The 115343-nt window shown below is 46.4% G+C and carries 118 protein-coding genes, 5 pseudogenes and 2 riboswitches (2 of these 125 cut by a window edge); of the genes and pseudogenes, 45 read left to right on the forward strand and 78 right to left on the reverse strand.

Annotated features, from left to right (window positions below; all coding sequences use genetic code 11):
- Both pucL and uraH read left to right on the forward strand, forming a co-directional pair.
- Nucleotides 1–489: the 3' portion of a factor-independent urate hydroxylase gene (gene pucL / locus AADZ70_RS10850; RefSeq protein WP_188154490.1), read on the forward strand. The gene continues 996 nt to the left of window position 1, outside the view; 489 of the gene's 1485 nt are visible here — the last part of the coding sequence; its start codon lies beyond the left edge, outside the window; the stop codon is at nt 487–489.
- Entirely contained in the window at nt 489–836 is a 348-nt protein-coding gene (uraH, locus tag AADZ70_RS10855; RefSeq protein ID WP_016938050.1) for a hydroxyisourate hydrolase, read from the forward strand. Before pucL ends, uraH begins: the two co-directional genes overlap by 1 nt.
- A 75-nt stretch (nt 837–911) precedes the next feature.
- On the opposite strand, the gene AADZ70_RS10860 is transcribed toward uraH, so the two are convergent.
- The 8 genes from AADZ70_RS10860 to allC form a co-directional block, all read right to left on the reverse strand.
- Nucleotides 912–1604, reverse strand: coding sequence for an aspartate/glutamate racemase family protein (locus AADZ70_RS10860; RefSeq protein WP_045926034.1), 693 nt, complete (start codon nt 1602–1604; stop codon nt 912–914).
- Between the two features lie 136 nt (nt 1605–1740).
- Nucleotides 1741–2262 carry a xanthine dehydrogenase subunit E gene (pucE, locus tag AADZ70_RS10865; protein WP_016938048.1) on the reverse strand — a complete coding sequence of 174 codons (522 nt, stop codon included), beginning with the start codon at nt 2260–2262 and terminating at the stop codon, nt 1741–1743.
- Nucleotides 2253–4490 (reverse strand): xanthine dehydrogenase subunit D, encoded by a 2238-nt coding sequence (gene pucD, locus AADZ70_RS10870; RefSeq protein ID WP_342007026.1) that lies wholly within the window; start codon nt 4488–4490, stop codon nt 2253–2255. Before pucD ends, pucE begins: the two co-directional genes overlap by 10 nt.
- A complete protein-coding gene (gene pucC / locus AADZ70_RS10875; protein ID WP_342007027.1) occupies nt 4491–5324 on the reverse strand; it encodes a xanthine dehydrogenase subunit C in 834 nt (277 codons plus the stop codon).
- Entirely contained in the window at nt 5321–5938 is a 618-nt protein-coding gene (pucB, locus tag AADZ70_RS10880; RefSeq protein ID WP_342007028.1) for a xanthine dehydrogenase accessory protein PucB, read from the reverse strand. The genes pucC and pucB overlap by 4 nt, the downstream gene beginning before the upstream one ends.
- The gene (locus AADZ70_RS10885) at nt 5935–6927 is read right to left on the reverse strand and encodes an XdhC family protein (protein WP_342007029.1); all 993 of its coding nucleotides are present in this window, start codon (nt 6925–6927) and stop codon (nt 5935–5937) included. The genes pucB and AADZ70_RS10885 overlap by 4 nt, the downstream gene beginning before the upstream one ends.
- 229 nt (nt 6928–7156) lie before the next feature.
- The gene (pucG, locus tag AADZ70_RS10890; RefSeq protein ID WP_342007030.1) at nt 7157–8407 is read right to left on the reverse strand and encodes a (S)-ureidoglycine--glyoxylate transaminase; all 1251 of its coding nucleotides are present in this window, start codon (nt 8405–8407) and stop codon (nt 7157–7159) included.
- 16 nt (nt 8408–8423) lie between these two features.
- Nucleotides 8424–9662, reverse strand: coding sequence for an allantoate deiminase (gene allC, locus AADZ70_RS10895; protein WP_342007031.1), 1239 nt, complete (start codon nt 9660–9662; stop codon nt 8424–8426).
- A gap of 418 nt (nt 9663–10080) precedes the next feature.
- Here allC and AADZ70_RS10900 point away from each other — a divergent pair, with 418 nt between their 5' ends.
- Complete coding sequence (locus AADZ70_RS10900; protein WP_342007032.1) at nt 10081–10947, forward strand: endonuclease; 867 nt, start codon at nt 10081–10083, stop codon at nt 10945–10947.
- Between the two features lie 543 nt (nt 10948–11490).
- On the opposite strand, the gene AADZ70_RS10905 is transcribed toward AADZ70_RS10900, so the two are convergent.
- Both AADZ70_RS10905 and AADZ70_RS10910 read right to left on the reverse strand, forming a co-directional pair.
- Nucleotides 11491–11817, reverse strand: coding sequence for an AzlD domain-containing protein (locus AADZ70_RS10905; protein ID WP_342007033.1), 327 nt, complete (start codon nt 11815–11817; stop codon nt 11491–11493).
- A complete protein-coding gene (locus tag AADZ70_RS10910; protein ID WP_016938039.1) occupies nt 11808–12536 on the reverse strand; it encodes an AzlC family ABC transporter permease in 729 nt (242 codons plus the stop codon). Before AADZ70_RS10910 ends, AADZ70_RS10905 begins: the two co-directional genes overlap by 10 nt.
- Before the next feature lie 130 nt (nt 12537–12666).
- Between AADZ70_RS10910 and AADZ70_RS10915 the strand changes: the two genes are divergently transcribed.
- The 6 genes and pseudogenes from AADZ70_RS10915 to AADZ70_RS10940 all read left to right on the forward strand — a co-directional run bounded on the left by AADZ70_RS10915 (nt 12667) and on the right by AADZ70_RS10940 (nt 19484).
- On the forward strand, nt 12667–14148 hold the full coding sequence (locus AADZ70_RS10915) for a PLP-dependent aminotransferase family protein (protein WP_342007034.1): 1482 nt from the start codon (nt 12667–12669) through the stop codon (nt 14146–14148).
- A gap of 156 nt (nt 14149–14304) precedes the next feature.
- Nucleotides 14305–15649: pseudogene (locus AADZ70_RS10920) on the forward strand (IS1182 family transposase).
- A gap of 604 nt (nt 15650–16253) precedes the next feature.
- Nucleotides 16254–16964 carry a phenylalanine--tRNA ligase beta subunit-related protein gene (locus tag AADZ70_RS10925; protein WP_045926024.1) on the forward strand — a complete coding sequence of 237 codons (711 nt, stop codon included), beginning with the start codon at nt 16254–16256 and terminating at the stop codon, nt 16962–16964.
- Nucleotides 16965–16995: 31 nt separating this feature from the next.
- Nucleotides 16996–18192, forward strand: coding sequence for an aminotransferase class I/II-fold pyridoxal phosphate-dependent enzyme (locus AADZ70_RS10930; RefSeq protein ID WP_017696706.1), 1197 nt, complete (start codon nt 16996–16998; stop codon nt 18190–18192).
- 57 nt (nt 18193–18249) lie between these two features.
- The gene (locus tag AADZ70_RS10935) at nt 18250–19215 is read left to right on the forward strand and encodes a fatty acid desaturase family protein (RefSeq protein WP_016938032.1); all 966 of its coding nucleotides are present in this window, start codon (nt 18250–18252) and stop codon (nt 19213–19215) included.
- A 116-nt stretch (nt 19216–19331) separates the two neighbouring features.
- Nucleotides 19332–19484, forward strand: coding sequence for a hypothetical protein (locus AADZ70_RS10940; RefSeq protein WP_342008077.1), 153 nt, complete (start codon nt 19332–19334; stop codon nt 19482–19484).
- A 318-nt stretch (nt 19485–19802) separates the two neighbouring features.
- Here AADZ70_RS10940 and ugpC read toward each other — a convergent pair whose 3' ends face one another.
- Nucleotides 19803–20906 carry a sn-glycerol-3-phosphate ABC transporter ATP-binding protein UgpC gene (gene ugpC / locus AADZ70_RS10945; RefSeq protein WP_342007035.1) on the reverse strand — a complete coding sequence of 368 codons (1104 nt, stop codon included), beginning with the start codon at nt 20904–20906 and terminating at the stop codon, nt 19803–19805.
- Between the two features lie 180 nt (nt 20907–21086).
- Here ugpC and frlR point away from each other — a divergent pair, with 180 nt between their 5' ends.
- Nucleotides 21087–21815: a transcriptional regulator FrlR gene (frlR, locus tag AADZ70_RS10950; RefSeq protein WP_016938029.1), complete on the forward strand. Its 729-nt coding sequence runs from the start codon at nt 21087–21089 to the stop codon at nt 21813–21815.
- A gap of 24 nt (nt 21816–21839) precedes the next feature.
- On the opposite strand, the gene AADZ70_RS10955 is transcribed toward frlR, so the two are convergent.
- The 5 genes from AADZ70_RS10955 to frlB form a co-directional block, all read right to left on the reverse strand.
- Nucleotides 21840–22697 (reverse strand): fructoselysine 6-kinase, encoded by an 858-nt coding sequence (locus AADZ70_RS10955; RefSeq protein WP_047477661.1) that lies wholly within the window; start codon nt 22695–22697, stop codon nt 21840–21842.
- Between the two features lie 13 nt (nt 22698–22710).
- Nucleotides 22711–23613, reverse strand: a complete 903-nt coding sequence (locus AADZ70_RS10960) for a carbohydrate ABC transporter permease (RefSeq protein WP_016938027.1) — start codon at nt 23611–23613, stop codon at nt 22711–22713.
- A 3-nt stretch (nt 23614–23616) separates the two neighbouring features.
- Entirely contained in the window at nt 23617–24495 is an 879-nt protein-coding gene (locus AADZ70_RS10965) for a sugar ABC transporter permease (RefSeq protein ID WP_016938026.1), read from the reverse strand.
- Between the two features lie 56 nt (nt 24496–24551).
- Nucleotides 24552–25820, reverse strand: a complete 1269-nt coding sequence (locus AADZ70_RS10970; RefSeq protein WP_047477659.1) for an ABC transporter substrate-binding protein — start codon at nt 25818–25820, stop codon at nt 24552–24554.
- An 80-nt stretch (nt 25821–25900) separates the two neighbouring features.
- The gene (gene frlB / locus AADZ70_RS10975; RefSeq protein ID WP_016938024.1) at nt 25901–26887 is read right to left on the reverse strand and encodes a fructosamine deglycase FrlB; all 987 of its coding nucleotides are present in this window, start codon (nt 26885–26887) and stop codon (nt 25901–25903) included.
- Nucleotides 26888–27080: 193 nt separating this feature from the next.
- Here frlB and AADZ70_RS10980 point away from each other — a divergent pair.
- A pseudogene (locus AADZ70_RS10980) lies at nt 27081–28008 on the forward strand (MerR family transcriptional regulator).
- A gap of 32 nt (nt 28009–28040) precedes the next feature.
- On the opposite strand, the gene AADZ70_RS10985 reads toward AADZ70_RS10980, so the two are convergent.
- From AADZ70_RS10985 to AADZ70_RS10995, 3 genes are read right to left on the reverse strand one after another with little or no spacing between them, the layout of a single operon-like run.
- Nucleotides 28041–28631, reverse strand: coding sequence for a sporulation delaying protein family toxin (locus AADZ70_RS10985; protein WP_064778650.1), 591 nt, complete (start codon nt 28629–28631; stop codon nt 28041–28043).
- Complete coding sequence (locus AADZ70_RS10990) at nt 28624–29568, reverse strand: sporulation-delaying protein SdpB family protein (RefSeq protein ID WP_342007036.1); 945 nt, start codon at nt 29566–29568, stop codon at nt 28624–28626. The genes AADZ70_RS10985 and AADZ70_RS10990 overlap by 8 nt, the downstream gene beginning before the upstream one ends.
- Nucleotides 29565–30095: an SdpA family antimicrobial peptide system protein gene (locus AADZ70_RS10995; protein WP_049627319.1), complete on the reverse strand. Its 531-nt coding sequence runs from the start codon at nt 30093–30095 to the stop codon at nt 29565–29567. The genes AADZ70_RS10990 and AADZ70_RS10995 overlap by 4 nt, the downstream gene beginning before the upstream one ends.
- A gap of 123 nt (nt 30096–30218) precedes the next feature.
- On the opposite strand from AADZ70_RS10995, the gene AADZ70_RS11000 reads away from it, so the two are divergent.
- Nucleotides 30219–30491, forward strand: coding sequence for a DUF1648 domain-containing protein (locus AADZ70_RS11000; protein ID WP_060964347.1), 273 nt, complete (start codon nt 30219–30221; stop codon nt 30489–30491).
- 38 nt (nt 30492–30529) lie between these two features.
- On the opposite strand, the gene AADZ70_RS11005 is transcribed toward AADZ70_RS11000, so the two are convergent.
- The 4 genes from AADZ70_RS11005 to AADZ70_RS11020 form a co-directional block, all read right to left on the reverse strand.
- Nucleotides 30530–30904, reverse strand: a complete 375-nt coding sequence (locus tag AADZ70_RS11005) for a nucleotide excision repair endonuclease (RefSeq protein ID WP_016938018.1) — start codon at nt 30902–30904, stop codon at nt 30530–30532.
- A gap of 66 nt (nt 30905–30970) precedes the next feature.
- Complete coding sequence (locus AADZ70_RS11010) at nt 30971–32086, reverse strand: FAD-binding oxidoreductase (RefSeq protein ID WP_342007037.1); 1116 nt, start codon at nt 32084–32086, stop codon at nt 30971–30973.
- A 590-nt stretch (nt 32087–32676) separates the two neighbouring features.
- A complete protein-coding gene (locus tag AADZ70_RS11015) occupies nt 32677–33411 on the reverse strand; it encodes a hypothetical protein (RefSeq protein WP_342007038.1) in 735 nt (244 codons plus the stop codon).
- Nucleotides 33412–33482: 71 nt separating this feature from the next.
- Entirely contained in the window at nt 33483–33986 is a 504-nt protein-coding gene (locus tag AADZ70_RS11020) for a hypothetical protein (RefSeq protein ID WP_342007039.1), read from the reverse strand.
- Nucleotides 33987–34114: 128 nt separating this feature from the next.
- Between AADZ70_RS11020 and AADZ70_RS11025 the strand changes: the two genes are divergently transcribed.
- Complete coding sequence (locus AADZ70_RS11025) at nt 34115–34576, forward strand: DUF2691 family protein (protein ID WP_342008058.1); 462 nt, start codon at nt 34115–34117, stop codon at nt 34574–34576.
- Nucleotides 34577–34712: 136 nt separating this feature from the next.
- Nucleotides 34713–35549, forward strand: coding sequence for a chitosanase (gene csn / locus AADZ70_RS11030; protein WP_342007040.1), 837 nt, complete (start codon nt 34713–34715; stop codon nt 35547–35549).
- 35 nt (nt 35550–35584) lie between these two features.
- Here the strand turns inward: csn and sufB are convergent, their stop codons facing one another.
- From sufB to AADZ70_RS11125, 19 genes are all read right to left on the reverse strand, one after another.
- Complete coding sequence (gene sufB / locus AADZ70_RS11035) at nt 35585–36982, reverse strand: Fe-S cluster assembly protein SufB (RefSeq protein WP_003151878.1); 1398 nt, start codon at nt 36980–36982, stop codon at nt 35585–35587.
- A 19-nt stretch (nt 36983–37001) separates the two neighbouring features.
- Entirely contained in the window at nt 37002–37445 is a 444-nt protein-coding gene (gene sufU, locus AADZ70_RS11040; RefSeq protein WP_003151877.1) for a Fe-S cluster assembly sulfur transfer protein SufU, read from the reverse strand.
- On the reverse strand, nt 37435–38655 hold the full coding sequence (gene sufS, locus AADZ70_RS11045) for a cysteine desulfurase SufS (RefSeq protein WP_342007041.1): 1221 nt from the start codon (nt 38653–38655) through the stop codon (nt 37435–37437). The genes sufU and sufS overlap by 11 nt, the downstream gene beginning before the upstream one ends.
- Nucleotides 38655–39968 carry a Fe-S cluster assembly protein SufD gene (sufD, locus tag AADZ70_RS11050; RefSeq protein ID WP_016938012.1) on the reverse strand — a complete coding sequence of 438 codons (1314 nt, stop codon included), beginning with the start codon at nt 39966–39968 and terminating at the stop codon, nt 38655–38657. Before sufD ends, sufS begins: the two co-directional genes overlap by 1 nt.
- Nucleotides 39969–39985: 17 nt before the next feature.
- Complete coding sequence (gene sufC, locus AADZ70_RS11055) at nt 39986–40771, reverse strand: Fe-S cluster assembly ATPase SufC (RefSeq protein ID WP_003151872.1); 786 nt, start codon at nt 40769–40771, stop codon at nt 39986–39988.
- A gap of 177 nt (nt 40772–40948) precedes the next feature.
- A complete protein-coding gene (locus AADZ70_RS11060) occupies nt 40949–41101 on the reverse strand; it encodes a hypothetical protein (RefSeq protein WP_016938011.1) in 153 nt (50 codons plus the stop codon).
- 192 nt (nt 41102–41293) lie between these two features.
- The gene (locus AADZ70_RS11065) at nt 41294–41680 is read right to left on the reverse strand and encodes a carboxymuconolactone decarboxylase family protein (RefSeq protein WP_015387747.1); all 387 of its coding nucleotides are present in this window, start codon (nt 41678–41680) and stop codon (nt 41294–41296) included.
- An 82-nt stretch (nt 41681–41762) separates the two neighbouring features.
- Nucleotides 41763–42578: a methionine ABC transporter substrate-binding lipoprotein MetQ gene (gene metQ / locus AADZ70_RS11070; protein WP_064778645.1), complete on the reverse strand. Its 816-nt coding sequence runs from the start codon at nt 42576–42578 to the stop codon at nt 41763–41765.
- 13 nt (nt 42579–42591) lie between these two features.
- On the reverse strand, nt 42592–43260 hold the full coding sequence (locus tag AADZ70_RS11075) for a methionine ABC transporter permease (protein WP_047477629.1): 669 nt from the start codon (nt 43258–43260) through the stop codon (nt 42592–42594).
- On the reverse strand, nt 43253–44278 hold the full coding sequence (gene metN, locus AADZ70_RS11080) for a methionine ABC transporter ATP-binding protein MetN (protein ID WP_016938008.1): 1026 nt from the start codon (nt 44276–44278) through the stop codon (nt 43253–43255). Before metN ends, AADZ70_RS11075 begins: the two co-directional genes overlap by 8 nt.
- Nucleotides 44279–44383: 105 nt before the next feature.
- Nucleotides 44384–44490: riboswitch (SAM riboswitch) on the reverse strand.
- Nucleotides 44491–44601: 111 nt separating this feature from the next.
- On the reverse strand, nt 44602–44952 hold the full coding sequence (locus AADZ70_RS11085) for an SCP2 sterol-binding domain-containing protein (RefSeq protein WP_016938006.1): 351 nt from the start codon (nt 44950–44952) through the stop codon (nt 44602–44604).
- Between the two features lie 96 nt (nt 44953–45048).
- The gene (locus tag AADZ70_RS11090; protein WP_342007042.1) at nt 45049–45369 is read right to left on the reverse strand and encodes a thioredoxin family protein; all 321 of its coding nucleotides are present in this window, start codon (nt 45367–45369) and stop codon (nt 45049–45051) included.
- A gap of 8 nt (nt 45370–45377) precedes the next feature.
- Complete coding sequence (locus AADZ70_RS11095) at nt 45378–45740, reverse strand: toprim domain-containing protein (RefSeq protein WP_095241367.1); 363 nt, start codon at nt 45738–45740, stop codon at nt 45378–45380.
- 69 nt (nt 45741–45809) lie between these two features.
- On the reverse strand, nt 45810–46046 hold the full coding sequence (locus AADZ70_RS11100; protein WP_016938003.1) for a YusG family protein: 237 nt from the start codon (nt 46044–46046) through the stop codon (nt 45810–45812).
- Nucleotides 46047–46100: 54 nt separating this feature from the next.
- On the reverse strand, nt 46101–46484 hold the full coding sequence (gcvH, locus tag AADZ70_RS11105; RefSeq protein WP_342007043.1) for a glycine cleavage system protein GcvH: 384 nt from the start codon (nt 46482–46484) through the stop codon (nt 46101–46103).
- Nucleotides 46485–46543: 59 nt separating this feature from the next.
- Entirely contained in the window at nt 46544–46900 is a 357-nt protein-coding gene (locus AADZ70_RS11110) for an arsenate reductase family protein (protein WP_049627325.1), read from the reverse strand.
- 113 nt (nt 46901–47013) lie between these two features.
- Complete coding sequence (locus tag AADZ70_RS11115; protein WP_045926008.1) at nt 47014–48798, reverse strand: acyl-CoA dehydrogenase family protein; 1785 nt, start codon at nt 48796–48798, stop codon at nt 47014–47016.
- A 19-nt stretch (nt 48799–48817) separates the two neighbouring features.
- Complete coding sequence (locus AADZ70_RS11120; RefSeq protein ID WP_016938000.1) at nt 48818–49993, reverse strand: acetyl-CoA C-acetyltransferase; 1176 nt, start codon at nt 49991–49993, stop codon at nt 48818–48820.
- 10 nt (nt 49994–50003) lie between these two features.
- A complete protein-coding gene (locus tag AADZ70_RS11125) occupies nt 50004–52373 on the reverse strand; it encodes a 3-hydroxyacyl-CoA dehydrogenase NAD-binding domain-containing protein (protein ID WP_342007044.1) in 2370 nt (789 codons plus the stop codon).
- A gap of 190 nt (nt 52374–52563) precedes the next feature.
- On the opposite strand from AADZ70_RS11125, the gene AADZ70_RS11130 reads away from it, so the two are divergent.
- Nucleotides 52564–52704, forward strand: a complete 141-nt coding sequence (locus tag AADZ70_RS11130) for a YuzL family protein (protein ID WP_076982541.1) — start codon at nt 52564–52566, stop codon at nt 52702–52704.
- Nucleotides 52705–52734: 30 nt separating this feature from the next.
- Here the strand turns inward: AADZ70_RS11130 and AADZ70_RS11135 are convergent, their stop codons facing one another.
- Nucleotides 52735–53643, reverse strand: coding sequence for a proline dehydrogenase (locus AADZ70_RS11135; RefSeq protein WP_342007045.1), 909 nt, complete (start codon nt 53641–53643; stop codon nt 52735–52737).
- 89 nt (nt 53644–53732) lie between these two features.
- Between AADZ70_RS11135 and AADZ70_RS11140 the strand changes: the two genes are divergently transcribed.
- From AADZ70_RS11140 to AADZ70_RS11155, 4 genes are all read left to right on the forward strand, one after another.
- Nucleotides 53733–53990, forward strand: a complete 258-nt coding sequence (locus AADZ70_RS11140; RefSeq protein ID WP_016937996.1) for a hypothetical protein — start codon at nt 53733–53735, stop codon at nt 53988–53990.
- An 11-nt stretch (nt 53991–54001) separates the two neighbouring features.
- Nucleotides 54002–54334: a spore coat protein gene (locus AADZ70_RS11145; RefSeq protein ID WP_045926004.1), complete on the forward strand. Its 333-nt coding sequence runs from the start codon at nt 54002–54004 to the stop codon at nt 54332–54334.
- 138 nt (nt 54335–54472) lie between these two features.
- On the forward strand, nt 54473–54934 hold the full coding sequence (locus AADZ70_RS11150; protein ID WP_045926003.1) for a MarR family transcriptional regulator: 462 nt from the start codon (nt 54473–54475) through the stop codon (nt 54932–54934).
- A 20-nt stretch (nt 54935–54954) separates the two neighbouring features.
- Nucleotides 54955–56550 (forward strand): MDR family MFS transporter, encoded by a 1596-nt coding sequence (locus tag AADZ70_RS11155; RefSeq protein ID WP_016937993.1) that lies wholly within the window; start codon nt 54955–54957, stop codon nt 56548–56550.
- A gap of 35 nt (nt 56551–56585) precedes the next feature.
- Here AADZ70_RS11155 and AADZ70_RS11160 read toward each other — a convergent pair.
- Together AADZ70_RS11160 and AADZ70_RS11165 are read right to left on the reverse strand one after the other, a co-directional pair.
- A pseudogene (locus tag AADZ70_RS11160) lies at nt 56586–56693 on the reverse strand (tautomerase family protein); the annotation flags it as partial.
- 62 nt (nt 56694–56755) lie between these two features.
- Nucleotides 56756–57643 (reverse strand): LysR family transcriptional regulator, encoded by an 888-nt coding sequence (locus AADZ70_RS11165; RefSeq protein ID WP_049627333.1) that lies wholly within the window; start codon nt 57641–57643, stop codon nt 56756–56758.
- A gap of 138 nt (nt 57644–57781) precedes the next feature.
- On the opposite strand from AADZ70_RS11165, the gene AADZ70_RS11170 reads away from it, so the two are divergent.
- Both AADZ70_RS11170 and AADZ70_RS11175 read left to right on the forward strand, forming a co-directional pair.
- Nucleotides 57782–58528 carry an acetoacetate decarboxylase gene (locus AADZ70_RS11170; protein ID WP_012118395.1) on the forward strand — a complete coding sequence of 249 codons (747 nt, stop codon included), beginning with the start codon at nt 57782–57784 and terminating at the stop codon, nt 58526–58528.
- Between the two features lie 13 nt (nt 58529–58541).
- Nucleotides 58542–59582 (forward strand): 2-dehydropantoate 2-reductase, encoded by a 1041-nt coding sequence (locus AADZ70_RS11175; protein ID WP_342007046.1) that lies wholly within the window; start codon nt 58542–58544, stop codon nt 59580–59582.
- Nucleotides 59583–59774: 192 nt separating this feature from the next.
- On the opposite strand, the pseudogene AADZ70_RS11180 reads toward AADZ70_RS11175, so the two are convergent.
- The 4 genes and pseudogenes from AADZ70_RS11180 to AADZ70_RS11195 form a co-directional block, all read right to left on the reverse strand.
- Nucleotides 59775–60042: pseudogene (locus AADZ70_RS11180) on the reverse strand (YusU family protein).
- Nucleotides 60043–60044: 2 nt separating this feature from the next.
- Nucleotides 60045–60869: an ABC transporter ATP-binding protein gene (locus AADZ70_RS11185; RefSeq protein WP_016937987.1), complete on the reverse strand. Its 825-nt coding sequence runs from the start codon at nt 60867–60869 to the stop codon at nt 60045–60047.
- Nucleotides 60870–61024: 155 nt separating this feature from the next.
- A complete protein-coding gene (locus tag AADZ70_RS11190; protein ID WP_342007047.1) occupies nt 61025–61462 on the reverse strand; it encodes a YusW family protein in 438 nt (145 codons plus the stop codon).
- Between the two features lie 120 nt (nt 61463–61582).
- Nucleotides 61583–63364, reverse strand: coding sequence for a M3 family oligoendopeptidase (locus AADZ70_RS11195; RefSeq protein WP_342008059.1), 1782 nt, complete (start codon nt 63362–63364; stop codon nt 61583–61585).
- 133 nt (nt 63365–63497) lie between these two features.
- Between AADZ70_RS11195 and AADZ70_RS11200 the strand changes: the two genes are divergently transcribed.
- Together AADZ70_RS11200 and AADZ70_RS11205 are read left to right on the forward strand one after the other, a co-directional pair.
- Nucleotides 63498–64346 carry an oxidoreductase gene (locus tag AADZ70_RS11200; RefSeq protein WP_342007048.1) on the forward strand — a complete coding sequence of 283 codons (849 nt, stop codon included), beginning with the start codon at nt 63498–63500 and terminating at the stop codon, nt 64344–64346.
- 83 nt (nt 64347–64429) lie between these two features.
- Nucleotides 64430–64894, forward strand: a complete 465-nt coding sequence (locus AADZ70_RS11205; RefSeq protein ID WP_016937983.1) for a Dps family protein — start codon at nt 64430–64432, stop codon at nt 64892–64894.
- A 46-nt stretch (nt 64895–64940) separates the two neighbouring features.
- Here AADZ70_RS11205 and AADZ70_RS11210 read toward each other — a convergent pair whose 3' ends face one another.
- Nucleotides 64941–66305: a S1C family serine protease gene (locus AADZ70_RS11210; RefSeq protein WP_064778638.1), complete on the reverse strand. Its 1365-nt coding sequence runs from the start codon at nt 66303–66305 to the stop codon at nt 64941–64943.
- Between the two features lie 276 nt (nt 66306–66581).
- On the opposite strand from AADZ70_RS11210, the gene AADZ70_RS11215 reads away from it, so the two are divergent.
- Together AADZ70_RS11215 and AADZ70_RS11220 are read left to right on the forward strand one after the other, a co-directional pair.
- Nucleotides 66582–67259 carry a response regulator transcription factor gene (locus AADZ70_RS11215; RefSeq protein ID WP_016937981.1) on the forward strand — a complete coding sequence of 226 codons (678 nt, stop codon included), beginning with the start codon at nt 66582–66584 and terminating at the stop codon, nt 67257–67259.
- Nucleotides 67256–68611 (forward strand): HAMP domain-containing sensor histidine kinase, encoded by a 1356-nt coding sequence (locus tag AADZ70_RS11220; RefSeq protein WP_064778637.1) that lies wholly within the window; start codon nt 67256–67258, stop codon nt 68609–68611. The genes AADZ70_RS11215 and AADZ70_RS11220 overlap by 4 nt, the downstream gene beginning before the upstream one ends.
- 27 nt (nt 68612–68638) lie before the next feature.
- Here AADZ70_RS11220 and spxO read toward each other — a convergent pair whose 3' ends face one another.
- Nucleotides 68639–68803 (reverse strand): anti-adapter protein SpxO, encoded by a 165-nt coding sequence (spxO, locus tag AADZ70_RS11225; RefSeq protein ID WP_007410067.1) that lies wholly within the window; start codon nt 68801–68803, stop codon nt 68639–68641.
- A gap of 178 nt (nt 68804–68981) precedes the next feature.
- On the opposite strand from spxO, the gene AADZ70_RS11230 reads away from it, so the two are divergent.
- Nucleotides 68982–69857, forward strand: a complete 876-nt coding sequence (locus AADZ70_RS11230; RefSeq protein ID WP_047477593.1) for a TetR/AcrR family transcriptional regulator — start codon at nt 68982–68984, stop codon at nt 69855–69857.
- A 36-nt stretch (nt 69858–69893) separates the two neighbouring features.
- Here AADZ70_RS11230 and fumC read toward each other — a convergent pair whose 3' ends face one another.
- Together fumC and AADZ70_RS11240 are read right to left on the reverse strand one after the other, a co-directional pair.
- Nucleotides 69894–71282: a class II fumarate hydratase gene (gene fumC, locus AADZ70_RS11235; RefSeq protein WP_342007049.1), complete on the reverse strand. Its 1389-nt coding sequence runs from the start codon at nt 71280–71282 to the stop codon at nt 69894–69896.
- Nucleotides 71283–71349: 67 nt separating this feature from the next.
- The gene (locus AADZ70_RS11240; RefSeq protein WP_016937977.1) at nt 71350–71535 is read right to left on the reverse strand and encodes a YvzF family protein; all 186 of its coding nucleotides are present in this window, start codon (nt 71533–71535) and stop codon (nt 71350–71352) included.
- A 116-nt stretch (nt 71536–71651) separates the two neighbouring features.
- Between AADZ70_RS11240 and AADZ70_RS11245 the strand changes: the two genes are divergently transcribed.
- The 3 genes from AADZ70_RS11245 to AADZ70_RS11255 are packed head-to-tail and all read left to right on the forward strand — an operon-like array spanning nt 71652 to nt 75278.
- A complete protein-coding gene (locus tag AADZ70_RS11245) occupies nt 71652–73094 on the forward strand; it encodes a spore germination protein (RefSeq protein WP_045925989.1) in 1443 nt (480 codons plus the stop codon).
- A complete protein-coding gene (locus AADZ70_RS11250) occupies nt 73069–74169 on the forward strand; it encodes a spore germination protein (protein ID WP_016937975.1) in 1101 nt (366 codons plus the stop codon). The genes AADZ70_RS11245 and AADZ70_RS11250 overlap by 26 nt, the downstream gene beginning before the upstream one ends.
- On the forward strand, nt 74166–75278 hold the full coding sequence (locus AADZ70_RS11255) for a Ger(x)C family spore germination protein (RefSeq protein WP_016937974.1): 1113 nt from the start codon (nt 74166–74168) through the stop codon (nt 75276–75278). Before AADZ70_RS11250 ends, AADZ70_RS11255 begins: the two co-directional genes overlap by 4 nt.
- A 43-nt stretch (nt 75279–75321) precedes the next feature.
- Here the strand turns inward: AADZ70_RS11255 and AADZ70_RS11260 are convergent, their stop codons facing one another.
- The 11 genes from AADZ70_RS11260 to AADZ70_RS11310 form a co-directional block, all read right to left on the reverse strand.
- On the reverse strand, nt 75322–75954 hold the full coding sequence (locus tag AADZ70_RS11260; protein WP_016937973.1) for a response regulator transcription factor: 633 nt from the start codon (nt 75952–75954) through the stop codon (nt 75322–75324).
- On the reverse strand, nt 75932–77014 hold the full coding sequence (gene liaS, locus AADZ70_RS11265) for a two-component system sensor histidine kinase LiaS (RefSeq protein ID WP_045925986.1): 1083 nt from the start codon (nt 77012–77014) through the stop codon (nt 75932–75934). Before liaS ends, AADZ70_RS11260 begins: the two co-directional genes overlap by 23 nt.
- Nucleotides 77011–77742: a cell wall-active antibiotics response protein LiaF gene (gene liaF / locus AADZ70_RS11270; RefSeq protein ID WP_047477581.1), complete on the reverse strand. Its 732-nt coding sequence runs from the start codon at nt 77740–77742 to the stop codon at nt 77011–77013. Before liaF ends, liaS begins: the two co-directional genes overlap by 4 nt.
- 28 nt (nt 77743–77770) lie before the next feature.
- Nucleotides 77771–78640 carry a DUF4097 domain-containing protein gene (locus AADZ70_RS11275; protein WP_342007050.1) on the reverse strand — a complete coding sequence of 290 codons (870 nt, stop codon included), beginning with the start codon at nt 78638–78640 and terminating at the stop codon, nt 77771–77773.
- Nucleotides 78641–78745: 105 nt separating this feature from the next.
- Nucleotides 78746–79423 (reverse strand): PspA/IM30 family protein, encoded by a 678-nt coding sequence (locus AADZ70_RS11280; RefSeq protein ID WP_342007051.1) that lies wholly within the window; start codon nt 79421–79423, stop codon nt 78746–78748.
- A gap of 13 nt (nt 79424–79436) precedes the next feature.
- Complete coding sequence (locus AADZ70_RS11285; protein ID WP_049627343.1) at nt 79437–79817, reverse strand: protein liaI; 381 nt, start codon at nt 79815–79817, stop codon at nt 79437–79439.
- Between the two features lie 167 nt (nt 79818–79984).
- Complete coding sequence (locus AADZ70_RS11290; RefSeq protein WP_016937967.1) at nt 79985–81253, reverse strand: MFS transporter; 1269 nt, start codon at nt 81251–81253, stop codon at nt 79985–79987.
- A 164-nt stretch (nt 81254–81417) separates the two neighbouring features.
- Nucleotides 81418–81987 (reverse strand): cob(I)yrinic acid a,c-diamide adenosyltransferase, encoded by a 570-nt coding sequence (locus AADZ70_RS11295; protein ID WP_188154469.1) that lies wholly within the window; start codon nt 81985–81987, stop codon nt 81418–81420.
- A complete protein-coding gene (locus tag AADZ70_RS11300) occupies nt 81984–83210 on the reverse strand; it encodes an ATP-binding cassette domain-containing protein (protein ID WP_342007052.1) in 1227 nt (408 codons plus the stop codon). Before AADZ70_RS11300 ends, AADZ70_RS11295 begins: the two co-directional genes overlap by 4 nt.
- Complete coding sequence (locus AADZ70_RS11305) at nt 83207–84253, reverse strand: iron ABC transporter permease (protein ID WP_342007053.1); 1047 nt, start codon at nt 84251–84253, stop codon at nt 83207–83209. Before AADZ70_RS11305 ends, AADZ70_RS11300 begins: the two co-directional genes overlap by 4 nt.
- Nucleotides 84216–85160 (reverse strand): ABC transporter substrate-binding protein, encoded by a 945-nt coding sequence (locus AADZ70_RS11310; protein ID WP_047477560.1) that lies wholly within the window; start codon nt 85158–85160, stop codon nt 84216–84218. Before AADZ70_RS11310 ends, AADZ70_RS11305 begins: the two co-directional genes overlap by 38 nt.
- Before the next feature lie 188 nt (nt 85161–85348).
- Between AADZ70_RS11310 and AADZ70_RS11315 the strand changes: the two genes are divergently transcribed.
- Nucleotides 85349–86140: an SDR family oxidoreductase gene (locus AADZ70_RS11315; RefSeq protein WP_016937962.1), complete on the forward strand. Its 792-nt coding sequence runs from the start codon at nt 85349–85351 to the stop codon at nt 86138–86140.
- A gap of 48 nt (nt 86141–86188) precedes the next feature.
- On the opposite strand, the gene AADZ70_RS11320 is transcribed toward AADZ70_RS11315, so the two are convergent.
- The 5 genes and pseudogenes from AADZ70_RS11320 to AADZ70_RS11340 form a co-directional block, all read right to left on the reverse strand.
- Nucleotides 86189–87067 carry an SMP-30/gluconolactonase/LRE family protein gene (locus AADZ70_RS11320; RefSeq protein WP_045925977.1) on the reverse strand — a complete coding sequence of 293 codons (879 nt, stop codon included), beginning with the start codon at nt 87065–87067 and terminating at the stop codon, nt 86189–86191.
- A 66-nt stretch (nt 87068–87133) separates the two neighbouring features.
- Nucleotides 87134–88876 carry a HAMP domain-containing sensor histidine kinase gene (locus tag AADZ70_RS11325; protein WP_060964297.1) on the reverse strand — a complete coding sequence of 581 codons (1743 nt, stop codon included), beginning with the start codon at nt 88874–88876 and terminating at the stop codon, nt 87134–87136.
- Nucleotides 88873–89580: a response regulator transcription factor gene (locus AADZ70_RS11330; protein WP_016937959.1), complete on the reverse strand. Its 708-nt coding sequence runs from the start codon at nt 89578–89580 to the stop codon at nt 88873–88875. Before AADZ70_RS11330 ends, AADZ70_RS11325 begins: the two co-directional genes overlap by 4 nt.
- A 172-nt stretch (nt 89581–89752) precedes the next feature.
- Nucleotides 89753–89940, reverse strand: a pseudogene (rsoA, locus tag AADZ70_RS11335) (sigma-O factor regulator RsoA).
- A 51-nt stretch (nt 89941–89991) separates the two neighbouring features.
- Nucleotides 89992–90522 carry a sigma-70 family RNA polymerase sigma factor gene (locus AADZ70_RS11340; RefSeq protein WP_116746237.1) on the reverse strand — a complete coding sequence of 177 codons (531 nt, stop codon included), beginning with the start codon at nt 90520–90522 and terminating at the stop codon, nt 89992–89994.
- 240 nt (nt 90523–90762) lie between these two features.
- Here AADZ70_RS11340 and AADZ70_RS11345 point away from each other — a divergent pair, with 240 nt between their 5' ends.
- From AADZ70_RS11345 to AADZ70_RS11355, 3 genes are all read left to right on the forward strand, one after another.
- Complete coding sequence (locus AADZ70_RS11345; RefSeq protein WP_016937956.1) at nt 90763–90918, forward strand: YvrJ family protein; 156 nt, start codon at nt 90763–90765, stop codon at nt 90916–90918.
- Between the two features lie 116 nt (nt 90919–91034).
- A complete protein-coding gene (locus AADZ70_RS11350; protein ID WP_016937955.1) occupies nt 91035–92195 on the forward strand; it encodes an oxalate decarboxylase family bicupin in 1161 nt (386 codons plus the stop codon).
- A gap of 65 nt (nt 92196–92260) precedes the next feature.
- Nucleotides 92261–92683, forward strand: a complete 423-nt coding sequence (locus AADZ70_RS11355) for a regulatory YrvL family protein (RefSeq protein ID WP_016937954.1) — start codon at nt 92261–92263, stop codon at nt 92681–92683.
- Between the two features lie 36 nt (nt 92684–92719).
- Here the strand turns inward: AADZ70_RS11355 and AADZ70_RS11360 are convergent, their stop codons facing one another.
- Genes AADZ70_RS11360 through AADZ70_RS11370 form a run of 3 tightly spaced genes read right to left on the reverse strand, consistent with a single transcriptional unit; the run spans nt 92720 to nt 95589 of the window.
- Nucleotides 92720–93523, reverse strand: coding sequence for an ABC transporter ATP-binding protein (locus tag AADZ70_RS11360; RefSeq protein ID WP_007613715.1), 804 nt, complete (start codon nt 93521–93523; stop codon nt 92720–92722).
- Nucleotides 93524–93541: 18 nt separating this feature from the next.
- Complete coding sequence (locus tag AADZ70_RS11365) at nt 93542–94552, reverse strand: iron ABC transporter permease (RefSeq protein WP_016937953.1); 1011 nt, start codon at nt 94550–94552, stop codon at nt 93542–93544.
- Nucleotides 94552–95589 (reverse strand): iron ABC transporter permease, encoded by a 1038-nt coding sequence (locus AADZ70_RS11370; RefSeq protein ID WP_173363133.1) that lies wholly within the window; start codon nt 95587–95589, stop codon nt 94552–94554. Before AADZ70_RS11370 ends, AADZ70_RS11365 begins: the two co-directional genes overlap by 1 nt.
- A gap of 247 nt (nt 95590–95836) precedes the next feature.
- On the opposite strand from AADZ70_RS11370, the gene AADZ70_RS11375 reads away from it, so the two are divergent.
- Nucleotides 95837–96775, forward strand: coding sequence for an iron-hydroxamate ABC transporter substrate-binding protein (locus AADZ70_RS11375; RefSeq protein ID WP_049627351.1), 939 nt, complete (start codon nt 95837–95839; stop codon nt 96773–96775).
- 147 nt (nt 96776–96922) lie between these two features.
- Nucleotides 96923–97837 carry a class I SAM-dependent methyltransferase gene (locus AADZ70_RS11380; RefSeq protein ID WP_342007054.1) on the forward strand — a complete coding sequence of 305 codons (915 nt, stop codon included), beginning with the start codon at nt 96923–96925 and terminating at the stop codon, nt 97835–97837.
- 47 nt (nt 97838–97884) lie between these two features.
- Here the strand turns inward: AADZ70_RS11380 and AADZ70_RS11385 are convergent, their stop codons facing one another.
- Together AADZ70_RS11385 and sspJ are read right to left on the reverse strand one after the other, a co-directional pair.
- Nucleotides 97885–99297 (reverse strand): amino acid permease, encoded by a 1413-nt coding sequence (locus AADZ70_RS11385; RefSeq protein ID WP_047477541.1) that lies wholly within the window; start codon nt 99295–99297, stop codon nt 97885–97887.
- Nucleotides 99298–99405: 108 nt separating this feature from the next.
- A riboswitch (Lysine riboswitch) is annotated at nt 99406–99587 on the reverse strand.
- Between the two features lie 122 nt (nt 99588–99709).
- Nucleotides 99710–99850 carry a small acid-soluble spore protein SspJ gene (gene sspJ / locus AADZ70_RS11390; RefSeq protein ID WP_007410034.1) on the reverse strand — a complete coding sequence of 47 codons (141 nt, stop codon included), beginning with the start codon at nt 99848–99850 and terminating at the stop codon, nt 99710–99712.
- 183 nt (nt 99851–100033) lie between these two features.
- Between sspJ and AADZ70_RS11395 the strand changes: the two genes are divergently transcribed.
- Together AADZ70_RS11395 and AADZ70_RS11400 are read left to right on the forward strand one after the other, a co-directional pair.
- Nucleotides 100034–100516 carry a metal-dependent hydrolase gene (locus tag AADZ70_RS11395; RefSeq protein ID WP_016937948.1) on the forward strand — a complete coding sequence of 161 codons (483 nt, stop codon included), beginning with the start codon at nt 100034–100036 and terminating at the stop codon, nt 100514–100516.
- Nucleotides 100517–100557: 41 nt separating this feature from the next.
- Nucleotides 100558–102414 (forward strand): LTA synthase family protein, encoded by a 1857-nt coding sequence (locus tag AADZ70_RS11400; protein ID WP_342007055.1) that lies wholly within the window; start codon nt 100558–100560, stop codon nt 102412–102414.
- A gap of 29 nt (nt 102415–102443) precedes the next feature.
- Here the strand turns inward: AADZ70_RS11400 and AADZ70_RS11405 are convergent, their stop codons facing one another.
- Nucleotides 102444–103370: a substrate-binding domain-containing protein gene (locus tag AADZ70_RS11405; RefSeq protein ID WP_342007056.1), complete on the reverse strand. Its 927-nt coding sequence runs from the start codon at nt 103368–103370 to the stop codon at nt 102444–102446.
- A gap of 117 nt (nt 103371–103487) precedes the next feature.
- On the opposite strand from AADZ70_RS11405, the gene modA reads away from it, so the two are divergent.
- From modA to AADZ70_RS11440, 7 genes are all read left to right on the forward strand, one after another.
- The gene (gene modA / locus AADZ70_RS11410) at nt 103488–104285 is read left to right on the forward strand and encodes a molybdate ABC transporter substrate-binding protein (protein WP_342007057.1); all 798 of its coding nucleotides are present in this window, start codon (nt 103488–103490) and stop codon (nt 104283–104285) included.
- Nucleotides 104266–104949 carry a molybdate ABC transporter permease subunit gene (gene modB, locus AADZ70_RS11415; protein ID WP_047477529.1) on the forward strand — a complete coding sequence of 228 codons (684 nt, stop codon included), beginning with the start codon at nt 104266–104268 and terminating at the stop codon, nt 104947–104949. The genes modA and modB overlap by 20 nt, the downstream gene beginning before the upstream one ends.
- Nucleotides 104950–105042: 93 nt before the next feature.
- Nucleotides 105043–105690 (forward strand): response regulator transcription factor, encoded by a 648-nt coding sequence (locus AADZ70_RS11420; protein ID WP_029575311.1) that lies wholly within the window; start codon nt 105043–105045, stop codon nt 105688–105690.
- A gap of 5 nt (nt 105691–105695) precedes the next feature.
- Nucleotides 105696–106799 (forward strand): sensor histidine kinase, encoded by a 1104-nt coding sequence (locus AADZ70_RS11425; RefSeq protein ID WP_342008060.1) that lies wholly within the window; start codon nt 105696–105698, stop codon nt 106797–106799.
- Between the two features lie 119 nt (nt 106800–106918).
- Nucleotides 106919–107854 carry an ABC transporter ATP-binding protein gene (locus AADZ70_RS11430; RefSeq protein ID WP_049627358.1) on the forward strand — a complete coding sequence of 312 codons (936 nt, stop codon included), beginning with the start codon at nt 106919–106921 and terminating at the stop codon, nt 107852–107854.
- A gap of 23 nt (nt 107855–107877) precedes the next feature.
- Nucleotides 107878–108972, forward strand: a complete 1095-nt coding sequence (locus AADZ70_RS11435; RefSeq protein WP_095241344.1) for an ABC transporter permease — start codon at nt 107878–107880, stop codon at nt 108970–108972.
- Between the two features lies 1 nt (nt 108973).
- Nucleotides 108974–110119 carry an ABC transporter permease gene (locus tag AADZ70_RS11440; protein ID WP_342007058.1) on the forward strand — a complete coding sequence of 382 codons (1146 nt, stop codon included), beginning with the start codon at nt 108974–108976 and terminating at the stop codon, nt 110117–110119.
- A 34-nt stretch (nt 110120–110153) separates the two neighbouring features.
- On the opposite strand, the gene AADZ70_RS11445 is transcribed toward AADZ70_RS11440, so the two are convergent.
- A complete protein-coding gene (locus AADZ70_RS11445) occupies nt 110154–110984 on the reverse strand; it encodes an aldo/keto reductase (RefSeq protein WP_099744848.1) in 831 nt (276 codons plus the stop codon).
- Between the two features lie 221 nt (nt 110985–111205).
- On the opposite strand from AADZ70_RS11445, the gene AADZ70_RS11450 reads away from it, so the two are divergent.
- Nucleotides 111206–111691, forward strand: coding sequence for a hypothetical protein (locus tag AADZ70_RS11450; protein ID WP_016937938.1), 486 nt, complete (start codon nt 111206–111208; stop codon nt 111689–111691).
- Between the two features lie 40 nt (nt 111692–111731).
- Here AADZ70_RS11450 and AADZ70_RS11455 read toward each other — a convergent pair whose 3' ends face one another.
- Both AADZ70_RS11455 and cysI read right to left on the reverse strand, forming a co-directional pair.
- Nucleotides 111732–113747, reverse strand: a complete 2016-nt coding sequence (locus AADZ70_RS11455; protein ID WP_047477146.1) for a Na+/H+ antiporter — start codon at nt 113745–113747, stop codon at nt 111732–111734.
- 289 nt (nt 113748–114036) lie between these two features.
- Nucleotides 114037–115343 carry the 3' portion of an assimilatory sulfite reductase (NADPH) hemoprotein subunit gene (gene cysI / locus AADZ70_RS11460; RefSeq protein WP_095241342.1) on the reverse strand. Its footprint extends 409 nt past the window's final position, so the window shows 1307 of its 1716 coding nt (coding positions 410–1716); the start codon falls outside the window, past its right edge; the stop codon is at nt 114037–114039.

A 115343-nucleotide genomic window follows, 5' to 3' on the forward strand; every position in this document is an offset into this window, starting at 1 on the left:
TACAGCGAAATCATAGATCTCCAGCTCGTCAAGGTGAGCGGCAACTCCTTCGTCGGCTTTATTCGCGACGAATATACGACTCTCCCCGAAGACGGCAACCGCCCGCTGTTTGTCCATCTAAACATTGGCTGGCATTATGAAAACACAAATGACGCATACGCTTCTGATCCCGCCCGCTACGTCGCCGCTGAACAAGTCCGCGACTTGGCAAGCGCCGTATTTCACGAGCTTGAAACCCCTTCAATCCAAAATTTAATCTATCATATCGGCTGCAGAATTTTAACGAGATTCCCGCAACTCACTGAAGTCAGCTTCCAATCTCAAAATCACACATGGGACACAGTCGTGGAAGAAATTCCGGGGTCCAAAGGAAAAGTCTACACCGAACCGCGCCCGCCATTCGGCTTCCAGCGTTTTACCGTGACAAGAGAAGACGCCGAGAAAGAAAAACAGAAAGCCGATGAAGCCTTAGGGAGCCTGAAGGCTTGATGGGAAAGCTGACGACCCATATCTTAGATTTAACCTGCGGCAAACCCGCGGCGAACGTAAAAATCGAATTGAAGCGGCTGGGCGGCGGAGGCTTTAGGAAAGAGGCATACACTAACGATGACGGCAGAGTCGATGCGCCGCTTCTCGCAGGTGAAGAGCTGGTGTCCGGAGAGTATGTGATGGAGTTTCATGCAGGGGACTATTTCGCGAGTAGAAACGTGAACACAGCCGCTCAGCCGTTTTTAACCATCGTCACCGTCAGGTTTCACATTGCAGATTCTGATGCGCATTATCATATCCCGCTTTTGCTGTCGCCGTTTGGTTATCAGGTGTATAGGGGAAGTTAATTAAAAGGAAGCCCGCCGGTGAGGCGGGCTTCTCCAAGTATGTCTTACACTCTTTTTACTTGGCGGCATTCACAGCTACAAGGAAAGAGATGTATTCACTGCTGTTTGTGCATGAATGAAAGCCGTATCAAATAATGGCACTTCAGAATCCTCGGCTTTTACTAATAATCCAATTTCAGTACATCCGAGAATAATCCCTTCTGCACCTCGATCCACCAAATGATTGATAATCTTCTTATACATGGTTTTAGACGACTGTTTGATTTCGCCTAAACACAGCTCCTGATAAATAATATGATTGATTACTTCTCTTTCCTCATCAGCAGGCACAATGACATTGATATTGTGAGACTCAATACGTGATTTATAAAAATCTTGTTCCATCGTATACTTCGTTCCAAGTAAACCTACTGAACGAATACCTTGTCTTGTGATTTGATCGGCAGTTGCATCTGCAATATGTAAAATAGGGATGGTGATCATTTTCTGGATATAGCCAATCACTTTATGCATGGTATTTGTACATATGACGATAAAATCTGCACCGGCTTTTTCTAATGATCTCGCAGCCTCCCCCAAAGCTGCACCCGCCTTATCCCAAGCCCCTTCAGACTGATAGTGTTCAATCTCTTTAAAATCAACACTGTATAAAACGCATTTTGCAGAATGCAGCCCTCCTAGTTTCTTTTTTATCTCTTCATTGATCATTCGATAATATTCAGCCGAAGATTCCCAGCTCATTCCGCCAATAAGGCCGATCGTTTTCATATCACCACTCCTGAATTTTTTTCAGAATATAATCAATTATTCTAAAGTATCGATTAGTCTTATACAATTATTTATTTTCAGAAAATGGCCTGCGGGGAAAATATCCCGAAGTTTTTTAGATACTAAAAGTCCGCTCTTAACAGCCGAACTCCCTTTTCCCTCTGTTCAGCTCTCTTCTAATCCTCCAAGCCGACCGCATAATTCCGCCGTACCCGGTACACCGGCACAAATTCCCCGCCAGCCCTTCTTCTATGTCTTCATCTGTGGGATGCGGGTTTTCTTCGAACAAAGCTTTAAGCGCAATGATCATTCCCGGCGTACAGTAGCCGCATTGGAAGCCGCCTTCTTCCAGGAAAGCGGTTTGGCACATGTCCAGCTCTTCTTTTTGAAGCCCCTCGATGGTTGTGATGGAATGGCCGTCTGCTTGATAGGCCATCGTCATGCACGCATTGGCCAGCTTCCCGTCGATTAGGATGGAGCATGCTCCGCAGCGGCCGATTCCGCAGGACACCTTTGTCCCGGTCAGCTGAAATTCCTTTCTAAGCAAATCACTCAGACGTGCCGTGGGAATGGCTGAAATCTCCCGCTCCTGCCCATTTACGGTCATTTGGTACTGTCCCTTTTTTACAGGAAGTGATCCAGCTTCTTTTACGTCCATTGCTTCAGCCCCTTTCTGTCTATCGCTTCAAGCAGCTCTTCTCTTGAAATCGGCAGCTTGTTTATCCAGCAGCCGACCGCATCATGGACAGCCTTTACAATAGCGGGAGTGATAGCGATCGTTCCGATTTCGCCAACTCCCCTCGGGCCATATGCGTCTCCCTTCATCAGTTCTTCTATTGCGATCACCTTCATGTTAGGAACATCTTTGACGACAGGGATTAAATAGTGATCGAGATTTTCCGCGGCATAACGGCCGTCCGTCATTTTGGCCTCCTCCATCAGCGTATAGCCGAGAGCCATGGCGGCGCCGCCTTCAATTTGGCCCCAATAACCCTGCGGACTGACAATCGGCCCTGCCGCAATAGCATGCTCACAATCTATCACTTTGACATCACCTGTTAATAGATCCACCTCCACTTCAACGGCGGCTGCTCCGAATGAGTAGAGAAAATGTCCGCCATCCACAGGATCAGGCGTTGTTGGAAAGTCAAATGCCGTTTCCTCTGCCAAAGGGCCTTTTTCAGCCAGCTCCTTATACGTCACCATGAGTGCCTCTGTGTGTTTGTCACGCAAGCCTTTAGCGCCGGGAATAAGGTTTTCCGCTGAACAGCCGCTCCATTCTGCCGCCCGTTTTTTCAAGCGGGAAAGAAACGGCTTCTTCAAACGCTGAATTGCGTGCCATACCATGCTTGTGCCGCGGGATGCCGTGGAGGAGCCTGACTTCGGCACCTTTGCGGTATCCCCGATCACAATGGAAATATCCTCTGCGGCACAGCCAAGCTCCTCTGTGACGATATGTTCAATCGCGGCCAGAATGCCCTGTCCGCATTCTTCAAATCCGAACGAAGCTGTGATTTTGCCGTCACTTGAAAGGGACAAACGGCCTCCCGCCGCATCCATTCGGCCATAGCCCAGCCCGCCGCCGTGCATCGTTATTGCCGCTCCCGTGCCGCTCCATATATACCCGGAGTTTCGGCGTCTTCTTGTCAGAATGGGAGATTCAGAAATGGCATTCAACACCTGTGCCGCTCCGTCAGTCGGTGCAATCCGATGCTCCAGCGGCCCTAAGTCATACGGCTTTCTGATATTTTTTCTTCTCAGCTCCAGCGGGTCGATACCGAGCCTATCACTGAGACGGTCGAGATGGGTTTCAAGGGCAAATGTGATTTGATTGCCGCCAAAGCCCCGGAATTCTCCCGCCACCCCGTTGTTCGTAAACACAGATTTCCCTTCCGTCCGGATATTCGGAATACGGTACGGCCCCGCGGCATGCTCGACAGAAAAATCAAGAACGGCGGGTCCAAGTGTGGCGTAAGCGCCTGTGTCCGCCACAATTTTCACGTCATGAGCCAAAAGCTTTCCTGTTTGATCAGCTCCCGTTTTTATTGTCACCTTCATCGGATGGCGCTTAATGCCAGAACGTACAGATTCCTTTCTCGTCTGATGAATTTTGACAGGGCGTCCGCTTTTCAGGGCCAAAAGCGCGGCATATGGCTGGATATTCAGCTCATCCTTTCCTCCGAACGAGCCGCCCATCGGACTCGACACCACCCTGATCTTCTCTTCAGGAATGTCAAAAATACGAGCAAGCTGGAAACGGTCTTTATAGCCGTGCTGTGTTCCTGCATACATCGTAAAGCCCCCATCATCCTCCGGAACGGCTGTGCCTCCTTCCGTTTCCATATACGTATGCATCTGCCGGGGCAGCTCATAGGTTTCTTCAAGGACTGTGTCACACACCCGAAACCCTTCTTCCGCATCACCGTGTGCAAAACATGCACGGTGCAGAATGTTGCCGTCTTCGTGCAGTCTAAGCGCGTCCGGAAGAAGCGCTTCTTCCGGTGAATCAATAACCTCCAGCTCTCTATACTCAACACGAATCAGCTCCAGCGCCGCCTCCGCGATTTCCTCCGTTTCCGCAGCCACAGCGGCAATCGCATCCCCGACATACCGTACTCTGTCCTCGCATAAAACCGGCTGATCAGGAATGACTATGCCAAATCGGTTTAATCCGGGAACATCCTTATGAGTGACGACAGCCCTCACGCCTTCCATTTCTTCAGCTTTCATGGTGCAAATCGACACAATCTCCGCATGGGGATAAGCGCTTCTTAACACCTTGCCATGCAGCATTCCGCGAAAGCTGAGATCGGTCATATATTTCAGTTCCCCTGTGACCTTTTCTCTTCCATCCGGCCTGACTCTTGACGGTTTGTTGATCATCATTTATTCCCCTCCCTCAGCCATCAGCTCTGACATAATGACGTTGGCAGCGGCTTTTTTTCTGTATGCCGCTGACATAAAAGCATCTGCGGAAAATGACAGCTCATGGATAAGCGTTTCGTACAGCTCGTGCGGATCACACCCTGACGCCATCCGCTTCGCTTCACTTTCCAATAATCTTTCAGGTGTAATATCGGCATGGCCGGCAGCGAGACGAATGCCGCCGTCTTTCAAAAAACGTCCGGCCACAACAGCAGCCGCTCCTGTAAAAGCCTGGCGCCTCCCAAGCTTGCGGTAAAACACACGCTCTCCCTCCGCACGCGGGATGATGACACGCGTGACGATAGCAGCTCCATCGTTTTCATTTGCGAGCCAATCGCCAAGCGGCAGTCTGATCAGCTCGTTTTGATACACAATCAGCTCCGCATCAAGTACGAGCAAGAGCGGAAGCAAATCGCCGATTTTACTCGCGATGTTTCCGCCAATTGTGGCCCGGCTGCGGACACCCGGTGCGGCGACAGCAGAAGCAGCGTCGCTGAAACAGCCAAGCGCACTTTTGATGAAAGGATGCTTTCTGCATTCATTCAGTGTCGTGAGCGCTCCGATCGACACGTGGGTGTCACTGACGCTGATCCCCCTCATCTCTTCAATTCCTTCAAGACTGACAAGGTGCTGTTTCGGAAGAATTCCCTTATCCCACTGAAGCTGAAGCAGTGTGCTGCCCGATGCGGCACACACATCCGGGGCAAACTGCTCTAGAAGCGAATAGGCTTCATCGAGCGCTGCCGGTTTCCATAATTGAATATTCATCCTTGCTTTTGGCACTTGCCCGTTCATACCATCGCCCTCCTCACCATCTCATATTCCTCCGGTGTATCAATATCGTTCAGCTCCGTGCTTTCCTTTGCCTCCAAAACGGCTCCTCTTCCAAGCTGCCCGCTTTTCAGAAGTCTGCGGGCCCCTTCATCTCCCTTTAGCTTCTTTATATAAGGAAAACACGCTGCTGAGAAATAGATTGGCGGAGTGAGCGCGCCTGAAAACGAAGATACGGCAAACGACTCAGGTGCCATCGCCACAAGGGCATTGAGATGATCAACGGAAAGCTGCGGCTGGTCGGCTAACAAAATGACAACGCCGTCCGCTCCCATGCTTTCCGCTTTTCTCACCCCGCTGCTGACTGAATGCCCTTGACCGTTTTCTGCGTCTCGACAAACATGCAGACTCCAGCGTTTTCGAAAAGGCGGAGCGTGATAGGGCGCTCCCATCCACTCAAGGGAAGCTTGCTCTGTCCGCTCGACGATCAGCACGTGATCAAGGCCGGACAGAAGAGCCGTTTTCAAGGAAAGCGATCCGATGGTTTCTCCTTTTAGCGGCAAAGCCAGCTTGTTTCGGCCCATCCTTTTACTTTTGCCGGCAGCGAGAAACACGCCGATCAGATAGGGGCTTCTCATACAACCGCCAGCCGTTTTCTTGTTTGAATGATTTCGGCAACAACGCTGACGGCGATTTCCTCGGGGCCTTCCGCACCGATTGAAAGCCCGACAGGACTGTAAAAGTGAGCCGGCGGCTGTTTACCGTTCAGCAGCCGCTTCGTGCGGTTCACCGAACCCAACAAACCGATATAATGAAGATGTTGAGAAAATAAAAAGTCGATGATCGCTTGATCGTGCTGAAAATGGTGGGTTGCCACAACGGCTGCATCCTGCGGTAAAAACTGAAATTCATTGAGCATTTGTTCCGGAAAAGCCGTGATCAGCCGATCCGCTTTTGGGAATAGAGAGGATGTGCAATAAACGGGACGCCAATCTGTCACGATCACAGAAAATCCTGTATCAGCCGCCAAATTGGCAAGCGGCACAATATCCGGTCCCGCTCCGAACAGAATGAGGCGCGGCTTCGGTTCAATCCGCTGAATAAACAGGTTGGCAGATGGATCAAAATGCGGTAAATGAAGCGCAGAAACGGTACGTTGTATGTCTTGCAGAGGCGCGCCCGGCCAATTCCCGAAATGCCCGTTTTCCGTCAGAAATAAAGAACGGGAAGAGTCAATCTGCGTAACGGCTGTTACTGCTTTGCCTGCATGAAGGCAGTCTCTCACTCTTTTATAGTACCGTCTTTTTTTCTGAGTGATTGCTTCCGCATGAATATGAATCACGCCGTTGCATCCGGCTCCCATGCCCCAAGAAAGATCGTCCTCCGCCCGCATATCATAAGAAATCAGCGCTGACGTCAGCTGATCACCCAGCTCACTGATTCTGTGGAATAAATCTTCTTCCACACATCCGCCGCTCAGCAGGCCGACCCTTTCCCCATTTTTCTTAAAGAGCATAGAGGCGCCTGCTTTTCGATATGCGGAGCCTTCTACTTGAACAATTGTCGCCAGCACAGCCTCTTCCTGATCTTCCAGGAGCGCATCTACCATCATGTGCAAATTTGCCAATGCTGTATCCCCCTCTCTTACATTGCTGTGAGAATCAACAAGTTCAGCGTGATTTTATAGGTAACTTGTATAAAGAATAGATGATGGAAGAAAAAATGACTCATGCTTCGTCAGAAAATACAACACGGAGAAAGAAGATTTGTAAAAAGAGTCAAACGGAGAAAAACGGATTGGAGAAATAGCACATCATATGACTAAAAAAGCTTGCGGAGATTCCGCAAGCTTTTCTTTATACCGCCGCCTGATGGCCGGCGTTTTCATACACGTCAAGCGCTGCTTGGAGTGCTTTTCCCGCTTCGATCGCTGCACCATGCCTGAGCAGCACAGCCTCCAGCCCGGCAAGGACGAACAGCACGTTTTCTTTTCTGCAGCTGTAGCCCATCGTGCCGATTCTCCAGATCTTTCCTGCCAGCGGACCGAATGAGCTGGCAATTTCGATGCCGAATTGTGCCAGCAGCATGCGGCGGACAGACTCGCCGTCAATGCCGTCCGGAATTTCTACACAGGTGACAACAGGCATTTTGCAGCTGTCATCTCCAAACGGATTCAGCCCCATGGCCTGAATCCCTGCCGCTAATGCGTTCTCATGGCGGCGATGGCGTTCAAAGCGGGCTTCAAGACCTTCTTCAAGCACCAGCCTGACACCCTCACGCAAGGCATAGAGCATCGTCGTCGCTTCTGTATGATGATTAAGCCGTCTTTCGCTCCAATAATCCTCAAGCTGGCTCAAATCAAAATAATTGCTTGTGATCGGCCGGTTTCCCGAAAGCGCTGCCCTGTCCGCTTGTGTCGCAATCCCGCGCTCCACCTTTTTACGAGCCGCAATCACATCCGCCACCCGCTCATTATATGTAATCGGCGCCATCCCCGACGGAACAGACAAGCATTTTTGCGTGCCGCCGATGGCCGCGTCAATCTTCCATTCATCCACCTTTACCTCGCAGCCGCCGATCGTCGCGACTGCATCAACAATAAACAATGCATTGTTTGCGCGGCAGGCTTCGCCGATTGCTTTCAGCGGGTGGATCCTCCCTGTCGATGTTTCGCCGTGCACCATCGCCACGATTTTCGGCTTCACTTTTGTCATTTCCCGTATGATGTCCTCCGGGTCAAAAACCGTTCCCCATTCACACTCAAGCGTATGGACATTCGCCCCGTACCGCTCGGCAATTTCAGTCAGCAAATAACCAAAGCGCCCGTAAATGGGGACGAACACATCATCTTCAGGTTCAATGATACTCGCCAGCACCGCTTCGATTCCCGCTCGAGAAGTGCCGTCAATCGGGTATGCCCAGCGGTTTTTTGTTTGAAACAGCTCCCGAAGCATTTCCATCGTTTCATTCATGATATCCGTAAACGCCGGATCAAATTGTCCGACAACAGGGGTGCTCATCACTCTTAATACACGCGGATCAACCTCAACAGGGCCCGGCGTCATAATCGTTCTTAACGGCGTGCATAATTCTTTTCTGCCTGACACAGCCATTCCTCCTTTATCAGTAAGCCAGTTTGTATAATAAATCAGTCAGTACGCGGACGCCGATCTCAAGCTGTCTGGCTGAGGTATATTCCTTCGGTGAGTGGCTGATGCCGCTTCGGCTAGGCACAAACAGCATACAAGCCGGATGGCGCCGTCCGATCATTTGCGCGTCATGCCCTGCTCCGCTCACCATTTCCTCACAGCTGATACCGTTTTCTGCCGCCGTTTCAAAAGCCGCATCCTTCAGCCTTTTGTCCATCGGCACAGGCTCTATCCGCATATATTCATCAATCACGGCGTGAATTCCTTTTTGACGGCAAATTCGGTTGATCAAAACAGCCATGTCTTCATGAAATTGCTTCAGCACGCGCTGATTTTGATGGCGTATATCGATTGAAAACTGCACCCGCCCCGGAATGACATTGGCTACATTGGGTTCGGCCGTTATTTTGCCGCATGTCAGACGGAGCTCATCCGGCTGCTCTTCCGCGCGCAGAAGCAGTTCATGAATGATGCGGCTGCCTGCTGCGAGCGGGTCCTTGCGCCATTTCATGGAGGTAGTTCCTGCGTGATTGCATTCTCCTTCGAGCGTGACGAGATATCGTCTCTGCCCCGCAATACTTGTCACAATGCCGAGATCCCGTCCTGACATTTCCAACGTCTGCCCCTGTTCAATATGCAGCTCAACAAATGCGCTGATATCTGTCCTATATGCTGACTGAAACACACCTTTGCCAAAACCGCTCTCATGCATCGCTGTTTGGAGGGAGACTCCCGACTCGTCTCTTGGCTCTTTTGCATCTTGTTCTGAAAAAACACCCGTCATATTCCCCGACCCCCAATAGGTCATTGGAAAACGGCTGCCTTCCTCCTCACATAAGGAGACCGCCTCGAGCGTTTTTTTCGGCGCTCCGTATGTTTCCTTGAGCTGCTTGATCGCGAGCATTGCCGCCAGAACGCCATAAGCGCCGTCATACTTTCCCCCATTGATGACAGTATCAATGTGCGAACCGGTTACAATCACTTCATCCGGAGACTGGGTGCCCGAAAGCCTGCCGAAAACATTGCCGACGTCATCGAATCTTGTTTCAAGCCCGAATGAAGACATTTCCGTCTTCACTGCAAGCTGTGCGTCCATCCACTCTTTTGTGTACAAAAGCCTCGTTACACCGCCGTCTGCTGATGCGCCGTATTGGGCGAGCCATTCAATATAATCTGTGATGCTGTTTTTGACTGAAAGCTTCTGCTTCTCCATGTACTCCCCCCTCTGGCCGTTATGGTGACTTCATTATAGAAGGAGAAACACGACAGTTCATTGACAGATTAACCAAAAAAACGTTTATTTTTTGGTCACAGTATCTCATGTAAAGCCCACAGAAAACACAGTAATCAGCCGCAATGAATGAAGGAACCAGCGAGAGGAAAAAAGGAGGACAAAAAACCTTTCATATGAACAAGCCAAGCTTACAGGAGAAGCGCTGCGGAGATCGCGGGACGGATGAAAACAGAAATGCCGGCAGCTTGCCTCCTCCCAACTGAAGCAAAAACCGAGTCTCAGGATATCCCCCAAAGGAACCAATTTACAATTTTAATGAAAAATATACAAAATGACACTTCTATCCTTTATATCAATTTTAGATAATAGATATGAGTTGATAAAAGGAGGGCAAGCGATGACAAAAAAAGCATGGTTTCTGCCGTTCGTCTGTGTATTACTGATTTCCGGATGGTTTGCGCCGGCAGCTTCAGCAAGCGCGCAAACCGCATTAAGCCTGAATGACCGATTGGCGTCTTCCCCTTCAGGAAAAATGAGCCTTCTCTCATTAGCCACACCCGCAGCACCTTATACTGACATTGACACCTATTATGAAGGGGCTGACGGAAAAACAGGGAAATCGCTAAAAAGCGCCCTGCACCGCATCATCAGCGGACACACGATGCTGTCCTACAGCGAAGTGTGGAACGCACTGAAAGAAACCGATGAAGATCCGGCAAATCCGAATAACGTCATCCTGCTCTATACGAATGAATCACGGTCCAAAAACTTGAACGGCGGCAATGTCGGCGATTGGAACCGCGAGCACGTCTGGGCGAAATCCCATGGCAATTTTGGTACGGGCAAGGGACCCGGAACTGATATTCACCATTTGCGACCGGCTGATGTCCAAGTTAACAGCGCCAGAGGAAATATGGATTTTGACAATGGCGGCACTGAATATAAGAAAGCACCCGGAAATTATTATGATGGCGATTCATGGGAACCCCGTGATGATGTTAAAGGCGATATTGCCCGCATGCTGTTTTACATGGCTGTCCGTTACGAAGGTGATGACGGCTATCCTGACCTTGAGCTTAATAATAAGACAGGCAACGGCTCGGCTCCTTATATCGGCAAACAATCTGTCCTGCTCGACTGGAATAAACAGGACCCGGTTGACGACCGTGAGCGAAAAAGAAATGAAATCATTTATGAGAAATACCAGCACAACCGCAATCCATTTATCGACCACCCTGAATGGGCCGGCGACATCTGGCCGTAAGAAAAAGGTGCTCCTTGTGAGGAGCACCTTTAGATAACTTTGGTAAACATATTCTGAGCAAAAGGGATACTCATTTAAGATAATTATACACACACAATACAAAATCATTCTTAGGAGGAGCTTTTAAAATACAAGACAAACAAAAAATAGACTAATTAGAAATTAAAATAACCGGTAGTTTTTAAGATTAATATCTTTCGAATATGAGCTTATTCGTAGGATACTAAAGAAAGTACGAAGTACCGGATTTATTGTGCAAAAGAGCTCTTACCTATTCCTTTAGAAAGACTGGCCCCTACCACTTGGATAGGTGTAACGAACGAATGAGATGCATTTGACAAGTTTTAGACATGGGAGCGAAAAGCTACAAGTGTTGCGTAGAGAATACGTACGATACATGGAAACTATTGGAGTTATTACTACCTTAAAATTCTTGTACTGTGGATAAACGCTTAGCATCCAGCTTCAGCGCCTAGCCCCTCGAGGTCATAAGCGACGCTGATCAAGGCGCTTGCGCTTTTGTTCTTTCCTTTATATTTAAAATTATAGAAAATATCTTAGTAAACTAATAGTTATCATTCCTGCCACTACAGCACCTAGCAAACTCTTAGTTAATAAAACAACTAAAAAAGTTGGTATGATTCCTAATAACTCATGATTATTTGAGAGAGGTGAAAAATTATCATCTTCAAAAAGAAGTTCTTGACCCAACAAAGCAGTCATAACAGTAACCGGTACAAAACTTAGCCAACTCAAAAACCATTTAGGCAACTCTATTTTACTTAAAAAAAGGAGTGGGATTACTCTAGGTAATAATGTAACAATACCTGTACCTAAAACAATGAGTAAAATATCTAATCTCAATTCCATTTCTTAATCACCATCCCGACTGTTGAAGCAATAATAGTTGTCACCATGACGGCCCACATACCTGGCATTAAATAGTTAACAGCGATCAAACAAAAAATTGTAAAGATAGCTATTGATATTTCGAGAGCTTTATTGGTCTTACTCAAAATCTGTAGAACCAATAGGCCAGCGAACATCGCAGGTAAAGCAAAGTCCATCCCTATAGACTCTGTATCTGTTACTAAACCTCCAAAAATACCTCCTAGGACATTAGCAAGTAACCAATTGATATATGCTGTTATATTTAATCCGAGTAGCCAAGAAAAACTCGCTTCCTTCCTATTTTCTAGATGATTGGATGCAACACCAAATGTTTCGTCCGTAATTTGCGAACCAATAACAAAGTTTTTCCAAGCGGAAAATTTACGACAATAAGGAGCTAAAGAAGCACTAAATAGCAAATGTCGTAGATTTACTAAAAAGATTGAAAAGAGAATGGAAGTGATTGCACTTCCAGCCAAAATCATTCCAGCTGTTACAAATTGTCCTGAACCTGCATAAAGGAATAGGGATAACAATGCAATTTCTAGAACACTTAGACCAGCTGTCTTTGCAACTACCCCTGCTGCAAAACCAATACTGAGATAACCAAACACAGTCGGCAAGCAAGCTTTCACACCATCCATAAAAGTTTCTTGGCTTTGTGCTGAACGTTTAAGTTGAAGAGCACTGTCTGACATACGAATTCCACCTTTTTATAATTTTCAAAATAAGTTATATTGTATGGTATGACCCTAATATAAACCAATAATTAGAATAACAGTCAACATAACACTATAACACCTTGATGGTTTTACGGAGGGATTAAATTTGAAAATTGAATTGAACAGATATAGTAGAATATCCCTTGTGCAACAAATATACGAAAATCTATCCGACAGAATACGGTCAGGGATATTAAATGAGGAGGAGTGTCTGCCTTCAATTAGGGAAATGTCCAAAAATTTAGAGGTGAGTTTTCTTACAGTTGTGAAAGCTTATGATCTACTTGAACAAAATAACCTTGTCAAAAGAGTACAAGGAAAAGGAACTTTTGTTAAATCGCATTCCATCAAGTGTGAAAAATCAAAAAACACGGGGAGTTCATACAAGTGGCAACTTTCAGTACAAGATTATCTTCCAAGAACACATTTTGATACACATTACAATTCGTCAGATCATAGTTTACAATTTTCATTAGCAGCTATTGCTCCCTCTCTCTTGCCAAATAGATATCTAGAAAACGAGATTCATATAATGTTAGAAAAAAATCCTCTTATCTTATCAGAATATGGACCAATTCAGGGAGACTTAGATTTAAGAATAGCTATGAAACGAACTTTAAAGAAACAAAAAATTAATGTTAGCGAAAAGGATATTTTAGTTACAAACGGTACACAACAGGGAATAGACTTAGTAGCAAGGACATTTATTGGTCCAGGAGATGTAGTTATAGCAGAAGCGCCTACTTATCCAGCAGCATTAGACATATTCCGTTCGCGAGGAGCCTCAATTTTACCCGTTCCAATAGATAAAAATGGAATAAGAACAGACATATTAATTAAACTATGTGAAACAAAAAATCCTAAATTAATATATACAATCCCTAATTTCCACAATCCCACAGGAATAGTTCTTAGTGACGATAGAAGAGAACAACTGTTAACAATTGCTCAAGAATTTAAAATTATAATTATTGAAGATGATCCTTGGAGTGAAATTTATTACAATGAAAAACCGCCAAATCCAATTAAAAGTTTGGATACTAAGGGGAATGTTATATATCTAAAAGGATTAAGTAAAACACTAATTCCTGGTTGTAGAATAGGATTACTAACTGCAGATGGGACTATTTTTAATCGTTTGGTATCATCAAAAATGAATGCTGACCTTGGAAGTCCTTTATTAACACAAAAAGCTTTATATCCACTATTTCAATCTAAAAGAATGGAAGATCATATAAAAAAATTAAGAACTGCATTAAAAATAAGAAGAGATTTAGTAATTAAGTTGTTAAAGAAACATATGCCTGAAGGTGTTAAGTGGATAGAACCAAAAGGAGGATTAAATATTTGGATATCTATTCCTGAAAAGTGGGATACCAAACAGTTATTATTAGAATGTCAAAAGAAAAACCTATCTTTCCTACCAGGTTTTGTATGTTTTTCTGGTGAACCAGAAACAAATCATTTAAGATTAAGCTTTTCATATCTAAACGATAAGGTTTTAGAGACAGGAATTATAGAATTATGTAGAATCTTAAAAGAATTTTTATCAGTTACTCCTCCAGAGAATAGTCGGCTAATATTATAAAATAGATATTTTAGTAACCTATTATCAAAAAAGAGCGAATATTAAAAATGTTCACTCAGGCTGTCGAGAAAATCTCGACAGCCTTTATTTTTCCTTAAAATATCCATTCTCCTGCAATAAAATAAAAGAAAGACTAAAAAGGACGGTGTCTTTCTCATGTTCCACACAAGAAACTCTTCTCAAAACACAGCCGAATTTGTTCTGCTTGACCAACTCGTCGAAGAGGATCATCTGCTTCGTAAAATTGATAAACACATAGACTTCTCTTTCATCATTGAAAAGGTGAAACCTTACTACAGCGAAAACAAAGGCCGGCCCTCACTTGATCCGCTGATTTTATTCAAAATGATGTTTATCGGATACCTCTACGGTACCCGTTCAGAAAGACAGCTTGAAAAAAATTTACTACAATATGGCGTACAGATGGTTTTTGGGACTGAATATCAATGACCCAGTTCCGCACTACTCCACCATCAGCTGGAACAGACGAACACGCTTTAAAGATACAACTATTTTCCAAGACATCTTTGATGAGATCGTTCGCCAGGCCATCAATCATGACATGGTGGGCGGACGTGTACTTTTCACCGATTCAACTCAACTGAAAGCCAATGCCAACAAGCACAAATACACAAGAAAAACGTCTGAACAGGATACACAAAACTATATCAAAGATTTAAATGAAGCCATCCAAGAAGATCGGGAGGAACACGGAAAAAAGCCATTACCCGCCAAAGAGGAGGTGAAACTGAAAAGAGATCCCCCAAAGTACCACTGATCCTGAAAGTGGATATATGTACCGTGAAAACAAACCGGAGGGTTTCTTTTATTTAGATCACCGCACAACGGATATGAAATACAACATTATCACCGATGCCTATGTCACGCCCGGAAATGTCCATGATTCTGTGCCCTATCTTGACCGATTGGATCTTCAAATCGCACATTTGGTTTTCAAGTAGAAGCCGTCGCTCTTGATTCCGGATATTTAACGACTCCGATCTGTAAAGGATTAGCTGACCGCCATATTTTTGGCGTTATTGCCCATAGACGATATCACCCTACTAGAGGCTTGTTTCCAAAATGGAAGTTTCATTATGACAGTGAAGATGACAGTTATATTTGCCCGAACCAGCAAAAACTTACATACTCAACAACTGACCGAAAAGGCTAACGGTCATATAAATCAAATCCTGAAACCTGTTCCGCATGCCCTTTACTTGCGCAATGCACAAGATCAAAAAACCGCCAGAAGGTCATCACCCGGCATGTATGGGAAGATCCTAAAGAAAAGGTCAAACAAAATCGCTTGTCTGTTTCAGGAAAAACCCTCTATAAAAAAAGAAAAAAAATAGAGCGAAGCTTTGCAGATTCAAAACAGCTGCATGGACTTCGCTATTGCAGGTTGAGGGGAAAACGAAATGTGAGTGAACAAGTTATCCTCACAGCCGTATGCCAGAACATGAAGAAGATTGCCACATACCTAGCCAAGCAGGGCTAGGCATGTGGGAGCGCTTTTTCTGCATCTGAAACTGATGAATATTTAAAGAAACTGGATAAAACAAAAAATCTTGTAGAAAAAACATCGTTTTCTCTACAAGATGAGTGAACATTAAAAATGTTCACTCTTTTTATATGGGGTGGCGGCAAACTTCTACCCTGAGGAATACAAGTTTATAAAAGGTTAGGTGACATTTGCTGAGTCTGCAATTCAAGATAAGTTAGGGGGAGAAGCAAAATCCTATAAATGGGAAATTTTCATAAAGGATACTGGCGTCCAATTCTTCACAAAACCTTATGTTCCGCTAATTAGCGAAACTAGGGTTAAAGAGCATAACTCTACTAAAAAATTCAATCATATAAAAAAATTTAAAAACAGTCAAGGAAGAGCAATAACACTACTTATAACACTAGGGAATTTAGAATAACACTTGTATTCGATTGTTATTTACAAATTTAGTCATATCTCGATAAACTGACACATGAAACACCACAGAAAAACAAGTAATAACGAAAAAAATATCAGAATGGGAGGATTGAAGTTTTATTGCATATGTTCCATGGAGCATTTACAAACAAAATCAAGAGGGAGAACTAACTTTCATATGGGTAAACTTTACACATTATCTATCGAGAAAGAAATGTTAGAAAAATTCAAGGACATTCACTTAACAGGAATTATCGTTAAAAACTTGAAGGTGAAAAGTATAAATCCTAATTTTTTTGAACCTTATATTTCCGGCTTAAATGAACTCTATAAACAACAGGATGTAACTGAAAATGAAGAAGTGAAAAAATGGAGAAATATATACAAAGAAATGGGACTAAAGCCAAGTAAATACCATTGTTCTTTTGAAAGTATTCTTCGAAGATATTTAAAAGGCTTTAATTTTCTGGGCATTAATAATGTTGTAGATTCCTATAACTCTGTGAGTCTATTACATCAAAAATGTATTGGTGGTTATGATCTAGACAAGATTCAAAATAAAATCACTCTCCGTTTTGCGAAGGAAGGTGAAACTTGCTTACCAATTGGAGCAAGCGAACCAATTTCTCTTTCTAAGAACTCTGTTGTATATGCGGATGAAGAAAAGGTGTTGTGTTCCTATTGGAACTATAGAGATTCTGAGTATACAAAAATTACTGAAAATACAAAAAACTCTATATTCTTTATAGATGAAATTGACGCAACACCTACAAAAGGGAAAAATGCGATCAAGGACTTAGCAAATCTACTAAAAGATACATGTGATGCTCAAATTATATATCAATTTGAACTAAGTAACGAGTATCCCACTAATTATTTCGAAGTTTAAATAAATTATTATTCGTAAGGGAGAGTTATTAATGGAAAATAAAAATAGAGGTTTTCAAACTAGTTGTATTCACTCTGGAGAAGAATGGAATAAGAGTGGTCATTTGAGTCCCCCAATATGTCAATCTACAGCATTTGAATTTCCCAACACTGAGGAAGGTGCACGTAGAGCAGCAGATATACATGCGGATGAGTTTTACGGAAGATGGGGTAGTAGAAATGAAAGGGAGTTTGAAGCGATTATAGCTGCATTAGAAGGAGCAGAAGATGCCGTATCTACTTCTTCAGGATTAGCAGCAATATCGATGGTATTCCATGCTTTACTGCAACCAGGAGACCATTGTGTTGCTGTACATAATTGTTATTCCGAGTCGAAAATATTAATCGAGGAATTATGCAAACAACATTCTGTTGAACTTACAATGATTAGTTCAGAGGATATTGAAAACTATAGGAATGCCATTAACCCAAATACAAAACTTGTATATGCAGAAACACCAGCAAATCCAACTATCACTCTTGTAGACATTCAAGAAGTGTCTAGGATTACAAAAGAACAGAGTGACGCAATCTTTGTAGTGGATTCCACTTTTGCAACACCATACAATCAACAACCTTTAAAGCTCGGAGCCGATATTGTACTACACTCGGCAACGAAGTATATTGGCGGTCACTCTGATGTTGTAGCTGGAGTTTGTGCAGGAAACAAAGACTTAATGAGCAAAGTGAGAAAAGCATTTTCGTTCCATGGTCCGAAATTAGATCCTTTTGCAGCATGGCTTTTATGCCGCGGTGTGAGAACTTTAGGATTGCGAGTTCAAAAACATAACGAAAATGCTTTGAAAATAGCTACATTCCTCGAAAATCACCCTATGGTAAATAAGGTATATTATCCATTCCTTAAAAGTCACAAACAACATGATATAGCCGCTCGTCAAATGACTGGTGGGGGGGGAATGGTTTGCTTCGAGGTAAAAGGTGGAATGAACTCGGGTCTTTCACTTATATCTAACGTGAAACTTAATAAGATGGCTGTTAGTCTTGGTGGTTATTCAAGCACCATTACACACCCTGCTTCTATGACTCACAATTTATTACCTCGTGAGGAAAGAGAAAAAGGTGGAATTACAGATGGAATGCTTAGACTTTCAGTTGGAATTGAGGAAGTTGAAGATATCCAAGCTGATTTAGAAAATGCATTAAATCAAGCAAATTTAGTAACAAATTAATATAAATAATAGGGTGCCATTCGGCTCCCTATTCTAATTAATAACGGAGGAAAAGTCATGTCTTCAGTGAACTCTATCTTTTCACAAGAAACTAGAAAAAAATTAACCAAACTTTACAAGAAAAATAACTGGTATAACTTCTTATGTATCTTCTTTAATTGGGGCGTGATAAGCAGTTCGATTTATTTATCTATGAAAACCCCTAATATTTGGATATACCTATTAAGTATTACCTTGATTGGAAGTAGAATGAGAGGTTTTGACAATCTCATGCATGAAGCAAGTCATAAAATGTTATTTAAGAATAAACACTTAAATAAATGGGTTACTTGCTTTTTTATAGCCTTTCCTATATTCACTTCTTTTACAACGTACTGTAAGTCACATGTACTACATCACCGTTTCTTATGGGATCCTCAGAAAGACCCAGATACCAAACGATATGAGTTAATGGGGTTAGATAAACCACAGAAAAAAATGAGCACATTCTTAATTAATCATATTATTAAACCATTAACATTATTACATGTACCTAAGTATATATTTGGAACATTAAAAGTTAATCTTTTCTCAAAAGAAGAGCCATTGAGCGAACGTATCGCACGCCTCGGTTTTTGGGCAACTATTTTAGTAGTTATTGCTGTATTTAATCTATGGTTAGAGTTATTGTTATTTTGGTTTGTACCATTATTAACAACATTTCAAATCATTAGATATTGGGCGGAAATGGCAGAGCACTCAGGTTTAAAAACTGATCATCCCCTCTATTCAAGTAGAAACACACTTGGTAATCCTATCGAAAGATTTATCTTGCATCCACATCATGATAATTACCATCTTGTTCATCACTTATTTCCTGGTATACCGCACTACAATTTAAAAAAGGCACATATTATATTAATGGAAAATCAAGAATATAGAGAGGCGCATCATTGTATGGGCTTCTTTAAGTCCTTCTTACCTGGATTTTCATCGGTTATAGAGGACATATGCGGTAAATTTATATTTTTGCGAGATAAATAATACTACTTTATTGTAATAATGAATGCCACAAGTTAATTACAGAATACTTGTGGCATTCATTTTATATAAATTGTTATTAGCAAAAGAGCTATAATAAAATATTAGGAGATGTAGATATGAAGGTAGTCAAATTTGGTGGTTCCTCGTTAGCAACAGGTAATCAAATCAAAAAAGTGTTTAATATAGTTGTGTCAGGTCCAAACCGAAAAATAAATGTAACGGCAAGTGAAAGACTTAAAATCAGCAGGGCAGCTGTGATTACGGGATAATTAATTCGCTGAAAAGGACGGCCGCTATACCACGTTCTTTATTGAGTATTTCTTCTCTTAAAACTCCTCATACTCCGCGCGGGATCTTAACCGTTATGGGTATGTCCGGGCGGGTAAGCGAATGATGATCTTCATGTCGTTTTCTTCAAGGAGAAATCAAAAACAGAGATATTTACAGGCTGGCTGTCTAGCGGTGCTGATTTTGGAATAGAGACAGTACCGGGCTAGATATGCCAGCGTAAGATCACTTAGAAATTGTTTTATGATGCTTTCCTGCAATTTGCTCAAGCTGAAGATGCCTTTTCAGGAGCACCTTTCCTAATACACAGCCTCTTCCGTCTCCGCATCGAAAAAGACGGCGTGATCCATTTTCACTGCCAGCTGAATCGAATCGCCTGCGGCAATTCGCGTGTTCCCATCCAGGCGCACCGTCAGCCGCTCGTCCCCGCTTGTGACATGGACAATCAGCTCCGATCCCAGATTTTCATTCACTTCCACCTTTGCTTTACACACTGAATCAAACAGCTGTTCATTCCCTGCCACATGTGTGATATGCTCCGGCCGGATGCCGGCAATCATCTGTTCTCCGGCGTAACCCTTTTGTCTAAGCCGCTTCGCTTTTTCTTCAGGAATGTGAAGCCGGATCGAAGGATTTGTGAAAAACAGCTCGCCATGCTGCTCTTCTATGACGCCTTTCAAAAAGTTCATTCCGGGAGAGCCGATGAAACCTGCGACAAACAGATTTGCCGGATAATGATAAATGTCATGAGGTTTCGCCACCTGCTGGATTTCTCCTTCATTCATCACGACAATCCGATCGCCCATTGTCATCGCTTCGGTCTGGTCATGTGTGACATAAATGATGGTAGCCTCTAAACGCTGGTGCAGCTTGCTGATTTCTGTACGCATCGTCACTCTCAGCTTCGCATCCAAATTGGAAAGCGGCTCGTCCATTAAAAAGACCTTCGGCTCCCTCACAATCGATCTGCCCAGCGCCACCCTTTGCCGCTGCCCGCCGGAGAGCGCCTTCGGTTTTCTCTTCAGCAAATGCTCAATCTCTAAAATTTGAGCTGCCGCATGAACCCGCTCGGTAATTTCCTGTTTGGACATCTTTCTGAGCTTTAATCCGAACGCCATATTATCAAAAACCGTCATATGCGGATAAAGCGCATAGTTTTGGAATACCATCGCGATATTACGTTCTTTCGGAGGGAGATCATTGACCCGCTCCCCATCAATGAGAAGGTTTCCTGCAGAGATGCTTTCCAGTCCCGCCACCATCCGCAGCGTGGTCGATTTTCCGCATCCTGACGGCCCCACCAGCACCAAAAGCTCCTTATCCTTTACATTTAAATCAAAGTCCTTCACCGTTAATTGTGAGTGATATGATTTTTTGACATGTTCAAATGTTAACGAAGCCATCAGACATTCCCCCTATCTTTTCATCTGTTATTTCGTCACTGGAAACAACGCGGTCTTTCTGTTATTTTTAAAATAATCAATTCCTATTTTTGCTATATTCCTAAAATAATAAATGCGAATTTGTATTATAACGTCATATTACATTATAATATGAATAACAGGTTAAAAGGAGGCTACCTTTTGTTAAACAATGGAAGTTCTACACCTTTATACATTCAGCTGAAACAAATCATCACTGATGATATCAAAAAGGGCGTGTATTCTCCCGCCGCCAAGCTGCCTACTGAAAACGAGCTTTGCAGCAAGTATAATGTCAGCCGCATTACCGTCAGGAAAGCCATTCTTGATTTAGTCGAAGAAGGCTATCTGATCAGGCAGCAGGGAAAAGGAACGTTCGTTAAAAGCCCTAAATTAAAACGGGAGCTGATTGCAGTAAACGGCTACTCGGAATTTATGGAATCAACCGGAAAAAAACCGAAGCACCATGTGCTGTCCCATGAGATCATTCCGGCGGCAAACCTCATTGCTGAGAAGCTTCAGATCAATCCCGAGAGCCCTGTCGTTGAACTAAAACGGATTTTATATAACGATGACCAGCCGCTCACCTTTGAAGTGACACATTATCCGCTGGATCTGTTTCCCGCTATTGATACGTTTATTGCTGACGGCGTATCCATGCATGATATTTTGAAACAGCAATACCAAGTTGTTCCGACTCACAATACGAAGCTATTAAATGTCGTATATGCCCAGCAGGAGGAAAGCAAATACCTGGATTGCGATATCGGCGATGCGCTGTTTGAAATTGATAAAACGGCTTTTACATCAAATGACCAGCCAATCTACTGCTCATTGTTTTTGATGCACACAAACCGTGTCACCTTTACCATCAACAGCCCCTACACTTAATAGGCATAAAAAACGAGACACTGCTTACAGTATTCTCGTTTTTTCACTGCTTCCCCCGTCATCCTCCAAGCGATAAGGATGGCCATAGCCGAAAGCCCCGTACACACTGCAAGTTTTTGCAGCCGTTTCCGCCGCTTGGCGCAAAGCAGGCGTTATGTCCTGCTTCTCACAAAAGGCAGTCAAAAAACCAGCGATAAAAGAATCTCCCGCTCCAAGTGTATCTATTATATCAATTTCCACAATCGGCTGATGATAGATTCGGTCTCCCGCAGACAGGATCGCTCCCTGGCTCCCGCGAGTCAGACAAACGAATTTGGCTCCGTACCCATGAGCTTTTTCAACAAGCGCACCGCACTCTGACTCACTCAAATCGCTTCCTGAGAAAAACGCATACGTCACATAAGGACAGACCTTTCTCAAATAATCATCCTCCCGATTGGTTGAAAAATCAAAAGAGACCGGGATCAGCCCACACAGCTGCGGAAGATCGTTCTCAAGCCGGCTGTACACACTGGTATGCAGCAGATCATGCCCGCTGATAAAGGCGAGATCTTTCTCCTGGAACACGAGCCGGAGCCGGGACTGAATGCCGCCTTTATTTGACCTGACAAAAATTCGGTCCCCCTGTTCATCAAGGGTAACAATCGCCATTCCGTTTTCTCCGTGCGCTTGGCGGATGTAATCCGCATTAACCTTCTCTAAATTCAGTACGTTCAAAAGATGTGCCGCAGCTTCGTCATTGCCGACAATTCCGATATAAGAAGCCTCGTGCCCGAGCCGTTTGGCAAGCACAGCGACATTCAAGGCATTTCCTCCCGGGTAGAACGTTTCTTGATCCTTATAGTAATCGACAACGTTATCTCCGACCGCAATCAATTTCATTTCTCTTCCCCCTTTAACCTTTTACACTTCCGCTTGCAATCCCGCGGACAAAATATTTCTGCATCAATAAAAATAGAATGATAATCGGTGCTGCTGAAATCGTTAACCCCGCCAGCAGGACGCCCCAATCTGTCTGCAGCGCGTCTCTGAACTGCATCAGCCCGGCTGGAATGGTCCGCAAATTCTCATCATCTATGAAAATAATCGCAAACATAAACTCATTCCACGTATGATAAGCCGTCAAAATGCCGGAGGTGACCAGGATCGGCACACTCATTGGTAAGAAAATTCTGAAAAATACTCCGAAACTCGAACACCCATCTAAATAAGCCGCCTCCTCCAATTCTTTTGAAATAGAAAGAAAATAAGAGCGGATCAAAATGATGGTGAATGGAATCCGGTAAGCCGCATACGGGAGGATCAACGCCCAATACGTATTGTACAGGCCAAGCGACTGAATAATAGAATAAAGCGGAACAAGACTGACCTGCGGCGTCAGCATCAATCCGCCAAGACACAACACCAAAAAGAATCCTTTTCCTTTAAACTCAAAACGGGAAAGTCCATACGCCGCCCATGCACTGATAAAGACAGTGATCACACACGTCAGCGCCGTGACAATGACACTGTTCATAAAATAAGAAGAAATCCCCTGATTCCAGGCCGACACAAAGTTCTCCGGATGCCAAGAAGACGGCAGCGACCAGCTGTGCTCAAAAATATCATCCGAGTTTTTAAAAGCGCTCATCACCATCCATATAAGCGGGTAGGCGATCGCAATCAGATAAAGAAACAGAAAAACCCACACAGACGTTTCTCCGATGTACCATTTTCGTCTAGGCTTTCTTTTCTCCTCAATGCGCCGGTCAGGCACAGGCTCCAATCTGAACGAATCTGTCTTCTTCTGGGGCAGCATCTGTTAATCCTCCTTTCCGGTTTTAAAGAACTTCATTTGCATGAGCGACAATACGAGGGTAATGATTAACACAACGGTGGCAATCGCTGAGGCATAGCCCATCATATCCTTTGTAAAGGCGCTTTTATATAAAAACGTGCTTAAAACTTCTGAAGCGTTTCCCGGCCCGCCGCCTGTCAAGATGTACGGTTCATTAAATACCGTAAAAGCCCCTGTCAGCGTCATGACGACCGCAACAAATGACATCTCTTTCGTCTGGGGAACGGTAATGTGAAAAAACTGCTGAATTTTTCCCGCCCCGTCAAGCCGGGCCGCTTCATACAGTTCATCCGGTATTTTTTGAATCGACACAATGTACAGCATCGCAATATAACCGACAGATTGCCATTGAGACACGAAAATAACAGAAAGCATAGCCGTGCTGTCCTCCCCAAGCCAAGCCCTCGTCAGCTGATCAAGACCTGCCGCCTGAAGCAGCTGATTCAACAGCCCCGTCTCAGGGTTGTAAATAAAATCAAACAAAAGCGCGATCACCGTCATAGAGATGACGACCGGCAAAAAGAAAACGGTGCGAAAAAACGGCGACCATTTTCTGACCAGCTTATCCTCAAGCACCGCCGCCAAAATCAAACCGCCAAATACCTGGCATACAATGGAGATCACAGCGTAAAGCACATTATTGGAAAGCGCCTGGTAGAAGACAGGATCATGAAATAGTTCCACATAGTTTTTCAAGCCGATAAACGTTTTTTCCGGAGAAAAAGAGCTCCACTGAAACAAGCTGAGGAAGACATTCTCAAAAATCGGGATATAAACGAAAAGTAAAAAAACGAGAGCGGGCACCAAAAACAAATAGGGGATTATTTTATTCTGATTGACCAAGGATATCTCATCTCCTTTATAAAAAGAAAAGGTGCGAAGCTTCACCTTTTCTTGATTTATTCAGATTGCGCCCTCACTTGCTTCGCTGCTTTTTGAACGGCTTTCATCACCTGCTCCGGTGTCATGTCGCCTCCAAGCATTTGCTGGACGCTCGTTAGGTACGCATCTGCAATTTCAACATCGACATCCATATCAAACCATGGAACCATTGATTTGGCATCAACAATATGCTGAACGGCTTCACGCTGGACGGCTGTAGAATTTTCTTCAGTTGCCGTTCCTTGCACTGCACTGTATTTTCCGACATCTTTGACGAGCTTTTCCCCCATTTTCTTCGACGTCAGAAACTGCAAAAATTCCACTGCTTCCTTCGGATGTTTTGTTTTTGAGGAAATCATGAATCCTTCCGGCGCTCCCGTTAACGCTTCTGAGGATCCTTTTTGCCCGCTGATTTCAGGGAATGGGAACATCCCCAGATTCACCGGTTCAACCAGCTTGATTTCCGCTGTTTCCGCATATATCATCGCCGACTTTCCGCTCTTAAATTGCTGTCTTACATATTCGTGGTCGACGGAGTTTACATGTTTATTGAAGTAGGGCATCAGCTCCTGAAGCTTTTCAAGTGCTTTTACATAGCCTTCATCGGTAAATTCACCTGTTTTGGCGTTATAGTCCTTTTCCCGGGTTTTTTCATCGACCATCCGCTGATTGAGCGTGCCGATATAGTGCGAGATTGTCCAAGTTGCCTTTGTGCCGAAGCTGATCGGTGTGTATCCATGTGCTTTCAGCTTCTTTGACACATCGATTAATTCATCCCATGTCTTCGGCGGATTAAGGTTCAGTTTTTGAAAAATGTCTTTATTATAGAAGAATGATTTAGCGTCCATTTGCCACGGCACGCCATATTGCTTGTTTTCATAAGTAAATGGTGTGATTTGCGATTGAACGAGCTGTGATGACCAATCGGTATCATTTTTGTAGTAGGACGAGAGATCAAGTGCTTTATTGCCTTTGATGAATTTAAAAGCAAACTCGTCGCTCCAAGAGAAGTAAATGTCTGGAGGACTGGTGGTTCCCAGCATAACCTTAATTTTGTCTTTATAGGAGTCATTCAAAACGGATTCAATCTGAATGTTGATATCCGGGTGCTTTTTTTCAAATTCCTTCACAACCTCTTGAAAGTAACTTTTTTCCGGCTCCTTCGGCCATCTGTGGAAAAATTTCAATGTCACCTTTCCGTCCGCTGAACTGCTCTGACTCGAACAGCCTGCAATGGTGAGCATACTGACAGCTGCAATGATCAAGAACAACAACATTTTCTTCAAAGGGTTGGCCTCCTCTGGACACTAGACTATAATGTTATATAACATTATAGTCTAGTGCATAATGGTTCCTCATTTTCAGATCAATACTCAACTTTCCACATGTATCTTCTATGAGATAAAGGATGATTTCTCGCCTCTGCCAGCTCGTCTGCGTAGCTTCTCAGCACACGGTTGAGGACGAGCGGGGCAAGGTAGCCTTTAACTGAATCGTCAATTGCAGTGAAATCGTAAGATGCGGCATCAAGCACAGTGAGCTTTCTGCCATACTTTTTCGAGAAGGAAAGCGCCCGCTCTTCAAGAGGTCTTGTTTCGTCTAAGCCGAGCAGGATAATAAATGGAACGGATTCATCAATGATTTCAAATGGTCCGTGAAAATATTCTCCGGCATGAATGGCGTGGGAATGAATCCATTGCATTTCCATGAGAATGCAGATGCTGTAGGAGTAAGCGACACCGTAGTTTGCACCGCTTGCCATTGTGTAAATGATGCTTTCTTTTTCATGAGCTTTTGCGAATTGCTGTGCGTTGTCAGCTTCCTGCTTAAGGGCTCCTTCATACACAGCCTGTAATTGGTCTAAGCCTTCAATGGCCTGCTCAAATTTCGTGTTTTTTTCTAAAACTTGCAGGGTGCCGAAAACGATTTGATACAAAACGCCATAGTTCGTATTGATCGCAAGCGCCTCATCACCCCAATCGTACTGGGCAACATATTGCGCTTCCTGTGCTAAAGGAGACTCCGGTTTATACGTCATCGCAATCGTAAGTGCGCCTTTGCCCCTTGCAAACGCGGCAGCTTTAACTGTTTCCGGGGTATTTCCCGAATGCGAGCACAAAATAACAAGAGACTTTTCACCAAGCTGAACAGGGTTGCGCTGAATAAATTCGTTTGAGCTGTAAAGGTCTGAGCTGATTGATTTTGACTCCCTGTCAAACACATATTTACTCGGATACATAATGGCCGAAGACCCTCCGCAAGCGACAAAGAAGACATGATCAATGGTTTTCCCTTTCAAATCCTGCAAGAAAGCTTGAACCTCACGATTTACTTTTGCTGTGGCCTGACTCAAATCCTTCACTCCTTATTTTTATTATATAACGTTATATAACATTATATATTGTTATATTAATCGCAATAAAGGTGTGTTGTCAATTATATTTTCTGAAATTTCTAAAATATAAAGCGGGATCGCCTTATTTCCCGCACTCTCTTGACCTGACCCTTAGAGACACGTTTAGAATAAAAGCAGGGAGTGATGCAGAATGAATATAAAAGAAGCTGCCCGGCAGACGGGTCTCACGAAAAAAGCCATCAAATATTATGAGCAGGAAGGTTTAATTACCGTCAGCAAAAACCCTGATAACGGATACCGTGAGTATTCCGCAAAGGATGTAAATACACTGAAAATGATTGCCGCCCTTCGAATGCTGGCACTGTCCGTAAGCGATATTAAAGCGTTTCTCTTAGAGGGCAGCAGCCTGCATGAGATACTGCAGCAGCAGCATCAAAAGCTCAGCCGGCAGATTGAAGGGCTTGAGCAGGAACGGAAACTCACCGAACTGCTGCTCAAACGCGTGGAGGGTGCAGAAAATGTCGATTCCATTTTACATGACATCGGCGAAGTCCAAATAGACGAACCGAAGTATATGGGGCTTCAGCTGAAAAAAACTGTTCCCGGGAGATTTCGGAAAATTTATCGCCGCGCTGTTTGAACCGTTCCTCGACTTTTCTATTGATACAGATGAGAAAAAAACGACATGGGCGGAGCTTATTAAAGTATTGGATGATATGGAAGAAGTGCCGGCCGCTCACCCGATCATGCAGCTGGTCGGCAAGGAGGATCCGGCTCAGCTCCAGCAGCACAAAGCCCAGCATGACCAATTCATCGAGCGGATTTTGGAGAGAGACCCCGCTACTTGGGACACTCATAAAAACACAATCATTCAGCTCGTAAAAAGAGTGCAGACAGATGAAGAATACAGAGAAAACCTGATCAAGGTCGGGGAATCCGCTTCGGATCTGCCTGCGCTTAAGGCGGGTTCGCCTTTCAGCGATCTCCTTCAAAAGCTCAGTCCGACATATGACAAATACGTGCGCCTTCAGCTTGAACTGAAAAAAGAAGCCGACGAGGAGCTCGGCTTTGATTCAGAGGCATATTTAAAAGAGATGCTGCAAATAAAAAAACGCTAAGGCCGTTTTCCTTAGCGTTTCTTTCTTCAGCTTCAGTGCTGCGCATTAATGCGGTCCACGACATTAGCGATGAGCTGCTCTTTGCCTAAGTCGGAATCTTCGTCAACGCTTGCTACGGTCAAAATGATGGCCGCTACCGCAAGAGCGATCGTCTCAATGGCGGCTGCCGCGTTTAAAAACACCCAAACTGCCGTTGCGCATTGGCCGATGGCCGTTGATTTTCCTTTGTCCATGCTTTTTTTGTCAAATTCTTCTTTCAGCACTTTCGCCATAATCTGCGAACCTTGATCAATGACGCTGTTCACTTTCTCATAATCGCCGCTGTAGACCGCGGCTTTTAACTTTTTAAAATAATCCGGCGATGACTTTTTAATATCAGCGATCACCTGATCGGAAACTTGCTTTAATTCGTCCTGATTAATCTTTTTGACAGCTTTGGTATCCCATACCTCGGGAAGAAGCTTTGCGACCTCACCTTGTCCAAAAAAGATGCCGGAAAAAATGTCTTCACCCGAATAAGAGACGGCTGGCTTCGTTTTCGCTGTGGCATGCGGGCCGACTAATGCGACCATTAAAACAAACACCAGCAGCATGGCGGCAGCTGACCTTTTACTTTTAACCATATAATTTCCTCCTTTTCCTTTTATTGAGAAAATTGTAACTAATAAAATAGGAATTGTAATGGTTCAAAGCTACTGTTTTCTCTGCCGGCACCAAAAACAGGACCAAAATACCAGACACTGTAATGGAAAATGAGGTAAGCCCAAGCATGACAGCAAAAATTTCATGCATAAAAATGGATATAAACAAGATCAGGCGCCAATATTTTTTCGGAGCGAACAAAGCGCAGAACATAATGGTTTGCACAATGAGCGTGCCCCAAGTCGGGATGATGACAAGCTTTGACTGCAAGATAAAGTCAAACAGACTGTGAAGCGCATCCGGCAGCCCCAGCATCGGATCGTTCAAATAGTAATAAACGGCGGTGCCATTCTGCCACTCTTCTTCCATCAGTTTGGCAATGACGGAGTTAAAGTACAGCATCGCGACCTGTATTCTGATGATTGTCAGTGTCGCCCAGCATAAGGAACGGTAATAAGGCTCAAGCGGCCTTTTCTCAAAAGACGCTTCGTACGGAGACCAGTGCCACTTCCGCGGATCAGTTAATGTCAAGGGCAGCAGCAGCAGCGTAAAGACGGCAGCCACCTGATCTCCCCCATCAAGGGTAACGGCGGAGTTTTGGAAGCTGTATGAAATCCACCAGTGAAAAAAACCGGTTAGGCGGGGCCGCCAGCCAATGACAACCAGAATTAAAATACAGATACAAACGGCTTTGACGACCTCAATGTAACGGAATTCGGGAAACAGCAAGAACAGGCTGAACGTATCGGAAAAGCTGAGCATTTGATTTTGCGTTTTAAAGAAGACAGACGCCGGATTGAACAGCAATGTCAGAAGCGTGCCGAGCGCGATTAAACTTCTGGCAAGCCCGTACACATTTGTCCAAGGCGGATTCTTCATCATCCATAAGGTGAGCTGCTTTTTTGCATCCTGAATCAATTGACATCCACTCCGATGTATTTTTTGATGGTTCGTTTCGTTTCAGTATGGCTGCTCCATGCCCATGGGGTAATGCGTTCATATGTAATGATCATTTTTCCTTTCAGCCTTGGGGAGGGAGACTCATTTTTCACCTTCAAAAATGTGGTATCCTTAAAGTCCTGGCCGGTCGTGAAGTCGTTCCACTTTTCTTTGGAAGGCAGCTTTTCCAGCATAAGGCCGAGCTCTATCCCTTGCGTCCGTCCGTAGCGGTTTAAGCCGATCACGTTTTTCAGAGAATTATTCGGCCATCTGAGCTCCTCCCCGGCATCAAGAAGATAGATGTTCAGGCTGTCTTCTCTCGGATCTTTACTGAAAAACCCCCAGCTTTGCGGATAAATCATAGAAACGGTTTTGGATTGATGTTTGGTTAATTGGATGGCGGAGCTTGGCAGTGCCGCGATAACGGTTAAAAACAAAACGATGATCCAGGCGGCCATGATAAAAAGAAAGAATGAAAACATGCCGGTTTGCTTCTTGTCAGTCAATCGAAACCCTCCTATTGTTTGGAAATTTCATTGACATGATTATACACCATTCAACAGGTAAAATATTGATAAATTAGATTTTTCGTACTAATATACTATTATATGTAAAAAAGGAGTGTTCATATGTTTTTGATGAATGATAAGGTGCTGTGGGGAGCGGTGGCTCTCGCCTTTATTCTTTCGATTGTGTTTTATCCGTTGCTTCCTGCTGATATGGCCATTCACTATGACGTGTCGAACCGTCCGAATACAGCTATCAATAAAACGGCCGGCGTTCTGATTTTACCCGTGCTTATGGTTGTCTGTATGTTATTCAGAAAACGGATCGTCCAGTTATTCCTCGTCGTATACTTTCTGCTGATCGTCCATATAGCGGTGCTGTGGCTGGCACTGTAACAACAATAAAACCGGAGCCTGAAGGGCTCCGGTTTTCCTTATTTATAAAATACTTTCTCAATGTTGTATTTTGACTGAAGGGTATTGATCGCGTACGTTTCGTAAATCTCCCTTTCCATCGGATCATTGACGACACATACTTCAATTTTATACACTTCGTCCCTGTGATGTTTAACAGGCGACACATTGTCTTCAAAATGCTTTTTGATTCTTTGTCTTAATTTACGGGCTTTCCCGACAAACAGCAGTTCATCATGAATGTTATAAAACATAAAGATGCCGCCTTTGTCTCTTGGAATTCGGTGAAAATCAATGAAACCGTAAATCGCTTTAATCGCCGGTTCATTTTCCGACTGTGACTGCTGCCGTTCCGTAATCGTTACATCAGGAGCAGGAAGGTTTATTTTTATCAAAATGGGTCACGTCCTCTTATTCATTAAAGCTCCATCCTATCATAAGAATGCGCCAAAAGCTATTTTTTATTCAAGCGCCCCGGCCGGATCATAAAGGCTCAAATCAATTTCTGTCTGCTGACCGAGCGCGAGTTTCGCCAGTTCAGCCCCCAGATACGGCCCGCTCGTCAGCCCTGAGGCGCCCAGCCCGTTGGCAACGAGAAGTCCGCTGATATTCGGCAGTCTGCCGATGACGGGAAGAAAACCGGGAGTAAACGGCCGGAATCCGACTCTTGTCTCCATCAAAGTACTGTCTGAAAGCCCCGGCGCCACGGTTAATGCTTTATCAAAAATCTCGCGGAGACCGCCGGCCGTCACCCGCAAATCCATGCCGGTATCGTTTTCATGAGTCGCGCCCGCTACAATCCGGCCGTTTGCAAACGCGAGAATGTATTGATCATTTGGAGGCATGACGACCGGCCAGCCGCCCGTATCCTCATCCTGAAGTTCTAAATGAACGATCTGCGCCTTTTGGTACGATACTGAAAAGCGGATGCCGAGCGGCTCAAGCAGCTCTCTCGCCCAAGCGCCGGCCGTTACGAGAACCTGATCGGCCAAAAGCCTGCGTTCTGCGGTTTTCACACCGATGACGGCACCGTCCTCTGTCAATATTGACGCCTCTTCCTTGTAAACAGCCGCGCCGTGCTTAACGGCAGCGTTTAACAGCGCCTTACGAAGCGCCCTCCCGTTCACCCGGGCCGCACCGCTGATATGAACCGCTCCGTATTCCTCCGACAGCGCAGGAAACAATGCCTTCGTTTCTTCCGGAGTCAGTCTTGTAATGTCACCGATTTCAGGAGCGTCCTCTCTTCTTTTATAAGCTCTTTCCTCCATTTGGCTGAGCTTTTTTTCATCCGTATGGAGACTGACGGCACCGACCTTTTGATAACCGGTGTCCGTTTCTCCGTCGGCTTCAAGCTGCTGTATCAATTGGTTATAATAACGGGCTCCGCCTTTTGCGATCGCATACCATGCCTGATTGCGGCGCTGCGACAGCCACGGGCAGACGATCCCCGCCGCAGCGTCAGTCGCCTGCCCCTTGTGTTTCCGGTCAAAGACCGTTACATCCGCACCGGTCTTTGCGAGATGATAAGCCGCTGACGCACCGAGAATGCCTGCCCCGATAATGATATAAGACTTCATGTGTAACACCTTTTCTATCTGTTTTGTCTTATTTATTTTAACAAATGGAGCGCTTTGCTTCGACCTTTTGCCCCCATATGAATAAGAGGAAGGATCGACCAATCTCTTCGCTCTTCTATCAAAGATCCCATCTCTATCAATAGAGAAAAGGTCATGTCATAAAAGTAAATCATCATGGATGTGAAGGAACACAGACCCTAAAACGACAATCGCAAGCTTTCAAAACAGTGGCCAGTATCAATTCAAAAGTCATAGTCAACATATATACAGATCAAAAACATAAGAGACAAGATAGAGAAAAGTAATGGCTAAACTCCTATCAAGCAAGAGATACCTGCTAATGAAACCATGATTAAAAACAGAGGAACATAACTCTGTTTTGGCTCTATTGTAACAAATGAACGATAATAGTAATAATATGATGTTCACTGGTAACGAGATTATCATTAAAGATGTATAGTAAGCTAAGATATCAAAAACATAAAAGAACGCGGCTAAGTATCAAGCCCCGTCCCTTTAGTAATAAAATTTTTGTGAGGATAAAGGAATTAACGTTATTATCCTTCCTCTATATAAACTGATCTATTGTGCTATTTTTTAGTAAAAACGAAAGTGTAGTATCCATCAGCTTCTCCAGTCCGCAACTTAATTGCTGATCTTCCATAGGCTGATTTACTACTCATTTTACCGTACATTGTAGAATACTGCGTTAAAGTACCCGTTGACTTTCTTTTGTAAGGCTTAAAAGCAATATATCCTGATTGACCTTTTTTTATTGTGAATGAATATGTACTAGAACTAGATTTTGCTGACGTAAAATTAAAACTAGCTCCATAGTTTATAGCCCTAATTTCTGATGAGGCATTAACACTGTATGACTTGGAAATATTCGCCTGCCATTGTTTATCTACTCTACAAGATGATGCAGTACACTTAATTGAGGCTGATACTTTAATAGGGTCTCCATAATATTTAGTGGATGATTTTTCTGTATAAAACCAACTTCTGATATCAACGTCAGCATAGGGCTTAAATTCTGGTTCGTCATTACTTTCCTCAGAAACAACAAACTCATTCTCTAAATCTTCGTTTTCTTTTATTTCAGTCGTTTTTTCATATTCATCTTTTGAAACAGGTACAAGCCCATTTTCTGTCGCTTTGAATGGTGCAATTACTGCATCTTGTTCCTCATCATAAAATTTTTCAACATTTGAATCAGATAGATTAATAGTATCTTGCTCGGCTGCAAATCCTTTCGTAGGATTTCCAAAAATCATCAAACATACCACGGAAAAGGTAATTAAAAACGCAACTTTCTTTTTCATATACACCCTCCTTATTTTTACGACACATTAAAATATTACCAAAGTAGGAGAGTTTTGTAAACTGGATGTGATTAATTTATACTAGGAATTAACAAATAGTATATTCCAGATTTCTTATCCACATGAGGGATTACATTATTATCTGTCTGAGTTTCAATTTTTAGTTTTTTTGTTTTGTTAACTCCAGCATATAATTTATACTTTTTACCTGAATACGACTTTACATCACCTGAAATATCAGTTTTAGTATTATTCTTGCTATTAAGTACTATATCATTCCCGTTCTTTACCCATGTCACTTTTTTATCTTTCCATACCAATGTTCCTGTTCCTATACCCATTTGTTTATTTTTTTCAAATTTGTATATCACAACTTTTTCATTGTCGATTTCCTTTGTTTCATCTATAAAATCAGTGATATAAGGTGATTCTTGTTTAGCATACTGTAAAGCTTCCTGTTCAGTATTAAATTTTTTCACTGAATCAGAAGTTCCATTATTCTTAATAAAAAAAAAGCCAACTATGAAAATAATACAGATAGCCAATAAACAAATGATGATCTTTTTCCCCTTCATAACAATAGTCCTCCAAATTAGAAATATATTAGCTATTATTATAACAATTTTACAGTAATAAAATAAAGATCTTATTGAATTAATTTCGAAATAGTCAGACACCAATTATTCGAATTCCTTATTTTATTATAAAACGCGGCATTACCTTTGACATCCCAAATCAATTCGGACGGTTTGCGGCAGATATATTAAAACCATTCCCCATCTCTTCCTATACGTGGTTTATCGGTGATGGAGAGGCGTATACTGAGTTCAAAAAAGACACCGATACAGACCTGTTTCCGCAAAATCAGCGCATCATTGAGGGTCAAGAACTCCGTCAGCGTCTGGAAGGAAACCCTTATTATATGATTTTTGCTGAATTGAAAGCTTTCCCGAGCGGGATGGTAACGGAAATCAATACGTACGAGGAGTATGTGGAGAGTTCCTGTGAACTTGTGCTTCTCATCGCGGATTGCTCGTATGTAACGTTATATTGCAAAGATCCGGACATGCTCGAAGCTTTTTTTCAGCAGGCTGTACAATGCGGGTTTCACCGCGTTGGCTATGTGACAGATGAGAATGATGCGAGAACGGGATTGTCTGTCTGATGAAGATGGGTTCTTTTTATGAAGCGCCGGATAGGGCTTATGATTCAAAATATTGACAAATTCGTGTGTTTTCAACAAAAAAACAACCCCCTCATGTATACTGAGTGCGTAACTTACATATGAAAGGGGTATGACAATGAAAATCAGTTTGAAGAAAAAAGCAGGTTTTTGGAAGAAGACGGCGGTTTCATCTCTTATTTTCACTATGTTTTTTACCCTGATGATGAGCGGTACGGTTTTTGCGGCCGGGCTGAATAAGGATCAGAAGCGACGGGCGGAACAGCTGACCAGCATCTTTGAAAACGGCAAGACGGAAATCCAATACGGCTATGTTGAAGCATTGGATGACGGAAGAGGTTACACCTGCGGCCGGGCCGGCTTTACGACGGCTACCGGAGATGCGCTGGAAGTAGTCGAAGTATACACGAAAGCGGTGCCGAATAACAAATTGAAAAAGTATTTGCCTGAATTACGGCGTCTTGCAAAGGACGAAAGTGATGACATCAGCAATCTGAAAGGATTCGCTGCTGCCTGGCGCTCACTTGGCAATGATAAGGCCTTCCGCGCTGCCCAGGATAAGGTAAATGACAGCTTGTATTATCAGCCGGCGATGAAACGTTCAGAGCAAGCCGGACTGAAAACGGCATTGGCAAAAGCGGTGATGTACGATACGGTGATTCAGCATGGCGACGGCGATGATCCAGACTCCTTTTATGCCCTGATTAAACGCACGAACAAAAAAATGGGCGGGTCACCGAAAGACGGAACGGACGAGAAGAAATGGTTAAATAAATTTTTGGATGTGCGCTATGACGATCTGATGAATCCGTCAGATGAGGACACCCAGGATGAATGGATAGTATCGGTTGCCCGTGTCGACGTTTTCCGTGATATTGTCAAAGAGAAGAACTACAATTTAAACGGGCCGATTCATGTCCAGTCAAGTGAATACGGAAATTTCACTATTCAATAAAACAAAAAAACCCCGCGCATGGCGGGGTTTTACTATTAACCGATAGAACCTTCCATCTCGAACTTGATCAAACGGTTCATTTCAACTGCGTATTCCATCGGAAGTTCTTTTGTGAACGGCTCGATGAAGCCCATAACGATCATTTCTGTTGCTTCTTCTTCAGAAATACCGCGGCTCATCAAGTAGAAAAGCTGTTCTTCAGAAACTTTTGATACTTTCGCTTCGTGCTCCAATGAAATGTTGTCGTTCAGAATTTCATTGTAAGGGATTGTATCAGAAGTTGATTTGTTATCCATAATGAGCGTATCGCACTCGATGTTAGAACGGGCGCCGTCCGCTTTCCGTCCGAAGTGGACGATTCCGCGGTACGTTACTTTTCCGCCTTGCTTTGAAATCGATTTTGATACGATTGTGGATGACGTATTCGGTGCAAGGTGAATCATTTTCGCACCTGCGTCCTGATGCTGTCCTTTGCCCGCAAGAGCGATAGAAAGCGTCATGCCGCGCGCGCCTTCACCTTTCAGAATGACAGCCGGATATTTCATCGTCAATTTAGAACCGATGTTTCCGTCAACCCATTCCATTGTTGCGTTTTCTTCACAAACCGTACGTTTCGTTACAAGGTTGTAAACGTTGTTCGCCCAGTTTTGAATTGTTGTATAACGGCAGTAGCCGCCTTTTTTGACGATGATTTCAACAACCGCGCTGTGAAGTGAGTTTGTTGTGTACACAGGAGCCGTACAGCCCTCTACGTAATGAACGCTTGCTTCTTCGTCAACGATGATCAGTGTGCGTTCGAACTGGCCCATGTTTTCAGAGTTGATACGGAAGTACGCTTGAAGCGGTGTTTCAACCTTCACGCCTTTAGGCACGTAGATGAAAGATCCGCCGGACCAAACAGCTGAGTTCAGCGCCGCAAACTTGTTATCAGTCGGCGGAATGACTTTCGCCCAGTGCTCGCGGAAAATGTCTTCATTTTCTTTCAGCGCGCTGTCTGTGTCTTTGAAGACGATGCCTTGCGCTTCAAGGTCTTCTTTCATGTTGTGGTACACAACCTCAGATTCGTACTGTGCAGAAACACCGGCAAGGTATTTTTGCTCAGCTTCAGGAATACCGAGTTTGTCGAATGTCTGTTTAATTTCCTCAGGCACTTCATCCCAAGAACGCTCTGAACGCTCAGACGGTTTTACGTAGTACGTAATTTCGTCAAAGTTTAAAGAGTTTAAATCCCCGCCCCACTGCGGCATCGGCATGTTGTAGAAATGCTCAAGAGATTTCAGGCGGAAATCGAGCATCCATTGAGGCTCTTCTTTCATGCGTGAAATTTCTTCTACGATTTCTTTTGTCAATCCGCGCTCTGAGCGGAAAATGGAAACGTCCTTATCGTGAAAACCGTACTTGTATTCACCAATTTCAGGCATTTTTTTAGCCATCCATTTTCACTCCAATCTTTTAATTGCCGCCTTTTTCGCCAGCGACTCCTTTTTCAAGTGCTTTCCATGAAAGGGTGGCACATTTAATCCGGGCCGGGAATTTCGAAACACCTTGAAGGGCTTCAATATCCCCGAGATCTATTGAGTCGTCATACTCTTTCCCTTGCATCATGTCTGAGAAAATCTTAGACATGGAAAGGGCGGTATCAATATCTTTTCCTTTAATCGCCTGCGTCATCATGGAAGCTGAAGCCATGGAGATGGAGCAGCCTTCCCCTTCAAACTTCGCTTCCTGAACGGTATCGCCGTCAAGCTTCATTGTCAGTCTGATCCGGTCGCCGCAAGTCGGGTTGTTCATATCGACGACGATGCTGTCATCCAAAACCCCTTTGTTGCGCGGATTTTTGTAATGATCCATGATCACTTGTCTGTATAATGTATCTAAATTTGCATTAAAAGACATTTGTAAAGTACTCCTTTGTCTTTTGGAGAGCTTCCGCGAGCTTATCGATCTCTTCCTCTGTATTATACAGATAAAAACTCGCTCTCGCAGTAGCAGATACATCCAGCCATTTCATGAGCGGCTGGGCGCAGTGATGGCCGGCTCTGACCGCAATGCCCTCAGCATCAAGGACAGTCGCGACATCATGAGGGTGAACGTCATCAAGGTTAAATGTCACAAGGCCCGCCCGCTCTTTCGGTCCGTATACCGTCACGCCGTCGAGCTGTTCGAAACGGTCAAGCGCATAGGCCGCAAGCTTATGCTCATGCCGGGAAATCTCGTCGAGTCCGACCTCTTCAAGAAAATCAATCGCGGCTCCCAATCCGATTGCGCCTGCAATAATCGGCGTGCCTGCTTCAAACTTCCACGGAAGCTCTTTCCAAGTTGATTCATAAAGCCCTACAAAGTCGATCATCTCGCCGCCAAATTCAGCCGGCTCCATATTCTCAAGCAGTTCTTTCTTGCCGTACAGCACGCCGATTCCCGTCGGGCCGCACATTTTATGGGAAGAAAGCGCGAAGAAGTCGCAATCCAGATCCTGAACGTCGATTTTCATGTGCGGTGTGCTCTGCGCTCCGTCCACCACGATGACCGCGCCGTTGTCATGAGCGATTTTGGCGATTTCTTTAATCGGGTTGATCGTACCGAGCACGTTTGACACATGAGCGACCGCCACGATCTTCGTATGGCTTGTGACCGTCTGCCGGACGTCTTCCAGCGAAAGCGTGCCGTCTTCCTGCATCGGGATATACTTTAAAGTCGCACCGGTTGCTTTTACAGCCTGCTGCCACGGGATGATATTCGCATGATGCTCCATTTGGGTGATGACCACTTCATCACCGGGTTTTAAGCTGGCGCGGGCATAGCTCAGCGCCACCATATTCAGTGAAGTTGTCGTGCCTTTTGTGAAAATGACCTCAGCCATTGACTTCGCATTGATAAACTTACGGACTTTTTCACGCGCTCCTTCATAGCCGTCTGTCGCTCTTGTGCCAAGAGTATGAACGCCTCTGTGAACATTGGAGTTGTATTTGTTGTAATACTGATCCACTGCTTCAATGACTGACCGCGGCTTCTGAGAAGTCGCCGCGCTGTCAAGGTACACGAGGTCATGTCCGTTCACTTGCTGATGAAGGATCGGGAACTGTTCACGAATATCAGTGATATTCATTATTTTACTTTCCTTTCGATGACGGAGACGAGCTGTTTCTTAACTCCTTCAATCGGAAGTTCTTTTACCACCGGAGCAAGGAATCCGTAAATGACTAAGCGTTCTGCTTCTTCTTTCGCAATTCCGCGGCTCATCAGGTAGTAAAGCTGAATAGGGTCCACACGGCCGACAGATGCCGCATGTCCTGCAGTTACATCGTCTTCATCAATTAAAAGAATCGGGTTTGCGTCGCCTCGCGCTTTTTCACTCAGCATCAGGACGCGGGATTCCTGTTCAGCGTTTGCTTTAGACGCGCCGTGCTCAATTTTGCCGATGCCGTTAAAGATGGAAGATGCGGCATCTTTCATGACTCCGTGCTTCAGGATATAGCCTTCGGAAGCTTTACCGAAGTGGATGATCTGCGTCGTAAAGTTTTCCGTCTGTTCTCCTCTTCCGACAACCACGGTTTTCGTATCGCCGTATGTGCCGTCTCCGTAGAGGTTTGTCGTGTTTTCAGAAATCGTGTCGCCGTCGTTCATCAGACCGAGCGCCCACTCGATTTTGCTGTCGCGTCCGCGCGCGGCTCCGCGGCGGTTGACGTATGTTGTGACGCCTGCTGACAAGTTGTCAACGGCACCGTACGTCACGCTGGCATTATCACCTGTGATTACTTCACTGATAATGTTGAATACAGCTTCTTTCGGATTCACTGTGCTGATATAGTTCTCAACGTAAGTGACGGAGCTGTGGTCTTCAGCGACGATCAGCACGTGGTTGAACAATGCCGTGTCATTGCTTTCATGAACGTAAACGGCCTGAACAGGCGTCTCCACCTGAACGTTTTTAGGAACATAAAGGAATGCCCCGCCGTTCATTAATGCCGCATGAAGCGCAGTCAGTTTATGCTCGTCGACCTTTACGCCGTCTTTCATGAAGTATTTCTCAACGAGGTCGCTGTGCTCACGGGCAGCCGTTAAGATGTCCGTGAAAATAACGCCTTTATCTTTCAGCTCTTTAGAGAGAGACAGGAATGCAGGCGTTTGGTCACGCTGCACATATAACGTTTTGTCTTCATTTTCAATATCGATCAGCGCTTTTGCTTCATCAGCTAAATCTTCCAAAGAAGCAAGCGGCGCGTTTTCTACTGTATGCTTGTTGAACTTTGTAAAGTTCCAATTTGTGATTTTTGTTTTATCAGGCTTAGGCAGCGGCAGATCTTCAGCTTTTTCAAGAGCCTGTAAGCGCAGGTTTTTCAGCCAGGCAGGTTCTTGATGCTTTTCGGAAAAGCCTTTGACATATTCCTGATCTACGGATAGTTTCGTTTCCAAAGTCATGTTAATCCCCCTAACGCTTACGCTTCTTGGCCTACAGTTTCGTCTTCAATGCCGAGTTCTTGTTTAATCCAGTCATAACCTTCCGCTTCAAGGCGCTGTGCAAGCTCCGCACCGCCTGATTTCACAACGCGTCCCTGCATCATAACGTGAACGACATCCGGCGTGATGTAGTTCAGAAGGCGCTGATAGTGAGTGATCATTAAGCAGCCGAAGTTTTCGCTGCGCATTTTGTTGATTCCTTTAGAAACAACTTTAAGCGCATCGATATCAAGACCTGAATCGATCTCGTCAAGAATGGCGATTTTCGGCTCGATCATCATAAGCTGAAGGATTTCGTTGCGTTTTTTCTCTCCGCCTGAGAAACCTTCGTTCAGGTAACGCTGCGCCATTTCAGGATCCATTTCAAGGAACTCCATGTTTTCGTCCATTTTGCGGATGAATTTCATAAGAGAAATTTCATCGCCTTCTTCGCGGCGTGCGTTAATCGCAGAGCGAAGGAAGTCGGCATTCGTCACACCGCTGATTTCACTTGGGTACTGCATCGCAAGGAAAAGACCCGCCTGAGCGCGCTCGTCCACTTCCATTTCCAGTACATCCTTGCCGTCAAGCGTGATGCTGCCTTTAGTGACTTCGTATTTCGGATGTCCCATAATCGCTGCAGAAAGCGTTGATTTACCGGTACCGTTCGGCCCCATGACAGCGTGGAATTCGCCGCCTTTTATTTCAAGGTTTACACCTTTTAAGATCTCTTTTCCTTCGATTTCAACGTGAAGATCCTTGATCGTTAATGTTGAAGCAGCCATATCTATACCTCCAAAAATATATAATCATTATTCTCAATTTATTCTCATTCTAATTTTATAACAAATGAAAAGTAAATACAACTTTTTATATTACCCGGAACATTCCTAAAGTTTATCAAAGAACCGGACGTAGTTAAAGCTGTTTGAAACAGAAAAAGGGCGGAATTCCACCCTTTTTTACTGACCGATTTTCTCATTAAACTGCGCTGCGAGGAACTTGCTTTTTTGGTACTCAAGCTCCCTCTGCCGTTCGACTTCCATCCTTTTTGAAAGACGCCGTCCGTATTCCTCGTAGCCGATGCCGTGTGATTTCTGCATCGCTTTTTCCATTTCAGGCGTATAGTCAAGGTCCAGTCTCTCGTGGCTGGTGCAGATAATGAATCAATCCCTTCATCTATTTGCTTCTATTGTAACAATGATCCTCTGCTCCGGCCAAAGGGAGTGTGCCCCTGAATCCTTTCGAATGTGCCGGTAACCGGCGCTGGCTTTATCTGAAAAACGGTATTCATACGATTGCTCTTTCTAATGCGTCGTATGTCCGAATTCCTGAATACACTGCTGCACGAGGGTTACTCCCTGACTGAGAGCCGCGCCTCCCCCGAATGCCGCGGCGACGCTGATGACCTCAAGGATGTTTTCCTCTGTCGCGCCCTGATCAAGACAGCCTTTCGTGTGATAAATCATGCAAAATTCATCTTGAGCGCTGATGCTGATGCCCAGAGCGATTAATTGTTTCTCTTTTTCAGTTAATGAATCCGCTGAAAAACACTGTTCAGTAAATTCATTAAATTTCCGCCCCATCATCGGCATTTTTTGCTCGAATATGCCTAAACCTTCTTTATATTGTTTCAATGCGTCATGCACGCTTTTTCCGTTATCCTGGTATTGAGCCACTGCCATTCCCTCCAATCGTTAACCTTCCTTTTTATTATGGACAGTTCTCCGATTAATACCCAAAAAAACCCCGGATGATCCATCCGGGGTTTTTGCTTTATTCAGATACAGGAAGCACGGCTCCGTCGTATTTTTTCTCAATAAAGTCTTTGATTTTCTTAGAGTGAAGCACTTCCATAAGCGCTTTGATTTTCGCTGATTTTTCGTCACCTTTGCGTACGGCGATGATGTTTGCGTACGGGTTGTTTTTCGTTGATTCCACTTGAATCGCATCTTTTAACGGATTCAGTTTGTTTTGAATCGCATAGTTGACGTTAATGAAGACTGCATCGCCTTCTTCTTCATTATATGCTTTCGCCGTTAATTCAGGGGCGATTTTTTTGAATGTCAGGTCTTTCGGGTTTTTCGTAATGTTTTTCGTAGTAGCGTCAATTGTTTTTACCTTCGGATCAAGAGTAATCAATCCGGCTTTTTCAAGCATCGCCAGCATCCGGCCTTGTTCAGCGACGTTGTTTGTCATGATGATGGTCGCGCCTTTAGGCAGGTCTTTCAGTGATTTGTATTTTTTCGTGTAAATTCCGAATGGCTCAAGGTGAACGGCTCCGGCATTCACGAGTTTGTAATCTTTATTTTCTTTCATTTCCTGTTCAAGGTAAGGAACGTGCTGGAAGTAGTTTGCATCCACTTCTTTATCAGCTAACGCTTTGTTGTACATTTTGTAATCGTTCAGCACTTTTACTGTTAATGTGTAGCCTTTTTCCTTCAGGAGCGGCTCCGCTTCTTTTAAGATTTCAGCGTGCGGCGTCTTTGTCGCAGCGACGACGATTTCCTTTTTATTTGAGCCGTTTGATCCGCAGGCGGCCAAAACTCCCGCGAACACAAGCAGCAGCGCACTTAGTACAATCTTTTTCAATGTAAATCCTCCCTTATCTTTTGTCTATTATATTTGTAATCACATCACCGATGATTTGAATGATAAAGACGATGATGAGTATAAATACAGTTGCTACAAACGTTACATCCGTATTATTGGACTGGTACCCCTCTACATATGCAAGGTTTCCGAGTCCGCCTGAACCGATGGCGCCGGCAATGGCGGTAGATCCGATCAGGGCGATGGCTGTAACGGTGATGCCCGAAATTAACGCAGGCATTGATTCAGGAATCAGCACTTTGAAGATAATCGTCGATGTCTTTGCTCCCATTGATCTGGCAGCTTCGATGACTCCTTTATTGACTTCCCGCAGCGCGATTTCAACAAGCCGGGCATAAAACGGCGCGGAGCCGATAATCAGCGCGGGCAATGCCGCGTTCGGCCCTAAAATCGATCTGACCAAAAACTTAGTAAAGCCGAGAAGCAGGATAATTAAAATAAGAAACGGAATAGACCTGAAAATATTAACGACCGCCGCAATCACGGTGTTAATGATTTTATTTTCCCATAAGCTTCCCTTGCCCGTTAAAAAGAGCAGAAGACCGAGAATCGCTCCGATGACAAATGAAAAGGCTAAGGCGATGACCGTCATGTAAAGGGTCTCGTATGTGGCCGTCCACAGCTCGGTTAAATCAACGTTCGGGAACCATTTTTCAAACATTTGTGATCACCTCTGCTTCTACCTGTTTGTCTTTGATGAACCGGATCACGTTTTCTACTTCTTTTTCCTGACCGTCAATATGGATGAATAAAGAACCGTAGGCTCCGTCCTTCGTCTGTGAGATTTTCCCCTGCAGAATATTGACGTCCACATCAAAGTTTCGAATCATCTCCGTAATGAGGGGCTGCTCGGCGGCCTGCCCGACAAATGAAAGCTGAATCGTTTTTCCTGTCGCGGTTTCCTGCAGAAAATGCTGGATGGTTTCTTTCGTCTCCTCCGGCTCTGTCACCTGCTGAACGAAACGCTTGGTCATCGGTTCGCGCGGGTTTCTGAAGACTTGGAGCACTTCGCCTTCTTCAACGACTTTCCCGTTTTCCATAACGGCGACTCTGTTGCAGATTTTTCGGATGACGTGCATTTCATGAGTAATGAGCACGATCGTCAGACCGAGTCTGTCATTTATATCGGATAAAAGATCCAAAATTGAATCGGTCGTCTGCGGGTCGAGCGCTGATGTTGCTTCATCGCACAGAAGGACTTTCGGATTATTGGCGAGCGCCCGGGCGATGCCGACACGCTGCTTTTGACCGCCGCTCAGCTGTGACGGATAAGACTTTTCTTTCCCCTCTAATCCGACCAGTTTAATCAGCTCATCGGCGCGGCGGACCCGTTCGCTTTTTTTCACGCCGGCGATTTCCAGCGGAAACATAATGTTCTCCCGGACGGTGCGCGACCACAAAAGGTTAAAATGCTGGAAAATCATGCTGATTTCCTGGCGCGCTTTTCTCAGTCCGCGGCTGCTTACTTTATTTAATTCCGTCCCCGCAACTTCCACGATGCCTGACGTCGGCTTTTCAAGGCCGTTCAAAAGACGGATTAAGGAACTTTTACCAGCTCCGCTATATCCTATAATTCCAAATATTTCGCCCTTTTTGATATCAAGAGTGACATCTTGGACAGCATTGACATCCCCATGCTTCGCTTTATAAATTTTTGAAACATTTTGAAGATGGATCAAAGCAATCACCTGCCTTACACTATTCTAAGAAATCTTCCGGTTTTCTACGCAAAAGAAAAGCCTTTCTGCAAAAATGAGCAGAAAGGCTTATTGAAAAAGGCCTTTCTCTCATCTTTCAAAGCAGACCGCTTTGAGTGAATTGGCACCATTTCAACATCGTTGATGGTTGCCGGGCTTCATAGGGCACTTCCCTCCACCTCTCTTGATAAGAGAAAACATATCGTATTTTCGTCCGGAAATTCTTACTGTAGAATAGCACGGCGAATGATAAAAAGTCAATAAAATAAATAATGGAAGCTATTGTCACATAGTAGATTGGCTGTTTACGGCCGTTTGCTGATCGTCTGAAAAAATCCGTTTGTCAGCCAGAGGATGGCCTCCAGCTTCAGCAGAGCTCGGAATGATCCTTTCACTTTGAGTTTTCCGCTTTGGATGAGCTTCTGCAAAGAGACATCACCGTGCAGGAGATGGATGATTTCCGTCTGGTTTCCGTAAAAGGTCAAATTTGATTTCTCCTTTGAAACCGCCGTTTTTCTCATTTCTCCCTGTCCGTTAATTGAGACCGTTAAGGCTTCTTTTTCTCCCTGGAATGTAATCAGCAGCGTTGAGGCGTTTAATAGCGGTTTCAAAAACAGATGCTGTCCGTCATTCTCCAAAACTTCTATTTTCTCCACTCGTATAACCTCCCGTTTTAATGGCCATACATACACTTTCTCTTTTTAACGGACAGAACCCTTTATAAACCGCACGACATTTTCCTGTAAAAATTGTCACATCGGGAACGTTTGCGATGTTTTTTGTTTAATCAGCTCATATAAATAGGAAACGGAGCGGAAGGCGTATCCTTTCTCAACAAGCTCTCCGCCTTTAAACAGCAAAAAGCACGGAACGCTCTCAATCTGATAGGCTTTGGCGAATGCGGGGGAATAATTCACGTTGTTTTTATAGAAGGCGGTGCCGGGCAGCATTTCTTCGACGACAGAAAGCATCTTGGACGCCAACTGGCATGTGCCGCAAAACGGGGTGTACAAATACAGGAGATAGATGTCATCCTGAATCAATTCGAGTTCATTTTCTTGGAGTTCTTTCATTTTGATTATCACCTCAGGTCGTTCTTTTTCAAAAATACAGGGTCTGCATCAAGGCCGGCTCTGATCAGCACGGATGCGAGATGATGGCCCGGGCACGACTCGACTTGCCTGTATGTTCTGTCTATATAGATATGGCGCGCTTCGGGAAGCTCCCGTTTCAGCTGTTTTCTTAATTTTTCTCCGGATTCATCCGCGTCCGTTAATATAAACACGTCTCTGTCAAACAGGCGGTCCGCCAAATCTTCCAGTTCGGTTTGGCCGATCGTCCCGTTTGTGCAGACGATTTCCGCGGGTTCGATGAGCACTTCTCTGACTTTGATTTTATCCGATTTTCCTTCTACGATGATCACCTTTTCATCTCCGTTGAACATAAGCGCATCACCTGCCGATTGTTTTAGCGTCAGATTAAAAAAGAAGGCAGTGAAATTCACCGCCAACTGTTAACACCAGCCGTTCTCATAATCGCAATCCACATATTTCGGATCACTGCCGTTTATGACATCGGCTGTTTTATAAAATTTTTGATTCTCAAATGAAAAGCCCTGTTTGAGCTCGTACTGGTTCATGCCTGTCATCTCGCCGATGGCTTCATTTTCATGAAACAAGGAAAACCGGCCGTTTTGAAAGCGGCCCGTGACGTTCTCCGTCACATCGACCTTTTGTTTATCAAAAGCCATATTAGACACCTCCCGTTACAGATAGAATGTCCAAATGGCCCTTTGGCTATCCGATCAGTCTTCCTGTGTCATTTCTTCATATTGCTCGGAAGTCATGAGGTTTTCGATTTCTTCAGCATCAGCCGGTTCCACGACGATCATCCACGCTTTTTCATACGGAGACTCGTTTACGAATTCAGGGCTGTCATCAAGGTCTTCGTTCACTTCCGTCACCGTTCCGTTAATCGGTGCGTACAATTCGGATACGGTTTTGACAGATTCTACGCTGCCGAATGGCTCGTCCGCTTTAATTTCAGCGCCGACTTCCGGAAGCTCGACAAATACGATATCGCCAAGTTCGGCTTGCGCAAAATGTGTAATCCCGATACGGGCTTTTCCGTCCTCAACTTTGACCCATTCGTGCTCTTTGGAATAACGCATATCTTTCGGTGTGCTCATCTAAATCCCTCCAATTTTTTCTTATAATAAGAAGATACCATAATTCTTAGAACGCGGCATTACATCCAATATTTTTCGAATTGGTCTTCTTTGAAGCCGACAGTGACTTTTTCGCCGTCTGTCGTAATCGGGCGTTTCAGGAGCATACCGTCAGATGCCAGAAGATCAAGCTGTTCATCCTCTGACATGTGATACAGTTTTTCCTTTAGGTTCAGCTCGCGGTATTTCATGCCGCTCGTGTTGAAAAACTTTCTCAGCTCAAGGCCGCTCTTCTCATAGAGGTCTTTAATTTCTTCTTTCGACGGAGTTTCCTCCACAATATGTATTTCGTTTATTTCCTTACCGCGGTCTTCCAGCCATTTTTTCGCATTACGGCACGTTCCGCATTTAGGGTACCAGTAAAAATTCAACGACATCTTCTTCACCCCTTGTAAATGATCGTCGTTATTTTAACACAATCACTTGTAAAAACCTATAACGTTGCTTCATGAAAAAGCGCTCCGGATGAAGGAGCGCTTACAGCATGTGATCAGACGATATATTTTTCTTCACGGAAGACAGCGGCCGCTGCTTCACGTTTTTTCTGAATCAGATTTTTCGGTGTCAGGCGCGTCAGTTTGCGCAGCACGGAAAGCATCATGCGGAGGGAATCTCCTTCCTCCATGGCGATCAGTGATTCTTTGGCATGCGCTTCAATATTCTGAAGGGCTTCCTGGGCAAAGATTTCCGTATATAACAGCTTTTGCGCGGCTTTTTCGGCACCGTCCGCCGCAATCGCTTTTTCCGTTCTGAGGACGGCAGATTCCAAAGCGTACACCGCGCTGACGATATCAGCGATGTTTACCATGATTTCCTGCTCGCCTTCGATCTCTTTTCCGTATTTCTGCGCCGCGAGCCCCGCTGTCAAGAGGGCGATCTTTTTCGCCTGTCTGACAATGTATTTTTCCTGTTCAAGAGGCTCTGAGCCCGGCTCTTCAGGCATCAGCATCATGAGCTCTTCCTGGAGCGCCTTCGCTTTTTCAAAGAGCGGAAGCTGCCCTTTTACGGCTTTTTTCAGGAACGTGCTCGTTACGATCAGGCGGTTGATTTCATTTGTGCCTTCAAAAATTCTGTTGATTCGTGAGTCACGATAGGCGCGCTCCACTTCATATTCCTGCATAAACCCGTAACCGCCGTGAATTTGAACGCCTTCGTCGGCAATGTAATCAAGCGTTTCAGATCCGCACATTTTGTTGAGCGAGCATTCAATTGCGTACTCGGCGATTGACTTTGCGACTTCGCGTCCGTCTTTTTGCGCTTCTTCCGTCAGTCTGCTCATATTATCTTCGAATAAGCCCACTGTTCTGTATACAGAGCTCTCCATGGCGTAAAGCCGTGCGGACATTGTCGCAAGCTTTTCCTGAGTGAGCGTGAAGCTTGAAATCGGTGTTTTAAATTGCCGGCGCTGGTTTGCGTAAGCGGCAGACAGCTCAATCACCCGTTTAGAAGCGCCGATTGTGCCGACGGCAAGCTTGTAGCGTCCGATATTCAGGATATTAAAGGCGATGACATGGCCTTTTCCGATTTCGCCGAGAAGGTTCTCTTTCGGCACTTCCGCCTGATCTAAAATCAGCGTTCTCGTCGATGAACCTTTAATCCCCATTTTTTTCTCTTCAGGGCCCGTTGACACGCCCGGATAATTTTTCTCTACGATAAATGCGGAAAACTTATCTCCGTCCACTTTTGCGTAGACGACAAAGACATCTGCAAAGGCGGAGTTCGTAATCCATTGCTTTTCTCCGTTGAGAATATAATGTGTGCCCGCTTCATTCAAAACAGCCGTCGTTTTCGCGCCGAGGGCATCTGAACCTGAACCGGGCTCAGTTAAGGCGTATGCCGCGATTCTTTGTCCTGAAGCCAAGTCCGGCAAATATGTTTTTTTCTGTTCTTCCGTTCCGAAGAACACGATCGGCAATGAGCCGATACCGACGTGAGCGCCGTAAGATAGCGAAAAGCTGCCGGCACGCGAAAATTTTTCCGTAATGAAGGCTGAACTGATTTTATCCAAGCCGATGCCGCCGTACTCTTCTGGCACGTCTGCTCCGAGGAGGCCTAAGTCTCCGGCTTTTCTGAGCAGTCTGACTGAATGCTCAAACTGATGGTTTTCAATTTCATCAATATAAGGAAGCACATCGTTTACGACATAGTCTTCTGTCGTTTTGCCGATCATTTTATGTTCGTCTGTAAAGTCCTCCGGAGTGAATATTTGATCATATCCCGTCTCCTCAATCAGAAAGCTGCCGCCTTTTTTGACGTTGACCGTTTCCTGTTTCATGTTCGTTTTCCCCCTTTGTTTAAATGAGCTCAAATACGCCGGCAGCGCCCATGCCGCCTCCGATGCACATCGTCACCACGCCGAATTGCTCGTTTCTCCGTTTCATTTCATGAATGAGTGACAAGGTCAGTTTCGTCCCCGTGCAGCCGAGCGGATGTCCGAGCGCGATGGCACCCCCATTGACGTTCACCTTTTCTTCATCTATTCCCAGCGATCTGATGACTTGAATGGCCTGTGAAGCGAAGGCCTCATTCAATTCAAAAAGCCCGATATCCTGTAATTCGAGTCCGGCAAGCTTGAGCGCCCGCGGAATGGCTTCAATCGGACCGATCCCCATGACCTCAGGGGGAACGCCGCCTACGGCAAAGGAACGGAATTTGACTAGCGGCGCCAATCCGAGCGACGAAGCTTTTTCGCGATCCATCAGCATGACAGCCGCCGCGCCGTCACTCGTTTGTGAAGAGTTCCCGGCCGTCACGGTTCCCGTTTTAGAAAAAGCCGGACGGAGCTTTGCCAATACGTCAGCCGATGTGCCGGGGCGCACGCCTTCATCTTGAGAAAAGGTAAATTGTTTTTTCCGCGGCTTATGATCATCCCCGACTTCTGTCAGCGTTACTTCAACCGGCACGATTTCATCATTAAATTTCCCTTCTTTAAGGGCTTTCGCGGCATTCTGATGGCTGCGGACGGCAAACGCATCCTGGTCTTCTCTGGATACGCCGTACGTTTCGGCGACCTGCTCCGCTGTGTGCCCCATGCTCATGTAATACTCAGGCGCATGCTCCGCCAAAGCGATATTCGGGCGGGTCACATGCCCCATCATCGGAACTTGTGACATGCATTCCGCACCGCCGGCGATGACAGTGTCGCCCGCGCCGATCATAATTTTTTCCGCACCGTAAGCGATGGATTGGAGTCCGGAAGAGCAGTAGCGGTTCACCGTAATGGCCGGCACCGTATGAGGAAGCCCCGCCAGCGCACCGATATTCCGCGCCATATTTAATCCTTGTTCGGCTTCAGGTGTTGCACATCCGATAATTAAGTCATCGATGTTTCCTTCATAGCCGCCTGCCCGTTTCAGCGTTTCTTTCACACAAAGCGCGCCTAAATCATCAGGACGAACGGCTGCAAGCGACCCTTTTTTCGCTTTACCGACCGGCGTTCTCGCACCGGCCACAATGACTGCTTCTCTCATAAACACCCTCCTAGTTCCGTAAAGGTTTGCCTTTGACCAGCATATGCTGCATTCTTGCTTGAGATTTCGCCTCGCCAGCGAGACTTAAAAAGGCTTCTCTTTCAATCTCGAGTAAATATTCTTCTGAAACCTCCGTGCCGAACGGGACTCTTCCTCCGGCAATGACATGGGCCAGCTTCTTCGCAATCTTCATATCATGATCTGATAAATAGCCGGATCTTCTCATTTGGTCTGCTCCGAGCAGTAACGCGGCACAGCCGGTTTCCCCGGTGACTTTTACCTTTTTGCGGGCAGGCGGGCGGTATCCGCTGTCATATAAATAAGCAGCCAGCTGTTTCGCATCGTGCAGCAGGTGATCCTGATTCATGCTGACACGGTCTGCCGCAGACAAAATCTTCATATCACGGGCTTCGTGCGCCGAGCCGGAAACCTTGGCAAGCGCAATTGTTTCGAAGGTTTTAATGGCCGCGTCCATCAGTTCACTTCCGCCGTTCAAGTAATTCATGTACAACTCTTTATTTCCTCCGCCGCCCGGAATAAGGCCGACGCCGGTTTCGACAAGACCCATATACGATTCGCTCGCCGCCTGAACGCGTGCCGCCGGAAGACAGACTTCCGTTCCTCCGCCGAGTGTCATTCCAAACGGCGCCGCCACAACAGGTTTGGCGCTGTATTTGATGTTCAGCATCGTCTGCTGAAAACGGCGGATGACAAAATCGACTTCCATGAAGTTATCATCCTGAGCTTCCATTAAAATCATCGCAAGGTTTGCTCCCGCGCAGAAATGTCTGCCTTGGTTTCCGATGACAAGACCTTTATAATTCCGCTCCGTTTCCTCAAGCGCATTGTCAATCATCTGAATAATGTCTAAGCCGATCGCGTTGCTTTTCGTATGAAATTCCAGCAAAGCGATATCATCGCCGAGATCAATCAGACTGGCGCCGCTGTTTTTGCTGATCACGCCCTTTGTTTCCTTTACCGTTTGCAGGCTGATCCGTTTCGGATTTTCTTTCACAGCCCTGTATTGGCCGTCTGAATAGTAAAACGGTCTTCCGTTTTCCTTCATATAAAATGTTTCATGGCCCTCGTCAAGCATTTCTTTCACCCAGCCGGGAAGTTCTGCGCCTTCTTGTTCAAGCCGCTCTGCTGATGTTCTGACACCGATGGCATCCCATATCTCAAACGGGCCGAGCTCCCAGCCGAAGCCCCATTTCATGGCGTCGTCAATCGCTTTGATATCATCAGCGATTTCACCTAAAAGCCGGGCTGAGTATAAGAGGGTTTGCGACGTGATATTCCAAAGCAGGCGGCCGGCGCGGTCATCAGAATATATAAGCGCTTTCATTTTCCCTTTGGCACCCTTTGCCTGTTTGGCGGCTTCTAAAGCGGGCATCTTCATTTTCGAGCGCTCGCCGTATGTCATGGTGAGCGGATCGAGCTCATATATTGTTTTACCTTCTTTTTTGTAAAAACCTTGGCCTGATTTGCTGCCCAGCCAATTGTTTTTCAGCATGTCATTCATAAATTCCGGCAGCTTAAACATGTCTTTTTCAGCGCCGTCGGCTTTGTCATAAACATTTTTTGCCACATGGGCGAATGTATCAAGCCCCACGACGTCAAGGGTTCTGAAGGTCGCGCTTTTCGGTCTGCCGATCAAAGGCCCGGTCACCGTGTCCACCTCGCCGATGCGGCAGCCGGAGGAAAGCATCTCCCTTACCGTGACCAACAGGCCGTACGTACCGATGCGGTTAGCGATAAAGTTAGGCGTGTCTTTTGCGATGACGACACCTTTTCCGAGTGTATTTTCTGCAAATGAAGTCATAAATTGCAATACGTCAGGATCTGTTTCCTGAATCGGAATGATTTCCAGAAGCTTCAAGTAGCGGGCCGGATTAAAGAAATGGGTTCCTAAGAAATGAGCTTTAAAATCGGCAGATCTGCCTTCCGCCATTTTTGTGACGGAGATACCGGACGTATTGCTGGACACGATGCTTCCCGGTTTCCGGTATTCATCAACAAGTGAGAAAATCTGTTTTTTCACGTCAAGATTTTCGACGACGACTTCAATAATCCAATCAGCATCTTTCAACCCAGCCGCGTCATCTTCCAAATTCCCCGCCGTTATATAATCGAGATTGGCAGCTGAAGTCAGCGGCGCCGGTTTTTGCTTCAGCAGCTTTTGCATGGCCGATCGGCTCAGTCTGCTGCGGACCTCCGGGCTCTCTAATGTCAGCCCTTTTTTCACCTCATCCTTTGTCAGCTCGTTTGGCACAATATCAAGCAGCAGGACGGGAATTCCGATGTTAGCCAAGTGCGCGGCAATTCCGGACCCCATGACGCCTGACCCGAGAACGGCTGCTTTCTTTATAAACTTGTGCATGAGTCATCCCCCTTGAACTTTGAATGAATAGTCATTCATTTTTTCGGCAAAAAAAATGAAACCCTTTTCTTCTTTCATCTTAAAAGATTTTCAGGATGACTTCAATAGCAAATATGGAATTTTTTTAAATTTTTTGGCTTCCGCATGTTCCGTGCCGCAGGCGGGAAACTTAAACCCGGAGGTGAAGGGAATGGTGCGAGGGAGAAAAGATCCGTCTTCCGGCGCAGTGAGCGCGGCAAGCATGAAAGGAAATGCGGGACCGAAGCAAAAATACGGCGGCGGCAAGCGGACAAGCCAAAATCAGCAATATAAAAAAGACAACATGGAGTAACAGACTGCGGCTGCTTTTTTAAGGCAGCCGTTATTTTTTGAAGATTCCTTTCAGCACAAACGCCGCATTTGCCGGGCGCTCGGCAATTCTTCTCATCAGGTAGCCGTACCAATCGGTTCCGTACGGGACGTACACCCTCATCCTGTATCCTTCTTCGGCAAGCTTCTTCTGCCGCTCCGTTCTGATGCCGTACAGCATTTGGAATTCAAACTGCTCCCGGGGAATCTGATGCTCGCTGATGAGTGTTTTCGTATACGAAATCATGTCGTCATCATGTGTCGCCACCGCTGTTTCATGCCCGCTCAAAAGCTGCAGCTTGATCAGCTGCTGGAAATGAAGATCGGTCCCTTTTTTATCAGGAAACGCAACGGACGCTGATTCTTTGTATGCGCCTTTTACAAGCCTGAGCCGCGGTTTGTATGGCATCAGGCTGCTGATGTCTTCAGCCGCGCGGTACAAATAAGCCTGAATGACGGTGCCGAGCATCGGAAAATCCGGTTTGCACCGCTTATACAGATCAAGCGTGCGGGCGCATCTGGAATAGTCCTCCATGTCAATCGTGACGGGGACGCGGTGTTCTTTTGCCTCCGTCAATATGTCTCTGATGTGCTGTTCGGCGAGATTCTCTGAGATATCCAGACCGATGGATGTTAATTTCAGCGACAGCTCACAGTCCAATTGATTCTCGGCGATCGCCCTGATTGCTTTTTTACATTCTTCGGCCGTCCTTTTGGCATCCTTCAGGGACCCTGCATATTCACCTAGATAATCTATCGAAGCCGACAGCCCGTTTTGGTTCAGCCGCTTCACCGTTTTTACAGCTTCTCGAAGTGTTTCCCCCGCAACGAATCTTCCCGCGCCGAAGCGGAGGCCGTAAGCCTGGGCGAATTTCGTAAGCATTTTATTTTTCGACAAAAATAAACATATGCTCCGCAGCAAGGGCGAACTCCCTCCTTTTTCTTTTATTCGTGTATGAAATCCCGGTCGCAGAGAAAGCTAAGAAGAACAGAATTGAAGGAGGCGTTTATATGAATAACCAGGAGCAGCACGGACATTTGCCGCCTGCCGTCATCTCAACGAAAGACCATTTGTATCTTGAAGACATGCTGAACTGGAATCTGCTTGCCATGAAAAAAGCGCATTTCATGGCGGAACACTGCCAGAATCAGACGTTAAAACAAGAGCTTGAACAAATAGGCCGGATGCACCACAAGCATTATCAAAACATTTTAGGTCACCTGAATCCCGCTCAAGGCGGACAGACAACAACAGGCTATATGCAATAGGAGGACAATACATGGAACAGCAAAATCAAAAAATCACTAACCCGCAAACGCCCGTGCCCGATACGGCGCAAATGAATGACCGAGACTTGGTGAATGAACTGCTGACGACGGAAAAGTATATCACGTCTTCATATTGCACAGCCCTGCACGAGTTCAGCCACGAGTCTCTTTATCAAGATATTCAGGCGATTTTCGATGAGTCACAAAAAGCGCAGAGAAGATTATACGATGTAATGTTTCAAAATGGCTGGTATTCCATTGAAGCGGCCGACACCCAAAAGCTTCAGCAATCGTATCAGAAGTTCCAGCAGACCATTCAGCAGCAGTCTCCCTACCAGCAGTAACATAAGAAAGGATTTGATGTTTTCACTAAGCATCAATCCTTTTTTTATTTTTGCACAAAAGGATTGACTTATCTTTAATCCTTATTTATATTTAACTAATGTTAATTATTTTCCCGAAGAACCAGATGAGGAGGAGTTATGAAAAACGCGGATCAATATGTGTCTGACATCCAAAAATCCCTTCAGACGCTGCTGCAAAACATACAGCCGGAAATGATGGAAAGCATGGCAAAACATGAGGTGACTCCTGCCCAATTATTTGTTTTAGCCAGCTTAAAAAAACAAGGGAGCTGCAAAGTTTCCGAAATTGCGGAGCGCATGGAAGTAAAGCCGAGCGCAGTGACGCTGATGGCCGACCGCCTTGAGCAAAAAGGACTGATCGTCCGCAAACATAATCAGCAGGACAGACGTGTCATCGACATCAGCCTTACCGAAAAAGGCGAGAAGAAATTCGAAGATGTCGTGGAAGGAAGAAAAGCGATATTAGCGCGAAACCTGTCCGTTCTGACTGACGATGAACTGATTCAGTCCGTGAACATCATCCGCAAAGTAGCGGAAGCCGCCGAGAAATACGCGGCTGACCAAAAAGAAAACGAATAGAAAAGAGGAGCTGCCGAAGCATGAGCATTGAACAGAAGGATCCAAAACGCACACTATTAATAACTGGCTTAATTATCGCTATGTTTTTCTCAGCCCTTGACGGCACGATCGTAGGAACGGCGATTCCTAAAATCGTGGGTGACCTCGGGGGATTAAGCATGATGACGTGGCTGACCACGGCATATCTTTTAACTTCGACAACGATCGTCCCGATTGCGGGGAAACTTGCAGATTTATTAGGGCGGCGCGTCGTATATGTATCAGGTTTATTGATTTTTATGGGAGCTTCCGCACTGTGCGGAATGGCCAGCAACATGACGGAACTGATTATTTTCCGCGGACTTCAGGGAATCGGCGGCGGTGTCATGATGCCGATGGCCATGATCGTCATCGGAGATTTGTTCACAGGGAAACAGCGTGCCAAGTTCCAAGGGCTTTTCGGGGCGATTTACGGGCTGGCTTCTGTTATCGGCCCGCAAATCGGGGGCTGGATTGTTGACTCTTTAAATTGGAAATGGGTTTTCTATATCAACCTGCCTGTCGGAATCTTAGCCGTCATCTTTATCGCAAGAGGACTTCAAGGCAGAAAACAGACCGGGCCGATTAACTTTGACATCGCCGGCATTTTCACAATGATCGTCGGAATCGTCAGCCTCCTGCTCGCACTCAGCTTCGGAGGAAAGGATTATGCATGGGGGTCTTGGCAGATTCTCGGTCTCTTTGCGCTTGCGCTTGTCGGGATTGTCGGATTCATTTTCGCTGAAATCAAAGCAAAAGAGCCGATTCTGCCGATGTACCTGTTTAAAAACAGAACGTTTACCGTACTGAATCTGATCGGGTTTTTCATGAGTATCGGCATGTTCGGCGCCGTTACGTTCGTTCCTTTCTTTATGCAGGGAATTATCGGAGTCAGCGCTACCGCGTCCGGAACGATTATGACGCCGATGATGGTATCTATGATCATCACAAGTATTATCGGAGGCCAGCTGGTTTATAAGATCGGCATCAAACCGCAAATCATGATCGGCATGCTGATCATGGCCGTCGGCTTCTTCTTATTAACGACTTTGCAGCTGGATACAAGCAAGCTCGCGGCTACATGCTATATGGCCGTGATCGGTCTGGGAATGGGGCTCGTTATGCCGCTTCTCACACTCGCTCTGCAAGAAACGTTTTCAAAAGAAGAGCTGGGTGTGGTGACTTCATCAAGCCAATTTTTCCGGATGATCGGGGGAACGTTCGGCATTACGGTGCTCGGCGCTGTCATGAATGCCAGATCAGGAACCCTTCTAACCGACAGACTGGTGCCTTACTTAGATTCACTGCCGAAACAGGCAAGTGCCTTTGCCGACCAGTTTAAAGGCATGATTGACAAGAATCCTGAAGGGCTGCTTCAATCCTTGTTCAGCCAGGAATCGATTAAGCAGATTCCGGCGGCATTTTCTTCCCATATCGTGCCGGTTTTAAAAACGTCACTGATGGATTCGCTTCACAGCGTGTTTTTCACAGGTCTGGCCTTTATCGCTGCCGGATTAATCCTCACGCTGTTTGTTAAATCAATTAAACTGACTAACAAAAAAACAGGCAAACAAGAAGAAAAGGCGAAAGCCGTTTAATAGAGAAAAATCCCGCGGATGCCGCGGGATTTTTTTTATATCATCTGGGCCTCTCCGTTTCCGAATGACCAGTCTTCCGCCGCATTGCCTGAGAGGACGATAAACACATCTTCTTTTCTGACGCCCAGCTTTTCGTGCAGCCGGAGTACCTACCCCGCAACAAGTGAATAGGAAATGGGGGTAAAAACCCTAGTGATGAAACCCTTTAATAAACCTTAAACATTTCATCGTTATCTTTATAGTACGACATAATAAAGTCACGAAAATTTCTTACCGAAGAAGATAACAGCTTATGTCTCATCCAAGATAAGCCGACTGGATATGAAGCAGAGTGATCAGTCACTTTTATAAAATTCAGCCCCAATGTTCTGCAAACTGAAATAGGAAGCAACGCAACACCTCGATCCAGCTTTATAATCTCGACCAGTAAATGAGAATCCGCCTCAAATGCAATATTTGGGGTGAAACCAGCTTTCTCACAAAGCGAGGTTGTAAAACCTCTATACTCCTCATTATTAGCAAGGGTAATAAATGGTTCATCGGCGACAAGACGTAAAGAAATTTCTGTTTTACCCGTAAATCGGTGGTTTGAGGGTAAAGCCAGAACAATATCTTCATTTACCAGCACATAGCTCTCTATCTCTTCATCTTGAATCGGATGACCTGTTATTCCTAAATCAATGTCCCCTTTTTTTAAACTTGTGATGATCTCGCTTTTAACTCCGATTGCTTGGAGAATTTTTGATTGAGGAGAGCGGTTGATATATTCACTCATCAGTCCTGCAAGGAATCTTGGATTGGAAATAGATATTCTTATGGTGTCAGAAATTTGATGTTCCTTCAATTGAATTTCCGTTTGTGCATTTTCAATTTCAGTAAAAATCCTGTTTACATGTTTTAAAAGAATTTCCCCTGATGAACTCAGCTTAATATTTCTGCCTTTTCTATCAAACAAGGCTGTTCCCAGTTCATTCTCCAGTCTTTTTATAGTAAGACTTAAAGAAGGCTGGGCAATCTTTAATTGTTCTGCTGCTTTAGAAATATGCTCAGTATAGGCAACTGTCTGAAAGTATTTTAGCTGCAGCAATTCCATCTGTCTGCATCCCCCTTATTTATTTCAATAAATATACATATACCTTATTATGTATTAGATTAAATGTAAATGCGGATGTAAGATAATAGCATAGTTAAATTGAAAAACTTAAAAAAGAAAAGGAAAGGGTGTCATTCAATGAAAATTGATGTGAAAGATATAGCAAAAAATTTAAATACGCCGCTAACGGCTCCTGCTTATCCTATCCCAAATTATAAATTTGTTAACCGTGAATATTTAAATATTATTTACCGAACGGATGAAAAAGCGTTACGTGCGGCAGTGCCAGAACCTCTTGAAATTACTGAACCTTTAGTGAAATTCGAAGTGATGTGGATGCCCGATGTTTCCGGGCTTGGTGCCTATACAGAGGCAGGACAAGTCATCCCTGTCAGCTTTAATGGTGAAGAAGGGGATTATGTACATTCTATGTACGTAGACAATTTTCCAGCTATCGCAAGCGGACGGGAACTTACTGCATATCCAAAGAAATTGGGTGCCCCTAAGCTGTATATAGACTCTGATACTCTTGTCGGCACACTGGATTATGGCAGTCTTCGCGTGGCAACTGCGACTATGGGATATAAACATTTCGAAATGGACAAGGAAAAAGCGAAAAGGGAAATTTGCCGACCTAATTTTATGGTTAAGATTGCTACTGATTATAATGGTGATTTAAGGGTTTGTGATTTGGTGCGAACGCAAATAACGAATATAGAAGTTAAAGGTGCCTGGACTGGACCCGCGCGGCTTCAATTATTTGAACATGCTCTGGCACCTCTTGCAGACTTGCCTGTATTAGAAGTCGTTTCAGCATCTCATATCCTTACAGATTTAACCTTAAATGCTGCTCAGCCGGTTTATAATTACTTAGAGGAAAAATAAGGAGACGTTTACAATGAGAATTGCAATTTTAGGGGCAGGTTCTTTAGGAACCATAGTGGGAGCATATCTGTCTGCTGGCGGAATGGATGTCGAATTGATTGATTCATACAAAGAACATGTAGATACTCTAAATCAAATAGGTGCTAAAGTAGTTGGTACAACGGAATTCCAAGCAAAGGTGAAAGCCATTACCCCTGAAAACAAGTCAGGCAAGTATGATTTAATATTACTTCTGACGAAACAATTATATAATGATTCGATTCTTAAAGAGTTACTGCCTTTTTTAAAGGATGACAGTGTTGTATGTTCCTTGCAAAACGGTATACCTGAACAGAAAGTTGCTTCGATCGTTGGTAATGAACGTGTTATTGCGGGTTCTGTTGAATTTGGTGCTACGTTTATTGAACCAGGCGTATCCAGACTTACAACTGAGTATACTCAATTTAAAGAGTACGCTTTTCAAATTGGAGAATTAAATGGTGAAACAACAGAAAGAATCCAGCGTATTAAATCGGTTTTAGACCTTATCGGCGGAACACATATTTCCGATAATTTAGTTGGGACGAAGTGGTCAAAATTACTTATCAATAATGCATTCAGTGGTTTATCGGCAGCATTAGACGGAGAATACGGAGACATTCTTGACCATGAAATCGGCATTGTCAGCGCAGTTCATATCGCAGATGAGACGATTAAGGTTGGACACGCCAATGGTGTCAAATTTGCGAAAATGGGCGGCCTTGATTTAGAATCTTTGGAATTAAGAAGCGAAAATGATATTCCTGAACGTATCCAGACATTTAGGGCAGCCATGGCACCATCTAGGCTGCTAAGAGCAAGTATGCTGCAGGATCTTGAGAAGAAACGTAAAACTGAAATTGATTATATTAATGGAGTTATTCCCAAAATGGCAGAAGGTACTGGAATTTCAACACCTTTTAATGATTTGGTTGTAGCACAAGTCAAATGTGCCGAGGAATCTCAAACAATGCCCAATTTTGATACAAATATAAAAGCATTTGAAGAGTTATTAAGTATCCGAAAAGAAATGTGATATATAGGAAAGAGAGAAAGGGATTGCTGCGGCGGTCCTTTTTTCTTGGTTCAACAAGCGGAAGAAATGTACGTAAACAAACGGGGGCGTTAGTTAAATTAAAGTTCTTCGCTATGAATTGAATGGCGCCTTTATTGATTCCTTTTCAGCAAAAAAAGCTTCCGGCACCTCTCTTTGATGCCGGAAGCTTTTTTATTGTTTTTTTCTGTGCTCTTCATTGAGCTGTTTAATGTGCTGTATCGCAGCTTTGATGCCCTCTTTGGCGTCCGGGTAGGATTGGTTCCAGTGCTTGACGAGCGGAGGCATGCTTTTTGCAATATGTGTATACAAAATCCATTGCCTGACTTCTTCCTTTAGTTCCGGGGTTGTTTCGCCAAGCAATAGTTCCGTATATTTTTCAAGCAGGCCGTCCAGCTGCTGCTGCAGTTTTTCTTCCATACCGTTCCCTTCCCTTTTTCATGATTATGACAATCGGGCGGTGAGAGCCGCTTCCTGCACGATGCATCTCCCGCGCCCGTGCGGAATGCAAAGCGGCGTGCCGAACAGCGGGTCCTGCGTGACTTGGCAGTTCATCGCAAATACCTGCTGCACAAGCTCGCAAGTGATGACTTCTTCGGGACGGCCCTCAGCGTAAATCTGTTTATCCTTAATGGCGACAAGATAATGAGCATAGCGGCATGCGAGATTAAGGTCGTGCAGCACCATGACGATGGTCCGTTTTTCTTTTTCATTTAGCTCAAACAGCAAATCAAGAATTTCAATTTGATGCGTCATGTCGAGATAGGTTGTCGGCTCGTCAAGCAGAATGATATCCGTATCCTGGGCGAGTGTCATCGCAATCCACGCGCGCTGGCGCTGTCCGCCTGACAAAGAATCCACCGTACGGTCGGCCATTTCCTCAAGCTTTGTCGCCTTCAGCGCTTTTGCCACTGCGTCTTCGTCCTCTTTGGACCATTGCTTCAGCCAGCTTTGATAAGGGTATCTCCCCTGCTTTACAAGCTGATGCACGGTCAGGCCTTCGGGAGCTGACGGGCTCTGCGGCAAGATAGCCAGTTCTCTGGCGACTTCTTTCGTCGGCAGCTTAGCGATGGCTTTTCCTTCCAAAAGCACAGAACCGCCCCTCGGTTTCATCAGGCGCGCCAATGAACGTAAAAGCGTCGATTTTCCGCAGCCGTTGCTTCCGATCAATACAGTGATTTCGCCTTTTGGAATCGCTACATCCAACTCGTCAATGATAACAGTCTCTCCGTACCCTAAGCTCAGCGTCTCTGTAGAAATTGCACTCATACCGCTAACCGCTCCTTTTTTGTATTTCCCAACACTATGTATATAAACAAATTGCCTGAACATTCAACGTGAGATCATGATTATATTGTAACAGAAATTAATGACTCTGAATATCATTATCAATTAGTTTTGGGCAAAAAAACAGCGGACCGCGGTTATTTCTTGATTTCCGTCATTTCTCCGTCGCTTTTTTTCAGTTTCAAATAAAAATGGTCATAATGGCTGTCTAAATTAAAAGCAGAGAGCACCTGCCTGACGACTTCGCCTTCTTGCATCCCGCTGTTTACGGCAAGTTCTCCGAGGATCATCTTCATTTCATCAAGCGCTTCCTCGCCCTCTCTGTGAACACCTGAAAGCTTGTCCTGGATGTCAGCCGTTTCACGACCGCCTTTTCTTTCATACAAACCTTCATAGCGGTTATGCTCTCCGGCTCCGTAGTTGACGCGAAGGGAAAAGCTGCTGTAAGGAACCGGCTTCGCGGATGATACGGGCGTGCTGTCTTGTTCCGCATTCCGTTTTTCTTCATTCAATCGGCAGCCGGCAATCAGCATCAGCGCCAGACATAAAACACCCGCCGTCCTGATCCATTTCATGCGATTCACTCCCATTCCATTCCGATCGTTTTTAGGTATTTCCAAGGGAGGCGGCTGTCATTCATCGAACAAAAAAGAACCGGAGCTGTTTATCGCTCCGGCCGGTTCCTCTCTATATCATCATTCAGTCAGCTCTAAAAATTCCTGTACATCCCGTACCGCAAGGCGGACCGCGTCCTCCCAAAACGATCGTTCCGTCAGATCCGCTCCAAGGTGCTTCATCGCCAAATCCTCAACGGTCATCGAAGCCGTGTCACACAAAAGCGCGATATATTTTTCTTCAAAATCCGCATTCTCCCGAAGAGCTCTTGCGTATATTCCAAGCGAAAATAAATAACCGAACGTATACGGAAAATTGTAGAACGGCACTCCCGTAATATGAAAATGAAGTTTTGACGCCCAGAAATGCGGGTGGTATTCCCCTAATGAATCGCAAAACGCTTCTTTCTGCGCCGCTTCCATCAGTTCATTCAATTTATCAGCCGGAACGACGCCATGCTTCCGCTCTTCATAAAACCGCGTTTCAAATAAAAATCTCGCATGAATATTCATAAACATGGCTACGCTTCTTTGAATTTTATCTTCAAGCAGGAACAGCTTTTCTTCTTTTGTCTCCGCTTGTTTCAAAGCGGCGTCGGCGACGATCATTTCCGCAAAAGTCGAGGCTGTTTCAGCGACATTCATGGCGTAGGCTCTGTTCAGCTGCCGCACTTGAAGCATGGCCTCCTGATGAAACGCGTGTCCAAGCTCATGCGCAAGCGTTGATACATTTGAAGCGCTTCCTGAAAACGTCATGAAAATACGGGATTCTCCGCTGTCGGGAAAGCTGGTGCAAAAACCGCCGACCCGTTTGCCGCTGCGGTCTTCCGCTTCAATCCACCGATCGCGGAACGCTTTTTCCGTAAATGCGGACAGTTTTTTGCCAAATGTGGAAAATTGGGTGACGATCAAATTGGCCGCTTCATCATATGTGTATTTTTTCGGCGCCTCGCCGATCGGCGCATTCACATCATACCAATTCAGGCGCTCAAGCCCTAGAAGAGACGCCTTTCGATTCAGGTATTCGGCAAAGGGTTTTTTATGATCGGTGATGACCTGCCACATGACATCCAGTGTTTCTTTTTTCATCCGGTTGATCGCAAGCGGCTCTTCCAAGGCACTTTCCCAGCCCCGCGCTTTATACATTTCCGTTCGGAAGCCGGCCAGATGATTCAGCGTGCTGCCAAACAGCTCCTCTTCTCCCTTCCAGGCTTCGTTAAGCTCTTTAAATACTTGCCGCCTGGTGCCGCGGTCCGGATGCGCCATCATGTTTTCCGCTTGGCCGACTGACAGCTCTTTATCCTCAAACGGAATCTTCATTCTTCCGACAGCCGCATTATACAGGTCGCCCCATGCGTGATAGCCGTCAACGGCCAGACCTTCAATCAGTCTCTCTTCTTGTGCGCTGAGTTTTTCTCTGATCCGGTCTCTTCTTTCATTTAAAACGTATGTGAGGTCCTGAAGTTCCGGTTTTTGCAGCAGTTCCTCCCACACCCGCTCATCAATCCGGGCAAGTGTATCATCAAGCGTGACCAGAGCGGATTTAAAATCACCGCTCAGCTGATTGATCCGCGCCCTCCACTCATTCGCTTTCTGGTCATCAGTGTTCTGAGCCTGAAGACAGCCGACGAACGCTCCCGCCTGTCTGATCATGATCGCCGACCGTTCAAACCGATCAATCAGATTGACCAGCTCCCCGCCTTCATCAGCATGCGACGGAACTGTAAACGCCTCTGCCTCTTTTTGAAAAGCGCTGAGCTGCTGTTTAAGCTCTTGTATGTATTGCTGAAAATCTTCCGACCTGCTCCCGCCCTCAAAAATGGAGTTTAAATCCCATGTTTCCTTCAATCCCTCTAATGCCATCTTTTTCATTACCCCTTTCTGTCCGAAGCTGATTCCATTATAAAATAATTCTGACATATTTCCGAACGATTTCTCCTTCTCACCGCTAAATGTTATACACTAACATATAAGAACAAACGGGGAGGAATATGAGTTGAACAGAAAAATTGCCATTGTAACCGGCGCGACGAGCGGATTCGGTCTGCTGACAGCGCTGAAGCTCGCCCGGTCTTATCATGTCATCGCAACAGCGAGACAGCCTGAGAAAGCTGAAACATTGAAAGAGGCCGCCGCCCAAGCGGGTGTATCCGGTCATATTACCATCGCTTCTTTAGATGTGACGGATGAGCAGTCGGTGTCTGACTTCGGCAATACCATCAGCAGTTTCGGACCGGTTGATGTGCTTGTGAACAACGCCGGCACTGCGTACGGGGGATTTATTGCAGATGTGCCGATGGAACATTACAGACAGCAGTTTGACACGAATGTATTCGGCCTGATTCATGTCACCAAAACCGTGCTCCCTTATATGAGAAAACATGGCGGAGCGAAAATCATCAACATCAGCAGCATCAGCGGACTGACCGCCTTTCCTGCTCTTTCTCCGTACACTTCTTCCAAATTCGCGATTGAAGGGTTTACGGAGTGTCTGCGTCTTGAGCTTCTGCCTTTAGGAATCGATGCCGCTTTAATAGAACCGGGCTCCTATAAAACGTCTATTTGGGAGACGTCTCTCTCCAATCATCTTACGGCATCCGGAAAAGATTCGCCCTATTACCGCTATTATCAGCAAATTGAAGCTTACGTTAAAGCCAGCGCATCCAAAAGCGGCGATCCCAATGACGTGGCGGAGCTGATTTTTCAATTGGCACAGACGAAACGCCTGAAGAAACTGCGGTATCCGATCGGCAGGGGCATTAAGCTGACATTGGCTTGCCGCTCCCTCTTCTCTTGGCCCGTCTGGGAATCGATCATAAAGAAAAAGCTGTTCAAGGAAACCTAAATTATAATTATTATAATTTAGTATTGATTTTTATTTGATACGTGATATAATTAAATTAACAGATCACAGGGAGGACGATAAATATGAATACACAAAACGCGAAAAAAACTGAAAATCTAGTTGAGAAATCAATGAACACCCAATTATCAAACTGGTTTATCCTTTACTCTAAACTGCACCGCTTCCATTGGTATGTAAAAGGCCCTCACTTCTTTACGCTGCATGAAAAGTTTGAAGAACTGTATAACGAAGCGGCAGAAACGGCAGATGCCATCGCAGAGCGTCTTCTGGCCATCGGCGGACAGCCCGCGGCGACTTTTCACAGCTATCTTGAACAAGCTTCCATTACGGATGAAGGACAGGAAAAGACGGCTTCTGAAATGGTAGAATCACTCGTTCAAGACTACAAACAGATCAGCCGCGAATCAAAATTTGTCATCGGCATCGCCGAGGAACAAAATGACCCGTCAACAGCCGACCTGTTTGTCGGATTAGTTGAAGAAGCGGACAAGCATGTGTGGATGCTGTCAGCCTACTTAGGAGAATGACGAAAAAAGCTGAACCTCAGGCGGAGGTTCAGCTTTTTTTATGCGTTCAGCTTGCGCTTTCAGTTTGTTTCGTTAATGTGATGTTCAGCGTCTTTTTGCTGCCGCCTCTGAGAACTTGAACAGTTGTCTTATCGCCGATTTTCAGCTGGTTATACAGAATCTGTCTGATATCGGCGCTGCTGCCGACATCTTTGCCGTTCAATTTTACGATGACATCATTTGATTTGATGCCCGCTTTCGCAGCCGGTGAGCCGGACTGCACTTCTTTTACGTAAACGCCCTTAGACAGCTGGTCGCCGAACAATCCGAGCGTGTTTTCCTGATAGGTTTCCGGCACTTGCGACATATCAATCATCTGCACGCCTAAAAACGGACGCTCGACTTTTCCTTTAGCAAGCAGCTGGTCGACAATCGGTTCCACATCGTTGCTCGGAATGGCGAAGCCGAGTGATTCCACGCCGTTTTCACTGACTTTCATGCTGTTGATTCCGATGACCTGGCCGCTGGAGTTGATTAACGGCCCGCCGCTGTTACCGGGATTAATCGCCGCATCCGTCTGAATCACGTTCATTTCCACCGTGCCTTGGGAAGTGTCGGCGTCTACCGTTCTGTTCAGTCCGCTGATCACACCTTGTGTGACGGTGCCGGAAAACTGCTGGCCGAGCGGGTTGCCGATGGCGATTACCTTATCGGCAATGCGCAGCTGTGAAGAATCGCCGAAGCTGGCCGCTTTTTTGACATTGGACGAGCTGATTTCCAGTACGGCCAGGTCACTGATGGCATCCTTTCCGACAAGCTTTGCCGTTTCGGTTTTCCCGTTATAAAGAGTGACCGACAGCTTGTTTGCTCCTTCTACGACATGGTTGTTTGTGATGATGTACGCTTTTTGGCCGTCTTTTTTGAAAATGACGCCTGACCCCGTGCCGCTCTCCGTTTCAGAGCTTGAACCGCCGTCAAGTCCGAATTGGCCGCTTTGCGACGCTTGATAGTTGGACACTCCGACAATCGCAGGCTCCAAATCTTCTACCATATCTGCCACACTTGAGGTATTTTTCAAAGGCGTTGACGTAAAATTCGCAGACTGAACTTGTTTCGCCGTATCAGAAACAGATTCTGCCTTATGCTGCTCACCCGGCAGATTCGGCACAATGCCAAGCACGAGGCCGCCGCCGATAATGCCGCCTAAAATCGGGCTCAGCCAAGCGGCTCTCCGTTTTTTTTCTTTTTTCACGGCAGCCGTTTTTTCAAATTCCGTACCGGCGGCCGCCTCTTTTTCCGCTTCTTTCGAGACGGGGCCTTCAAGCAGCTCGGGCTCCTGATGGCTGATCCGCTGCTGTTCATTGCCGTTTTGCTCCGTATGTGAAAGATCTGACTGATCGCGGCTGATGCCGTCATCTCGCTGATCGTTCATATTCACGCACACTCCTTCAGTATGTTCTCATTCTATTCATTACATATTCATCGCATGTACAAGTTCTATTGTCCCAATAATAAGGAGAAAAGCAAAGCTCCAAAACAAAATGTGTTTGAACATGTTATCTTCCCCGCTTTTTTTCTTCCTTTCTTCCCTTATACACATCATAAACAAACATTGTGGGATAAAAATGAAAAGAATATGTGAAATTATGAAAATGCGGCCTGAGTGTGTTAAAACTAGTATAATGACGTTGAAAGGATGTGAACTGCCTTGTCATACACCATTTATCTAGTTGAAGATGAGGACAATCTGAATGAACTGCTCACAAAATATTTAGAGAATGAAGGCTGGAACATTACATCTTTCACAAAAGGCGAAGAAGCCAGAAAGCAGATGCAGCCGTCTCCCCATCTGTGGATTCTTGACATCATGCTGCCGGATACGGACGGCTATACATTGATAAAAGAAATAAAAGAAAAAGATCCCGATGTGCCGGTCATTTTCATTTCCGCCCGGGATGCCGATATTGACAGAGTTCTCGGGTTAGAGCTTGGAAGCAATGATTATATCGCCAAGCCTTTTTTGCCGAGAGAGCTCATTATTCGGGTTCAGAAACTGCTGGAGCTTGTGTATAAAGAACAGCCCGCTCCCAAAAAAACCGGACTCACCGTTTCCACCTACAATGTGATCGAAGATGCCAGAGAGGTTTATGATGAAACCGGCAGCCTGGTCAATTTGACGTCTAAGGAATTTGATCTGCTGCTTTTATTTCTTCACCATAAAGGACACCCCTTTTCCAGGGAAGATATCCTGCTGAAAATATGGGGCCATGACTATTTCGGCACTGACCGGGTGGTCGATGATCTTGTGCGGAGGCTGCGGAAAAAAATGCCCGGCTTAAAGGTTGAAACCATTTACGGATTCGGCTACAGGATGATGACGTCATGAAAAATAAGCCGCTTGCTTTTCAAATATGGGTGGTCATCTCGGGTATCCTTTTAGCCATCTCGATTCTGCTGCTCGTGCTGTTCTCAAATACGCTGCGGGATTTTTTCACGGATGAAACGTACACGACCATTGAAAATGAACAGCATGTGCTGACGGAGTACCGGCTGCCCGGGTCGATCGAGCGGGGATATTACAGTGAGGACGCGACCGCTCCGACGACTTTCCGATCCGTTCAGCACGTTCTTTTGCCAGAGCGCGAAGAATCGGCGAGCGACAAAGATTTAAACTACTTTTCTTCTTCCTTTATCCATAAGGTGTACAAGCTCGCGGGCCGCCAGCACAGCGTCACGAAACGATACAGCGCGGACATCGGCGGGGAAAAAGTGTTTTTCGTCATTAAAAAAGGCCTCACCATTAACGGTCAGGATGCGATGATGCTGTCATATGCGCTTGATTCTTACCGTGATGATCTGTCATACACCCTGTTTAAGCAGCTGCTCTTTATCATTGCCGGCGTCATTTTGTTAAGCTGGATTCCGGCGATTTGGCTTGCCAAATATCTCTCGCGTCCGCTCGTCTCCTTAGAGAAGCATGTCAAACGGATTTCCGAACAGGACTGGGATGATCCGGTCATCGTCGACAGAAAAGATGAAATCGGAAAATTAGGCCACACCATTGAAGACATGCGGAGCAAGCTGGTGCAAAAGGATGAAACGGAAAGAACGCTCCTGCAAAATATCTCTCATGATTTAAAAACGCCTGTCATGGTGATAAGGGGCTATACTCAATCAATAAAGGACGGGATTTTTCCTAAGGGGGACCTGAAAAACACAATTGATGTCATTGAAGGCGAAGCAGAAAAGCTTGAGAAGAAAATTAAGGATTTATTATATTTAACGAAGCTTGATTATTTAATGAAGCAGCGGGTGCACCATGAGACATTTGACCTTGTGAAGGTCACGGAAGAAGTCATTGAGCGGCTCAAATGGGCCCGGAAGGAATTATCGTGGACCGTTGAAACAGAAGATGTATTGATGATGCCCGGTGATCCGGAACAATGGGGCAAGCTCCTCGAAAACATTCTTGAAAATCAAATCCGCTATGCAGAAACGGCGATTCACATTCGGATCAGCCAAAATCAGCAGCAGATTGTCATGACGGTTAAAAATGACGGGCCTCCGATTGAGGATGAGATGCTATCCAGCTTGTACGAGCCTTTTAATAAAGGGAAGAAAGGCGAGTTCGGCATAGGACTCAGCATCGTAAAACGGATTTTAACCCTGCATAAAGCATCAATTTCAATTGAAAATGACCAATCGGGTGTAATCTATCGGATTATCATACCAAAGTAGACTGTAGTGTTTCATTGCAGTCTTTTTTTATGTGAAGGAGTAGCCGTTAAAATCTCTGTAGTTTGTTTTCAGCGGTTTTTGGCATTGATGAACCCATTTCTTTTCACAAATCGTCTTTTTCGGATATTTCACCTTTTCGACTTTAATTCCTCTGTTTCGCAAGCGGCTGATCATTTCATCTAATTCTTTCATTTTCAGATTCACCCTTTCGCCAGAACTTTGACCATTCGGTCAGCTCACTTTATAATATAAATAAAACAAAACAAAAAAACAAGTTACAATCAGGTTAAATTTACAGAATATCAATATGACCATATAGTCACACACGTGAAGCACAAGCCAGCCTCCTGGCTCCGAAAGGGTGGAACCATTGAAGGAAAAAGAAAAGCTGATTATTGAAGCAGCAATTAAACTGTTTGCCCGAAAAGGGTACAAATCAACATCGGTTCAGGAAATCGCCGATGAATGCAAAATCTCAAAAGGCGCTTTTTATCTTCACTTTCCTTCCAAAGAAGCACTGCTTCTGTCCATGCTGAATTACTACTATGATAAGACGTTTACCCGAATCACGACGATCCAAACGGAGGGTGACAGCCCGAGAGCCGCTTATCAAAAACAGCTTGCGGTGTTTTATGAATCGATTCTCGCCCATAAAGATTTTATTACCGTGCAGATGAAAGACGGTTCACTTCCTTATACCGAAGAAGTGGCCCAGTGCGGAAAGAGAATCCGCCGGTCGATCCTGCAGTTTCATATCGACAGTCTTCTTGCTATTTACGGAGAAAAAGCCGAACCATACACCGCCGAACTTTGTTTTTTAATAGAAGGAATCAGTCAGATGTATCTTGAATACCTCATTCTGACCGGCCGGTCTGTACAGCCTGCGCTTCTCGCAAATACCGTGATTCACAGAATTGATGACATCGTAAACGGAATGGCGGACAGACATGATGAAGCGTTTATTTCTCTTGATGAGGCAAGCTCACTGTTTGGGCCCCTTCATAACGGGAAGCCCGATCCTTTAAGCCAATCAATCTTGCAGACCCTCCGTGCGCACATCAGCACGATGGACAAGCCGCAAGCATCTGAATACACCGAGAGCTTGGATATTCTTGAAGCGGAAATGAAGAAAAAGTCGCCGAAACCGGCAATCATCAAAGGAATGATTCTGAATTTGAAGGAGTCCGACCTGCTGGCTGAAGATGCAGAGCAGCTCAGATTTTTACTGAAACAGCAGTTTATTTAGAAGAACGGCCGCAATGACTGCAGCCGTTCTTTCTGTTTATGCTTTCGGGTGCACCATATCTTCCGGACGCACCATTTCATTAAATTGTTCTTCTGTCAGAAGGTTCAGCTGTAATGCCGCTTCTTTCAGCGTCAGGCCTTCTTTATGGGCAAGCTTGGCGATTTTTGCGGCGTTTTCATAACCGATATGCGGGTTAAGCGCCGTGACAAGCATTAATGAGTTAGAAAGGTTTTCCTGAATGGTTTCCTGGTTCGGCTCAATACCGACAGCGCATTTGTCATGGAAGGAATTCATTCCGTCACTGAGAAGCTGCACTGTCTGCAGGAAGTTATAAATGATAACCGGCTTGAAGACGTTCAGCTCGAAGTTTCCTTGGCTGGCCGCAAATCCGATTGTCGCGTCATTTCCCATCACTTGCGCGGCGATCATTGTCAGCGCCTCACTTTGCGTCGGGTTGACTTTGCCCGGCATGATAGAGCTTCCCGGCTCATTTTCAGGAATGACGATTTCGCCGATTCCGCAGCGCGGACCGCTTGCCAGCCATCTGACATCGTTGGCAATCTTCATCAGGTCGGCAGCCAATGCTTTTAAGGCGCCGTGAACGTGAGTGATTTCATCATGGCTTGTCAGCGCATGGAATTTGTTAGGCGAGCTTTTGAACGTCTGCCCCGTTACTTTTGTGATTTCTTCCGCGACGAATTCACCGAACTGCGGGTGGGCGTTGATTCCGGTACCGACTGCCGTGCCGCCGATGGCAAGCGCGCGGATTTTTTCCGTTGACTCAAGAATCATTTCTTTAGAACGGTCAAGCATGTATACCCAGCCGCTGATTTCCTGTCCGAGTGTCAGCGGAGTCGCGTCCTGCAAATGCGTGCGTCCGATTTTCACAATGTCTTGATACGCTTTCGCTTTTTCGTCAAGTGTCTCGCGCAGCTGATCAAGGGCCGGAACGAGCTGCTCATATACGGCAAGGACCGCCGCAACGTGCATCGCCGTCGGGAATGTATCGTTTGAGCTTTGGCTGCGGTTGACGTCATCATTCGGATGAATCTTCAGATCAGAATTTTTTTCTTTCAATAAAGCAGTCGCGCGGTTGGCCACCACTTCGTTCATATTCATGTTGCTTTGTGTGCCGCTTCCCGTCTGCCAGACAACGAGCGGAAAGTTATCGTCGTATTTGCCGTTTAATACGTCATCACATACAGCGGCAATCGCCTGTGCTTTTTCAGACTCTAAATTGCCGAGGCGTTCGTTAGCGATCGCCGTGCTTCTTTTTAAAATTGCAAACGCCTTCACAACACGCTGAGGCATTTTTTCTGAACCGATTTTGAAGTTCTCTTTGCTGCGCTGTGTCTGAGCGCCCCAAAATTTATCTGCCGGAACTTTAACTTCTCCCATGGTGTCTTTTTCAATTCTGTAGTCCATTTATGTATCCCTCCATAACAGTTGCTTCACCCTGAGTATTATTCGCCAGTAACCGATGAAACCCTTTTTATTTTTCGGTCTTGGCCGTTTTTAATTTCAGCTCAAGATAGACGCGCGAATCCTTAGAGTATTTGTACTTCGGATTTGTTTTTCGGTATTCCTTCGACGTGTAAGCCACTTCGTAATGCGCTTCAAATGATTTGATGAGCTGTTCTATTTCTTCGGCATTTCCTGCCAGTCTGACTTGTGCCACATCTCTCCTCCGCTTTCATAAAAAAACTTGTACCACTAATTACTTTATCATAGTATATCATTTTTTTAACAGGAAAAGATAACCTCAATTAAGGAATGGAAGGCGGGTGACAGTTGATGGCGCAATCGGAATTCAAGGAATACATACACATAAACCTGGCTATGGTGCTGCCCCACCTAGAGCCGAACGATGACCTTGTTCAAAATAAAAAGATGCTTCCGAACGGGCTTGTTTTTTATTATATGTATCTGAGTGAAATGAACGATGAAGACAAAATAAAAGAAGCGATTGAAACGCTGCTGCAGGGAGAAGACACCCTGACGCTGGAGGCAGTGACGAAGCGTCTTGATCAGATTGACGCCCGTCCCGTCACTGCGGCGAAAGAAGCCGTCACTTCCATTCTGCGGGGGAAATGCGCCGTGTTTATTAACGGCCTTGATAACGTATACATTCTTTCCACGGGAAAAAGAGAAAAAAGAAGCGTGACAGAACCTACCTCCGAAAAGGTTGTAAGAGGGCCTAAGGTCGCTTTCATCGAGGATTCTGATACAAACGTCGCCATGATCAGGCAGCGGACGAACCATCCGAAGCTGAAAACGAAAAAGGTTCCGCTCGGAGAAAGCAAGTTAAAATACGCCACTGTCATGTACATAGATGATGAGGCTGACCCGTCTGTCGTCAGCGATGTTTTAAAACGCCTCAGCGAAGTGAAGCTGGACGACATTCAGGATTCCGGGACGCTTGAAGAGCTTATTGAGGATAATAAGTATTCGCCGTTTCCGCAAATACAAAATACGGAACGGCCTGATAAAGTCTCCTCCGCCTTGTTTAACGGCCGCGTCGCCATCCTTGTCGACAACTCACCGTTTGCGCTGGTGGTTCCGGCTTCTTTAGGAATGTTAATGCAGTCTCCCGACGATTATTATGAACGGTGGATTTCCGCCTCGCTCATTCGGGCGCTGCGGTTTACGTCTATTTTTATCACACTGTTTTTTTCAGCCATTTATATCGCCCTCGTCTCGTTTCACCAAGGGCTTCTGCCGACGCCGCTTGCAGTCACTATCTCGGCGAACAGAGAAAACGTTCCCTTTCCGCCCATCATTGAAGCAATGGTGATGGAAATTACGATAGAACTGCTGAGAGAAGCGGGTTTGAGGCTCCCTAACCCGCTCGGCCAGACGATCGGATTGGTGGGCGGAGTCGTCATCGGCCAGGCGGCCGTTGAAGCGAATATTGTCAGCTCCATCATGGTCATCGTGGTCAGCATTGTCGCGCTCGCTTCATTCACGGTGCCGCAGTACGGAATGGGGCTTTCATTCCGTGTGCTCCGTTTCATTTCAATGTTTGCTGCGGCAGCATTCGGGCTGTACGGCATGATTTTATTTATGCTGGCAATATACACCCATTTATCGAGACAGCGAAGCTTCGGTTCTCCATATTTCTCGCCGAATGGGTTTTTCAGCTTAAAAAACGCAAGCGATTCCATTCTCCGTCTCCCTATTAAAAATCAACCAAAAGAGGCGAAAAACGTAAATGAGCCAGAAAACAACTCACAATAAACTTACAAGCTATCAAGGGACGGCATTGATTGCCAACACGATGCTCGGGGCGGGGCTCCTCACCATGCCGCGGTCGCTGTCAGCGAGGGCAAATTCGCCGGACGGCTGGATCGCATTATGTCTGGAAGGCGTCATCTTTATCTTTTTGATTTATCTCAATACGCTCATTATGAAAAAGCATCAATACGGATCGTTTTTTGATTATATGAATGAAGGTCTCGGCAAATGGGCGGGCAATATCGTCAACCTGGTGATCTGTCTCTATTTTATAGGAGTCGCCAGCTTCGAAGCCCGTGCGATGGCGGAAATGGTCAAGTTCTTTTTATTGGAAAAAACCCCCGTGCCGGTCATGCTGATTATCTTTATCGCCTGTTCCGTTTATTTGATTATCGGCGGCATGAGTGATATCGGCAGGCTCTTTCCTTTCTATTTAATGATTACGATTATTATTTTGCTGACGGTGTTTTCCTTCAGCTTTAAAATATTTGATATAGACAACCTGCGGCCGGTGCTCGGCCAGGGATTTTCTCCCGTTATGGCCTCTTTGACCGTCGTTTCTGTTTCCTTCTTGGGCATTGAAATTATGCTGTTTCTCCCAGAGTACCTTAAAAATAAACAGCACACGTTCCGCATGTCGGCCATTGGCTTTGGCATCCCGATTATTTTATACATCATTACCTACGTGCTCGTCGTCGGCGCCTTAACCACCCAGGATGTCAAAACAATGATCTGGCCTACGATCGCGCTCTTTCAATCATTTGAAATCAAAGGGCTTTTTATCGAACGGTTCGAGTCCTTTTTACTTGTTGTCTGGATTATCCAATTTTTCGCCACCTATGTATCGTACGGATATTTCGCGACATCTGGCCTTCATAAAATTTTCGGGCTGAAGCAGAAAAAAGGCATCATCTTCGTAGGGATTGCGACATTCTTGGGGTCATTGATGCCAAAGGACGCGAACAAGCTGATGATGTTCAGTGATATTCTCGGCTATATCTTCTTAGGTTTCTTTTTGCTGCCTTTACTGATGTTTGCAGTCGTCGCTGTGAAAAGGAAGGTGAAAAAAGCGCAATGAAGAAATACATCGTAATCTTTCTTTGCTCATTGCTTTTGACGGGGTGCTGGGATAGCCGTAATATAGAAGACTTGAGCCTCGTTATCGGAGTCGGGCTCGATAAACCTGAGGAAGAAAACGTGGAAGTGACGCAGCAGATTCTGATACCGCAAAAAGCAAGTTCCCAGCAGTCGACATCAAGTAATCCGACAAAGGTGACTTCCACTTCCGGGGAAACTGTTCACCAAGCCTTAAGGACGGCATCGTTAAAAAATCACCCCGCTTTCTCCCAGCACTTGCGCATCATGCTGTTTTCCGAAGCGCTGTTAAAGGACAACATCCCGTTTGACGCATTAATGAACCAGTTTGTCAGGGACAACGGAACGAGAAGAAGCTGCAATGTGATGACGGTGCCGGATAAAACGAAAGATATTTTCAATGTCAGCGACCAGGGGGAGCCTGCGTCAAATACCATCTATGACTTAACGGAAAATAATGCCGTCACCATCCGGATGATGGAGCCTGTGACATTGGGGGAAATATCCGAGAGAATCGCCAAGGGCGAAACCTTTGCCCTTCCTCAAGTGCGCAAAGTGGGCAGCAGACTGGAAATCTGGGGCGCTACCATTATAAAAAATAAATTCTGGTATGCGAATTTAACGCCTTTACAAGTCCAGAATATGAACCTGTTCACAGGGACGGTAAAAGGGGGCGTCACGTTTGCAAAGCATGACAATTATTATTTATCCTTCGAGGTATTTTCAAGCAAATATGATGTAAAAACACAATATAAAAACGGAAAATTCAAGTTTATCGTTACCCGATTTGTTGAAGGCCGCCTGTCTGAGGATTGGAACCCGAAAGAAGATTCCTTCAAGGAGTCCTATATAAATGAAATCAAAAACGCGGTAAAACGAAGCATCCATTCGGATGTCATGACATTCATCGATTATCTGCAGCATGATTTAAAAGTGGATATTACCGGGTTAGGCGACCAGGTCCGCATTCATTATCCCGATAAGTGGCAAAAGGTGGCCTCTGACTGGGACCGTCATTTCAGTGAATCAGATATTGAATACAAAGTCAAAGTCGCCGTCAGAGATTTCGGAACAAAAGGAATGTCCCAATGACCTGTCCTGCGGGGAGAGTGTGCATAGCGCCGCTCTCCTTTTTTCATTTCACGAGATGATTGCGGTGGGCATATACGGCGGCCTGCGTGCGGTCACTGACATCAAGCTTTGACAATATATTAGTGATGTGGGTTTTCACCGTTTTAATCGTTATGAACAGCTCTTCCCCAATCTCTTTATTCGTCTTGCCTTCCGCGACGAGACAGAGGATTTCCAGTTCTCTCTTCGTCAGCGTTTCATGCGGAAGCTGATTCTCTGAATGGCGCAGCCTTGACAGCACTTTTCCCGCCACCTTCGATTCAAGCTTCGGTTCGCCCTTGGCAGCCGCTCTGATGGCTTCGGCTATTTCCGCCGCCTTGGACGTTTTCAGCAAATAGCTGAGCGCTCCCGCTTCGATTACCGGGTACACTTTATCGTCATCAATAAAGCTCGTCAGCACGATGATTTTCGGGTCATCGAGTTTGGCGCAGATCTGTCTCGTCGCTTCGATGCCGTCCATGCCGTCCATGACAAGATCCATTAAAATCACATCCGGCAAAAGCGCGGCGGCCAGATCGACGCCCTGCTGTCCGTCTGATGCTTCACCGGCGACTTCAATGTCCGGCTGTGCTTCTAAAAACGCGGCCAGACCCATCCTGACCATTTCATGATCATCAATCAGTAACACTCGAATCACTGTCGTTCTCTCCTTTTGTTTTCTCGTAAATCGGGACTTTCACGTCGATCTGCGTGCCTTTTCCCTTCACTGAGATAATCTCCGCTATGCCGCCGATTTCGCTCGCTCTTTCCTTGATGGAATGCAGACCGTAAGAGGACGCTTTGACTTGATCCATTGTAAACCCCGCCCCGTTATCAATGACTTTAAGCTGAAGTTTTTGATGTTTCGCGCCGAGTCTGACGGTGACCTTGGTCGCCTTTGAATGCCTGAAAACGTTGGAAAGCGCCTCTTGTACGATTCGGAACAGATGGTCTTCAACGCCTTTTGACACACCCGTGTCGCTGATATCCCACTCAATATCAAGCGGCTGCTTCGCTTTGAACTCTTTTAACAGCTCAATCAGCCCTTCTTTCAAACCTTTTCCTTCTAACGTGACGGGCCGCAGATGCAATAGCAGCGCCCTCATTTCGTTTTGCGCTTCCCCCGCCATATGTTCAACCATGCGAATCCGTTTGACGATTTTGTCATCCGCATCTTTCACCTGCTCTAAGACGGCGGATGTCATCATAGAGATGGCAAAGAGCTGCTGGCTGACGGCATCGTGCAGATCGCGCGCCAGCCGCTGGCGTTCTTCAGTAATGACCGATTTTTTCATTTGATCCTGCCATTCCGCCCGCTCGTTGGAAAGCTTTTGCAGCGATGTGACCTGCAGCTCGACCCGCTTGGCCATTTCGTTGAGCTGGTCTGCCGCCAGACCGATTTCATCATCACCGAGCGGCGGCACCCGATAAGCGAAATTGCCGTTTTCAAATTTCAAAACCGCTTCAATCAGTGTATCCATTCTCGTTTTCAGACGGCCGCCGTATACATAACCGGAAATCAGTCCGGCCGAAAGGGACGCCAAAAGCAGGATGACCACAAACGGAATACCGAACCAGCCGGAAGAAAACAAAAGCATCGGATCAAGCCCGTAATATAACAGCATCAGCGCAATAAACACCGCGCAAAGGAGCAGACTGAGCCCCGCGGTCATCCGCATGGCGCGCCACTGAATATTGGCGAGTAATTTTTTCCTCATAAATACTTCACATCCACATCGCCGATGAATAGAGAAATTGATATTTTAATCCTCCGCGGCGAGTCGCCGTACTCAGAAGACACTTTATACAGATTCGTGCTCATGCCGCTTTTCTTAGAACCAAGCAGGTTCATATCGCCGATAAAAGCTGATGAACTGACGGACACTTCGATATCGGACGGGACGTACACATCAACATTGCCGATGACGCCGCTGATTGTCATCGTGCTTTCTCCTTCAGGTATCATCGCCTTTGATAGATCAATTTTCACATCACCGATAAACCCGGAAACATTTAAATCATTCAGCTCAAACGGGTCCTTCATCATGCGCAGCTCGCCGATAAAAAAGCTGCGGAGGTCCGGCTGTCTGCTTTCCGGCTGGACGGCCGGCTTTGGCTGTTCTTCTTTTTCAAGGCTGATTTTCTTTTCTTTATGCTCCAATACGCGCTTTCCTTTCAGGAGCCTGTAGCCCGCGTAAATGAGAAAGGCGGCGAAGGCATAGCCGAACAGGCTGAAGGTGGCGCTGAACAGGTTTCTCAAAAATAAAAAAGCGGCAAAGATATACAGGACGGAGCCGAGCCAGCCGCGGGAGTATTTATTAAAAATATAGCCTGTGATCAGAAAAAAGAGCGGCCAAAACAGGAAGTCGCCAATGCCGATAATACGTAAAAACATGCTGACGCCTAATAAGGCGATGATAAGTCCGAGAATCTGTTTTTTTGCCATGTCAGCTGCTTGCCCCTCCTTTCCTTGTCTATTGCAGTGCAATATTGCCGCTCGTCACTTTTATATCTATCGGCCTGGCGCCGCTGCCTTTCATGCCGGTGAAGGTCCCGCCTTCCTTACTCGTTTTTTCAAAGGAATAGGACGGCTGAATCCTTCCGCTTGCCGTTTCGGCGTTTACCGTAAAATTCCCGTCTTTCGTCAGGCTGATGGCTGCGCTGCCGCTCGCAAGCCTGACGGATACGGGAGCGTTCGCCGTCTCAAGCGAGGCGTCGACACTGCAGGAAGCGCTCCTCACGTCAAGGGCTCCCTTCACATGATGAAGCCTGGTATGTCCTGAGGATGAGCGGACTTCCGCCGTTTCAGCCGCAAGATCGGCTGCTTCGAGATCGCCCGACAGCCCTTTTGCTTTAAACACATCCGTCTTCACATGCTTCAGCGATATGTTCCCGCTTACAGAACGGACGCCGAGATGCGCAAGAGACAGCCCCTTGTTTCCGTCAACGGAAATGCTGCCGCCTGATGTTTGGACGGTGATGTCCTGATGATACTCATACGGGATGCGGACAATCAGCAGAGGACGCTGAAAGAGATTCAAAAATTGGAATCGTTTCTCCTTCGCTTTGAGATTGAGGGTTTTCCCCCTGCTTTGGACAAACATTTTCCCCGCTGGTCCGGTCATGTTTACCGCGATGTCATTCCGCTCTTCCGCAATGATTTTCACATCCGTCTGTTCCGACGAAACGGACAGGCTTTTGACGGCATGAGGCGGCACGCTTGCCGATACCGATTCTGTTTCGTACAGCGAAAACAAACGCCCGGCAAACACTTCTTTCACCAAAAACAGACAGCAGATCAGAACGGACGCCGCCATCAGCCCTTTGGCAATCTTACGCTTCATTACGTTCCATCCTTTTTCATTCATTTTATTATAAAGGAAAAGCCGGATAATTGATACGTGCGTATAGGGAAGAGGCGTAAAAGCGCCGACCTTCCCTTGTGCACATTATTCATGAGCCGCTTTTTGATGCTCTGCTTTTTCCAGAGAAAGCGAGCGCATTTTTTCAAGCTCAGCTTCGACCTCGTCCGAATATTGCGAGCGGCTGTGTTCTGTATTCGCCTCAGCCGAAGTGCCGTATTTGACGCGGACTTCCATTTCTTCAATGCGGTTTTCCATTCGGAGAAACTCTCTGTAGGCGCTTTCGCTGTCAATCTTGTCAAAAGAAGCGTTCATATGTTCCTTCGCTTTTGCCGCGTTGGCGCGGGCGATGAGCGCCTGTTTTTTATCCTTTACGTCGCGAAGACGCGTTTCCAGGGTTTCCAGCTGTTCTTTCAGCTCGGCCAGCTGTGTTTTCGCCTGCTCGTACGCTTTTTCATGTTCGGCCGCTTTTCCCTCAAGGTATTTCATTTCAGTCAAAGCCTTTTTCGCAAGCTCCTCTTCCCCGGCGTCAAAAGCAAGCTGAGCCTGATTTTTCCGCTTTGCCGCCGTTTCGGAAGCGTCCTCCTGTTTTTTCTTAAACTGATGGACGATCGTGTGCTGTTTGACGATCGTTTGTTTCGCCTTAGCGATGTCACCTTCCATATCACGCACATATTGATTCAGCATGACTTTCGGATTTTCTAATTTATCAAGCCCTTCGTTAACAGATGCGACGAACATATCTCTTATTCTTTTTAAGACCATTTTGTCTTCCTCCTTATTTTTTCTTCAAAAATTCTTCCCATTCAGAGTCAAAGCCGGATTGGTATCCCGGTGATGCCGCTTCGGGTTCATACTGGCGGGAAGCTGTGTCTGAGCCGCCCTGCTTCATCATTTTCCATCCGCCATACACCATGGCGCCGGCCAGTCCGATGGCAACGATAAATGGAAGAGAGCCGACAAGAATCATAGCTCCGATGACGCCCGCGATGATGCCGGATACGGCGCGGCCGTTTGAGAAACGTTTGATTCCCCAGTAAAGCATCAGGCCTCCGATCGCCAGCGGTATGATAAACGCGAAGTGGCCTCCTCCGAAAAAGACAGAAAGTCCGAACACAATCAGCAGAAAGCCGCCTGCCGTTTTTACATTTATATTCATGCAGATCCTCCTTTCGATTTCCTTGTCTTTACTATAAACAAATCCCCCGGCCGGCAAAACGAATCAGAGATTGATTTTCATATCAGACCGGAGTCGTATAAGCCCCCCGACCCTTACGACAAAAAAACGCCGCTGCACCGGACGGCGCAGGGCGTTTTACAAGAATGCTATATTCTGATGCTCGCTTCTTTTTCCTTGATGAGATCAGTGCGTTCCGCTTTGGCAAGCTTCGTAAAGAACAATATCCCGAGACCTGACAGGACTTCAACAAGACCGCCGGCGGCAATGACTTTTCCGGGACCGAAGGCGTTAGCCGCATATCCGCAAAGAACCGCACCGAGCGGAATGGATATGTTGGAGATCATATGGATGACGGCATAGACCTGCGGCTGATCATCATGATCCACAGACGTTTGAATAATGGTATACTCCGGCACATTTATGGCGCTGACGGCTGATCCGAACGCAAACGCCGCAAGGAAGACGAGCGGCAGAAACGTGTTGATGCCGGTGATGAAAAATGCAGCCCCTTCTATGATTCCCGCTGACACAAACAGGAGACCGTATTTGTTCACCTTCACCTTAGCCAAAATAAAACCCATTAAAAAAGCTCCGCCCGTGCCTGTCGCTTTCAGAAGCGAGTAAATGATCGGCGGCATATGTAAATCTTCGGCGACGTAAACGGCGGAAAGCGCCTCCCACGGAGCGGCCGCAAAGTTCATGAAAATACAATAGATGGCGAGCGGGTATAAAATTTGGTGTTTTCTAACGAGCACAAAACCCCGTTTAAGCCTTCCGAAATACGTCCCGCGCTGTCTGACGGCGGCGGTATCCTGTTTGTCATGCTGAACTTGGTATGACATAAAGAGTACGAGAAAACCTGATAGAAGATAGAATATAAGTGCGATAAACAAAGAATAGGCGGGACTGATAAATGTTAAAAACACCCCGCTCAGCGTAATGGCGGCAAGCCTGACGATCTGGCCTGATGACTGGATGACCGCATTCGCTTTCTGCAGGCTGTTTTCTCCGACAATATTGGGGATTAAAGAGATAGATGCAGGATTATAAGCAGCTCCGGTGGCTGAATGCACAATCATGAGAAGCATCACAAACCATAAAGGAGAAAAACCGTTAAAATAACAGACCGGAATGATTAACACGACCGCCGCGCGTGTGAGGTCTGAAAAATACATCCAGAATTTCAGCGTATGCTGCTTCATAAAAGGCCCGGTAATCGGCGCCAGCATCGCCTCCGGAAGGAACGTAACCGCAATTAACAGCGCCGTGCCGATCGCCCCTTCACCGTCAAAAATCAAAAACCAGAGAATGGAATTAAAGGCAAAACCGTCTCCCGACAATTTAACAAGCCTTGAGATAAACAGAAAGGTGAAATTTTTATTCCAGATGCTCTCGCTCTTATGATTTGTATCCATCTATCAAATCCCCCATTTTTTTACAATGTTTCTTATAATATCTCATTTTTTAATTTTTCAGTCAATAATGCATAAGATACATTTTCCTTCTGGCAATAAGGGTTCAATTGATGGATATCGCCGTTAAAAACAGCCGGCTTCCTCTCGCCGGCTGAATCAAAACGTTATTCATCTTCACGGAATACTGGGGCGCTTCTTTCATACTCTATATCTTTCACGCCATGTCTTGCGTTGACTGCTCTTGCCGCCGCGAAAAAATAATCAGACAGGCGGTTCAAGTAACGCATCACCGTGTCATTTATCTCTTCTGTTCTGCCAAGTTTCACGATGAGACGCTCCGCCCGTCTTGTGACGGTCCTGGCAATGTGAAGCTGAGCAGCCGCCTTATGCCCGCCCGGAAGAATAAATTTTTCAAGCGGAGGCGCTTCAGCGGTATAACGGTCTATGCAGGCTTCCAGCACGGTAATAGATTTCTCTCTTAATGTATAGCTCTTATTCTCCGTGACAGTCGCCAAGTCGCCGCCGCAGTCAAACAGCTCATGCTGAATGTTTCTGAGTTCGGCTTTCAGATCACCGCAATTCTCACAATCATCAAGCTCCGCAAGCGCAAGCCCGATAAAGCTGTTCAGCTCATCGATCGTCCCGTAGCTCTCAACCCGCAGACTGTCTTTATCCGTTCTGCCGCCGATCAGGCTTGTCTGTCCTTTATCGCCGGTTTTCGTATACAGCTTCATCGTTCTGTTCCTCCTTCTTCCGCCGCTTTTACACATGCCGCGGTTCCTCTTCTCACAGCTTTTTCCGCATGGCGGACGTCCATTACCTTTCCTGTCTGCAAGGCACAAATGACAATGTCGCCGTTTGCCTGTCTGCCGGAAAGAGCCTGCATTCTCGCTTCCGTTGCTGCCGTTAACAGCCGTACAAATCCTTGTTCAGATAAGCGGCCGCTGATGAGCGCCCAAACGGTGTGCTTGGCGGTCACGGCAATCGTTATCGAATCAAACGTCCGGCAGACAAAACCAGCCGCCGCTGATCCGGTAAGCCGGCGGCTCCACGAAAAGCCTGAGCCGTCAGATGCGGTTGACAACATTCTGAACGGACGGTCTGTTTGAAGCGTTACGGTATTTCCGCTTTTGTTTATCAAAGAGGCGAACGGAACGCTGGCGGACTCTCTTTCCTCCCGCACTTCCGGCATGAAGGCGATCAGCGGTTTCGGTGACGCTTTTTGGCCGACAGCATTGACGGTGATGCCGTAAATGTCTTCAATCGTTTCTTTTTTCAAAGCCTGATCCGGCGTCTGCTTCGAAAAAGCGCGTCCGTCTTTCATCATCAGGAGCTGATCACAGTATTGTCCTGCGGCGTTGAGGTCGTGAAAAATACTGATGACCGTCAGGCCGCTTTCTCTCGTCAGCCGCTTCACCGTATCAAGCAGGTCTTTTTGATATTTGAGATCAAGAAATGTCGTCGGCTCATCCAGACACAGCACCTCAGGCTGCTGAGCCAGCGCCTGCGCCAGAAAGACGCGCTGCCGCTCCCCGCCGCTCAGATTGCGGACGGATTGCTGCGCATATCGGTCGATGCCGGTCATTTCCATCGCTTCCCGAACAATGTCTTCGTCATGTTGATCCATCTGTCTGAAGAGTCCCTTTTGATACGGGTATCTGCCGAAAGACACCGTTTCCTTCACGGTAAATGAAAAGGCTTGCTCCGTATGCTGCGGCAAAACGGCCATGATTTTCGCAAGCTCCCGCGGCTTGTATCTGCCCACGGGCCTGCCTGCGACAAGCACTTCGCCTTTTGACGGAGAAAGCATCCCCGTCAGCAATTTCATCAGCGTTGTTTTTCCTGAGCCGTTCGGACCGAGTATGCCGACAAATTCACCCTTTCCGGCGGTAAAGCTGACATCCTCTACAATCATCCGGCCTCCGTACCCGCCGGACAGGCCGCTCACCCTGATCATAAGCGTTTCCCTCCATGATGCTGGCGAAGCAGAATCAAGGCAAATACAGGCGCTCCCGCCAAAGCCGTCATAATGCCGATCGGCAATTCGACAGGTTCAATGACGGTGCGGGAAAACAAATCAGCCAAAATGAGAAAACCGGCGCCCGTCAATGCTGACAGCGGGAGTAAATGGCGATGATCCGTTCCCCATAAAAGCCGTGTCACATGGGGAATGACAAGGCCGACAAATCCGATTGTCCCCGATACGGCAACCGCTCCTCCCGTCAGCAGAGATCCGGCAGCGATCATCAGCAGTTTTCTTTTTCCCGTACTGACGCCTAACAGCCTTGCCTTTTCTTCTCCATAAGTCATAATGTTTAATTCTCTGCCATTGATAAGCAGAAGCGCCGTCCCGGCCAGAAAAAAAGGCAGAAACAGCGCGACATAGCCCCAGCCCCTCATTGATACGCTTCCTAACAGCCAGCGCACAATCGGGAGCAGGTCATTTCCCGTTAAAGCGATCACAAGCGAAATGAGAGCTCCGAGAAAAGAATTCATGATGATGCCTGTCAAAATGAGCGTCGAAACAGACATCGACGCATGAACGAGACGGCTGAAAAACAGAACCGCCGCCATGACCGCAATGGCTGCGGCGATGCTGACAACCGGAAGTGTGAACCGGCCGATGACTGGAATCTGGAAGCCGAAAAATAAGGTGATCACGGCTCCCGCCGAAGCTCCCGAAGACACCCCGAGTGTATAAGGGTCGGCGAGCGGATTTTTCAGAAGTCCCTGAAACGCCGCTCCCGCAATAGATAACGCGGCTCCGACAAGGGCGGCCAGAACGACTCTCGGCAGGCGGATATTCATCATAATATTGACATTCATAGGGTCAGCCGAGGATGTCCGGCCAACCCCGATCCAAAAAACGTCGGATAAAGGAATATGCAGACTGCCGATTGAAATGCCAAACGCCGCACAAACGGCTAAAAACAGCAGGGTGACCGCGTAAGCCAGCGGCCGGTTACTTTTTAAACGTTTCAGGATAAACGCTTTCCGCAAGCTTCTCGACCCCTTTTACAAGGCGCGGGCCTGAGCGTGTGACAAGGTCAGGATCAACAGAATAGACGTTGTGGTGTTTGACCGCATTGACGGCACCCCAGCCGGCGCGTTTTTCCACTTCAGCGGCCTTTACGCCGTCTGTCGTAATGATGACGTCCGGATTCATTTTGACAATCGCTTCATCCGTCAGCTGCACCCAGCCGGTCTGGCTGCCGGCGGCGTTTTTCGCATGTATATCTTCAAGCATTTCGTTCATAAACGTGCCCTTTCCCGTTGTATAGCCGTCAGGAGAAACCTCGACGAATACTTTCTTTTCATCTTTTTCAGAAATCGCCGCCGCTTTCTTTTCTATGCCGGAAAGGTCGGATTTCATCTTTTTGATCAGCTTGTCCGCCTGCTTTTCTTTGCCGGCTGCTTTTCCGATCATACTGATTGATTTGTACACGTCTTGGAACGATTGCGCATCATTGACCGTTAAGACGGTGATGCCCGCATCTTTTAACTGCTTCATCGCATCGGCGGAAGCAGACATTGAGGACGCGTGGGCCAGCACGAGATCCGGCTTCAGCGCGATGACTTTCTCAGCGTTTACATTCATATCTCCGACTTTCGGTTTTTTTGCAGCTTCTTTCGGATATGTATCATTGGTTGTGACGCCTGCGACCTTATCTCCCAGTCCGAGCGCGTATGTAATTTCCGTATTGCTCGGCATGAGGGAGACGATTTTTTCGGGCGCCTGCTTCATGGTTACTTTGTCATTTGCGGCATCCTTGATAGTTACCGGGAATGCCTCGGTTGAAACGGCTTTTTGTTTGGCCGGGCTTCCTTCTTCTTGCGCGCCGGAACAGCCGGCGGACACAACGGCGGTGACAAAGAGCGCCGCCCAGACGGCAGTGATCTTCTTCATTCTTTTAACTCCCCCTGATTATGGTAAACGATTGTCTTCTTGACATTCGTATCCTTTTTTCGCAGTAATTATACTATAAGTCTTGAAGGCTTGTATATCCGGCCTTTTTTGCATGAAAGCAAATGATTCGTAAACACTAAAATTCATCATGTATACTGTTACACAATGGAGTAAAAAGGAGGATCATCATGGAATTACAGCTTGAACGAAAACTCGTATTAATCACAGGATCAACTTCCGGCATCGGAAAAGCCGCGGCAAAAAGCTTTTTAACCGAAGGCGCCGAGGTGATTGTAAACGGAAGAAAAAAAGAAACCGTTGAACGGACGGTTGAGGAGCTTTCCGCTTACGGAACGGTTCACGGCATCGCCGCAGATTTATCGCGCCAGGAGGAGGCCGATGACCTGATCAAGCGCGCCGCCGGAATCGGGGAAGTCGATATTCTCGTTAATAACCTCGGTTTTTTCGAAGTAAAGGACTTCGCGGATGTATCTGATGACGAATGGACCCGGTATTTTGAAGTGAATGTCATGAGCGCTGTGCGCCTGTGCCGGCGTTTTCTGCCGCAAATGCTTGAAAGAAACAGCGGACGGATTTTGAACATCTCCAGTGAAGCCGGTGTCAAACCGCTTGCGCAAATGATTCCGTATTCAATGACGAAAACGGCGTTAATCAGCTTGTCACGGGGAATGGCGGAAATGACAAAAGGCACGAATGTCACGGTAAACTCTGTGCTGCCTGGACCGACATGGACCGAAGGCGTCGCTTCTTACATGGAAGGAGCCGCAAAGGCCGCTGGAGAAGATACGGACAGCTTCGTTCGGGATTATTTTAAAGTGAATGAACCGACATCTTTGATCCAGCGCTATGCGACCCCGGAAGAAGTCGCCAATACGATTGTATTTCTCGCTTCAGCTGCGGCATCTGCCATTAACGGCACCGCACAGCGGGTTGAAGGCGGCATCATCCGCTCCATTTAACAAAAAAAGCCCGGCACAATGGGACTGTTCCCATATGCCAGGGCTTTTTTACATGAGGCCTGCAAACGGAACCGGCTCCCAGCCGCCTGTCTCAAGCTCTGCGGAAAACAGGCCGCCCGCATGCGGCTGTTCAAGTCTTTCGGCTTCCGTCAATTTTTCCGTCGCGGTCGTAATGTATAATGTGTTGAGCTCCCTTCCTCCGAACGCACAGCAGGTGACGTATTTTGCGGGAACTTCAATAGATGCAATTTCCTTATGCGAAAACGGGTCAATCCGGACGGCACGGCCGCCTCCGAACAGAGCCACCCACAGCATTCCGTCCCGGTCAATAGTCATCCCGTCGGGAGATCCTTGCGACTCCGGAAAGCGGTAGACTGTTTTCGGATCTGATACGGCTCCGGTTTCAGGATCGTATGCATAACAGACGATTTCCTGCGTCGGAGTATCAATATAGTACATCAGGTTTCGATCCCGATCCCAATCCAAACCGTTCGAAGTGGAGACCTGGTCTTTTATTTTGGCAAGACTGCCGTCCGTATTCAGACGGTACAGCGAAGCCTCCTCTTCTTTGCCTTCCATGCTCGTCGTCCCCGCCCATAATCTTCCGGACGGGTCGCATTTGGCGTCATTGAAACGGATATCTTCCCGCATGTCTTTCGGCTGCTTCATCTTCGTCAATGTGTCTTCCCGGAGATTGTACAGGTAAAATCCGTCTTTCATCGTCATCACCAGCTCTTCCTTTGAATACAAGGCCAGAGCCGTGACAAATGATTTGAATTTAACGGAACGGTTGATTCCGTCAGCCGGAGTGAAAATATGGAGCTGGCTGCCCAGTATATCCACCCAGTACAGGCATTGCTTGTCCTTATCCCATAAAGGGCCTTCTCCTATAACTGCTCTCGTATCTGCTCGTAATGCTGCTTCCATGTGTGAACACCTCTTCTTTTGCTTGTCAGTCTTCTATTGTTATTCCCGACAAAGCGGCGTCCAAACTCAATCTTTCTTAAAAAGAATCGTAATCACCGTTCCGGCGCTGATTCTGCTGTTGACATGAATGGTTCCGTTATGGAGGTGAACCAGCTCCTTAGCAATGGCGAGCCCGAGTCCAGTTCCTTCTGACGGCCCCTTCGTATTCGTTCCCCGGTAATAACGGTTAAACAGCTGGTGAATCGTTTCGTCGTCCATTCCTCTTCCGTTATCTTTCACCTTCAGAATGAGCTGTTCTGCTGATTCCTCAAGCACGACCCGAATGGCGGTCCCTTTTTTATTATGCTTTACCGCGTTTGCCAGCAGATTCTCCAGAATACGGCGGAACCATGCTTCATCAATGGCGAAAAGAATGTCTTCCTTTTTGGTTTCAAAGGCGATGTCATAGCCTTCCGAGAACGTGTTTTTCGTGAAATCGTTCGTGACGTTTCTGATAAACGGAACGACGTTGATCAGGCGCCGTTCGATCGGGAGGGCGGCGTTTTTCAGACGGTATGTCAAGTTCAAGTCCTCAATCAGCTTCGACATATATTCTGATTTTTCCCGGACAATCTGCCCCATTTCTTTGACTTCTTCCGGGGTCCAGTCGTATTGCTTCGATTCAAGCATCATGCTGTAGCCGTAAATCGTGCTCAGCGGGGTTTTCAAGTCATGGCTCAGACCGGCGATCCACTCTTCCCTTGTCGCCTGGATTTTTTCTCTGTTTTTCTTATCCCGCTTCAGCGTGTCCGTCAGCTGATCCATTGATTCGAAAATCTCAGCGAAAAAGCGGAACGGCTGCTTTGTTTTGCCTTTTTTGTTTTTGCTGACCGGCTGTCCTTTGCGGTTCTTCGGCTCTTCAAGCCGGCCCTTTGATAAATTGACGAGCCATTTGATGGTATGAAACAGCGGCCAGCCGAAACGGAAAGAGTACCAGATGGTCAGGATGCAGATCATCAATACTAAGATTCCGATCAAGAGGAAGAGGGTTTTCATCACATTTCTCAGAAATGACTTGTTAAACTCATGATCGGGAATGTACACGGGGTTCGGCACCGACGCGACCATCCATTTCGTTTTATCGAGTCTTTTAAAAGAAATTTCCCGCTTGTAATTCCACGGTTTGGAATTGTATTTCAGCAATTCAAGCTCATTGACGGTGTTCCGCTCTTTTTTGGTGCTGTTGATATCCCCGAGCAGTCTGCCGCTGTCTTCGAGAAGGTAGACCGCCCCTTTTTCCCGTTTAATATAATCAACCGTGCTTTTTTTATATTGAGAAAGAGAAGCGAGAGATGGCTCCTGGGACTCGATGTAAGTGAGAAGCTGCTCACTGGCGGATTTCCAGCCGAACAGAATCAGATAGGTCTCATCATTAATCGTGACCGTCCAGTAGTTCAGCTTATAGTTGTCGAAATTCCGGTACTGATAAATGGATAAGAGATCTTTTCTGCTGTAATGGCTCGGGACGTCTTTCGGCACTCTGTACGCGTAGTCCGTTTTTTCTTTGTCATTAATGATCTGCAGCCAGCCCTTCTGCTTTCTGACCGACATCTTTAAAAATTCATCGACATCCCATGTGCCGTCTTCGTTTTTATCAAGCCACGCTTCAAACGAGTCTGCCGTCGCTTTAGTAAGTCCCGCATTGGCTTCCGCTTCGCTGAAACGCCAATCCAAATAGAAGAAAGAAGCGACGGCCAAAACGGACATCAGCAGGATGACAAGCAGCAGCTGACCGAAAAAGTGAAGCAGAAATTTTCCGCGCATTCTCATGAGCGGGTTCCTTTTTCTCCTTGATCGGGAATAAACCGATAACCGAGGCCGCGCACCGTCACAATATAGGACGGATTGCTGGGGTCTTTTTCAATCTTTTCTCTGAGCTTGCGGATGTGAACCATGACGGTGTTGTTGTCGCCGTAAGACGGATAGCCCCATACTTTTTCATAGATCTGGTCTTTAGAGAGCACCACATCAGGATGTTCACAGAAATATTGAAGCAATTGCAGAAGCTGTGCGGAGCAGCTGACGGGCTCGCCCCCGACAATCAGCTCGGCGTTTTGCGGCGAATAGGAAAAATGGCTGTATGAGTACGTTTTCTCTTCGCGCTTATAGGTTCTCTTCAACGTCGCCCTGATCCGCGCCGCCAATTCAAGCGGATTAAACGGCTTTGTTATATAATCGTCAGCTCCCAATGCAAATCCTGACAGCTTATCCGCATCAGACGACCGGGCAGTCAGAAAAAAGATCGGAGCGTCGGTATAGTTCCGGATTTCGGCGCATGCCTCAAAACCGGACATGCCTTCCATCATCACATCCAGCACGAGCAGATCCGCTGTCTCATGTTTAACAAACTCAATCGCTTCCTCTGCGCTGCCTGCTGTCTTAATGTTGTGATAGCCTTCTTTGACGAGAACGCGCTTGACCATATCAACGATCGCCTTCTCATCGTCTACAATTAAAATTGACGCATTTTCCACCTTGGACGTTCCTTTCTCTTTGTTTTTTTCATCATATCATTATATGGATAAGATTTGGTACTTTTTTAGTGCGGAGGTCTTGCGGGGAAACAGAAAAGAAAAACGAGACCGGACATCTCCTCTCGTTTTTCTCGCGGTGTCAGAGCGGAATCCTAATCATCCCGCCGCTTTGTCAGGAGCTTTCATTTATAAGATGAAGAATAAATTCCCAAAATCCCGGCACTTCCTGGCATAACAGCATGTCCGCTTTCTCAACGATTTTAATCTTCAATTCCTGTTCCAGATCTTCTCTTTCCTGGTAAGACGTATTGCTCAGTTTTTTTTTATCATTGGCGAAAAACGCGAAATTAAAAGTTCCATTTCGTCGATATCTGTTTTCCCCTTATTGAAGTCAAATGGCCCGTTCACTGCTTATTTTCCCCCTTTTTTCTGCTTGTCCAGCTGCTTTCTGAGATTGTCGAGACCCTTTTTATGAATATTGGAAATGTTCTGCCGCGACTCCCCCAGAGACTCGGCAATCTCCTTCATTGTCGCTTCGTGAAGGTAAATATTCGTCAGCACGCTTTTTTGTTTATCGGTTAACGTCTGGAGCGCTTCGTATAAATCCCGGTTTTGGACATGCTGGCTCAAATCCCCCTGCTGCCGCAGAAACTCTTCATACGCGTCTTTTCCCATTTCATAGGGAAGCGCTTCACCTCCTTCCGGCTGATCCACCGTAAGCGGATAGCGCTTCTGATTTTTGCGGATGCGCTTGTCAAAGTCGATGGAGAAAATCCGGATCATAGAATTCATATATTTGATGATCCGGATTTCCTTATAAAACTGCTTAAAATGTTCGTCCAGTGATTTTGCATCCTTCTCGTCTGAATGTTCGAGCACATTTTTAAATTTCTCGTAATGCTTAGGGTCACTCAAGAAATGTTTGACGATCGGATGTTTCATGATTTCCTTGCATTTTGACCGTAAAAGAACTTGATAGTCCATAAAACCGCCTCCTATTTAAATTAAATGAAAGAAAGCAAAAAAAAGTAAACTACTCCTTTCCGACTAAGGTTTCACACTCCTTATGTCCCGGTTTTGCCGGAACAAAAAAAGACTCTCGCCCGGATATCAGGTTTACAAGAGCAGCACGTTCTTTCACTTATATACATGACTGCAGGTCAAGTCAGGAGGTGGCTGGTGATGGATCAGGTTTTTATAGAAGAAGTTGTCAGACAGATCGGCAATCTCGGCTTTCCGGCTCTGATTGCCATGTATCTTCTCACACGGTTTGAGAAGAAGTTTGACGCCCTGATCGAGCTGATGGCGGAGCTGAAAGACCAGAAAATGAAAAATTAATTTTCACACGAAGTTGACTTTTCATCAGGACGCATCACTTAACAAAGCAGAAGAGAAAACGAAAGGCCTTTCACATTCTCTTTCTGAAAACCAAAGCTTGAGAGGAGACGATTTACATGTCAAAAGAAAACAACTGCAATATCCCGCAGCCGATCAGAGGAGACAAAGGAGCGACCGTCACGATACCGCGCAACCTGGAAAGAGACCGCCAAAATCCGGATATGCTGACGCCGCCGGAAACGGATCACGGCACGGTGGATAATATGAAATTCTCTTTCTCAGATGTGCATAACCGGCTGGAAAAGGGCGGATACGCGCGTGAGGTAACCGTCCGCGAGCTGCCGATTTCTAAAAATCTCGCATCTGTCAACATGCGTTTAAAACCAGGCGCCATCCGTGAGCTGCATTGGCATAAAGAAGCGGAATGGGCATATATGCTGACGGGCAAAGCGCGGGTCACAATTGTTGATGAACAGGGACGCAGTTTTATTGATGACGTGAAAGAAGGAGATCTGTGGTATTTCCCATCAGGCCTGCCGCACTCCATTCAGGCGCTGAAAGAAGGCTGTGAATTCCTTTTAGTCTTTGATGACGGTTCATTCTCAGAAAACAGCACATTCCAAGTAACTGACTGGCTTGCCCACACACCGCTTGATGTCATCGCCAGCAACTTCGGGGTTTCAGAAAAAGACCTTGCCGGACTGCCGGGGAAAGAAAAATATATCTTTGAAGAACCTGTTCCCGGCAAGCTGAAAGATGACATTGTGGAAGGACCGAACGGCGAGGTGCCTTACCCGTTCACCTACCGTCTGCTGGATGAAGGTCCGACTGCTGAAACGGACGGCGGCAAAGTATATATTGCGGATTCCACAAATTTCAAAGTGTCCAAAACGATCGCTTCAGCGCTTGTCGTGGTCGAACCGGGCGCAATGAGAGAGCTGCACTGGCATCCGAATACACATGAATGGCAGTATTATATTTCCGGTAAAGGACGAATGACGGTGTTTGCTTCGGACGGCCATGCGAGAACTTTCAACTATCAGGCCGGAGATGTCGGCTACGTTCCGTTCGCCATGGGCCATTATGTAGAGAATCTTGGGGATGAGCCGCTCGTCTTCTTGGAAATCTTCAAGGATGACCACTACGCCGACGTGTCTCTGAACCAATGGCTCGCCATGCTTCCTGAGAAATTCGTCCAGCAGCATCTGGATCTGGGCAAAGACTTTACGGATATTCTTTCGAAAGAGAAACACCCTGTCGTCAAAAAGAAATGCTGAAGACACACACCGACTTGCAGAGTCCGTCTCTGCAAGTCTCCTCTGTGTAAAAAGGAGCTGAGCAGATGATCAATCAAAACGGGCCGAAATTGTTTTTTCTCCAGGTGCTCAGGTATGCCCTGGCAGCGGCCGCCGTATTATTCGGGTATTTCATCGTGATGATGACCGTTTTTTCATTAGCCGGGACGAGCTACGGATCAATGGCGTACGTCCTGCTTTTTTCCGTGCTTTTTATTCTTCTCGGTTTATGTTTTGAACCGCTTGAGCGGCTGATGATACATAGCTTTACTTTTTTTAGGACGGGCAGGCTGCCTTTTCTTCTTTTAGCCAGCACCGTTCAGCTGCTGTTCCTCTGGATGACTGCGTATACGACGGATAAAATGATTGAAAAGATTTGGCTGTCAACGACCGAGGAGCTGATTGTGGCGGGGGTTTTTTTCGTTTTGGATAAATGCGTCTCCGGGCAAAAGCAGCCCCGGGCGCAATAAAAAAACGCAGACCGAAATGGTTCTGCGTTTTTACCGTCATACCGTGGCATTTTCATGCCGGATTAAATCGTATGTCAAGCAGACGGGTTTGTTCGTGCGCGGATCTTTAACGATCTGTGCGTCAATCTGAAACACGTCTTCCAATATGCCGGGCGTCATGACTTCCTCCGCCGTCCCTTCCTTGATGACGCGCCCTTTTTTCAGCGCAATCATATAATGGGAAAAACGGGCGGCATGGTTCAGATCATGAATAACCATTAAAATCGTGCGCCCCTGCTCTTTGTTTAATTTGTCCAGCAGCTGCAGAATTTCAAGCTGATGGGCGAGATCTAAATAAGTGGTCGGTTCATCAAGAAGCAGCAGCTCCGTTTCCTGAGCGAGCGCCATGGCGATCCACACACGCTGCCGCTGTCCTCCGGAAAGCGCTTCGATCGGCCGGTCGTAAAATTCGGCCATCCCCGTCTCTTCAAGCGCCCACTTGATCATATCACGGTCTTTATCACTTAAGCGGCCCATTCCGGACTGATGCGGAAACCTGCCGTAAGAAACAAGTTCGTATACCGTCAGCCCGCTCGGCGCTTCAGGCGTCTGCGGAAGGATGGCCATTTCCTTGGCGATGTCCTTCGTGGATTTTTGCATGATCGCCTGTCCGTTTAAATAGACGGCGCCGGATTTCGGTTTCATGATTCTTGACATCGTCTTAAGAACCGTCGATTTTCCGCATCCGTTTGGGCCGATCAGCGTTGTGATTTTTCCTTTCGGTATGGCGATGTCCAATTCTTTCGCTATCAGACGGTCTCCATAACCGACAGTAAGCTGTTCCGCCGATAATGAGTTCATCGCGGCAGTCTCCTTCCTCTATTTCGTTTTCATCAGCAAATAGACAAAATACGGCGCTCCGAGCACGGAAATCACCAAGCCGACCGGAACCTCGGACGGCGCAAGCACATTTCTCGCCAGCGTATCAGCGAGCAGAAATAAAAATGCGCCGATTAAAGCCGAAACCGGAATAAGCGTTTGATGGCGCGGCCCGGTAAGCCTTCTGGCCAAATGCGGGGCAATCAATCCGAGAAAAGCGATTCCGCCGGCTGCCGCAACACATGACGCGGCCAAGGCGGCAGCTGAAAACAGCAGAATGCGCCGTTCCTTTTCGACCCGGGTGCCGAGTCCCGCCGCCAGCTGGTCACCGAGCTGGAGCACGTTTAAATACCTCGCTTTATAGAGGCTGAACGGCAAAAGAACCAGCAGCCACGGCAAAATGGACAGCACCATTTTCCAATTGGCATTCCAAATCGAACCGGAAATCCATACAAGCGCCTGCATGAAGTCCCGCGGGTCCATTTTCAGCTGAAAAATCAAGAGAAGCGCATTAAACCCCGCATTAACGCCGATCCCGACCAAAATGAGCCGGACAGGCGAAACACCTTTTTTCCAAGCGAGCACATAGATGAGCAGCACAGCCAGAAAAGCCCCCGCCAAAGCGCTCACCGGAAGCAGCCATGTACTGAACATGCTTAAATCAGCAGCGGACCCTTGGAAAAAGAAGATAAACAGAACGACCGCCAAAGACGCTCCGGCGTTGATACCGAGAATGCCCGGCTCCGCCAAGTCATTTTGAGACACGCTTTGAAAAATCGCGCCTGAAACCGCGATTCCGGCCCCGACCAGTAATGACAGCACCATGCGCGGCAGTCTGAATTCAAATAAAACGAGCTGATCCCGGGCATCCCCCTGTCCGAAAAAGACACGTAACGCATCGAAAGGCGCAATCCGGATCACACCCATATTTAAGCTGATAAAAAAGACAATGCATATGAGCAAAAACGTAACGGCTATAACCGCGAGCGGTTTTTTCGATTTCACATTCATTACAGCCCTCTCCTTTCCCTGCGCGCCAAATAAAAGAAAAAGGGAACGCCGATAAGGGCCGTTAAAGCGCCGACCGGTGTTTCAAACGGCGCATTGACGAGTCTTGCCGCAATGTCACTGAAGACTAACAAAACGGCGCCGAATACCGCAGAACAAGGAATAATCCATCTGTAATCTACACCGACTAAAAAACGGGTGATGTGCGGAATCACCAAGCCGATAAAAGAAATGGCTCCGGCGACTGAGACTGAAGCCCCCGTCAAAAGGACAACGACAACCATTCCGATGACTTTCACAAGCGCCGTGTACTGCCCGAGCCCTTTCGCAAGCTCCTCACCCAAGCTCAGCACCGTCACTGAGCGCGCAATCAGAAATGCGAGCAAAAGTCCGATGACGCCGACTGCCAAAAGCAGCTGGACGCCCTCCCATTTCACGGACGCGACTCCTCCGGCATACCAGAACTTCACATCCTGAGCGACATCAAAACGGATCGCAATCGCGCTTGAAAGCCCCGTTAAGAAATAGCCGACCGCCGTACCGGCCAGCGCGAGCTTCACCGGTGTCAGCCCGCCTTTTGAAAACAGGCCGATGCCAAACACAATGAGCGCCCCGATTCCCGCTCCCATAAAGGACCACAAAACAAGCCCAGCGGCAGAGAGCCCCGGAAAAAAAGCAAATGCCAAAGCGATCGCAAATCCCGACCCCGACGTCACGCCCATAATGGAAGGCTCAGCAAGCGGGTTCCGCGTCAGCCCCTGCATGATCGCGCCGGACACAGCTAAAAAAGCCCCGACGAGCGCGGCGGCGGCAGTTCTCGGCAGCCTCAGATCGCGTATGATTTGATGAGATGTATTTTGCGGCTGAAAGTGAAAGAGAGCATCCCACACCGTCCGCAGATGAATATCGGCAGCTCCGATGGAAACAGACAAGGCCGCGCCGATCAATAAAACCGCAATACCGGCACACAGCAGCACAGCCGCCCGGAATGAACGCGCCGTCCACTGGATTTCGCTCCCTGATGCCCCTTGAGCCGTCATTGTCTGCTTCTTTTTTAATAGACCCAACACTCGTTCTTCCTTTCTCAAAACAAGAATGGTAATGATAATGATTATCAATGACTTGTTTCAGTATAGCACTTTTATCTTCTCTTTTAATAGACCTAATTTCATATCATAAAAGAAAGCTTTTCTTTAAAAAGAGCGTGCTTCTCTATAAAAGCAGTGATATAATCACACTGATAATGATTCTCTTTATCACTATTTTTTATGAAAGAAGGAATGTCAGATGTTCCATACATACAAGAAAATCGGCGCTGCGCTGATTGCCGTGCTGCTCATCGCCGCTTTGGCCGCATGCGGAAATTCTTCAGACACGAAAGGCTCTTCTGAAAAAGGAGAAACCGTCACTTATAAAGCCGAAAACGGCAATATTAAAATTCCGAAGCATCCGAAACGTGTCGTCGTCATGGCTGACGGCTACTACGGCGACTTCAAACAGCTCGGCATCAATGTTGTCGGCGCGCCGCAAAACGTATTTAAAAACCCTTATTACAAAGGGAAAACAAACGGTGTGACAAACATCGGCGACGGCACGTCCGTTGAGAAAATCATTGACTTAAAGCCTGATTTAATCGTTGTCTGGACGACACAAGGCGCCGATATTGAAAAACTGGAAAAAATCGCGCCGACCATCGCCATTAAATATGACAAGCTCAGCAACATTGATCAATTCAAAGAGTTTGCGAAAATGACAGGCACTGAAGACAAAGCAGATAAATGGCTGGCTGAATGGGATAAGAAAACCGCTGCCGCTAAAACAAAAGTTCAAAAAGCGGTCGGCTCAAAAACCATCTCCATCATGCAGACAAATGGAAAAGACATCTATGTATTCGGTAAAGACTTCGGCCGCGGCGGAAGCATCATTTATGACAAACTCGGGCTGAAAGCCACAAAACTGACGCAGGAAAAAGCCATTAATCAAGGGCCGGGCTACGCCAGCATTTCACTTGAAAAACTGCCTGACTTCGCGGGAGACTATATCTTTATGGGGCCATGGCAGGCCGGCGGTGACGACAAAGGCGTGCTTGACAGTTCAATCTGGAAGAATCTCGATGCCGTCAAGCAAAACCATGTCTATCACATTGATCCGATCGGCTTCTATTTCTCAGACCCGATCTCACTCGAAGGCCAGCTCGACTACATCACAAAAAGCTTAACAAAGTAACCCGGGAGCCGCTGTCACAGCGGCTTTTTATGACGCCAAAAACTTGACAAAAAAATTTATTTATGCTATAATTTACATTTTTGGATTAACATGTATAATGAGATTCTCCCGGCCGGAGATTGATGTAAATAACGGAGGATCTTTAATATGAGAGAAAATAAAGCGAGTATGACTTCCCTGCTGTCGGCTTTCGTAAGGGCGTACCACAGTAAATACGACACACCGGTGATATTTGATGATTTCTTGGCACAAGATCTTTTATCTGAAAAAGAGCTGTCGGACATCAGCGATCATTTGATTCAAGGTATATCATTTTTCAGCAAAGACATGGCCCGGAAGCTTCAAGGCAAACCGGATGACATCTTAAAATGGGTGACTCAAGTTCAGCTGTCTCCTACACCGTTAGCCCGTGCCGCATATTGTGAAGAAGTGCTTTTGAATGAAGTGAAGCTCGGGGCCAAACAGTATGTCATCCTCGGCGCAGGGCTGGATACTTTCTGTTTCAGGCATCCCGAGGTGACAAACAGCACAGACATCTTTGAAGTGGATCTCCGCGCTTCACAGGAAGACAAATTAAACAGATTAAGACGTCTTGAGCGCGATATCCCGAGCCGTCTTCATTTTGCGCCGATGGACTTTACGGTTCCGCTTTCTTTCAGCTGTCTGAATCAGGAAGGTTTTTCCCGCCGAAAAACCTTTTTCAGCCTGCTCGGTGTGTCATATTATCTTACGAAAAAGCATCTCGCCCGCCTGCTTACACAATTATTTGCCGAAGTCCCGCCCGGCAGCTCTGTCGTGTTTGATTATGCGGATGAGTCGCTCTTTGAAGAAAAAGGACTGTCAAATAGAGTGGAGAACATGGTGAAAATGGCTGCGGCAGGCGGAGAACCGATGCTGTCGTGTTTCAGCTATAAAGAAATTGAAAAGCTGTTAGAATCATCAGGCTTGCTTATTTATGAACATTTATCTCCAACGGTAATCAATGACCGTTTTTTCAGCGGGCGCACTGATCATTTAACCGCATTCGAGACCATTCATTATATACACGCCGTCAAAAAGTAATCCGCTGACGCCAAAAAAGACATCCCACAGACGTGAGATGTCTTTTTTTATACGGATTGTCTGTTGTTTGCAAATTTCTTTGAAACGAAAGGATATAACAGCAAACCGACGAAAAACAGTCCGATCCCGAGAATAAAGGTCGTTAAATCGGCCGTTCCCGTAATAATGACGTAAAAAGAATAAATGCAGGCAAGGATGGCGATGAAACCGTCCTTCACTCTTGAACCCTTGATTTCGTCATACGTTTCACCCGTCAGCACGAGCTTCAGGCTGTAAAACGCTGATATGAGATATGGAATCAGGTAAGCGAGTGTCGCCGCCGTTGTTAGAAACGTAAACGCGTCACTGATTGTCCGGGAAATAACCGAAAAGATAAAGATCTGTGACATCACGTTCGTGACGATTAACGACACAACCGGGCTTCCCTGTTTATTCGTTTTTGCAAAAGCGGCGGGAAAGTCTCCTGATTTCGCGGCTTGATACGGAACTTCAGAGCCGAGAAGAATCCAGCCGAGCATCGTCCCGAACAGACAGAGGATCGCCAAAATCGCCATGATGATGCTTCCCGCATTGCCGACGATCGCGTATAAGACGTCAACAAACGGTTTTTCCGAGCCGACAAGCTTACCATGCGGAAGCACGCCCATCGTAATCAATGTCACGATGATATAGATGCTGAGCGCAATCAATAAGCCGGTAATGGTGGCGCGTTTCACGTCGCGCTGCGAACGGGCGCGCCCGGATAAGATGACTGCCGATTCAATTCCGACGAACGCCCATAATGTTGAAATCGCCGCATTGTGGACCTGACCGCCGATTCCCTCAACCGTGTGAGGACCTGTTTGAACCGGAAAATAAAAATGATCGAAAAACGACGTTTGAAATACAAACAAACCTGCAATGATAAAGAAGATAAATCCTAATACTTTTGAAAACGTCGTAACGAAATTTAATTTACTCGCACCGTTCATACTGGAAACGAGAATCGTGTGAGTGCCCCACAATAAAACCGTACATACGGCAAACGTCAGCAGCTGGCCAAGTGTAACCGCCTGACCGCCGATTGAAAACATTTCACGCTTATCCGTTAAAATCGGGAAAAAAGAAGTTAAATATCCGGCAAGGCTGGTGATGATCGCCACGTTGCTGATCCAGCTCGCCACCCAGTAGCCCCACACCATCGTGAATCCGGCTGCATTCCCTTTTTTCCGATCGCTGAACAGCGCTCTCGCATAGCTTTGCGGCCCCGCCGTCAGCTCAGGCTTGCGGATGGATAAGTGACCGAAGACAAGCGCGATCATTAACACACCGGCTCCCGTCAAAAGCCATGCCGATGTAGCGCCGAACGGGCTCGCGATTTTTGCGAGCGTGCTCGGAAGGGAAAAGATGCCCGAGCCTACCATATTTCCTACGACAAATGCCGTTAATAACCAAAAACCCCATTTTTTCGTCTGTTCCATTCCTGTACCTCCTGGTTGTTCATTCGTACGGACCAGACCCCGAGACCATATTTACACACAAAAAAAGCCTGAACAAAAGTCCATGCTTAAAGAAACACACACCCTTGATCTCCGGATAGCCCTCCGCGAAAAAGCACGCGGCAGTCCTGCACTTATTCAGATACAGTCCCAGCATAAAGAAGGATCGGCTTTCTTTACACTTCGGCGCTGATGCCTTTAACACATGTTTTGCGGCCCCTTATCAGCCTGGCATGTGCGACTCATCATCAAGCGCAACCTCTACCTCACCGAGAAAGAGTGAGGATTTTTATCATTCAATTCTACTCAGAGGTTATCAGAGATAAAAAGATCTGTCAAAGGGAAAAATTAGACGGAAAACGGATAGAGCATTCGCCCTACCCGTTTTATATGGTCAGCGGTTGTTTTTTTTCTTTTGAACAGCTTCTTGAAGCGGATCGTCTTTCAAAGCTGCACCGGCGTCCTCAAGCGCACCTTGAATGACGTTTTTGTTTTTATCGCTGTTTTTGCCTTTTTCTTTGTTAAAGAAAGCCATCTGTATCACCTCTTTATCAAATATAGGTACACCTATAATGTGTCTTTTTCCGCGGCAGAATATGCGGAATCCGATCCTCCTTCCTTTTGGCGGAACAGGTAAAGTTTGTTGATCAAACATGCATTCTCTTGATATATTTGTAATTCAGGGGATTTTGGCAAAAATAAAAAGGAGAAGCGAAAAATGACAGGAAAAACACACATCATGGGAGGCATCGCTTCTTGTTCCGCAATTGCGTATTATTACGGGTATGATCCGGTCCTTATGACCTCCGCGGGTGCCCTCGGGGCGCTGATTCCCGATATATGCCATACGAAAAGCAAAATCGGCAGAACGCTGCCCGTTCTGTCCAAAATCGTAAGCACGGTGTTCGGCCACAGAACGTTTACACACAGTCTGCTGTTTATGCTAATTATGTTTTTCATCACGGCAGCCTATATCCCGAATCCAAGCATCTCCGCCGGACTGATGATCGGAATGGCAAGCCACCTTGTGCTTGACGCATGGACCGTCAACGGCATTAAACTGCTGTTTCCGTCAACCATCCGCTTCCGTCTTCCCCTTTATATGAGGACGGGGAGCTTTTCGGAGCAGCTTGTGCTGGCCGGGTTAACGATTGTATCCTGCTATTATTTATACGAATTGGTTCACGGCCGCATCTCTTAAACAAAAAGCGTCTTTCGCTTTTAGGGTGAGGAGTCATACATATGAAGAAATCCTTTTTCAGCAATCATCGGTTTTTATGCCTGTCCATCCTGTTCATGTGGATAAAAACATACGTCGTTTACAAGCTCGGTTTTGATCTGCAGAACAATTCTGTTCTTGAGGAATGTCTGCTTCTCATTAACCCGCTGAGCTTTATTGTGCCGCTGTTCGGCATCGGCCTGCTGCTGACGGAAAAAAAGCAGCGGATCTTTCTGCTTTCGGCGAATGTGATGCTGACGGGGATTTTAATTGCGAATACGGTGTTTTACGGGTTTTATATTGATTTTATCACCATACCGGTTTTGTTTCAGGCAAGCAATATGGGCGATATGGGAAGCAGCGTCCAAGAGCTGTTTCACCCGCTGTATATCGCTTTATTCGCGGATATTGCGGTTCTGTTTTACCTAGCGGGAAAGCATAAAGCCGGTAAGGGAAAAGCGGGCGCCCGGACTGTTAAAGCGTATGCGTGGGCATCAGCCGGCCTCATGCTGTGCAACCTTGCGCTGTCTGAGGCCGAGCAGCCGAAGCTGTTCAGGCATCCTTTTGATCGTGAAGCGCTCGTAAAAGGAATCGGCCTGTTCCACTTTCATTTGTATGACACCATTTCGCAAACGTTGAATGCAGGGGCTAAAGCGTTTGCCGACGAAGACAGTCTTGCGGCGGTCGCGAACTACACCCAAGCCGACTACAGCCGCCCGTCCGATGCAAAATTCGGGCTTGCTAAAGGGCGTAATGTGATTTTTGTCACGCTTGAATCAACACAGCGTTTTGTGATGGATGAACGGGTCAACGGGCGGGAGATTACCCCGTTTATGAATAAGCTGCGGAAAAAAAGCTATGACTTCACTCATTTTTATCAGCAGACCGAACAGGGAAAAACCTCAGATTCAGAATTCATTACTGCGAATTCGCTGTATCCGTCTTCAAGCGGCGCCGTTTTTTTCACAAAAAGCGGCCACCGGTTCAATACGCTGTACCATACGTTAAAAGACCATCGGTACTATTCGGCCGTTCTGCATGCCAATCATAAGGCCTTTTGGAACCGGGATGAGATGTACGGGGCATTCGGCATCGACCGTTTTTTCGACGCGGATGAATTTAAAGTGACACCGGAAAACTCAACGGGCTGGGGCCTGAAGGACAAGGAATTTCTCGAACAGTCAGCGGAAAAATTAAAGAAGCTTCCGCAGCCGTTTTACGCAAGCCTGCTGACTTTGACCAACCATTTTCCTTTTGAAATTGATAAACAGGATCAGCTCATTGAGGAACCGGACACTAGCAGTGATTTGTTAAACCGTTATGTGACGACGGTCCGCTATGAAGATGAGGCGCTAAAACACTTTTTCAACAAGCTGAAAAAAGAAGGGCTGTATGACAACGCGATGATCGTCCTGATGGGAGATCATTACGGCATATCCGAAGCCCACAATAAAGGACTTGCCGAATTCTTGGGAAAAGAAGAAATTACGCCGTTTGATACGGTTCAGCTTCAGCGCGTGCCGTTTATCATTCATATTCCCGGGGTGACCGACCGTGAGCCGGAAACGATCGCTTCCGCCGCGGGGCAGGTTGATGTAAGACCGACGCTGCTTCACCTGCTCGGCATTGAAACGAAAGGCAGCATTCAGTTCGGCAATGACCTGTTTTCCAAAGAGCGGACTCCGTTTGCTGTGCTGAGAAACGGCAGCTTTATCACGGATGATCATATTTATACGAAAAATACGTGTTACAGCCGCAAAACGGGCGAACCGCTTTCTGACATAGGCGCGTGCAGCGATGAGAAAGAAAAAGCGGAACAAGAGCTGATGCTCTCCGATAAAATATTAAACGGCGACCTGCTGCGGTTTTACAAACAATAAAAAAATCCCTCCGTCATTGGAGGGGTTTTTTATGTTTCATATATGAGCCGACCGGTCATTTTCGTATCATATCCGGATAATTGAGAAAGCTGAGACTTGAATTCCTCGGAATTGAGAATGTCCTGCACGCTTTGAACAAGCTCCCGGTTTTGTTTTAAGACGACCACATCGTACTGCTCCCTGATTACCGGGATAAAATCCGTACCGGCTATATGCGCCGCATGCTGCGAGCCGATTCCCGCATCCGCTTTTCCGCCTGATACTTGTGAAGCCGCTGACAAATGATCCGTGACAATGTCATGATATCCGGCGACATCAGACGGCTTGATGCCGAATGATCTGAGCTGTTCATCAAGCAGCACCCTCGCGCCTGAACCTTTTTCGCGGTTGACGATACGGACATCTTTTCTGCTCAAATCCTGAAAGCCCTGAATGTTCAGCGGATTGCCCTTTTTCACGTATAATCCGGCCTGCCGAAGCACGACATGAAAGAGCGCAAACGGCTCTCCTGAAAGAATGCGCTTCACATACGGGATGTTATACTCCCCCGTCTCCCCATCATACAGATGCAGACTGACGATGTCGCAGGCTCCCCGGTACATCTCGATCAAGCTGTTTAAGCTGCCGCTGTACTTGCGAAGCGGAGACGCCTGTATCTTTTGTTCCAGCTGTTTGCTGAGGAGATCCATCGACACATCCTGGCCGCTGATGATAACAGACTGGCTTTTTTCCGGCTCCGGCCTGCGGGGCGGATCAGCCTCCTTGACTGCTGATGGCTCTTTAGACATCCTCATGTTTTCTTTATATTGTTTCAAGTCCTCTTCATCGACCCTCATCTGTCTTCCGACCCTGTACGCCGAAATGAGTCCTTTTTTTATCAAATCATATACTGTCAGTTTTGAGACCTTCAGAAGGCCCGCAACTTCTTCTATTGTATAGGAAGTGGCTTCTGTCATATTATCACGCTCCGTTTTTATTATAACGGTTCACATATTGAAAAAAAACCGCACCCTCACGTACAATTACGTTATAATTAGTTTTATCTAATGATATTCAGTTATAAGGGGTGCACAATGTTGAAAAAGAAAGCGACACTATTCACAGCTGCGGTTATGGGCGTTTTCCTCGCAACTGCGGGCTGCTCATCCGGACAATCGGCCAAAGGCGGACAAAACGAAAAAGTAACGCTGACCGTTTCCGCGGCGGCCAGCGCTCAGGACGCGCTTAAAGAAATCCAAACCAACTACGAAAAATCACATTCAAACGTTGCCATCCAAGACAACTTCGGATCATCAGGCACACTGCAAAAACAAATTTCCCAAGGCGCAGGAGCTGATTTATTCTTCTCGGCAGCCGAAGATAAATTCGAAAAGCTTGTTCATGACGGCGATATCGACAAAAAGGACAGCACGGACCTTTTGAAAAACGAACTGGTCATGATCGTGCCTGAGAAAAACAGCGCACACCTTACACATCTGAATGACCTGAAAAAAGACAGCACGGAAAAAATCGCGCTCGGCACGCCTGAATCCGTTCCGGCCGGACAATACGCCAAACAGTCATTGACTAAATTATCCCTGTGGGACAAGGTAAAAGATAAAGTCGTCTATGCCAAAGACGTCCGCCAAGTGCTTTCTTATGTTGAAACCGGAAATGTCGATGCCGGGCTTGTCTATAAAACAGACGCTCTCATTTCGAAAAAGGTGAAAATCACCGATGAAGCACCGGCGAAAACACACGATCCGATCGTGTACCCGCTAGGCATCGTCAAGGATACAAAGCACCGTAAAGAAGCAGAAGCGTTTTATCAGTATCTGCAGTCAGATGCAGCGATGAAAGTGTTTAAGAAATATGGATTTACTGCCAAGTAACATTACGGCTTCGGAGTTTTTCACCCCAATCGTATTGTCTTTTGAGGTGGCTTTGGCTTCGGGCATCGCCGTCATCCTTCTCGGAACGCTTGCAGGCGCCTGGATGGCGAAAGCGCGATTTCCCGGAAAAACGGCTGTGGAGACGCTGTTTATGCTCCCGCTCGTTCTTCCGCCTACCGTTGTCGGCTTCATCCTCATTATCATTTTCGGGAAACACAGCTTTATCGGCCGGGCGATCGAGCGGATTTTTCACCAGCCCGTCATTTTCACGTGGTGGGCCGCGGTGATCGCTTCGGCCATTGTCGCCTTCCCGCTTATGTATCAGTCTGCCAAAACGGGTTTCGCTGCGGTTGATCCTGACATCGAAGGAGCGGCGAAAGTAGACGGAGCCGGCAGATGGCAGGTATTCACCCGCATTTCCGTCCCGCTTGCCTTTCCGTCCCTTTTGACCGGAAGCATTCTCAGTATCGCAAGGGCGCTCGGTGAATTCGGGGCGACTTTAATGTTTGCGGGGAATATCCCGGGCGTCACCCAAACACTGCCGACAGCGATTTACGTCGCCATGGATTCCGGCAATGAAACACTCGCCTGGGTGTGGGTGATCTGTATTATGATGATTTCTTTTCTGATGCTGTTTTTCATCCAACTGAAAAAACCGGCTTGACCGATCCGCCTTCCGACCACATTTCGCCGGGAGGCTTTTTGATTTAAAATCGGATGGTATATAATGAAATAAAAACACACAAAGGGTGCGGCTATGAAAATTAATGTCATTATCGCGGATGATAATTCTTTCATCAGAGAAGGAATGAAAATCATTTTGCATACATATGAGGAATTTACAGTATCGGCAACGCTGGAAAACGGATTAGAGGCGGCAGAGTATTGTAAACACAATCCCGTCGATATCGCCTTATTGGACGTCCGCATGCCGGTGATGAACGGCGTCGAAGCCGCAAAACGGATCGCGGAGGAAACGGATACGAAGCCGATGATCCTGACGACATTTGACGACGACGAGTATATTTTAGAAGCGATTAAAAACGGCGCAAAAGGATATTTATTAAAAAACACCGAGCCGGAACGGATCCGCGATGCGATCAAAAGCGTCTTCAACGGGCACAGCATCCTTCAGGACACCGTGCTGGATAAAATAAAAGACAGCCTTTTCCGGCCGGCGGAAGCCGCGCATCAGATTGATGAAAGCCAGTTTACTGAAAGAGAGCTCAGCATCATGTCGCTTATTGCGAAAGGACTGTCGAACAGAGAAATTTCAAAACAGCTTTTCATTTCTGAAGGGACGACGGCCAATTATATTTCATCTATTTTAGGGAAAACGGGTCTTGAGCACAGAACGCAGATCGCGATTTATTATATCACCGGGAAGGTGGATAACGAGCGTTGAACGGTATGGATTTTTGGATGCTGATGAGCAGACTGATCGTCATTTTTTATACGGCCTTTTTGTTCGTATCGGCCGACCGCCCTTACATGCCGTACGCCGTCTTGTTTCTGCTGCTTTATCTGTGTCTGGGCATTGCGGTCTGCATGATCAGGCCGACCGCTTGGAGGCGCGGGATCACCCTCATGACGCTGGCATTGACCGCCTTGCTTTCCGCCGGAGGCCATCCGGCGTTTCTGTTTCTTCTGCCGCCCGCCATTTTTGCCGTTCTTGCCGAATATCCGGTTCACCGCTATGTGTGCTGCCTGCTCGTGTTTTTGCCGTTTTTATTTATCCCGTACGGCGATCTTCCGACGTATACCGTCATGACCTTGTTCTGTCTGGCGATTTTCGTTTTGGCCGCCCGGTCAAACGATCGGCTGAAGACATATGAGGAGCAGTCAGACAGCATGCGGGCAAGCATTGAAAAGCTGACGAAACAGCTGCACAGCAGCACAGAATATATCAAACAATCGGAGTATACCGGCAAACTCGAGGAAAGAAACAGATTGTCCCAAGCCATCCATGACAAAATCGGCCACTCCATGACCGGCGCGCTCATTCAGATGGAAGCGGCGAAGCGGATGCTCGGCTCCCGTCCGGACAAAGCGGCTGAACTGCTTCAAAACGCCATTACGATTTCCAAAGAGGGCATAGAAGATATCCGCATTACGCTGAAAAATATGAAACCGCCCGCTGAACAAATGGGCATTCACCGATTAAGAATATTTATTGATGAATTTTCGGCTAAAAACGGCATGCCGGTTCCGTTTACGCATCAAGGCGATTTGGACAGGCTGACGCAGATGCATTGGAAAGTCATTCAGGAAAACGTAACCGAAGCTTTGACCAATGCGATGAAATACGCCGATGCCGCACAGGTTTCCATTGATATTCAAGTGCTGAATAAAGCCGTGAAAGCGGAAGTGAAAGATAATGGAAACGGCGCCGTCCGCTTTAAAAAAGGCCTCGGCATGCTCGGTATGGAAGAACGGGCCGCCGCCCTGCACGGAACTGTCATTTTTGACGGCACGGCGGGTTTTTCCGTCACGACATTACTGCCTATTGAATAAGTGAATGTTTTCATGTGAAAAATATGAGGATTCTCATGTCAAAAGAATGAACAGCTGCACTAACGGCCGTTCATTCTTTTTTTTATAATTAGAACATCATAAGACATAGAGGTGGAAATATGAACATTTTGGAGCTCAAACAGCTGAGTAAGAAATTCGGCGATTACGCCGCCGTTGACCAAATGTCGCTTGCTGTAAAAGAAGGTGAGATTTTCGGGTTTCTCGGCGCAAACGGAGCCGGAAAAAGCACGGCCATCAACATGATCTCAGGCCTTTTAAAACCTACTGACGGAGACATTCTGTTTCTCGGAAAAGATATTTTCAAACACAGCAAAGCCGTGAAAATGAATATCGGCATCGTCCCCCAGGACCTCGCCATTTACGAAGAATTAAACGCCTATGAAAATGTGAAGTTCTTCGCCGGGCTGTACGGACTGAGAGGGTCGGCTCTGAAAGAACGGGTCGAGGAAGCCCTGACATTCGTCGGCTTGAGCGATAAACATAAATATCTGCCGAAGCATTTTTCCGGCGGAATGAAACGCCGGCTCAATATCGCCTGCGCCCTTGCCCACCGGCCGAAATTGATCATCATGGATGAACCGACGGTCGGCATTGACCCGCAATCAAGAAATTATATTCTGCAATCAGTGAAAAAGCTGAATGAAATGGGCTGCACGATCATCTACACGAGCCACTACATGGAGGAAGTTGAAGAAATATGCACGCGCATCGCCATCATTGACCACGGGAAAGTCATCGCAGAAGGCACAAAGGAACAGCTTACCTCCATCATTACCGACACAAAGGACGTCGTCATTGAGCTGTCATCCGGAAACGGCATCAGCCTCGGCGATATTCAGGATCTTCCCGGCGTCAGAGCCGCCGCACTGGAAGAAAACAGCGTGAAAATCAGCTCTGACACAGGGGTCAACAATTTAAACCGCCTGATCCGGTACTTCATGGACAAAGGAATTGAAATCCGCTCTTTACAGGAACAGGCCCCCGACTTAGAAACGGTATTTCTCACTCTGACAGGCAGAAGCCTGCGCGACTGACCCAACTGAAAGGAGGATTGCAAATGAATATTCTGCACATCGCCGGGAAAGAAATCAAAATCAGTTTCCGTGACAGACGGACCTTTATTTTCATGCTTGCTTTTCCGATCGTCTTTATGATGATTCTCTCTGCGGCATTATCAAACGCCTTTGATTCAGAAGTGACGGTCGGACACATCAAGGTCGAATATACGGACCAGTCAAACGGACCGCTTTCTCATCATTTTACTGAGTTTATGAAAGCCGCAAAAAAAGAGCATGTCTATTTTCAAAAAGCGGATACGGCGGCAAAAGGCAAAAACGACGTTCGTGAAAATCAGGCGGATGCTTTCGTCACTGTCAAAAACAGCGGTTTTCAAGTTTATACAAATGACCGGAGCGGTATGAACGGCACGATCGTCGAAGGCATGCTCACCGCTTTCACCAACCAATACAAAGCAGGCGCCGCCGCATACAAGGCGCATAAGGCACCTTCCGCCGGACAAATAAAAAGCGATTATATGAAGCAGACGTCTTTAAACAAAGCGAAGGAACCGAAAGCGAAAGATTTTTACGCGGTGTCCATGACGACGATGATCGGGCTGTACGCCTCGATTTTTGCAAGCACCTTGTTCCGCGGGGAAAGAATACGCCACACAGCCGATCGCCTGATTGCCGCTCCGCTCCGGAAAAGCGATATCTTTCTCGGAAAGATGCTCGGCATTATGGCTGTGAACGTACTGACAATCCTTGCCGTTGTCGCCTTCAGCAAATTTATTTTAAAAGCCGATTGGGGCAGCCACATGGGACTTGTGCTTTTGATTCTCGCCTCTGAAATTCTTTTGGCCGTCAGCTTCGGGCTCAGCCTGAGCTATTTGACCAAAAAACCAGAAAGCGCCAGATTAATCACCGTCATCATCGTTCAAGTGATGGCCATTATCGGCGGCGCCTATTATAAATATGAAGGCGGAGGAATTTCCTCCCTGTCGCCCTTATCCTGGATCAATAAGGCGATTAACAACATCATATACGCAAATGACGTATCGGCCGCCTGGCCCGCAATTGGTTTAAACACAGCATTAGCGGCGCTCTTTTTGCTGATTGCCGCGGTTACGTTTCAAAGACGGGAGGGACTGTAAAATGAAAAACTTCTGGTGGCTGTTTATACACACGCTCAAAGGAATCACAAAAAGCAAAAAACAGCTCATTCTTTATATCGGGGCTCCGCTGATCGGCGTCTTTCTCTCCTTCATGTCCAATGCCAACGGCGGAGCCGAAACGCTCAATATCGGCATTCTCAATCAAGACGGCGGAGAAGTGGCACAGGATACGGTCACGTTTTTAAAAGGACTGGATCATGTGAAAGTTTCGGAGGAAACGGCTGCATCCGCCTCATCCAAGATCGCATCGGGAAAAATGGAAGCGCTGGTTACGTTTGAAAAAGGCTTTTCCCAAAGTGTAAAAGACGGAAAACCGGCTCACATCGGCATGACCTCGCTGAAAGGCGCCCAGGTCACCGGATATGTCAGCTCTTATCTGTACAATTATATAAACAGCGCCGCCTCAATCGGCAAATCTTCCGGCGGAGACGAGAAAGCCTTTCAGGCGATGTACGCCGATTTCAAGCATTCTCCGATTCAAACGGAGTCCGCTGTTTTACAAGATACTTCGAATCATAAAGAAATGACCTACTCAGTCATCGGGTATCTCATTATCATTATGCTCTATTCCGCCGGCAACCTGACGGAACTGATGATTAAAGAAAGAGAAAACAGAACGTATTACAGACTTCTGTCAACGCCGATCACGTCAAAGCAGTATGTATTGGCAAACGCGGCGGTGAATATCATTATCATGGCCGTCCAAATTCTATTCGCCGTTCTCTTTATGGGCGCCGCTTTTCATATTCATCCGTCTTTCCCGCTGTGGCAGCTGTTCGTTCTGATGATGCTGTTTGCATTAAGCGCAATCGGGATCGCCTTTATTGCCGTCGGTTTTTCCAATAGCAGCGCTTCGGCATCGGCGCTTTTGAATTTGATCGTCGTGCCGACATGCTTGCTCGCAGGCTGCTTTTTTCCGGGCAATATTATGCCGAAAACAGTGCAGACAATCGCCGAATTTCTGCCTCAGCGCTGGGTGCTTGATACGGTGGATCAATTGCAGCACGGCCGCACGCTCCAAAGCCTGACGCTGAACATCATCATTTTGGGAGCCTTCGCCGCCGCCCTTTTATTAATAGCCGCATACAGATTCAGCGTAAAACGGCAGACACGGACATTTATGTAAAGAAAAACAGCCCCGCAAAGGGCTGTTTTTTTTCTTAGAACAGAAGCTCGTCCGGGTTCGGGCCGACACGCTCATCTTTGTTCAATGCGCTGATCTTTTCCATTTCGTCCTGTGACAGTTCGAAATCAAAAATATCGGCATTTTCTATGATGCGGTGCTCTTTAATGGATTTCGGAATGGTAACGACTTCGTTTTGAAGATCCCAGCGCAAAATCACTTGAGCGACCGATTTGTTATGTTTTTCCGCAATTTGTGACAGCACTTCGTTATCCAAGAGCTGTCCCTGCATCAATGGAGACCATGCTTCCACTTGAATGCCCTGCGCTTTGCAGAAATCTCTTACTTCTTTTTGAGTCAGGCGCGGGTGGAATTCTATCTGGTTGACCATCGGCTTGATCTCAGCATCTTTCAGCAGTTCTTCTAAGTGATGCACTTGGAAGTTGCTGACACCGATCGCGCGGATTTTGCCGTCTTTGTACAGCTTTTCAAGAGCGCGCCATGTGTCTTTATATTTATCCTTGCCCGGCCAATGAATCAGGTATAGGTCGAGGTAATCGAGGCCGAGGCGCTCAAGGCTTTTCTCAAACGCGTCAAGTGTCGTTTCGTATCCTTGATCTTCATTCCACACTTTTGACGTGATGAACAGCTCTTCTCTGGCAACGCCCGCCGCTCTGATGCCTTCGCCGACGCCCTCTTCATTTTTATAAATTGCCGCCGTATCAATGCTGCGGTAGCCATTTCTGATTGCCGCTTCGACAGAGTCCGCCGCTACACTTCCGTTTTCCACCTTAAATACACCAAGGCCGAACCACGGCATTTCAACGCCATTATGAAGCTTTACAGTATCTTTTAAGCTTTTTGCCACGTTGAACCATCCTTTCTAGTCATTATGTAAACGGTTATTATTATCTCACATTTCCGCCGTAAGAAACCAATTATACGCTCATCGTTATAACAGAAACCATCTTTAGTACCCAGGTACCACTAACGTTATTATTTTCCTATTTTTCAAAAAATCCGGTTAGCCCGGTAACTGACCGGGTAAATCGCTAATGTAGCCACCAAACAATCGAAGGAGGAAATACGATGAAACGTATACGCATCCCAATGTCCGTTGCCCTTGGCGCCGCTTTGTCCCTGACTCCTCTGTCCTTTGTATCCGCAAAAGAAAACCCGGTCCCTCAAAACATGGCACAGCAAAAGTCAGATGTCTCCGCAAAAGATGTCGGTTTAAACATTGATGTTGACCTGCTCGGCATCGGCAATTCGATTGCTGACGCGATTAAGTCGGCGCAAAACCGTGACGGCTTCGTCAAAAACTTAATGGAATCTTCATTCTACGCTTCAGGACAAAAATATAATGTCATGGTGTTTAATTTAAGCCAGGAATATGAAGATCATTTTAACGGCGTTCAGTTTTACGGTTCCGCCGTTTATGACGGCATCACATACGGCATTTGGGTGTTTGAAGACGGAAGCTTCACCAACAAAGGCGATGGCGGCTGGATCAACTGGGCCTTCAGAGGCTGGTTTGACCGCGACGGCGATCACGTCGAATTCCATCGTCCGTAATCAAAAAAAGTCCGGCACACAGATGCCGGACTTTTTTCATTTATTCATCTCCGTCAAGCATCGCCGCTTCCACATCATTGATGTATTGGCGAAGCTCATGTGACATGTCGCGGGAGATTTCCCGCTCTTCGAATAATGTTTGGATTTCGTTGCGGATGGCCTGCACGGCCCGCAGTTTGATCTCGAGTTTTTGATTTTCAAAACGGCGGCTCGGATTCTGTTCGTGATACGAGTGCCCCAGCCTGAAAATCAGGTGATTGTAAAAGGAAATGACGGCAAGCGTCACATCTTTATTTTCTTCGGTCATGTGTTTTTTCAGGCTTTCAATCGCCGCTTTTGCCGTTTTAACCCTTGTGGCGCGAATGAGGCCTTCTTCATTTAAAATCGACATTTCCGGCTTTTTTTGTTCACCGAAAAAGATCCAGTACATCAGGCGTTTCAGCTTTTTCTTAGATAAGCCGACTTTAAACGGATTCGTATACAGCACTTCCAGTTCATCAAACCGTTCCTGGAGGCTGTCAGCCGTTTCTTCCGGGATGTCGCCCCGCTCAATCAGCCGGAGCAGTTCTTCCTGTTCAGCCTGTATCCCTTGGGCGCGGACTTTCCGCTCATCTTTTTTCGTGCGGTTTTTTACGGTGAACTGCTGAAACCTGAGATTTTTCATTTTCTCATTGTATTCGGCAATGACCGCAAAAGAAGCCGTTTTGTTTGTCTCATTCATATTTTCTTTGATGGCTGATAAAGCAGCCTTTATCAGCTTCCGTCTCGCTGTCAGCAATTTGACTTTCTTCTCTTTCGCATTGTCTTCCGGCTTATCAGTCAGAATCGGCAGTACGATTGTCGCCAGCACCAATGTGCACAAAATAACACCTGCGGCTAAAAAGAGAATCAAATTCCGTTCAGGAAACGGCGAGCCGTCGGAGAGCACGTACGGAATGGAAAAGGAACCCGCAAGCGTGACCGCTCCCCTGACGCCTGAAACTGAAATCAGCAGCGTGGAGCGCAGGCCGGGCTTATAAATGCTCTGATCCTTGTTAAAAAACCACTTGCCGTTCCAAAAAAACAGCACCCACAAAAATCTGAGAATCATTAACGTCAGCGTAATGACGATAATGTACCCGATGACCATCATATTGTTAAACGCGGTATCATTAAAAATAACAGAAACCACATCCGGTATTTGCGTTCCTAATATGACGAAAACAAGACCGTTAAGAATGAACAAAATAATATTCCACGTACTTGCAGAGACGATTTGCAGTTTGACCATCGTTGATTCAAGACGATCCTGCTCCACCGCATGCGTGATGCCGCCGGCCACAACCGCTAAAATGCCGGAAACGCCGATTTCTTCAGCCGCCAGATAAATGACAAACGGCGTCAGAATTTGAATCAGCATATGCATCGTGACATCCTGCATGCCGAGGCGGCGCAAAAACAGCCGGAAACGGATAATCAAAAAAGAAATGACGACACCGCTGAGTAAACCGCCGGCTGAAATCAAAACAAAGCTGAACGCGGCTTGCGCCAGCGAAAATGCGCCCGTCACAGCAGCCGCAATCGCAAATTTAAAAGCGACCAGGCCGGATGCATCATTCATCAGCCCTTCTCCTTCAAGGAGACGCAGAATGCCTTTTGGCATCTTCACACGCCCTGACAGCGCGCTGACCGCAACAACGTCAGTCGGTGACAGGATCGCCGCCAGCCCGAACGCGGCGGCCAGCGGAATGCTCGGAATCATCCAATGAATGGTGTAACCGCCGACAATGACCGTGGCAAACACGAGCCCGAGTGCGAGAAGCAGAATCGGCGCTCTTAAATTCCAAAGTTCCGCACGCGGCGTCCGTTTTCCATCGTTAAAAAGCAGCGGAGCGATAAACAAAACAAAAAACAATTCGGTATTCAGTTCAAAATGAAGCCCCTGCGGAAATGACGCCGCAATGATACCGAGCGCCACCTGAATCAGAGGCACCGGGATAAAGGGGACAAACCGATTTATAATATTGGAGATCGCAATGATGGTTAAAAGTACGAGTACGACTAAAAATATGTCCAAAGCATGACCTCCTTCATCTGCTGCATTGAATCATCATTGCCTGTTCTCATGGCCCCTGTCAAAGGCCGGAGCCAATTACCGGGCTGGCCCGGTGTATTTTCCGCACACAACCTTTCTTCTCTTATATTACCCGTTTTTATTTAAAATTTCTCATAACGTGCTCACGGGGAACTTTTTTTGCCTTCGGCTACTTTTTTTCTAAAAAAAGAAAAAGCCTGTTTTCTATGAAAACAGGCTTTTCGCACGGCTGCGTTCTTACTGTTTTAGTAAATTGTTTCAGCAGCTCATCTTATTCGTGAAAATTCGTTCCGTCTGTTGTCGCTTTAATAATGCCCGCACGGATGACGAAATCTCCAAAGTGTTCGCCTTCCTCGCGCTCTTTCGCATAACGCGGCAGAATGGTGCGGAGCTCACTGAGAATCTCCTCTTCACCGATATTTTCCCGGTACATTTTGCTTAAACGGCTGCCGTCAAATGCAGCTCCTAAATACATATTATATTTTCCCGGCGCTTTTCCGATAAATCCGATTTCGCCGAGCGCATGGCGGGCGCAGCCATTCGGGCAGCCAGTCATACGGATTGTGATCTCTTCATCCCGCAGACCGTTTTCGTCAACAATGGCTTCAATTTTATCAATCAGCTTTGGCAGATACCGCTCCGCTTCGGCCATCGCGAGCCCGCATGTCGGAAGCGCGACGCAAGCCATTGAACTGCGGCGCAGGGCGGAATGCTGCCGGCCGTCTGTCAGACCGTATTGTTCGATTAATGCGCTGATTTGTTTCTTTTTCTCGCTCGTCACATTGCCGATAATCAGATTTTGATTAGAGGTGAGACGGAAATCTCCCGTATGGACTTTGGCGATTTCACGTAATCCTGTCATCAGCTTATAATTCTCATAGTCCGTGACACGGCCGCCTTCGATAAACATCGTAAAATGCCATTTTCCTTTTACGCCTTTCACCCATCCGTAACGGTCGCCGTTATGGTCAAAATGATAAGGTTTCGCCTCATCCAGCTGCCAGCCGAGGCGGTTTTCCAGCTCAGCTTTTACATTTTCCAGACCGAGACGGTCAACAGTATATTTAAATCTGGCATTCTTTCTGACGGAACGATTTCCGTAATCACGCTGAATCGTAATGGTTTTTTCCGCTACATCATACAGCTGCTCCGGTTTGCAGAAGCCGATGACTTTTGAAAGCTGCGGATAAGTGGCCGTATCACCGTGCGTCATTCCCATACCGCCGCCGATCGCCACGTTGAATCCGATAAGTCTGCCTTCTTCTACAATGGCAATGAAGCCGAGATCTTGAGAAAAGACATCAATATCATTGGACGGAGGCACGGCGATTCCGATTTTAAATTTCCGCGGCAAATACAGCGGCCCGTACATCGGTTCCGTTTCCGTATCAGGAGTGCCCGCCACCCGTTCCTCATCAAGCCAGATTTCATGATAGGCTCTCGTGCGCGGAAGAAGGTCATCACTCAGTTTTTTCGACCATTCGTACACTTCCGCATGGATTTCAGACTGATACGGATTTGAAGCGCACATGACGTTTCGGTTGACATCTCCGCAGGCCGCAATGGTATCAAGCAGCG

The organism is Bacillus sp. YBsi01 (assembly GCF_038406745.1).
In the GTDB taxonomy this organism is placed as follows: domain Bacteria; phylum Bacillota; class Bacilli; order Bacillales; family Bacillaceae; genus Bacillus; species Bacillus siamensis.

Bases quoted from the DNA above. Each gene is read 5' to 3' on its own strand.
- modA (WP_342007057.1), top strand. From the start codon at position 103,488: ATGTTGAAAAAGAAAGCGACACTATTCACAGCTGCGGTTATGGGCGTT.
- AADZ70_RS11190 (WP_342007047.1), bottom strand. From the start codon at position 61,462: ATGAAATGGATCAGGACGGCGGGTGTTTTATGTCTGGCGCTGATGCTG.
- AADZ70_RS11075 (WP_047477629.1), bottom strand. From the start codon at position 43,260: ATGTTTGAAAAATGGTTCCCGAACGTTGATTTAACCGAGCTGTGGACG.
- AADZ70_RS11020 (WP_342007039.1), bottom strand. From the start codon at position 33,986: ATGAAGGGGAAAAAGATCATCATTTGTTTATTGGCTATCTGTATTATT.
- AADZ70_RS11360 (WP_007613715.1), bottom strand. From the start codon at position 93,523: ATGAACTCATTATCGGCGGAACAGCTTACTGTCGGTTATGGAGACCGT.
- AADZ70_RS11115 (WP_045926008.1), bottom strand. From the start codon at position 48,798: ATGAAACAGGAAACGGTCAACGTCAAAAAAGGCGGCAGCTTTCTGATT.
- AADZ70_RS11290 (WP_016937967.1), bottom strand. From the start codon at position 81,253: ATGGATACAAATCATAAGAGCGAGAGCATCTGGAATAAAAATTTCACC.
- AADZ70_RS11385 (WP_047477541.1), bottom strand. From the start codon at position 99,297: ATGGAACAGACGAAAAAATGGGGTTTTTGGTTATTAACGGCATTTGTC.
- uraH (WP_016938050.1), top strand. From the start codon at position 489: ATGGGAAAGCTGACGACCCATATCTTAGATTTAACCTGCGGCAAACCC.
- pucC (WP_342007027.1), bottom strand. From the start codon at position 5,324: ATGAACGGGCAAGTGCCAAAAGCAAGGATGAATATTCAATTATGGAAA.
- AADZ70_RS11175 (WP_342007046.1), top strand. From the start codon at position 58,542: ATGAGAATTGCAATTTTAGGGGCAGGTTCTTTAGGAACCATAGTGGGA.
- AADZ70_RS11125 (WP_342007044.1), bottom strand. From the start codon at position 52,373: ATGCACAAGTTTATAAAGAAAGCAGCCGTTCTCGGGTCAGGCGTCATG.
- AADZ70_RS11155 (WP_016937993.1), top strand. From the start codon at position 54,955: ATGAGCATTGAACAGAAGGATCCAAAACGCACACTATTAATAACTGGC.
- AADZ70_RS11375 (WP_049627351.1), top strand. From the start codon at position 95,837: ATGTTCCATACATACAAGAAAATCGGCGCTGCGCTGATTGCCGTGCTG.
- AADZ70_RS11425 (WP_342008060.1), top strand. From the start codon at position 105,696: ATGGATTTTTGGATGCTGATGAGCAGACTGATCGTCATTTTTTATACG.
- AADZ70_RS11355 (WP_016937954.1), top strand. From the start codon at position 92,261: ATGATCAATCAAAACGGGCCGAAATTGTTTTTTCTCCAGGTGCTCAGG.
- AADZ70_RS11255 (WP_016937974.1), top strand. From the start codon at position 74,166: ATGAAGAAATACATCGTAATCTTTCTTTGCTCATTGCTTTTGACGGGG.
- modB (WP_047477529.1), top strand. From the start codon at position 104,266: ATGGATTTACTGCCAAGTAACATTACGGCTTCGGAGTTTTTCACCCCA.
- AADZ70_RS10925 (WP_045926024.1), top strand. From the start codon at position 16,254: ATGGGTAAACTTTACACATTATCTATCGAGAAAGAAATGTTAGAAAAA.
- ugpC (WP_342007035.1), bottom strand. From the start codon at position 20,906: ATGGCTTCGTTAACATTTGAACATGTCAAAAAATCATATCACTCACAA.
- AADZ70_RS11345 (WP_016937956.1), top strand. From the start codon at position 90,763: ATGGATCAGGTTTTTATAGAAGAAGTTGTCAGACAGATCGGCAATCTC.
- pucB (WP_342007028.1), bottom strand. From the start codon at position 5,938: ATGAGAAGCCCCTATCTGATCGGCGTGTTTCTCGCTGCCGGCAAAAGT.
- spxO (WP_007410067.1), bottom strand. From the start codon at position 68,803: ATGAAAGAATTAGATGAAATGATCAGCCGCTTGCGAAACAGAGGAATT.
- AADZ70_RS10910 (WP_016938039.1), bottom strand. From the start codon at position 12,536: ATGTCAGACAGTGCTCTTCAACTTAAACGTTCAGCACAAAGCCAAGAA.
- csn (WP_342007040.1), top strand. From the start codon at position 34,713: ATGAAAATCAGTTTGAAGAAAAAAGCAGGTTTTTGGAAGAAGACGGCG.
- AADZ70_RS11120 (WP_016938000.1), bottom strand. From the start codon at position 49,993: ATGAGAGAAGCAGTCATTGTGGCCGGTGCGAGAACGCCGGTCGGTAAA.
- AADZ70_RS11000 (WP_060964347.1), top strand. From the start codon at position 30,219: ATGTTTTTGATGAATGATAAGGTGCTGTGGGGAGCGGTGGCTCTCGCC.
- AADZ70_RS11280 (WP_342007051.1), bottom strand. From the start codon at position 79,423: ATGGTCTTAAAAAGAATAAGAGATATGTTCGTCGCATCTGTTAACGAA.
- AADZ70_RS11430 (WP_049627358.1), top strand. From the start codon at position 106,919: ATGAACATTTTGGAGCTCAAACAGCTGAGTAAGAAATTCGGCGATTAC.
- gcvH (WP_342007043.1), bottom strand. From the start codon at position 46,484: ATGAGCACACCGAAAGATATGCGTTATTCCAAAGAGCACGAATGGGTC.
- AADZ70_RS11435 (WP_095241344.1), top strand. From the start codon at position 107,878: ATGAATATTCTGCACATCGCCGGGAAAGAAATCAAAATCAGTTTCCGT.
- pucE (WP_016938048.1), bottom strand. From the start codon at position 2,262: ATGGACGTAAAAGAAGCTGGATCACTTCCTGTAAAAAAGGGACAGTAC.
- AADZ70_RS11325 (WP_060964297.1), bottom strand. From the start codon at position 88,876: ATGAGAATGCGCGGAAAATTTCTGCTTCACTTTTTCGGTCAGCTGCTG.
- AADZ70_RS11010 (WP_342007037.1), bottom strand. From the start codon at position 32,086: ATGAAGTCTTATATCATTATCGGGGCAGGCATTCTCGGTGCGTCAGCG.
- AADZ70_RS10960 (WP_016938027.1), bottom strand. From the start codon at position 23,613: ATGCTGCCCCAGAAGAAGACAGATTCGTTCAGATTGGAGCCTGTGCCT.
- AADZ70_RS10955 (WP_047477661.1), bottom strand. From the start codon at position 22,697: ATGAAATTGATTGCGGTCGGAGATAACGTTGTCGATTACTATAAGGAT.
- AADZ70_RS11095 (WP_095241367.1), bottom strand. From the start codon at position 45,740: ATGTTCAACGGAGATGAAAAGGTGATCATCGTAGAAGGAAAATCGGAT.
- AADZ70_RS11110 (WP_049627325.1), bottom strand. From the start codon at position 46,900: ATGTCGTTGAATTTTTACTGGTACCCTAAATGCGGAACGTGCCGTAAT.
- AADZ70_RS11340 (WP_116746237.1), bottom strand. From the start codon at position 90,522: ATGAAACATCCGATCGTCAAACATTTCTTGAGTGACCCTAAGCATTAC.
- AADZ70_RS11380 (WP_342007054.1), top strand. From the start codon at position 96,923: ATGAGAGAAAATAAAGCGAGTATGACTTCCCTGCTGTCGGCTTTCGTA.
- AADZ70_RS11315 (WP_016937962.1), top strand. From the start codon at position 85,349: ATGGAATTACAGCTTGAACGAAAACTCGTATTAATCACAGGATCAACT.
- AADZ70_RS11450 (WP_016937938.1), top strand. From the start codon at position 111,206: ATGAAACGTATACGCATCCCAATGTCCGTTGCCCTTGGCGCCGCTTTG.
- AADZ70_RS11015 (WP_342007038.1), bottom strand. From the start codon at position 33,411: ATGAAAAAGAAAGTTGCGTTTTTAATTACCTTTTCCGTGGTATGTTTG.
- AADZ70_RS11150 (WP_045926003.1), top strand. From the start codon at position 54,473: ATGAAAAACGCGGATCAATATGTGTCTGACATCCAAAAATCCCTTCAG.
- AADZ70_RS11185 (WP_016937987.1), bottom strand. From the start codon at position 60,869: ATGAGTGCAATTTCTACAGAGACGCTGAGCTTAGGGTACGGAGAGACT.
- AADZ70_RS10900 (WP_342007032.1), top strand. From the start codon at position 10,081: ATGACAAAAAAAGCATGGTTTCTGCCGTTCGTCTGTGTATTACTGATT.
- AADZ70_RS11140 (WP_016937996.1), top strand. From the start codon at position 53,733: ATGAATAACCAGGAGCAGCACGGACATTTGCCGCCTGCCGTCATCTCA.
- sufC (WP_003151872.1), bottom strand. From the start codon at position 40,771: ATGGCTGCTTCAACATTAACGATCAAGGATCTTCACGTTGAAATCGAA.
- sspJ (WP_007410034.1), bottom strand. From the start codon at position 99,850: ATGGCTTTCTTTAACAAAGAAAAAGGCAAAAACAGCGATAAAAACAAA.
- AADZ70_RS11285 (WP_049627343.1), bottom strand. From the start codon at position 79,817: ATGAATATAAATGTAAAAACGGCAGGCGGCTTTCTGCTGATTGTGTTC.
- AADZ70_RS11195 (WP_342008059.1), bottom strand. From the start codon at position 63,364: ATGGCATTAGAGGGATTGAAGGAAACATGGGATTTAAACTCCATTTTT.
- pucD (WP_342007026.1), bottom strand. From the start codon at position 4,490: ATGATGATCAACAAACCGTCAAGAGTCAGGCCGGATGGAAGAGAAAAG.
- allC (WP_342007031.1), bottom strand. From the start codon at position 9,662: ATGGAGAAGCAGAAGCTTTCAGTCAAAAACAGCATCACAGATTATATT.
- AADZ70_RS11090 (WP_342007042.1), bottom strand. From the start codon at position 45,369: ATGAAAGAACTCCAAGAAAATGAACTCGAATTGATTCAGGATGACATC.
- AADZ70_RS10905 (WP_342007033.1), bottom strand. From the start codon at position 11,817: ATGGAATTGAGATTAGATATTTTACTCATTGTTTTAGGTACAGGTATT.
- AADZ70_RS11370 (WP_173363133.1), bottom strand. From the start codon at position 95,589: ATGACGGCTCAAGGGGCATCAGGGAGCGAAATCCAGTGGACGGCGCGT.
- AADZ70_RS10940 (WP_342008077.1), top strand. From the start codon at position 19,332: ATGAAGGTAGTCAAATTTGGTGGTTCCTCGTTAGCAACAGGTAATCAA.
- AADZ70_RS11170 (WP_012118395.1), top strand. From the start codon at position 57,782: ATGAAAATTGATGTGAAAGATATAGCAAAAAATTTAAATACGCCGCTA.
- AADZ70_RS11130 (WP_076982541.1), top strand. From the start codon at position 52,564: ATGGTGCGAGGGAGAAAAGATCCGTCTTCCGGCGCAGTGAGCGCGGCA.
- AADZ70_RS10860 (WP_045926034.1), bottom strand. From the start codon at position 1,604: ATGAAAACGATCGGCCTTATTGGCGGAATGAGCTGGGAATCTTCGGCT.
- AADZ70_RS11300 (WP_342007052.1), bottom strand. From the start codon at position 83,210: ATGATCAGGGTGAGCGGCCTGTCCGGCGGGTACGGAGGCCGGATGATT.
- AADZ70_RS11245 (WP_045925989.1), top strand. From the start codon at position 71,652: ATGGCGCAATCGGAATTCAAGGAATACATACACATAAACCTGGCTATG.
- AADZ70_RS11365 (WP_016937953.1), bottom strand. From the start codon at position 94,552: ATGAATGTGAAATCGAAAAAACCGCTCGCGGTTATAGCCGTTACGTTT.
- AADZ70_RS11060 (WP_016938011.1), bottom strand. From the start codon at position 41,101: ATGGAAAAAGCGATGCAGAAATCACACGGCATCGGCTACGAGGAATAC.
- sufU (WP_003151877.1), bottom strand. From the start codon at position 37,445: ATGTCTTTTAATGCAAATTTAGATACATTATACAGACAAGTGATCATG.
- AADZ70_RS10935 (WP_016938032.1), top strand. From the start codon at position 18,250: ATGTCTTCAGTGAACTCTATCTTTTCACAAGAAACTAGAAAAAAATTA.
- AADZ70_RS11295 (WP_188154469.1), bottom strand. From the start codon at position 81,987: ATGAAGCTGTATACGAAAACCGGCGATAAAGGACAGACAAGCCTGATC.
- AADZ70_RS11440 (WP_342007058.1), top strand. From the start codon at position 108,974: ATGAAAAACTTCTGGTGGCTGTTTATACACACGCTCAAAGGAATCACA.
- liaS (WP_045925986.1), bottom strand. From the start codon at position 77,014: ATGAGGAAAAAATTACTCGCCAATATTCAGTGGCGCGCCATGCGGATG.
- AADZ70_RS11205 (WP_016937983.1), top strand. From the start codon at position 64,430: ATGAATACACAAAACGCGAAAAAAACTGAAAATCTAGTTGAGAAATCA.
- AADZ70_RS11310 (WP_047477560.1), bottom strand. From the start codon at position 85,160: ATGAAGAAGATCACTGCCGTCTGGGCGGCGCTCTTTGTCACCGCCGTT.
- AADZ70_RS11275 (WP_342007050.1), bottom strand. From the start codon at position 78,640: ATGAAGCGTAAGATTGCCAAAGGGCTGATGGCGGCGTCCGTTCTGATC.
- AADZ70_RS11350 (WP_016937955.1), top strand. From the start codon at position 91,035: ATGTCAAAAGAAAACAACTGCAATATCCCGCAGCCGATCAGAGGAGAC.
- AADZ70_RS11250 (WP_016937975.1), top strand. From the start codon at position 73,069: ATGAGCCAGAAAACAACTCACAATAAACTTACAAGCTATCAAGGGACG.
- liaF (WP_047477581.1), bottom strand. From the start codon at position 77,742: ATGGCAAAAAAACAGATTCTCGGACTTATCATCGCCTTATTAGGCGTC.
- AADZ70_RS11420 (WP_029575311.1), top strand. From the start codon at position 105,043: ATGAAAATTAATGTCATTATCGCGGATGATAATTCTTTCATCAGAGAA.
- sufD (WP_016938012.1), bottom strand. From the start codon at position 39,968: ATGACTTTGGAAACGAAACTATCCGTAGATCAGGAATATGTCAAAGGC.
- AADZ70_RS11100 (WP_016938003.1), bottom strand. From the start codon at position 46,046: ATGGCTTTTGATAAACAAAAGGTCGATGTGACGGAGAACGTCACGGGC.
- AADZ70_RS11210 (WP_064778638.1), bottom strand. From the start codon at position 66,305: ATGAACGATCAGCGAGATGACGGCATCAGCCGCGATCAGTCAGATCTT.
- AADZ70_RS10985 (WP_064778650.1), bottom strand. From the start codon at position 28,631: ATGGTTAAAAGTAAAAGGTCAGCTGCCGCCATGCTGCTGGTGTTTGTT.
- AADZ70_RS11405 (WP_342007056.1), bottom strand. From the start codon at position 103,370: ATGACAGAAGCCACTTCCTATACAATAGAAGAAGTTGCGGGCCTTCTG.
- sufS (WP_342007041.1), bottom strand. From the start codon at position 38,655: ATGAATATCACTGATATTCGTGAACAGTTCCCGATCCTTCATCAGCAA.
- AADZ70_RS11220 (WP_064778637.1), top strand. From the start codon at position 67,256: ATGAAAAATAAGCCGCTTGCTTTTCAAATATGGGTGGTCATCTCGGGT.
- AADZ70_RS11320 (WP_045925977.1), bottom strand. From the start codon at position 87,067: ATGGAAGCAGCATTACGAGCAGATACGAGAGCAGTTATAGGAGAAGGC.
- AADZ70_RS11145 (WP_045926004.1), top strand. From the start codon at position 54,002: ATGGAACAGCAAAATCAAAAAATCACTAACCCGCAAACGCCCGTGCCC.
- fumC (WP_342007049.1), bottom strand. From the start codon at position 71,282: ATGGACTACAGAATTGAAAAAGACACCATGGGAGAAGTTAAAGTTCCG.
- AADZ70_RS11400 (WP_342007055.1), top strand. From the start codon at position 100,558: ATGAAGAAATCCTTTTTCAGCAATCATCGGTTTTTATGCCTGTCCATC.
- sufB (WP_003151878.1), bottom strand. From the start codon at position 36,982: ATGGCTAAAAAAATGCCTGAAATTGGTGAATACAAGTACGGTTTTCAC.
- AADZ70_RS11165 (WP_049627333.1), bottom strand. From the start codon at position 57,643: ATGGAATTGCTGCAGCTAAAATACTTTCAGACAGTTGCCTATACTGAG.
- AADZ70_RS10930 (WP_017696706.1), top strand. From the start codon at position 16,996: ATGGAAAATAAAAATAGAGGTTTTCAAACTAGTTGTATTCACTCTGGA.
- AADZ70_RS11395 (WP_016937948.1), top strand. From the start codon at position 100,034: ATGACAGGAAAAACACACATCATGGGAGGCATCGCTTCTTGTTCCGCA.